General features: G+C 63.2%; 111 protein-coding genes, 1 tRNA gene and 1 pseudogene (2 of these 113 cut by a window edge). 31 read left to right on the top strand and 82 right to left on the bottom strand.

Annotation, left to right across the window (positions count from 1 at the left end; genetic code table 11):
- The 26 genes from NTZ43_04960 to NTZ43_04835 form a co-directional block, all read left to right on the top strand.
- Positions 1 to 442 carry the final stretch of a bifunctional UDP-3-O-[3-hydroxymyristoyl] N-acetylglucosamine deacetylase/3-hydroxyacyl-ACP dehydratase gene (locus NTZ43_04960; GenBank protein MCX5766562.1) on the top strand. 830 nt of this gene lie to the left of the window's left edge, so the window shows 442 of its 1,272 coding nt (coding positions 831-1,272); its start codon lies off the left edge, out of view; its stop codon occupies positions 440 to 442.
- On the top strand, positions 439 to 1,215 hold the full coding sequence (gene lpxA, locus NTZ43_04955; GenBank protein MCX5766561.1) for an acyl-ACP--UDP-N-acetylglucosamine O-acyltransferase: 777 nt from the start codon (positions 439 to 441) through the stop codon (positions 1,213 to 1,215). The genes NTZ43_04960 and lpxA overlap by 4 nt, the downstream gene beginning before the upstream one ends.
- Complete coding sequence (locus tag NTZ43_04950) at positions 1,212 to 2,222, top strand: Gfo/Idh/MocA family oxidoreductase (protein ID MCX5766560.1); 1,011 nt, start codon at positions 1,212 to 1,214, stop codon at positions 2,220 to 2,222. The genes lpxA and NTZ43_04950 overlap by 4 nt, the downstream gene beginning before the upstream one ends.
- Complete coding sequence (gene lpxB, locus NTZ43_04945; GenBank protein ID MCX5766559.1) at positions 2,215 to 3,321, top strand: lipid-A-disaccharide synthase; 1,107 nt, start codon at positions 2,215 to 2,217, stop codon at positions 3,319 to 3,321. Before NTZ43_04950 ends, lpxB begins: the two co-directional genes overlap by 8 nt.
- Positions 3,318 to 4,016 (top strand): lysophospholipid acyltransferase family protein, encoded by a 699-nt coding sequence (locus NTZ43_04940; protein MCX5766558.1) that lies wholly within the window; start codon positions 3,318 to 3,320, stop codon positions 4,014 to 4,016. Before lpxB ends, NTZ43_04940 begins: the two co-directional genes overlap by 4 nt.
- Positions 4,009 to 5,022 (top strand): tetraacyldisaccharide 4'-kinase, encoded by a 1,014-nt coding sequence (gene lpxK / locus NTZ43_04935; protein ID MCX5766557.1) that lies wholly within the window; start codon positions 4,009 to 4,011, stop codon positions 5,020 to 5,022. Before NTZ43_04940 ends, lpxK begins: the two co-directional genes overlap by 8 nt.
- Before the next feature lie 51 nt (positions 5,023 to 5,073).
- Complete coding sequence (locus NTZ43_04930) at positions 5,074 to 6,381, top strand: Glu/Leu/Phe/Val dehydrogenase (GenBank protein ID MCX5766556.1); 1,308 nt, start codon at positions 5,074 to 5,076, stop codon at positions 6,379 to 6,381.
- A 15-nt stretch (positions 6,382 to 6,396) separates the two neighbouring features.
- Positions 6,397 to 6,861: a 23S rRNA (pseudouridine(1915)-N(3))-methyltransferase RlmH gene (locus tag NTZ43_04925; GenBank protein MCX5766555.1), complete on the top strand. Its 465-nt coding sequence runs from the start codon at positions 6,397 to 6,399 to the stop codon at positions 6,859 to 6,861.
- Positions 6,862 to 6,898: 37 nt separating this feature from the next.
- Positions 6,899 to 8,446 carry a bacillithiol biosynthesis BshC gene (bshC, locus tag NTZ43_04920; protein MCX5766554.1) on the top strand — a complete coding sequence of 516 codons (1,548 nt, stop codon included), beginning with the start codon at positions 6,899 to 6,901 and terminating at the stop codon, positions 8,444 to 8,446.
- A 95-nt stretch (positions 8,447 to 8,541) separates the two neighbouring features.
- Entirely contained in the window at positions 8,542 to 10,047 is a 1,506-nt protein-coding gene (gene murJ, locus NTZ43_04915; protein MCX5766553.1) for a murein biosynthesis integral membrane protein MurJ, read from the top strand.
- Entirely contained in the window at positions 10,004 to 11,980 is a 1,977-nt protein-coding gene (uvrC, locus tag NTZ43_04910) for an excinuclease ABC subunit UvrC (protein MCX5766552.1), read from the top strand. Before murJ ends, uvrC begins: the two co-directional genes overlap by 44 nt.
- Positions 11,977 to 13,122, top strand: coding sequence for a threonine synthase (locus NTZ43_04905; GenBank protein ID MCX5766551.1), 1,146 nt, complete (start codon positions 11,977 to 11,979; stop codon positions 13,120 to 13,122). Before uvrC ends, NTZ43_04905 begins: the two co-directional genes overlap by 4 nt.
- A gap of 16 nt (positions 13,123 to 13,138) precedes the next feature.
- Positions 13,139 to 14,302 carry a nickel pincer cofactor biosynthesis protein LarC gene (gene larC, locus NTZ43_04900; protein ID MCX5766550.1) on the top strand — a complete coding sequence of 388 codons (1,164 nt, stop codon included), beginning with the start codon at positions 13,139 to 13,141 and terminating at the stop codon, positions 14,300 to 14,302.
- A gap of 69 nt (positions 14,303 to 14,371) precedes the next feature.
- Positions 14,372 to 15,667 carry a DUF512 domain-containing protein gene (locus NTZ43_04895; protein ID MCX5766549.1) on the top strand — a complete coding sequence of 432 codons (1,296 nt, stop codon included), beginning with the start codon at positions 14,372 to 14,374 and terminating at the stop codon, positions 15,665 to 15,667.
- Positions 15,664 to 16,977 carry a ribosome biogenesis GTPase Der gene (gene der / locus NTZ43_04890; protein ID MCX5766548.1) on the top strand — a complete coding sequence of 438 codons (1,314 nt, stop codon included), beginning with the start codon at positions 15,664 to 15,666 and terminating at the stop codon, positions 16,975 to 16,977. The genes NTZ43_04895 and der overlap by 4 nt, the downstream gene beginning before the upstream one ends.
- Positions 16,977 to 17,609 carry a glycerol-3-phosphate 1-O-acyltransferase PlsY gene (plsY, locus tag NTZ43_04885; GenBank protein MCX5766547.1) on the top strand — a complete coding sequence of 211 codons (633 nt, stop codon included), beginning with the start codon at positions 16,977 to 16,979 and terminating at the stop codon, positions 17,607 to 17,609. Before der ends, plsY begins: the two co-directional genes overlap by 1 nt.
- Complete coding sequence (locus NTZ43_04880) at positions 17,606 to 18,601, top strand: NAD(P)-dependent glycerol-3-phosphate dehydrogenase (GenBank protein MCX5766546.1); 996 nt, start codon at positions 17,606 to 17,608, stop codon at positions 18,599 to 18,601. Before plsY ends, NTZ43_04880 begins: the two co-directional genes overlap by 4 nt.
- Positions 18,601 to 18,972 (top strand): MerR family transcriptional regulator, encoded by a 372-nt coding sequence (locus NTZ43_04875; protein MCX5766545.1) that lies wholly within the window; start codon positions 18,601 to 18,603, stop codon positions 18,970 to 18,972. Before NTZ43_04880 ends, NTZ43_04875 begins: the two co-directional genes overlap by 1 nt.
- A complete protein-coding gene (surE, locus tag NTZ43_04870) occupies positions 18,972 to 19,733 on the top strand; it encodes a 5'/3'-nucleotidase SurE (GenBank protein MCX5766544.1) in 762 nt (253 codons plus the stop codon). Before NTZ43_04875 ends, surE begins: the two co-directional genes overlap by 1 nt.
- The gene (locus NTZ43_04865) at positions 19,715 to 20,383 is read left to right on the top strand and encodes a protein-L-isoaspartate(D-aspartate) O-methyltransferase (protein ID MCX5766543.1); all 669 of its coding nucleotides are present in this window, start codon (positions 19,715 to 19,717) and stop codon (positions 20,381 to 20,383) included. Before surE ends, NTZ43_04865 begins: the two co-directional genes overlap by 19 nt.
- Positions 20,380 to 20,934 carry an adenine phosphoribosyltransferase gene (locus tag NTZ43_04860; GenBank protein MCX5766542.1) on the top strand — a complete coding sequence of 185 codons (555 nt, stop codon included), beginning with the start codon at positions 20,380 to 20,382 and terminating at the stop codon, positions 20,932 to 20,934. Before NTZ43_04865 ends, NTZ43_04860 begins: the two co-directional genes overlap by 4 nt.
- Before the next feature lie 103 nt (positions 20,935 to 21,037).
- Positions 21,038 to 21,111 (top strand) — tRNA-Arg (locus NTZ43_04855).
- Between the two features lie 24 nt (positions 21,112 to 21,135).
- Positions 21,136 to 21,525: a hypothetical protein gene (locus tag NTZ43_04850; protein ID MCX5766541.1), complete on the top strand. Its 390-nt coding sequence runs from the start codon at positions 21,136 to 21,138 to the stop codon at positions 21,523 to 21,525.
- A 191-nt stretch (positions 21,526 to 21,716) separates the two neighbouring features.
- Positions 21,717 to 24,053, top strand: a complete 2,337-nt coding sequence (locus NTZ43_04845; protein MCX5766540.1) for a heavy metal translocating P-type ATPase — start codon at positions 21,717 to 21,719, stop codon at positions 24,051 to 24,053.
- Positions 24,050 to 24,361 carry a metal-sensitive transcriptional regulator gene (locus NTZ43_04840; protein MCX5766539.1) on the top strand — a complete coding sequence of 104 codons (312 nt, stop codon included), beginning with the start codon at positions 24,050 to 24,052 and terminating at the stop codon, positions 24,359 to 24,361. The genes NTZ43_04845 and NTZ43_04840 overlap by 4 nt, the downstream gene beginning before the upstream one ends.
- Before the next feature lie 255 nt (positions 24,362 to 24,616).
- A complete protein-coding gene (locus NTZ43_04835) occupies positions 24,617 to 25,279 on the top strand; it encodes a tetratricopeptide repeat protein (protein MCX5766538.1) in 663 nt (220 codons plus the stop codon).
- Between the two features lie 250 nt (positions 25,280 to 25,529).
- On the opposite strand, the gene dapF is transcribed toward NTZ43_04835, so the two are convergent.
- The 18 genes from dapF to NTZ43_04745 all read right to left on the bottom strand — a co-directional run bounded on the left by dapF (position 25,530) and on the right by NTZ43_04745 (position 45,056).
- Positions 25,530 to 26,363, bottom strand: a complete 834-nt coding sequence (dapF, locus tag NTZ43_04830; protein ID MCX5766537.1) for a diaminopimelate epimerase — start codon at positions 26,361 to 26,363, stop codon at positions 25,530 to 25,532.
- A gap of 31 nt (positions 26,364 to 26,394) precedes the next feature.
- A complete protein-coding gene (locus NTZ43_04825) occupies positions 26,395 to 27,120 on the bottom strand; it encodes a polyprenol monophosphomannose synthase (GenBank protein ID MCX5766536.1) in 726 nt (241 codons plus the stop codon).
- Positions 27,120 to 29,561: a YfhO family protein gene (locus tag NTZ43_04820; GenBank protein MCX5766535.1), complete on the bottom strand. Its 2,442-nt coding sequence runs from the start codon at positions 29,559 to 29,561 to the stop codon at positions 27,120 to 27,122. The genes NTZ43_04825 and NTZ43_04820 overlap by 1 nt, the downstream gene beginning before the upstream one ends.
- Positions 29,545 to 30,498 (bottom strand): lysylphosphatidylglycerol synthase domain-containing protein, encoded by a 954-nt coding sequence (locus NTZ43_04815; protein MCX5766534.1) that lies wholly within the window; start codon positions 30,496 to 30,498, stop codon positions 29,545 to 29,547. The genes NTZ43_04820 and NTZ43_04815 overlap by 17 nt, the downstream gene beginning before the upstream one ends.
- Entirely contained in the window at positions 30,485 to 31,651 is a 1,167-nt protein-coding gene (locus NTZ43_04810) for a glycosyltransferase family 4 protein (protein ID MCX5766533.1), read from the bottom strand. Before NTZ43_04810 ends, NTZ43_04815 begins: the two co-directional genes overlap by 14 nt.
- A gap of 2 nt (positions 31,652 to 31,653) precedes the next feature.
- Positions 31,654 to 32,610 (bottom strand): glycosyltransferase family 2 protein, encoded by a 957-nt coding sequence (locus NTZ43_04805; protein ID MCX5766532.1) that lies wholly within the window; start codon positions 32,608 to 32,610, stop codon positions 31,654 to 31,656.
- A 28-nt stretch (positions 32,611 to 32,638) separates the two neighbouring features.
- Positions 32,639 to 34,243 carry an RNA polymerase factor sigma-54 gene (gene rpoN, locus NTZ43_04800; GenBank protein MCX5766531.1) on the bottom strand — a complete coding sequence of 535 codons (1,605 nt, stop codon included), beginning with the start codon at positions 34,241 to 34,243 and terminating at the stop codon, positions 32,639 to 32,641.
- Positions 34,240 to 35,046, bottom strand: a complete 807-nt coding sequence (lptB, locus tag NTZ43_04795) for an LPS export ABC transporter ATP-binding protein (protein ID MCX5766530.1) — start codon at positions 35,044 to 35,046, stop codon at positions 34,240 to 34,242. Before lptB ends, rpoN begins: the two co-directional genes overlap by 4 nt.
- A 419-nt stretch (positions 35,047 to 35,465) precedes the next feature.
- Complete coding sequence (locus tag NTZ43_04790) at positions 35,466 to 36,893, bottom strand: hypothetical protein (GenBank protein ID MCX5766529.1); 1,428 nt, start codon at positions 36,891 to 36,893, stop codon at positions 35,466 to 35,468.
- Positions 36,890 to 37,477 carry an LPS export ABC transporter periplasmic protein LptC gene (lptC, locus tag NTZ43_04785; protein ID MCX5766528.1) on the bottom strand — a complete coding sequence of 196 codons (588 nt, stop codon included), beginning with the start codon at positions 37,475 to 37,477 and terminating at the stop codon, positions 36,890 to 36,892. The genes NTZ43_04790 and lptC overlap by 4 nt, the downstream gene beginning before the upstream one ends.
- On the bottom strand, positions 37,474 to 38,439 hold the full coding sequence (locus tag NTZ43_04780) for a KpsF/GutQ family sugar-phosphate isomerase (GenBank protein MCX5766527.1): 966 nt from the start codon (positions 38,437 to 38,439) through the stop codon (positions 37,474 to 37,476). Before NTZ43_04780 ends, lptC begins: the two co-directional genes overlap by 4 nt.
- On the bottom strand, positions 38,439 to 38,999 hold the full coding sequence (locus NTZ43_04775; GenBank protein MCX5766526.1) for an HAD hydrolase family protein: 561 nt from the start codon (positions 38,997 to 38,999) through the stop codon (positions 38,439 to 38,441). Before NTZ43_04775 ends, NTZ43_04780 begins: the two co-directional genes overlap by 1 nt.
- Positions 38,996 to 39,814, bottom strand: a complete 819-nt coding sequence (gene kdsA / locus NTZ43_04770) for a 3-deoxy-8-phosphooctulonate synthase (GenBank protein MCX5766525.1) — start codon at positions 39,812 to 39,814, stop codon at positions 38,996 to 38,998. The genes NTZ43_04775 and kdsA overlap by 4 nt, the downstream gene beginning before the upstream one ends.
- Positions 39,814 to 41,493 (bottom strand): CTP synthase, encoded by a 1,680-nt coding sequence (locus NTZ43_04765; protein MCX5766524.1) that lies wholly within the window; start codon positions 41,491 to 41,493, stop codon positions 39,814 to 39,816. The genes kdsA and NTZ43_04765 overlap by 1 nt, the downstream gene beginning before the upstream one ends.
- Positions 41,493 to 42,260, bottom strand: coding sequence for a 3-deoxy-manno-octulosonate cytidylyltransferase (gene kdsB, locus NTZ43_04760; protein MCX5766523.1), 768 nt, complete (start codon positions 42,258 to 42,260; stop codon positions 41,493 to 41,495). Before kdsB ends, NTZ43_04765 begins: the two co-directional genes overlap by 1 nt.
- Before the next feature lie 209 nt (positions 42,261 to 42,469).
- Positions 42,470 to 43,102, bottom strand: a complete 633-nt coding sequence (locus NTZ43_04755; GenBank protein MCX5766522.1) for a peroxiredoxin — start codon at positions 43,100 to 43,102, stop codon at positions 42,470 to 42,472.
- Positions 43,103 to 43,273: 171 nt separating this feature from the next.
- Complete coding sequence (locus NTZ43_04750) at positions 43,274 to 44,446, bottom strand: dipeptidase (GenBank protein ID MCX5766521.1); 1,173 nt, start codon at positions 44,444 to 44,446, stop codon at positions 43,274 to 43,276.
- Between the two features lie 7 nt (positions 44,447 to 44,453).
- Positions 44,454 to 45,056, bottom strand: a complete 603-nt coding sequence (locus NTZ43_04745; protein ID MCX5766520.1) for an aminodeoxychorismate/anthranilate synthase component II — start codon at positions 45,054 to 45,056, stop codon at positions 44,454 to 44,456.
- A 127-nt stretch (positions 45,057 to 45,183) separates the two neighbouring features.
- Here NTZ43_04745 and NTZ43_04740 point away from each other — a divergent pair, with 127 nt between their 5' ends.
- Positions 45,184 to 46,836 (top strand): hypothetical protein, encoded by a 1,653-nt coding sequence (locus tag NTZ43_04740; GenBank protein MCX5766519.1) that lies wholly within the window; start codon positions 45,184 to 45,186, stop codon positions 46,834 to 46,836.
- Here the strand turns inward: NTZ43_04740 and xerD are convergent.
- From xerD to NTZ43_04570, 34 genes and pseudogenes are all read right to left on the bottom strand, one after another.
- Positions 46,821 to 47,729 (bottom strand): site-specific tyrosine recombinase XerD, encoded by a 909-nt coding sequence (xerD, locus tag NTZ43_04735; protein ID MCX5766518.1) that lies wholly within the window; start codon positions 47,727 to 47,729, stop codon positions 46,821 to 46,823. The genes NTZ43_04740 and xerD overlap by 16 nt on opposite strands.
- The gene (locus NTZ43_04730) at positions 47,729 to 48,406 is read right to left on the bottom strand and encodes a DedA family protein (GenBank protein ID MCX5766517.1); all 678 of its coding nucleotides are present in this window, start codon (positions 48,404 to 48,406) and stop codon (positions 47,729 to 47,731) included. Before NTZ43_04730 ends, xerD begins: the two co-directional genes overlap by 1 nt.
- Positions 48,406 to 48,888: a 2-C-methyl-D-erythritol 2,4-cyclodiphosphate synthase gene (gene ispF / locus NTZ43_04725; protein MCX5766516.1), complete on the bottom strand. Its 483-nt coding sequence runs from the start codon at positions 48,886 to 48,888 to the stop codon at positions 48,406 to 48,408. Before ispF ends, NTZ43_04730 begins: the two co-directional genes overlap by 1 nt.
- 19 nt (positions 48,889 to 48,907) lie before the next feature.
- Positions 48,908 to 49,942 carry a dehypoxanthine futalosine cyclase gene (gene mqnC / locus NTZ43_04720; protein MCX5766515.1) on the bottom strand — a complete coding sequence of 345 codons (1,035 nt, stop codon included), beginning with the start codon at positions 49,940 to 49,942 and terminating at the stop codon, positions 48,908 to 48,910.
- A 100-nt stretch (positions 49,943 to 50,042) separates the two neighbouring features.
- On the bottom strand, positions 50,043 to 50,891 hold the full coding sequence (locus NTZ43_04715) for a menaquinone biosynthesis protein (GenBank protein MCX5766514.1): 849 nt from the start codon (positions 50,889 to 50,891) through the stop codon (positions 50,043 to 50,045).
- A gap of 2 nt (positions 50,892 to 50,893) precedes the next feature.
- Positions 50,894 to 52,078 carry a CofH family radical SAM protein gene (locus tag NTZ43_04710; protein ID MCX5766513.1) on the bottom strand — a complete coding sequence of 395 codons (1,185 nt, stop codon included), beginning with the start codon at positions 52,076 to 52,078 and terminating at the stop codon, positions 50,894 to 50,896.
- Positions 52,079 to 52,080: 2 nt separating this feature from the next.
- On the bottom strand, positions 52,081 to 53,325 hold the full coding sequence (fabF, locus tag NTZ43_04705; GenBank protein MCX5766512.1) for a beta-ketoacyl-ACP synthase II: 1,245 nt from the start codon (positions 53,323 to 53,325) through the stop codon (positions 52,081 to 52,083).
- On the bottom strand, positions 53,325 to 53,564 hold the full coding sequence (locus NTZ43_04700; protein MCX5766511.1) for an acyl carrier protein: 240 nt from the start codon (positions 53,562 to 53,564) through the stop codon (positions 53,325 to 53,327). Before NTZ43_04700 ends, fabF begins: the two co-directional genes overlap by 1 nt.
- Before the next feature lie 69 nt (positions 53,565 to 53,633).
- Positions 53,634 to 54,374, bottom strand: a complete 741-nt coding sequence (gene fabG / locus NTZ43_04695) for a 3-oxoacyl-[acyl-carrier-protein] reductase (GenBank protein MCX5766510.1) — start codon at positions 54,372 to 54,374, stop codon at positions 53,634 to 53,636.
- 25 nt (positions 54,375 to 54,399) lie between these two features.
- Positions 54,400 to 55,335 carry an ACP S-malonyltransferase gene (gene fabD / locus NTZ43_04690; protein MCX5766509.1) on the bottom strand — a complete coding sequence of 312 codons (936 nt, stop codon included), beginning with the start codon at positions 55,333 to 55,335 and terminating at the stop codon, positions 54,400 to 54,402.
- 51 nt (positions 55,336 to 55,386) lie between these two features.
- The gene (locus NTZ43_04685; GenBank protein ID MCX5766508.1) at positions 55,387 to 56,376 is read right to left on the bottom strand and encodes a ketoacyl-ACP synthase III; all 990 of its coding nucleotides are present in this window, start codon (positions 56,374 to 56,376) and stop codon (positions 55,387 to 55,389) included.
- A gap of 22 nt (positions 56,377 to 56,398) precedes the next feature.
- Positions 56,399 to 57,424 carry a phosphate acyltransferase PlsX gene (plsX, locus tag NTZ43_04680; GenBank protein ID MCX5766507.1) on the bottom strand — a complete coding sequence of 342 codons (1,026 nt, stop codon included), beginning with the start codon at positions 57,422 to 57,424 and terminating at the stop codon, positions 56,399 to 56,401.
- Positions 57,425 to 57,426: 2 nt separating this feature from the next.
- Complete coding sequence (gene rpmF, locus NTZ43_04675) at positions 57,427 to 57,609, bottom strand: 50S ribosomal protein L32 (protein ID MCX5766506.1); 183 nt, start codon at positions 57,607 to 57,609, stop codon at positions 57,427 to 57,429.
- Between the two features lie 3 nt (positions 57,610 to 57,612).
- A complete protein-coding gene (locus NTZ43_04670; GenBank protein MCX5766505.1) occupies positions 57,613 to 58,089 on the bottom strand; it encodes a DUF177 domain-containing protein in 477 nt (158 codons plus the stop codon).
- A 192-nt stretch (positions 58,090 to 58,281) separates the two neighbouring features.
- Entirely contained in the window at positions 58,282 to 58,704 is a 423-nt protein-coding gene (gene ndk / locus NTZ43_04665; protein ID MCX5766504.1) for a nucleoside-diphosphate kinase, read from the bottom strand.
- 63 nt (positions 58,705 to 58,767) lie between these two features.
- Positions 58,768 to 59,640: a succinate--CoA ligase subunit alpha gene (gene sucD, locus NTZ43_04660; GenBank protein ID MCX5766503.1), complete on the bottom strand. Its 873-nt coding sequence runs from the start codon at positions 59,638 to 59,640 to the stop codon at positions 58,768 to 58,770.
- Positions 59,637 to 60,782, bottom strand: a complete 1,146-nt coding sequence (sucC, locus tag NTZ43_04655; protein ID MCX5766502.1) for an ADP-forming succinate--CoA ligase subunit beta — start codon at positions 60,780 to 60,782, stop codon at positions 59,637 to 59,639. The genes sucD and sucC overlap by 4 nt, the downstream gene beginning before the upstream one ends.
- 62 nt (positions 60,783 to 60,844) lie before the next feature.
- Positions 60,845 to 63,307, bottom strand: a complete 2,463-nt coding sequence (locus NTZ43_04650; GenBank protein ID MCX5766501.1) for a UPF0182 family protein — start codon at positions 63,305 to 63,307, stop codon at positions 60,845 to 60,847.
- Positions 63,308 to 63,311: 4 nt separating this feature from the next.
- Positions 63,312 to 64,685, bottom strand: a complete 1,374-nt coding sequence (locus NTZ43_04645) for a phosphomannomutase/phosphoglucomutase (GenBank protein ID MCX5766500.1) — start codon at positions 64,683 to 64,685, stop codon at positions 63,312 to 63,314.
- A gap of 69 nt (positions 64,686 to 64,754) precedes the next feature.
- Positions 64,755 to 66,275 (bottom strand): NADH-quinone oxidoreductase subunit N, encoded by a 1,521-nt coding sequence (locus tag NTZ43_04640; GenBank protein MCX5766499.1) that lies wholly within the window; start codon positions 66,273 to 66,275, stop codon positions 64,755 to 64,757.
- Complete coding sequence (locus NTZ43_04635; GenBank protein ID MCX5766498.1) at positions 66,272 to 67,858, bottom strand: NADH-quinone oxidoreductase subunit M; 1,587 nt, start codon at positions 67,856 to 67,858, stop codon at positions 66,272 to 66,274. The genes NTZ43_04640 and NTZ43_04635 overlap by 4 nt, the downstream gene beginning before the upstream one ends.
- Positions 67,859 to 67,873: 15 nt before the next feature.
- Entirely contained in the window at positions 67,874 to 70,039 is a 2,166-nt protein-coding gene (nuoL, locus tag NTZ43_04630; GenBank protein MCX5766497.1) for an NADH-quinone oxidoreductase subunit L, read from the bottom strand.
- Positions 70,039 to 70,332, bottom strand: coding sequence for an NADH-quinone oxidoreductase subunit NuoK (gene nuoK, locus NTZ43_04625; protein ID MCX5766496.1), 294 nt, complete (start codon positions 70,330 to 70,332; stop codon positions 70,039 to 70,041). Before nuoK ends, nuoL begins: the two co-directional genes overlap by 1 nt.
- Entirely contained in the window at positions 70,322 to 70,864 is a 543-nt protein-coding gene (locus NTZ43_04620; protein MCX5766495.1) for an NADH-quinone oxidoreductase subunit J, read from the bottom strand. Before NTZ43_04620 ends, nuoK begins: the two co-directional genes overlap by 11 nt.
- The gene (locus NTZ43_04615) at positions 70,864 to 71,361 is read right to left on the bottom strand and encodes an NADH-quinone oxidoreductase subunit I (protein ID MCX5766494.1); all 498 of its coding nucleotides are present in this window, start codon (positions 71,359 to 71,361) and stop codon (positions 70,864 to 70,866) included. Before NTZ43_04615 ends, NTZ43_04620 begins: the two co-directional genes overlap by 1 nt.
- A 213-nt stretch (positions 71,362 to 71,574) precedes the next feature.
- Positions 71,575 to 72,645 (bottom strand): annotated as a pseudogene (gene nuoH / locus NTZ43_04610) (NADH-quinone oxidoreductase subunit NuoH).
- Positions 72,642 to 74,192, bottom strand: coding sequence for a 2Fe-2S iron-sulfur cluster-binding protein (locus NTZ43_04605; GenBank protein MCX5766493.1), 1,551 nt, complete (start codon positions 74,190 to 74,192; stop codon positions 72,642 to 72,644). Before NTZ43_04605 ends, nuoH begins: the two are co-directional and overlap by 4 nt.
- Positions 74,192 to 75,514, bottom strand: a complete 1,323-nt coding sequence (gene nuoF, locus NTZ43_04600; GenBank protein MCX5766492.1) for an NADH-quinone oxidoreductase subunit NuoF — start codon at positions 75,512 to 75,514, stop codon at positions 74,192 to 74,194. Before nuoF ends, NTZ43_04605 begins: the two co-directional genes overlap by 1 nt.
- A complete protein-coding gene (locus tag NTZ43_04595) occupies positions 75,514 to 76,014 on the bottom strand; it encodes an NAD(P)H-dependent oxidoreductase subunit E (protein ID MCX5766491.1) in 501 nt (166 codons plus the stop codon). The genes nuoF and NTZ43_04595 overlap by 1 nt, the downstream gene beginning before the upstream one ends.
- Positions 76,011 to 77,165: an NADH dehydrogenase (quinone) subunit D gene (nuoD, locus tag NTZ43_04590; GenBank protein ID MCX5766490.1), complete on the bottom strand. Its 1,155-nt coding sequence runs from the start codon at positions 77,163 to 77,165 to the stop codon at positions 76,011 to 76,013. The genes NTZ43_04595 and nuoD overlap by 4 nt, the downstream gene beginning before the upstream one ends.
- 156 nt (positions 77,166 to 77,321) lie before the next feature.
- A complete protein-coding gene (locus NTZ43_04585; GenBank protein MCX5766489.1) occupies positions 77,322 to 78,008 on the bottom strand; it encodes an NADH-quinone oxidoreductase subunit C in 687 nt (228 codons plus the stop codon).
- Positions 78,005 to 78,634 (bottom strand): NADH-quinone oxidoreductase subunit NuoB, encoded by a 630-nt coding sequence (nuoB, locus tag NTZ43_04580; protein MCX5766488.1) that lies wholly within the window; start codon positions 78,632 to 78,634, stop codon positions 78,005 to 78,007. Before nuoB ends, NTZ43_04585 begins: the two co-directional genes overlap by 4 nt.
- The gene (locus NTZ43_04575; GenBank protein MCX5766487.1) at positions 78,634 to 79,041 is read right to left on the bottom strand and encodes an NADH-quinone oxidoreductase subunit A; all 408 of its coding nucleotides are present in this window, start codon (positions 79,039 to 79,041) and stop codon (positions 78,634 to 78,636) included. The genes nuoB and NTZ43_04575 overlap by 1 nt, the downstream gene beginning before the upstream one ends.
- A gap of 144 nt (positions 79,042 to 79,185) precedes the next feature.
- The gene (locus tag NTZ43_04570) at positions 79,186 to 82,674 is read right to left on the bottom strand and encodes an amidohydrolase family protein (GenBank protein MCX5766486.1); all 3,489 of its coding nucleotides are present in this window, start codon (positions 82,672 to 82,674) and stop codon (positions 79,186 to 79,188) included.
- Positions 82,675 to 82,878: 204 nt separating this feature from the next.
- On the opposite strand from NTZ43_04570, the gene dcd reads away from it, so the two are divergent.
- Positions 82,879 to 83,433, top strand: coding sequence for a dCTP deaminase (gene dcd / locus NTZ43_04565; protein MCX5766485.1), 555 nt, complete (start codon positions 82,879 to 82,881; stop codon positions 83,431 to 83,433).
- Between the two features lie 88 nt (positions 83,434 to 83,521).
- Here the strand turns inward: dcd and NTZ43_04560 are convergent, their stop codons facing one another.
- From NTZ43_04560 to mdh, 4 genes are read right to left on the bottom strand one after another with little or no spacing between them, the layout of a single operon-like run.
- On the bottom strand, positions 83,522 to 84,307 hold the full coding sequence (locus tag NTZ43_04560; GenBank protein MCX5766484.1) for a succinate dehydrogenase/fumarate reductase iron-sulfur subunit: 786 nt from the start codon (positions 84,305 to 84,307) through the stop codon (positions 83,522 to 83,524).
- On the bottom strand, positions 84,304 to 86,217 hold the full coding sequence (locus tag NTZ43_04555) for a fumarate reductase/succinate dehydrogenase flavoprotein subunit (protein MCX5766483.1): 1,914 nt from the start codon (positions 86,215 to 86,217) through the stop codon (positions 84,304 to 84,306). Before NTZ43_04555 ends, NTZ43_04560 begins: the two co-directional genes overlap by 4 nt.
- A gap of 14 nt (positions 86,218 to 86,231) precedes the next feature.
- Positions 86,232 to 86,891, bottom strand: a complete 660-nt coding sequence (locus tag NTZ43_04550) for a succinate dehydrogenase cytochrome b subunit (protein MCX5766482.1) — start codon at positions 86,889 to 86,891, stop codon at positions 86,232 to 86,234.
- On the bottom strand, positions 86,891 to 87,820 hold the full coding sequence (gene mdh, locus NTZ43_04545; GenBank protein MCX5766481.1) for a malate dehydrogenase: 930 nt from the start codon (positions 87,818 to 87,820) through the stop codon (positions 86,891 to 86,893). Before mdh ends, NTZ43_04550 begins: the two co-directional genes overlap by 1 nt.
- A gap of 192 nt (positions 87,821 to 88,012) precedes the next feature.
- Here mdh and NTZ43_04540 point away from each other — a divergent pair, with 192 nt between their 5' ends.
- Complete coding sequence (locus tag NTZ43_04540) at positions 88,013 to 88,408, top strand: CZB domain-containing protein (GenBank protein ID MCX5766480.1); 396 nt, start codon at positions 88,013 to 88,015, stop codon at positions 88,406 to 88,408.
- Here the strand turns inward: NTZ43_04540 and moaA are convergent.
- The 25 genes from moaA to NTZ43_04415 all read right to left on the bottom strand — a co-directional run bounded on the left by moaA (position 88,405) and on the right by NTZ43_04415 (position 111,309).
- Complete coding sequence (gene moaA / locus NTZ43_04535; GenBank protein MCX5766479.1) at positions 88,405 to 89,376, bottom strand: GTP 3',8-cyclase MoaA; 972 nt, start codon at positions 89,374 to 89,376, stop codon at positions 88,405 to 88,407. The two genes, NTZ43_04540 and moaA, sit on opposite strands and share 4 nt — an antisense overlap.
- Positions 89,369 to 89,869, bottom strand: coding sequence for a molybdenum cofactor biosynthesis protein MoaE (locus tag NTZ43_04530; protein MCX5766478.1), 501 nt, complete (start codon positions 89,867 to 89,869; stop codon positions 89,369 to 89,371). The genes moaA and NTZ43_04530 overlap by 8 nt, the downstream gene beginning before the upstream one ends.
- Entirely contained in the window at positions 89,866 to 90,105 is a 240-nt protein-coding gene (locus tag NTZ43_04525) for a MoaD/ThiS family protein (protein ID MCX5766477.1), read from the bottom strand. The genes NTZ43_04530 and NTZ43_04525 overlap by 4 nt, the downstream gene beginning before the upstream one ends.
- Positions 90,106 to 90,192: 87 nt before the next feature.
- Entirely contained in the window at positions 90,193 to 90,513 is a 321-nt protein-coding gene (locus NTZ43_04520) for an integration host factor subunit beta (protein ID MCX5766476.1), read from the bottom strand.
- A gap of 122 nt (positions 90,514 to 90,635) precedes the next feature.
- Positions 90,636 to 91,751, bottom strand: a complete 1,116-nt coding sequence (gene carA, locus NTZ43_04515) for a glutamine-hydrolyzing carbamoyl-phosphate synthase small subunit (protein MCX5766475.1) — start codon at positions 91,749 to 91,751, stop codon at positions 90,636 to 90,638.
- A gap of 13 nt (positions 91,752 to 91,764) precedes the next feature.
- The gene (gene secG, locus NTZ43_04510; GenBank protein MCX5766474.1) at positions 91,765 to 92,190 is read right to left on the bottom strand and encodes a preprotein translocase subunit SecG; all 426 of its coding nucleotides are present in this window, start codon (positions 92,188 to 92,190) and stop codon (positions 91,765 to 91,767) included.
- 63 nt (positions 92,191 to 92,253) lie between these two features.
- Positions 92,254 to 93,003, bottom strand: a complete 750-nt coding sequence (gene tpiA / locus NTZ43_04505; GenBank protein MCX5766473.1) for a triose-phosphate isomerase — start codon at positions 93,001 to 93,003, stop codon at positions 92,254 to 92,256.
- Positions 93,003 to 94,202, bottom strand: a complete 1,200-nt coding sequence (locus tag NTZ43_04500; GenBank protein MCX5766472.1) for a phosphoglycerate kinase — start codon at positions 94,200 to 94,202, stop codon at positions 93,003 to 93,005. The genes tpiA and NTZ43_04500 overlap by 1 nt, the downstream gene beginning before the upstream one ends.
- A 7-nt stretch (positions 94,203 to 94,209) precedes the next feature.
- Positions 94,210 to 95,217, bottom strand: a complete 1,008-nt coding sequence (gap, locus tag NTZ43_04495; protein MCX5766471.1) for a type I glyceraldehyde-3-phosphate dehydrogenase — start codon at positions 95,215 to 95,217, stop codon at positions 94,210 to 94,212.
- Between the two features lie 17 nt (positions 95,218 to 95,234).
- Positions 95,235 to 95,735: a phosphoribosyltransferase family protein gene (locus NTZ43_04490; GenBank protein ID MCX5766470.1), complete on the bottom strand. Its 501-nt coding sequence runs from the start codon at positions 95,733 to 95,735 to the stop codon at positions 95,235 to 95,237.
- A gap of 212 nt (positions 95,736 to 95,947) precedes the next feature.
- Positions 95,948 to 96,757, bottom strand: a complete 810-nt coding sequence (locus NTZ43_04485; protein MCX5766469.1) for a shikimate dehydrogenase — start codon at positions 96,755 to 96,757, stop codon at positions 95,948 to 95,950.
- Positions 96,754 to 97,221 carry a low molecular weight protein arginine phosphatase gene (locus NTZ43_04480; GenBank protein MCX5766468.1) on the bottom strand — a complete coding sequence of 156 codons (468 nt, stop codon included), beginning with the start codon at positions 97,219 to 97,221 and terminating at the stop codon, positions 96,754 to 96,756. Before NTZ43_04480 ends, NTZ43_04485 begins: the two co-directional genes overlap by 4 nt.
- A complete protein-coding gene (locus NTZ43_04475; protein ID MCX5766467.1) occupies positions 97,218 to 97,889 on the bottom strand; it encodes an L-threonylcarbamoyladenylate synthase in 672 nt (223 codons plus the stop codon). Before NTZ43_04475 ends, NTZ43_04480 begins: the two co-directional genes overlap by 4 nt.
- On the bottom strand, positions 97,886 to 98,584 hold the full coding sequence (ispD, locus tag NTZ43_04470; protein MCX5766466.1) for a 2-C-methyl-D-erythritol 4-phosphate cytidylyltransferase: 699 nt from the start codon (positions 98,582 to 98,584) through the stop codon (positions 97,886 to 97,888). The genes NTZ43_04475 and ispD overlap by 4 nt, the downstream gene beginning before the upstream one ends.
- Positions 98,581 to 99,978 (bottom strand): DNA repair protein RadA, encoded by a 1,398-nt coding sequence (gene radA, locus NTZ43_04465; protein ID MCX5766465.1) that lies wholly within the window; start codon positions 99,976 to 99,978, stop codon positions 98,581 to 98,583. The genes ispD and radA overlap by 4 nt, the downstream gene beginning before the upstream one ends.
- Positions 99,979 to 99,980: 2 nt before the next feature.
- Positions 99,981 to 101,408, bottom strand: coding sequence for a replicative DNA helicase (gene dnaB / locus NTZ43_04460; protein ID MCX5766464.1), 1,428 nt, complete (start codon positions 101,406 to 101,408; stop codon positions 99,981 to 99,983).
- Entirely contained in the window at positions 101,359 to 102,456 is a 1,098-nt protein-coding gene (locus NTZ43_04455) for a uracil-DNA glycosylase (protein MCX5766463.1), read from the bottom strand. Before NTZ43_04455 ends, dnaB begins: the two co-directional genes overlap by 50 nt.
- Before the next feature lie 19 nt (positions 102,457 to 102,475).
- Entirely contained in the window at positions 102,476 to 103,684 is a 1,209-nt protein-coding gene (gene coaBC / locus NTZ43_04450) for a bifunctional phosphopantothenoylcysteine decarboxylase/phosphopantothenate--cysteine ligase CoaBC (GenBank protein ID MCX5766462.1), read from the bottom strand.
- Between the two features lie 24 nt (positions 103,685 to 103,708).
- Positions 103,709 to 103,921, bottom strand: coding sequence for a DNA-directed RNA polymerase subunit omega (locus NTZ43_04445; protein MCX5766461.1), 213 nt, complete (start codon positions 103,919 to 103,921; stop codon positions 103,709 to 103,711).
- Between the two features lie 27 nt (positions 103,922 to 103,948).
- Complete coding sequence (gene gmk / locus NTZ43_04440) at positions 103,949 to 104,593, bottom strand: guanylate kinase (GenBank protein ID MCX5766460.1); 645 nt, start codon at positions 104,591 to 104,593, stop codon at positions 103,949 to 103,951.
- Positions 104,590 to 105,450 (bottom strand): YicC family protein, encoded by an 861-nt coding sequence (locus NTZ43_04435; protein ID MCX5766459.1) that lies wholly within the window; start codon positions 105,448 to 105,450, stop codon positions 104,590 to 104,592. Before NTZ43_04435 ends, gmk begins: the two co-directional genes overlap by 4 nt.
- A gap of 88 nt (positions 105,451 to 105,538) precedes the next feature.
- On the bottom strand, positions 105,539 to 107,461 hold the full coding sequence (locus tag NTZ43_04430; protein MCX5766458.1) for a TonB-dependent receptor: 1,923 nt from the start codon (positions 107,459 to 107,461) through the stop codon (positions 105,539 to 105,541).
- Between the two features lie 44 nt (positions 107,462 to 107,505).
- Positions 107,506 to 108,981: a leucyl aminopeptidase gene (locus NTZ43_04425; GenBank protein ID MCX5766457.1), complete on the bottom strand. Its 1,476-nt coding sequence runs from the start codon at positions 108,979 to 108,981 to the stop codon at positions 107,506 to 107,508.
- 4 nt (positions 108,982 to 108,985) lie between these two features.
- Positions 108,986 to 110,233, bottom strand: a complete 1,248-nt coding sequence (icd, locus tag NTZ43_04420; GenBank protein ID MCX5766456.1) for an isocitrate dehydrogenase (NADP(+)) — start codon at positions 110,231 to 110,233, stop codon at positions 108,986 to 108,988.
- A gap of 107 nt (positions 110,234 to 110,340) precedes the next feature.
- A complete protein-coding gene (locus tag NTZ43_04415; protein ID MCX5766455.1) occupies positions 110,341 to 111,309 on the bottom strand; it encodes a D-glycerate dehydrogenase in 969 nt (322 codons plus the stop codon).
- 22 nt (positions 111,310 to 111,331) lie between these two features.
- Between NTZ43_04415 and NTZ43_04410 the strand changes: the two genes are divergently transcribed.
- The gene (locus tag NTZ43_04410) at positions 111,332 to 111,730 is read left to right on the top strand and encodes a DUF983 domain-containing protein (GenBank protein MCX5766454.1); all 399 of its coding nucleotides are present in this window, start codon (positions 111,332 to 111,334) and stop codon (positions 111,728 to 111,730) included.
- On the opposite strand, the gene NTZ43_04405 is transcribed toward NTZ43_04410, so the two are convergent.
- Complete coding sequence (locus NTZ43_04405) at positions 111,714 to 112,874, bottom strand: aminotransferase class I/II-fold pyridoxal phosphate-dependent enzyme (GenBank protein ID MCX5766453.1); 1,161 nt, start codon at positions 112,872 to 112,874, stop codon at positions 111,714 to 111,716. The two genes, NTZ43_04410 and NTZ43_04405, sit on opposite strands and share 17 nt — an antisense overlap.
- Positions 112,875 to 113,057: 183 nt before the next feature.
- Between NTZ43_04405 and NTZ43_04400 the strand changes: the two genes are divergently transcribed.
- Positions 113,058 to 114,917, top strand: partial view of a molybdopterin-dependent oxidoreductase gene (locus NTZ43_04400; GenBank protein ID MCX5766452.1) — the 5' portion only. The gene runs 72 nt beyond the window's last position; only the first 1,860 of its 1,932 coding nucleotides appear in the window; its start codon is at positions 113,058 to 113,060; its stop codon lies off the right edge, out of view.

The following is a 114,917-nucleotide window of genomic DNA, read 5'->3' as shown; positions in this document are numbered from 1 at the left end:
GGAGGCGCAGGTGATCGGCATTGAAGAAATCATGAAGATCCTGCCCCATCGCTATCCGTTTTTGCTGGTCGACCGGATTCTCGAGGTCGAAGCGAACAAGCGGATCGTGGGGATCAAAAATGTCACCATCAATGAGCCGTTCTTTCAGGGGCACTTTCCTGGCCATCCCATTATGCCAGGCGTGCTGATTGTGGAAGCGATGGCGCAGGTCGGCGGGATGTTGCTGATGGGCACCGTTGAAGATCCCGACAGCAAGGTGGTGTACTTTATGTCGCTCGACAATGTGCGGTTCCGCCGTCCTGTGCGTCCTGGCGATCAGCTTCGGTTCGAGGTGGAGATGGTGCAATCGCGCGGGAAGGTCTGCCGGATTGCCGGGGTGGCGAAAGTAGATGGCGTCGTCGTCTGCGAGGCCGAAATGGCCGCCATGGTGCGCGACAAGTGAGCGCGAACATTCATCCGACGGCGCTCGTGGATGCGAGCGCGACGATCGCGGACGATGCCGTGGTTGGCCCGTGGGTTATTGTGGGCCCGAACTGCACCGTAGGCAGCGGCAGCGTGCTGCAGCCGCACTCCGTGCTTGAAGAGAACGTCACGATCGGCCAGCACGTGACTGTGGGAATCGGCACCGTGCTCGGCGGCAAGCCGCAGGATCTCAAGTGGCAGGGCGAGGAAACGTTTGTTGAGATCGGCAATCACACGACGATCCGCGAATATTCGACCATCAACCGGGCCACGTCGCAGTCGTGGAAGACCACGGTGGGCGAGCATTGCTACATCATGTCGTATGTGCATCTCGCGCACGACTGTCACGTGGGGAATCACGTGATCATGTCCAACGGTACGCAGTTGGCCGGACACGTGACCATTGACGATTGGGCGATCATTTCTGGATTGTGCGCGATTCACCAGTTTGCCAAAGTTGGACGCCATTCTTTCATTGGTGGTTGTTCACGCGTCGCGAAGGATGTGCCGCCGTTCGTGAAGGCCGTGGGCAATCCGATCAAACTGTATGGCTTGAACAGCGTCGGGCTGCAACGTCGCGGGTTCAGCGACGAGACGGTGTCCGAACTCAAAAAGGCCTATCGGATGTTTTTCCGGTCTGACCTCAATGTGAGTCAGGCGCTGGAGCAGGCGCGCCAGGAACTCAAGCCGTCTCCCGAAGTGCAGGACCTCATCAGCTTTATTGAGACGAGCGGCCGAGGCACCACGGTATGACCAAGACCTTCGCCGTGGGCGTGGCCGGCACGGGAAGCCTGGGGTTTCATCACGCGCGTATCCTGCGGGACGTGCCCGGTATGGTGATGAAGGGCTTTTACGATGCGAACGCCGAGCGAGCGGCGAAGGTGGCAGAGGAACTCGGACTCACGGCGTACCCAACGCTCGACGCGATGCTCGCGGAGGTTGACGCGGTTTCCGTGGTCGTCCCGACGCCGGCGCATCATGCGGTGGCGAAAGCGGCGATCTTGGCCGGCAAGCACGTGCTGATTGAGAAGCCGATCACGACCACGCTCGAGCAGGCGGACGAACTCGTGGCGCTCGCCAAGCAGCATGGAGTGCTGGTGCAGATCGGGCACATTGAGCGGTTCAACCGCGCGATCCGCGCCGCGTTGCCGTACGTCGATCAGCCGATGTTTCTCGACAGTGATCGTTTGGCGCCGTTTAGCCCGCGCGGATCGGACGTGGCGGTGGTGCTCGATCTGATGATTCACGACATCGATCTGCTCCTGACGCTGACCGGTGCGAAGGTGAAGGACATGTCGGCCACGGGAATTCCCGTACTGACGCCCTTCCCGGACATTGCGAACGCGCGCCTCACGTTTGAGAACGGGGCCGTGGCGACGATTACGGCGAGTCGCGTGTCGAAGGATCGCATGCGCAAGCTGCGCATCTTCCAGCGGAACGGCTATCTCTCGTTGGATCTTGGCGCTGGGACCGGTGAGTTGTATCGGTTGCGGTCGGATGTGGATTTGGTTGAGCTCGCGCGCACCGCGCAGCCGTTGGAAGCGTTTGTCGAGCGGGTGCCCCTTGAAGCGCCAGAGGGCGAGCCCCTTCGACTCGAGCTGGAGAGCTTCGCGGCGGCACTGCGCGGCGAGGCGCCGGTAGCGGTGACGGGCGAGGCCGGGCGCGAAGCGTTGGCCGTGGCGCTGCGCATCATGCGCGACATCGAACTGTCGCTCCCTGCCGCCGCCGCGTTGCGTGCGGGCGGACCCGCCCGTGCGTGAAATCCTGATTCTCGCGGGGGAAGCGTCGGGCGACCTGCACGGCGCGAAGCTCGCGGAACAGTTGCGCGTATTGCGGCCAGAGCTGACGCTCACCGGCACCGGTGGCACGCGCATGGCCGCGGCCGGTGTGGAACTGCTCGAGCAGGTAGAGGGGGTGGTGGGCTTTGTGGAGGTGCTCCGGCACATTCCCGCTCATTATCGGTTGCTCCAGAGGATAAAAGAGCGCCTCCGAGCGGGTCATGTTGCGCTCGTGATTCTGATTGATTATCCGGGCTTCAACATGCGTGTCGCGGCGGCGGCGCGTGACGCGGGCGTTCCTGTGCTGTATTACATCACGCCGCAGGTGTGGGCGTGGCGCGAGGGGCGACTCGCCACGATGGCGCGCGTGATCACCAAGGCCGCCGTCATCTTGCCGTTTGAGGAGGCGTTGCTCCGTCGCCACGGTGTGGATGCGACGTTTGTGGGACATCCGCTATTAGACCGCAGCGGGAATCTTCCGGATCGTGCGGCCGCGCGAGCGAAGCTTGGTCTCTCGCCTGAGGGTGAACTGCTGGCGCTGTTCCCAGGAAGCCGTCCGCAGGAGATTCTTCGACATCTCGACGATTTTCTCTCGGTGGCGCGCGCACTTGAGGCGCTGCGGCCTGGGTTGAAGGTGGTGGTGAGTGTCGCGCCGACCATCACCCTCGATGCGTCGCGCATTCCGTACCCGATGGTGGCGTCGGCGTCGTTTGATGTACTCCGCGCTGCCGATGTGGCGCTGTGCAAGAGTGGGACGACGACACTCGAGGCCGCCGTGGCTGGCTGTCCGTGTGCGATTGTGTACCGCACGAGCGCGGTGAGTTACGCGATTGCCAAACGTCTGGTGAAGATCAAACACATCGGCCTGCTCAATATTGTCGCCGGCAGAGAAGTGGCGCCGGAGTTTGTGCAGGATGCCTTTGAGCCGTCGCGTGTGGCCGCCGCATTGTCACCGTTGTTTGAGGCGGCGTCGCCGGAGCGAGTCGCCATGCTCGCGGGCCTCGATGCGGTGCGCGCGTCATTGGGCGCTCCCGGCGCATCGGCGCGTGTGGCGCAGATGGCGGCGGAGATGGTGCCGTGAGCGCGAACGCAGAAGACGGAACCCTCGGTGCGGGGCGGCCACGTGCGAAAGCTCCCAACCCGAAGTTTGGTTGGAAGGTGAGCATTGGCGTGCCGCTTGGGATTGTGTTTCTGCGGTTGTTGTCGCTCACCTGGCGCGTGCGCGCGCGTGGTGACGCGCCGTGGAAGGCGCGGTTCGCCGCCAAGAAGCCATTCGTGTTTGTGCTCTGGCACGGACAACTCTTGCCGTTGGCGCACGTGCTCCGCCGTACCGGTATTTCGGTGCTCATTAGCGAACATCGCGACGGGGAAGTGATTGCGCGCATTTTGCGCTCGATGGGATACGCCTCGGTGCGTGGCTCCACCACGCGTGGTGGCGGACGGGCGCTGTTGGGGCTGATCAGTGAGTTGAAGGAGGGGCGTACCGTTGTATTGACGCCCGATGGCCCGCGTGGCCCTGCCGGTGTGTTTCAGGCGGGTGCACTCGTGGCCGCACAGCGGGCTGGCGTTCCGGTGGTCACGATGGCGGTGCAGGTGGACCGCGCCTGGCGGCTGAACAGTTGGGACCGGTTCATTGTCCCCAAGCCCTTTGCGCGGTTGTCTGTGGCGTTCGGCGAACCCACCGAGGTGTTCGGTGATTCTGCCCGTGCGGCCGCCGAAGAAACCGAGCGGTTTGCAGCGCTGCTCCGCACGACTGAGGATCAGGCGCGTGCTTGAAGCGGTGGCCGATCACATCTGGAGTTCCGGTGCAGTGCCGGCGCGGCTCGCGCGTGCGGTGCTGACGCCCGTTGGATGGCTCTTTGGGGGCGTGGTCGCGCTCCGCAACCTCGCGTTCGACAAACAGTGGCTCCGCAGCTACCCCGTGGCGCTTCCGACCATCTCAATTGGTAACCTCACGGTCGGGGGCACTGGGAAGACGCCGGTCTCGGCGTGGGTGGTGGCCGAGTTGCGCTCGCGTGGCGCCAAGCCCGCGATTGTGATGCGCGGGTACGGTGGCGACGAGCCCTTGGTCCACGAGCGGCTGAATGGTGGAGTGCCCGTGGTCGTGAGTCCAGATCGTGTGGCGGGGGTCAATCAAGCGGCGAAGGGCGGGGCGACGGTGGCGGTACTGGACGACGCGTTTCAGCATCGCCGGGCGCAGCGCGAGGCCGACATCGTGCTGCTGTCCGCCGATCGGTTCGGGCCGGTACGGCCGTTGCCAGCGGGCCCGTGGCGCGAGCCGTTGACCGCGCTGAGCCGAGCGCAGTATGTGGTGGTCACGCGGAAAAGCGCCTCGCGGCTTCGTGCCAAGGAGCTCTTGGCGCACGCCTTACGATTTGCGCCCAAGGCGGCGGGAGCCATCGTCTATCTGGCACCCGATGCCCTGGTCGCGGCCGACGGGAGCCAGCGGGCCCCGGTGGAGAGCATTCGGAATACCAGCGTCGTCGCGGTGTCGGCCATTGGCGACCCACGGGCGTTTGAATCGCAATTACGGACCGCAGGGGCGCTCGTAACCAGTTTGTCGTATGCGGACCATCATCGTTTTACGGCTGAGGATGTCGTCGCCATCCTCAGCCGGGCTGAGGGGGCGACGAGGGTAATTTGCACGCTGAAAGACGCCGTGAAAATTGGCCGAATCTGGCCTCGCCACGCGCCGTCCCTGTGGTATCTTTCTCAGCGTGTCGTCGTGGAGGCCGGGGGTGAGGCGTTCGACGCACTGTTTTCCCGGTTTGCCTCCCGATGATGCGCGCAGGCACGACCACGCCGGCCAGGCGCCGGCCCAACGACTGGTATTATGGCACCCGACTTTCTACTGCCGACCAATAGCATTGTCCGCCCGGACAAGGACACCTTCCTCAACGAAGTGAATCCCTTTGAAGGGATGATGTCGCGCTTCGACCGAGCTGCGGAACTCCTTGATCTTGAGCCCGGCCTCTACAAGGTGCTCCGGCACCCCGAAAAGCAGATCATTACCTCGATCCCCGTGATGATGGACAACGGGGAAGTCGAAGTGTTTCAGGGCATTCGCGTGTTGTACAACACGTCCCGCGGTCCCGCCAAGGGCGGCATCCGCTTTGACCTGAACGTCACGCTCGACGAAGTGACCGCGCTGGCCGCGTGGATGACGTGGAAGTGCGCCGTGGTGAACATTCCCTTCGGTGGCGCCAAGGGCGGCGTGGTTTGCGACCCGCTCAAGATGAGCGTCGGTGAGCTCGAGCGTCTGACGCGTCGCTATACCGCCAGCATCATCGCCACCCTTGGTCCCGATTCCGACGTGCCCGCGCCGGACGTGAACACGAACGAACGCGTGATGGCGTGGATCATGGACACGTACTCGATGCGCGTTGGCCACACGGTCACCGCCGTCGTCACGGGCAAGCCCGTGGAGATGGGCGGCTCGTTGGGACGTCGCGAGGCCACAGGACGCGGCTGCATGCTCGTGACTCGTGACGCGCTCAAGCACCTTGGTATGGACGTGAAGGGCGCCACGGTTGCCGTGCAGGGGTTTGGCAATGTGGGCTCCGTGGGCGCACAGCTGTTGCAGCGCGAAGGGTGCAAGATTGTGGCGATCAGCGATCGCACCGGTGGCTGGCACGATCCCAAGGGCATCGATGTGGATGGAGCCATCGAGTATGTCAAAAAGAACAAGACGCTTGTGGGCTACAACAAGGGCACCGCGGTCACCAACGAAGAGATCCTGACCCTTGAAGTGGATGTGCTGCTCCCGGCGGCCCTCGAGAACGTGATCACGACCAAGAATGCCGCGCAGATTCGCGCCAAGGTGATTTGCGAAGGCGCCAACGGGCCGACGACGGCCGCGGCCGATTCCATCCTTGATGAGAAGGGGATCTTCGTGATTCCCGACATTCTCGCGAACGCGGGTGGTGTGACGGTCTCGTATTTTGAGTGGGTGCAGGATCGTGGCGGCTACTTCTGGACGGAGAAGGTCGTCAACGAGCGCCTTGAGGACATCATGGTGAACTCGTTCGCCGCGGTGCTCAACCTGTCGAAGCAACACAAGGTGAACATGCGGACGGCCGCGTATATGCTGTCGATTAGCCGCGTGGCCACCGTGCATCGTCTGCGCGGGATCTACGCGTAACATGCGCGGCTGTCGATGAAGGTTCTGGTCGCCGCGGTCGGTAAACCGCGCAACCCGGCGCTGGCCGCGGCGATCAGTGACTACGAGGAACGGGCGGCCCGCTATTGGCCGCTCGAGTGGCATGAGGTCCGTGAGGAGCCGGCCAAATCGGTTTCTGCGGACCTTGTGCGTGAGCGGGAAGGGGAGCGGTTGCTCAAGGTGATTCCGTCCGTCGCGCGCGTGGTGGCGTGTGACCCCGGTGGCACCGGGCAGTCGTCCGAACTGTTCAGTACGTGGTTACAATCGGAGCGCGAGTTGGGGCGGGATGTGGCGTTTGTAATTGGCGGCGCATACGGACTCTCGAGTGCTGTGCTCAGTCGCGCACAGAGTCGTCTCCTTTTGGCGCCCTGGACGTTGCCGCACGAGCTGGCGCGGTTGGTGTTGGCGGAACAACTCTATCGGGCCGGCACCATCGTGCGGCGCGAACCGTACCACAAATGATTGGAGAGGCCAGACGGATGCCGGTGGAGTCTCGGTCGTGAGTAATCCTCGAATTCTTGCCGAGCCCATAGGCGGAAGCGCGCTCGCGCGCGCTGCTGTGGACGGTACGACGCCGCCAGGGTGGTTCCTGCCGCGTCCGCGTGGCGCTGATGGATGGCGGAGTCACGCGGAAGTCGTGCGCAGTGCGTTTCCGGGGGCACGCTGGATGGATTCGCTGCGGCCGGCCATTACGCCGAGCGGTGCGGCAGCGGAACGACTGGAGCGAGTCGCGTCGGGGCATGGCGTGCTCGTGACCACGGGGCAGCAGCCGGGATTGTTCGGCGGTCCCGGCTACACCTGGCTCAAGGCGCTCTCCGCTCTTGCGTTGGCCGACAAGATTGAACGTGAAATCGGCATCCCGGCTGCGCCGTTGTTTTGGGCCGCTACGGACGATGCCGATTTTCAAGAAGCAAGCTTTACGCATGTGAATATTGGCACCGAGTGTCGACGCATCGCGATCCCTCGCGAGGGGCCGGATGGTTTGGTGATGTCGCAAATGCCGCTCGGCGCCGTGCATGAGCAACTCGCGGCGCTCCTCGACGCGACCGGGTCGTCTCCGCAGGGTTCGGTATTGGCGGCGCTGCAGCGCGCCTATCACCCAGACGCCACGATTGGCGGTGCGTACGTGTCGTTCATGCGATCGGTTCTTGAGCCGCTGGGGATCGCCGTGCTCGACGCGTGGCACCCAGCGGTACGCTCGGCGGCGCGCAGTACGTTGGGGCTCGCTCTCAATCGGGCATCCGCGATTGACGAAGCCGTGGCGCTCCGCATGGTGTCGATTGAGCGCGCGGGGTATCGCGCGCAAGTGGCGCGCGTGCCAAAACTTTCAGCGGTGTTTCGCAGCACCATCGGGATCAAAGAGCGCGTGCCACTCTCGCAGGCGGGTGATGCCGCGTTGCGTGACGAGCTCGTGCTCTCGCCGACCGTGTTGCTCCGGCCCGTCGTCGAGCGATGTTTGATGCCGAGCATCGCGTATGTTGGTGGCCCCGGCGAAGTCGCGTATTTCGCGCAGGTCGGAGCCGTGGCCGAGGCGATGGGGACCCCAATGCCGCTCGTCGTGCCGCGGTGGTCTGCGACGGTCATTGAGCCGTCGGTGGATCGAATGCTCGGGCGGCTTGGGATGGTGTACGATGACGTGCGGGCGCCGCACGAGGCCGAACGACGCATTGGGGAACGCGCGATGCCCGCCGCGATTCGCGATTCATTGGCCGAACTGCGCGATACGCTTGAGGTGCGCATGGATGCACTCATGGCTTCGCAGCAGGGCCGCCGACTCGTGCCGGACGAAGTGCTCGAGGGCTCGCGCAAACAGTTCCGCCATCGCATCGAGCGTATTGAGCGTCGGCTCCGCTCCGCTGCCACGCGGCAGGAAGCGGAAGCGGTACGCGACCTCGCCTCGGTGCGCGCGGCGTTAGTGCCCGACGGCGAACGGCAGGAACGGCGGCTCAACTTTGTGCCATTGCTGGCGCGGCACGGGGATTCGCTTCTCGCGCAACTCAAGGCGGGCGCCGCGCAGCACGCGAACGCCATTTTCGGAGTCAAGTGAGCCATCCAGCGCCACGGCAACGTGGCGGTGGCGCGGCGCTCGTTGCCGCGGGAATTCTGCTCAGCCGCATCTTTGGTTTGGTGCGCAATCGGCTGATGGGACACTATCTCGGCGTGGGCCTCGCTGCTGACGCGCTCACCGCCGCCTTCCGTGTGCCAAACTTTCTGCAAAACTTGTTTGGCGAAGGGGTGTTGTCGGCGTCGTTTATCCCCGTGTACGCGCGACTGCTGGCAGAGGGGGACGAACGCGAGAGTGGGCGTGTCGCCGGCGCCATTGGATCTTTGCTTGTACTGACGAGCGCCGTCCTTGTGCTCGTGGGCATCGTGCTCACGCCGTATGCCCTGATTCCGTTGATCGCGCCCGGCTTTACGGGCGAACAACGCGAGCTCACCATCACGCTCGTGCAGATTGCGTTCCCAGGCGTTGGGCTGCTCGTGCTGTCGGCCTGGGCGCTCGGCATTTTGAATTCGCATCGACGCTTCTTCTTGTCGTACGCGTCGCCGGTGGCAATGAATCTAGTGATGATTGGCGTGCTGCTCTGGCGTGGTCCTGCGCTCTCCGCCACTCTCGCGGGCCCAGCCCAACTCGCCACCTGGTTGGCGTGGGCTTCGGTCGCGGGTAGCGCGCTGCAAGTGGCGGTGCAAATGCCTACGGTGTTGCGCGTGGAGCGTCGGCTCCGTGTAGGCCTCGCCACCGGTGACCCGCAGGTGCGCACGGTGTTGCGCAATTTCTGGCCCGTGTTTTTGGGTCGAGGCGTCGTGCAGATCTCGTCGTACGCCGATCAGATCATCGCGTCGTTCCTTGGCGTCGGCGCAGTGGCGATGCTCGGCTACGTGCAGGTGATCGCCATTCTGCCCGTGTCGTTGTTCGGGATGTCCGTGTCGGCCGCGGAGTTACCCGCGATGTCCGGCACGCTCGGGGATGACGCCGAGGTGTCGCGCGTGCTGCGGCAACGGCTGCACGACGGCCTGCATCGCATTGCCTTTTATGTGGTGCCGAGCGCGGTGGCATTCCTTGCGCTTGGTGACATTGTGGGCGGCGCGATCTATCAAACGGGCAAGCTTGGGCGCACCGAAACGGTCTGGTTGTGGAGCGGACTCGCCGGCTCCGCTGTGGGATTGCTCGCGGGAACGCTCGGGCGACTCTATGCCTCCACGTGGTATGCGTTGCGCGATACGCGAACGCCGCTGCGGTACGCCACATTGCGCGTGGCCATCACGGTGGTGCTCGGCGTGATCGCGGCACTGCGTCTGCCTGGCTGGCTTGGCATCGACGCAAAGTGGGGCGTGGCCGGGCTCACCGCCTCTGCGGGCGTGGCGGCGTGGGTCGAGTTCTTTCTGCTCCGTCGATCGCTCTCGCGGCGCATTGGGGCCACTGGAGTAGACGCTGCGTACATCGCGCGCCTCTGGGCTGCTGCGGCTCTGGCCGCACTCTTCGCGTTTGGCGTAAAGCTCTGGCTCGGCACCGAGCGTCCCGTGGTGCTGGGCGTCGTTGCGCTCCCGCTGTACGGCGCCGTGTACTTCGGTGCCACGGCGATGATCGGGATTGAGGAGGCGCGTGCCTTCGCCGGACGCCTTCGCCGGTTGCTGGGTCGTGCCTGAGCAGAACGACGCGCCTGTGGATCGCCATCTCGACACGCCGACGCGCCAGATGAGCGAACTCCTGCACGCGAAGGTTGCGCAACTGCCGGAGACGCCCGGCGTCTATCTCTGGAAGAGCGACGACGGCACCGTGCTGTATGTGGGGAAGGCGAACAAGCTGCGCCAACGCGTGCGGTCGTATTTGGCTGACGATGCCGGCATGAGTCCCAAAACGCGTATGCTGATGCAGCGCGTGACCGACCTCGACACCATCGTGGTGCCGAGCGAGACGCACGCGCTGATTCTCGAATACAATCTGATTAAGGAACACCGTCCGCAGTACAACATTGTGCTGCGCGACGATAAGTCATACCCGTACGTGAAGGTCACGTTGCAGGAACCGTATCCGCGAGTCTTTGTAACGCGACGCCTCGTCGACGATGGCGCGCGCTACTTTGGGCCGTACACGGATGTGGGCGCGATGCGCAAAGCGCTCAATGTCGTGAAGCGAATCTTTACGGTACGGTCGTGTCGCTTTGATATGCCGCGCGAAATGCCCGAGCGCGCCTGTCTCGATTTCTATATCAAGCGGTGCAAAGGGCCCTGCGTTGGCGCCCAGTCGCAGGCCGATTACGGCGCGATGATTGACGAGGTGGTGTGCTTCCTGGAAGGGCGCACCGACGAAGTGGTGCGTCGCGTGCGCGCGCGCATGGCCGAAGCATCGGACGCCATGGATTATGAGCGCGCCGCCGAGATGCGAGATGCGCTCACCCATCTCACGCAGATGGAAGAGCCCACGGTGATGCTCAATGTAGAAGGGGGCGATCGCGACGTGGTGGGATACGCGCGCGACGGCGAGGACGCCTGCGTGGCGCTCCTGCGCATTCGCGGCGGACGGCTGCTCGGGCGCGAGCATCGCTTTCTTGAACACATTGAGGAGGAGCCCGACACCCGTGTGCTCGGCGCCTATCTCGTGGCCAGTTATCTCGCGGCTTCCGAGCGGGCCACCGAACTGCTGCTCCCGTTTGAGTTTCCAGATCGCGAGCTCTTTGCCGCGTCGCTCCCCGGGACGAACGTGGTGCTGCCTCAGCGCGGCCCTCGGCGCGAGCTCCTCGACCTCGCCGAACAGAACGCACGCCACTTGCTCGAGGAGTTCAAGCTTGCCGGTCTCGAAGCCGACGAGCGCGCCGCGGACCCTGTGTACGAACTCGGGCGGGAGCTGGGGCTGCAGAAGATACCGCGCTCGCTGGTCTGCTTTGACAACTCCACGGCGCAGGGCAAAGACTCCGTGGGGTCGGTCGTCTGGTTCGAGAACGGTAGACCGCGTCGCAGCGAGTACCGCACGATGCGCGTACTGAGTGTGGATGAAGCGCTCGGCCCAGATGACTTTGCCTCGATGCGTGAGGTGGTGGGGCGCTATTTCCGCCGGCGACTCGACGAAAAGAAGCCGCTCCCTGACCTAGTGGTCGTGGACGGTGGCAAAGGGCAGTTGAGTTCCGCGGCCGAAGCGCTGGCTGCACTCGGGCTCGAGAAGTTGCCGCTCGTGTCGCTGGCCAAACGAGATGAAGAAGTCTTTATGGTAGGTAAGGCGGAATCGCTGCGGCTGTCGCGTCGGTCACCAGCGCTCCGGCTTCTGCAGCAGGCGCGCGACGAAGCGCATCGGACGGCGGTTACGTACAATCGAAAACGCAGGACGATGCGTACCGTCACGTCGGAGTTGCTCAAGATCCCTGGCGTAGGGCCGGTCAAACGTCGCGCCTTACTCACGGCGTTCGGCAGTATTCAGGGGGTGCGCTCGGCGAGCGTGGAAGCGATTGCGGCGTTGCCTGGCTGGTCGAGTAAAGCGGCAGAGAAAGTACTGGAAACTTTGAAGCAGAACGATCCTACGGCCGTTCCGTCTTCACCGACGACGGCTCCGCCACAGACTCCTGATTCACCCTCGAGCCCCGAATGACAGACACCATGTGGTCCCTGTATTGCTCCGCTTGCACCTATACCGCGCCGGGCGAGCGTCTTGCTTCCGTGTGCCCCGATTGCAGTCAGCCGCTGATGGTGCGCATGGCGCCCGTCGAGCGGAGTCGCATCACCGCCGATGCCTCTATGTGGCGCTACCACGCCGCGCTGCCGCTGATGCCAGGCGAGACTCGCGTCACGCTCGGCGAAGGAATGACGCCACTCAGTGAGCATCCCCATCTCGCGTTGGCCGTGGGCGTGCGCAGGCTGCACATCAAGGACGAAGGACAGAACCCAACCGCGAGCTTCAAGGCGCGCGGACTGTGCATGGCAGTCAATCGTGCGAAGGCGCTGGGGCTTCCGGGGGTCTGCGTGCCCACCGCCGGAAATGCTGGTATCGCGCTCGCCGCCTACGCAGCCGCGGCCGGCGTGCCGGTGCGCGTCTATGCTCCGGCCACCACACCGCCGCCGATTCTCGGTTCGATTCGCGCCTTCGGCGCGCAACTCGAGCTCGTTGACGGACACATCGGTGACGCAGGCAAAGCCACGATGGCCTTCGCCAAGGAGAGCGGCTACTTCAACGTGGCCACGGTGCGCGAGCCATATCGCGTGGAAGGGATGAAAACGATGGGGTACGAAATCGCCGAACAACTCGGCTGGCGTCTGCCCGACGCCATCGTGTATCCCACCGGCGGCGGCGAAGGGACGATCGGCATTTGGAAAGCCTTCGCCGAAATGATCGAGTGGGGATGGCTCCCCGCCGACACCAAGAAACCCAAGATGGTCGTGGCCCAGGCTGCGGGCTGCGCGCCCCTCGTGCGCGCGTTTGCCGCCGGTGAAGACCGAGCCACGCCGTGGGAGAACCCCTCCACGCACGCGAGCGGACTGCGCGTGCCTGGGCCCTTTGGTGATCGCATGACGTTGCGGGTGCTGCGCGAAAGTGCCGGCGGGGCATGGGCCTCCACCGAAGAAGAAATTCGCGCTGATACCTTCTTGATTGCCTCTACCACCGGCATCGACGCTGCCCCAGAGGGCGGTTGCGGCCTCAACGTGGCGCGAAAGATGGTGCAGGCGGGCCTCGTGAGCCCCGACGCCGAGGTGGTGGTGTTCAATACGGGGTCAGGCGCATCCTACCGCTGGTAGCGGTAGATTGGAGTGCATGAACCAGATCGCGATTTTTGATCCGTTCTCCGGCGTAGCCGGAGACATGACGTTGGGCGCGCTGCTCGACCTTGGCCTTAGTGTTGAATGGCTCAAGGACTTGCCGCGCGTCCTCGGTCTTGAGGGTGTCACCGTACGTGCAGAGCGGGTGACGCGCGGGGAGATTGCCAGCTGGAAGGTGGATTTCGACATTCCGCCGCAACCGCACGGGCGTCACCTCAAGCATTTGCACGCGATCGTCGATGCATCGCCCGCGCCGGAGGGTGTGAAGGCCAAGGCGCGGGCCGCCTTCGAAGCCGTCGCCAATATCGAAGCGGCTATTCACGGCACCACCGTGGAGCGCGTCCATCTTCATGAAGTCGGCGCAGTGGATGCGATTCTCGACATCATGGGCGCCATCTGGGGCCTCGAGCAACTCGGCGTCACACAGGTCTATCACAACTCCATCGCCTTGGGCGACGGCTTTGTAGATGCCGCCCACGGTCGCCTTGCCGTGCCGGCGCCGGCCACGCTGCGGCTGCTCGAAGGGCTGGACGTGCGCCAAGGGCCGCCGGAGAGCGGGGAACTCACCACGCCCACCGGTGCGGTGTTGCTGAAAGTGCTGTCGAGTGGTGCGCCGCCTGCCGCGTACCGACCGGTGCGCAGTGGCTACGGCGCCGGCACTAAGGACCCAAAAGGACGCGCGAACGTGTTGCGCATCATCCTCGCCGACGTGGACGTGCCAAGTGCCACCACGGAGACGCTGGCGGTGCTCGCGGCTGACCTCGACGACATGACCGGAGAGTATGTCGCCGCCGCTGCTGACGCGTTGCGCGCGGCTGGTGCGTTGGATGTCACTTTGATGCACACCATGATGAAAAAGGGGCGTCCAGGCATCCGTCTGGAAGTGCTCTGTGCCGTATCGGACGCCGAGCGCCTCGAAGACCTACTTCTCCGCGAAAGTAGCTCCATTGGGGTCAGGCGGAGCCTCGTGCAGCGCCGAGCGCTGGCACGCGAAACGCGCACGGTGGATGTGTTTGGCCACCCCGTTACCCTCAAGACCGTGCAGCTCCCAGGGGGCGGCGAACGGGAGAAAGCCGAGTTCGAAGACATCCGCCGAGTGGCCGCCGCAACGGGGCGTTCCACGGCCGAGATTCTCGAGGCGGTAACAAAGGCTTCTTAGGCCTCTGTCAAGTGCCGGAAGTGCTGAAAAATCATTGTTTTCGGCCTCTGGATCTGATAAATTGCGTGAATGGTCAAAGTCGCACATATACAGCCCGAAAGCATCGCTTCGGAACTGGGGATCGAGGTCGGCACCGAACTGGTGTCGGTCAACGGTCGTGCGCTTGAAGACTTCCTCGATTGGGAGTTTCTGACCGCCGAAACCGCGCTCGAAATCGAAGCCAAACTCCCGAACGGTGAGTTGGTGGTGTTCGACATTGAACGCCCCGACATGGAATCACTTGGCGTCGAACTCGAACCGCCCACGGTTCGCCGTTGCGCCAATCGCTGCGAGTTCTGTTTTGTGGAGGGACTCCCCAAGGGGTTGCGCCGTCCGCTCTACATTCGCGACGACGATTACCGCCTCTCCTTTGCGTACGGCAACTTCGCGACGCTCTCCAATCTCAAGGAGCGTGATTTCGAACGCATTCTTGAGTACCGGTTATCGCCGCTGTATGTGTCGGTGCACGCCACGCCGTGGGAGGCGCGCAAGAAGCTGCTCAACAACCCGCGAGTGCCCGACATCATGGCGCAGCTCCAGCGCCTGGTGGACGGTGGCATTCAGTTTCATGGCCAGATGGTGATTGTGCCCGAACTAAATGACGGGGCGGTGCTCGAGCAATCGCTCACCGATCTCTACAACTTCGGCGAGTCGTGCCTCTCGGTGGCGCTAGTGCCGGTGGGGCTCACGCAGTTCTCGCACCTGTACTCTGGGGAGTCCATGAACCTGGAGAACGCCGGCCGTCTGCTGGAAGTGGCGGAGCGGTGGGGCGAGCGGGCGCGGCGTGAGCGGGGCGAAACGTGGGTCACAGGTTCCGACGAACTGTATCTGCTGGCCGGCGCCGAACTGCCGCCGCCGTCGTTTTACGGTGACTACTCGCAGATCGAAAATGGCGTGGGCGCGGTCACCGCGCTGCGTGAACGTGTGGCCGACGGCTTGGAGCGTCTGCCGCGTCTCGACGGGCTGCGCATTGGCGTGGTGACCGGCGTTTCCATGGCGCCGCTCATGCCGGCGTTGCTTGACCAACTGCACGGCGCCACGGGCGCCATCTTTGAATTAATCCCAACAACCAACTCGTTGTTCGGACCTACTACTACGACAGCGGGATTGCTCGTGGGCGCGGATATTCGCCGCGCACTCGCAGGGCGCGCTGACCTCGATCTGGCGCTCATCCCCGCCGAGTCCATTAACGAGAACGGTCTCTTCCTCGACGAAGAATCGTTCGCTGCGGTGCGTGAGTCTTTTCCTATGCCAGTCTATCCGTCGTACGACTTCATTGACGTACTCGAGCACGAGTCGTCGCCAACCACTGCGGGGGCTCGATGAGTCTTCCCGTCGTAGCACTCATTGGACGGCCGAATGTCGGCAAGTCCTCGCTGTTCAACCGTATTGTGGGCACCGACCACGCCATTGTGAGCGACGAGGCGGGCACCACGCGCGACCGTCACTTCACGCGCGCCGAGTGGAATGGGCGCTCCTTCTGGCTCGTCGATACCGGCGGTCTGCGCGAAGATTCCGATGTGCCGATGGACGTTGAAATCCGCCGTCAGGTGAAGCAGGCCATTGCCGAAGCCGACGTGATGCTGCTCGTGCTCGACGCCAAGGTGGGCGTGCACCCGAGCGATGCCCGCGTGGCCGACTTGGTGCGCGCCTCTGGTAAGCCGTGGATGGCGGTCGCCAACAAGGTCGACGATCCGCGGAGCACGGATTACTACGAGTTCTACTCACTGGGTGCTGGCGAACCGATTCCGGTGTCCGCCATCAACGGCAAGAACTCGGGCGACCTGCTCGACGAACTGATCAAGCGCCTGCCGCCGGTGGCGAGCGACGAAAATGCCGCCGATGTGCGCGTGGCCGTCGTGGGCCGTCCGAACGTGGGCAAGTCGTCGTTCATCAACCGCTTGCTCGGTGAAAACCGCCTCGTGGTGTCGGATGTTGCCGGTACCACGCGCGACGCCATCGACACGCCGTTCTTGTATCACGGCCGCCAGATGATTTTTGTCGATACCGCCGGCTTGCGCCGCCAGTCCAAGGTGGACGACGGTGTGGAGTTCTACTCGGCGCTGCGTACGCGGCGCGCCATTGATCGCTCCGACATCTGCATTCTGATGATCGACGCCCTCGAAGGGCTGCACAATCAGGATCTCAAGATCGCGGCACTCGCCTGGGAAGCTGGGCGCGGGTTGATTGTGGTGGTCAATAAGTGGGACGTCAAAGAAGAAAAGACCGACAAGTCGGCGGCGAAGTTCGAGAAAGAGTGCGCCGAGAAGGCGCCGTTCTTCAAGTTTGTGCCGTTCTTGTTTACGTCCGCGCTCACGGGACAACGCGTGACGAAGATTCTTGACATCATTCGCTTGGTAGAAGAGGAGCGTGTGAAGCGCATTTCCACTTCGCAGGTGAACGACGCGCTGCAGCAGCTCTTGGCCCGTTTGCAGCCGCCGCAGGCCGCCGGCAACGAAGTGAAGCTCAACTACGCAACGCAGGTGGAAACCAGCCCGCCAACGATTGCGGTGTTTGGCAATCACCCCGAACTGGTGGCGGAGCACTATATCCGCTATTTGCATAACGGCTTCCGTGAGTTCTGGGGCTTCTCCGGCAATCCGCTGCGCATTCTCATGCGGCGCAAATCGGCGTAATGTCTTTGCTCGTGCTCGGACTCGTCATCGCGTACGTCGCGGGATCGTTCCCGACGGCGTACCTGATGGGGCGTGTATTGAAGGGCATCGACTTGCGTACGGTGGGCTCCGGAAACCTCGGCGCCACCAATGTGTACCGCGCGCTGGGCTTGGGTCCGGCGGTGGCCGTGTTCGCGATTGACGCGGCCAAAGGTTTTCTCCCCGTGGCATTTTTGCCGCGTGCGCTTGGTGCGTCCACGACAATGGAAGTCACCGTCTGGGCACTTGCCTACGGGGTGTTTTCCATTGGGGGGCACGCGAAGCCGATCTTCCTGTTGTGGAAGGGAGGCGGCAAGGGGGTGTCCACGGCGGCTGGTGTGTTTGCGGCCGCGGCCCCCGTGCCGCTCGCGCTGGCGCTCACCGTCTTCACGATTGTGACGCTCGTGAGTGGGTATGTCTCCCTCGGCTCGTTGGTCGCAGCCCCGGTGCTGTGCGTAGTGGTCGCGGTATATCTGGGCGTCGGTCCTGTTTTCTGGGTGAGCGTCGCACTCGCCGTGTTCATCTACTGGTCTCATCGCGCGAACATTGGTCGGCTGCGGGCAGGGACAGAGTCCAGCATTCGCAAAACACGCACGCCGGGAGCCACGCCGTGAAGTGTGCCGTGATTGGTGCGGGCGCGTGGGGCACCGCGCTCGCGAATCTGCTTAGCGAGAACGGCCATCGCACCATGCTCTGGGCCTTTGAGCCTGACGTGGCGGAAGCGATCACCGACGGGCACGAGAATCCGCGCTTTCTGCACGGGATTGAACTGCATGAGGCGCTCCGTGCCACCACCGACCGTGCCGAAGCGGTGCACGGAGCGGAGTGTGTGATTTACGCCACGCCGAGTCATGTGCTGCGCGACGTGGCTTCCTCTATGGCGGCGTGGACGTCGCAAGACGCGACGCTCGTGGTGGCAACGAAGGGCATTGAGCGCGAACGGCTCTCGCTGATGACCGACGTGGTGGCGGAGCAACTGCCGGGTCGTTCGGTCGTGGCGCTCTCCGGGCCGAGCTTTGCGTTTGAAGTCGCACGGCGGCAACCCACCGCTATCGTGGCCGCGAGTCTCGACCAACAGGCCGCGATGCGCGTGCAGCAGGCGTGCAGTACACAAAGTTTTCGGGTGTACACCACGGACGACGTCGTCGGAGTGGAGTTAGGCGGCGCGCTCAAGAACGTGATGGCTGTTGCCACCGGCATTGCCGACGGACTCGACCTGGGCCTCAATGCACGCGCCGCGCTTATTACGCGCGGCCTCGCGGAGATGGTGCGACTCGGCGTCAAACTTGGCGCGCGCCCCACGACGTTCGCGGGGTTGGCGGGCGTGGGCGACCTCGTACTGACCTGCACCGGCGCCCTCAGCCGCAACCGGAGCGTGGGCGTTGAGATTGGTCGCGGTGCGACACTCGCCGACGTGCTCTCCGGACGTGAGACGGTGGCCGAAGGCGTCGTGACCACCGAAAGCGCCAAGGCACTCGCCGAGCGTGAAGGAGTGGAGATGCCGATTGTCTCGGCGGTGCACCGCGTCCTGTTTGAGAAGCAACCCGCCCGCTGTGCGCTCGTGGAACTGATGACGCGTGACCTCCGTGGCGAGGAGGACCGCTAATGCATCGCCCCGCCGAACGTCCGGAGCCCGTGCAGGAGTTTTTCTCCATTGGCGACGTGTGCGAGATGACGGAGCTCAAGCCGCATGTGCTGCGCTATTGGGAAAGTCAGTTCAAGTTTCTGAGTCCTGCCAAGAATCGATCGGGCAACCGCGTGTATCAGCGGCGCGAGATCGAAATGGTGCAGTTGGTGAAGCATCTGTTGTATTCCGAGAAGTACACCATCGACGGCGCGCGCCAGAAGCTCGATGAGTTTCGGAAGAGCGGGGGGCTCAAGCCCGCCGCTCGCCAGGGACTCGAACTCGAAACGGTGCAGCATATGGAGCAGGATCTGCGCGACATCCTCGCCATTCTCGAAGGAGATGCGGGCTGATGCGCATCCTGTGCAGTAACGACGACGGCATTCTCGCCAAAGGGCTGAGCTGCCTTGAGCAGGCCGCAGCGGGACTCGGTGAAGTGTGGGTCGTGGCACCTGACCGTGAGCAGAGTGCGACGAGTCATGCGCTGACGTTGCATCATCCGTTGCGCCCGGTACAACTCGCCGACCGCCGTTGGCAGGTGGATGGCACGCCCACGGATTGCGTGATGCTCGCGATTCAGGCGTTGATGCCCGAGCCGCCGGATTTTGTGTTGAGCGGAATCAATCATGGCCCGAACATGGGCGAAGACGTGCTCTACTCCGGCACGGTGGCCGCCGCGATGGAGGGGCTCGCGCTCGGCATTCCCTCGATTGCGTTGAGTTATGCTGGCCGCCTGATGCGGGCCGACAACTCGCCGCTCGAGCAACTCGCGGCGCCGCTCGCCGCGTTGCTCAAGCATCTCACCGCGATGGCGAAGTTTCCTGCGGGCACTTTGCTCAACGTGAACATTCCGCCGGTCGCCGCAGCGGAGATTAAAGGCGTAAAGCTCACCCGGCTTGGGCAGCGCGTGTTCAGCGATTCGATTGCCAAGATGCAGGATCCGTGGGGGCGCCCCATCTACTGGATTGGCGGCGGCTCTGTGACGTGGACGCCAGGCGAGGGGACGGACATTCACGCCGTGCGTGAAGGATATATTTCCGTGACGCCGTTGCACCTCGACATCACCCACCAGGCACGCCTGGACGATGCGGAGCAGTGGTGGCAGGCCCCGTAGCCCGACAGTTTGGTGGCGCGCGCCGCCGCCTCATCGAGGAGTTGCAAGGGAAAGGGATCCACGACATCAGCGTCGTGCGCGCCTTTGACCTGACCCCGCGCCACTTATTTGTGCCTACGGGCGTTCAGCACCGCGCCTACGACGATGCGCCGCTCCCCATTGGCAGCGGGCAGACTATCAGTCAGCCGTCGGTGCACGCCAAGTATCTGCAGACCCTCGCACTCAAAGGCACGGAGAAGGTGTTGGAGATTGGCACCGGTTCTGGGTATCAGACTGTGTTGCTCGCGCATTTGGCCGCGCAGGTGTTCAGCGTGGAACGCATTGCGCCACTCCTCGACCGCGCGCGTGATGTGATTGCGCAATGTGGCGTTACCAAGGTGTCGCTCTTGCTCGGCGACGGAACGCTGGGCTGGAAAGCCTACGCTCCGTACGATGCCATATTAGTGAGCGCGGCGAGTCCGGATGTGCCGATGCCTCTCGTGGAGCAACTCGCCGAGGGCGGCCGGATGCTCGTGCCGGTAGGTGGGCGTGAGGAGCAGCAACTGGTGTTGGTCACCAAGCGCGGCGTGCGGTTTGACCGTGAAGTGCTCAGTACGGTGCGGTTTGTGCCGTTGGTTGGGGAGCACGGCTGGGCGGAGAACGGCGCGTGACTCGCACCGCCCAGACGAGCGATAGTCGCGCCCTCGCCGAAGCCGTGCGCGCGTCTGTGCGTGACGTCCCCGATTTTCCAAAGGCGGGGATCACCTTCAAGGATATCACGCCGCTGCTGGCTGACGCGCCGCTTTTTGCGCGGGTGATTACCGCGCTCGCCGCGCCGTATCGGGCGAGTGGTATCACGCACGTTGTGGCGGTTGAGAGCCGCGGCTTCATCTTTGGTGCACCGGTCGCGCAGGCGCTCGGCGTTGCGTTTGTGCCGGTTCGTAAGCCAGGCAAACTGCCGAGTCGCACGATTCGCGAGACGTATGATTTGGAGTACGGTACCGACACGCTGGAGATGCACGCCGACGCCCTCGGCGCTGGCGCTCGCGTGTTGATTGTGGATGATGTGCTGGCCACCGGCGGTACCGCAGCGGCGACTTGCCGATTGGTGGAGCGTGCGGCGGGGCAGGTGGAGGGGTGTGCGTTTTTGATTGAACTCACGTTTCTGAATGGACGCGAGCCGCTCTCGGGAAGGAAGATTGAATCGGTCGTGCAGTATTGACAGCGTGCTTTCTCGCCATAAAACTTTGGTTTAGAGGATTCGTGTCGTTGATGGCGATCGAAGGTAGGTGAGGTCAGAAGCTGAATACTGTGTACACACGTCTGTCCCCGTAGCTCAGTTGGATAGAGCAAGCGTTTCCTAAACGCTAGGTCGCCGGTTCGACTCCGGCCGGGGACACTTCTCACTTTCGGAGCCGCGCCCATGTTTCTCCCGCGCCTGCTGCTCGTCGTCACCGCGCTCCTCAGCGCGCAGTCCTCGCGCTGGAAAGACATCGGAAAAACCTCCACTGGCAATACGGTGCAGATCGACCCGAAGAGCGTGAAGACCAAGGACGGCATCATTACCGCCTCGTTCCGCGTTCCCTATGCGACGCCGGTCGATTATCCGAAGGGAAAAGTCACCGTCGTCCGTGCCATCGGCATGTTCAAGTGCGACGCGCGCACCGTGGCCGTGAAGGAGTCGACCAGCTACATCGACGAAAAGGCGGGGAAGGTGGCGCTGTTCAGCAAGCCAGGAATCCCCGGCTTCGGGCCCGCGTTCTCGAGCAACTTCTCGGGCATCGCGCTCGACTACCTCTGTCCGAAGAAGTAGCCGCGCCTCTCAGATAATCCCCGACTTGACATACCCCCCGGGGGTACTAGCCTTCGAGTAGACAACGGAGGCTCGACCATGACGTACGACAAGTGGCTGGTGCTCATCGCCGGCGTAGGCGCCATCGCCTGGCTCAACTGGCACTTCTTCCGCACCATGAAGCGCGGCAAGCGCGACGGAGAGAAGTAGCCATGGCTCGCGCCATGCTTCCCGTGATGGGCAACCCGCCCGCCACGCCTCCGGCTCCTCCTGCCGCTCCGCGCCCCGCCGCCGCGCCTACCGACCATACGCTCAACCTCGCCGTTACCGGCATGCACTGCGCCGCCTGCGTGGGCCGCGTGCAACGGGCGCTCGAAGAAGAGCCGGGGGTCAAAAGCGCCGTCGTCAACTTGATGACCAATACGGCCACCGTCTCCTTTGACCCCAAGGCCGTTCAACCGAACGTGCTCGTGGAACGCGTGCGCACCACCGGCTACGGCGCCGAACTCCCCGTCGTCGGCGAATCCGTCGCCGACGAGCAAGAACGTCAAGACGCCACCCGCCGCGCCGAATATCACGAGTACCTCACCAAAGGTGGTGCGAGTCTCGCCGTTGGCGCCGCCATGATGGCCATCCCGATGCACGCCACCATGATCTATGCGTGGCTGCCTTGGCTCTTGCTCGCCATCACCACCGCCGTGATGGCTTGGGCGGGCCGCCACTTCTACACCCGCGCCTGGATGGCCTTCCGCCACCACTCCGCGGATATGAACACGCTCATTTCCGTGGGTACCGGCGCGGCCTATCTCTATTCATTGGCCGCCACCGTACGCCCCTCGCTCTTTACCGCGAATGGCGTCGCGCCCGATCTCTACTACGAAGCCGTTGTTATTATCATTGCGCTCATCCTCGTGGGCAACGCGCTCGAAGCGCGCGCGAAGGGGCAGACCGCTGGTGCCGTGCGACGCTTGCTCGATCTCCAACCCAAAACCGCACGCGTACGCCGCGCCGACGGTGATCACGACATCCCGGTGGAGCAGGTGGTGCGCGACGATCGCATCGTCGTGCGCCCGGGTGAACGCATCCCCGTAGACGGCGACGTGGCCAGCGGCACCAGTGCCGTCGACGAATCGATGCTCACCGGCGAGTCCATGCCGGTGTCCAAGAGCGCAGGCGACCACGTCACCGGCGGCACCATCAACGGCACGGGTGCCTTTGAACTCACCGCCACCACACTCGGCGCCGACAGCACCCTCGCGCGCATCGTGCGCATGATGCAGGACGCCCAAGGCACACGCGCGCCCATTCAACGTATTGCCGACAAAATCAGCAGTGTGTTTGTGCCCGTCGTGCTTTCCATTGCCATTGCCACCTTCATTACCTGGTACATCGCACTAGGCGGCGGCGGACTTGTGCGCGCCATTGCCGCGGCGGTCGCCGTGCTGATTATTGCCTGTCCTTGCGCCATGGGGCTCGCGGTACCTACCGCCGTGATGGTAGCAACGGGGCGCGGCGCCGAGTTCGGCGTGCTGGTAAAGGGCGGGGCAGTGCTCGAACGCGCCGATCAGATCACGACGATTGTGCTCGATAAAACCGGTACCGTCACGCAGGGTAAACCGGTGGTGACCGATGTACGCCTCGCGCCGAACGCCAAAGTCGATGCCGATACGATGCTGGCGTTCGCAGCGGCACTGGAGCGGCAATCCGAACATCCGCTTGCGGCAGCGATCGTGGCGCATGCACAGCACAGCGCGAGTGCAACGGCGCTCACCGCATCGTCGTTTGAAGCCGTCGGCGGTCAAGGCGCGATTGGCGTGGTGAATGGCCGCGCGGTAGCCATTGGCAACGAAGGCCTGATGCGCGACTGGGCCATCAACATTGCACCGCTCGCCACAGAGGCTGAGTTACTCGCCGCTGCCGCGCGCACCGTCGTGTATGTAGGGGTCGATGGCGCGCTCGCCGGATTGCTCGCGGTGGCTGATCCCATCAAGCCCACGTCACCAGAAGCAGTGCGCCGCTTTGTCGCGATGGGCTTTGATGTGGTGATGCTCACAGGCGATTCCGCGAATGCCGCGAATGCCATCGCACGCGAAGCAGGGATTCCCACCGTGCGCGCCGGAGTGCTCCCCGGCGGCAAGCGCGATGTGATTCGCGAACTGCAAGCGCAGGGAAAGGTGGTCGCGATGGTAGGGGACGGCATCAACGACGCCCCGGCGCTCGCGCAGGCCGATGTCGGGATTGCTATTGGCAGTGGTTCCGACATTGCCATTGAAGCGAGCGATCTCACTCTGATGCGCGGCGATCTTCGCGCTGCCGCGGATGCCATTGCACTCTCCCGCGCGACGATGCGCACGATGCGCCAGAACTTGTTCTGGGCTTTCATCTATAACATGGTCGGCATTCCTGTTGCGGCGGGGGTGTTGTATCCCGCCTTCGGCGTGGTGCTGAGTCCGGTGCTGGCCAGCGCCGCGATGGCCTTGAGCAGTGTGAGTGTGGTCACGAATAGTCTGAGGCTCAGGCGCTTTGCGCCGCATGGAGGTGCTCGATGAAGCGCGCCGCTGTCCGAGACTCCAAGCCTCGCACCGTCGCACGAGACTCCAAAACCCGCACCCTCGCTCGGCTCAGCAAAATCGAGGGGCAGGTGCGCGGCCTGCAGAAGATGGTGGAGGAGGACCGCTACTGTGCCGATGTGCTGACGCAGGTATCGGCCGTGCACGAGGCGCTCCGCGGTGTGGGCAAGGAGCTGATGCGGCACCATCTGCGGCACTGCGCCACGGCCGCGATGAAGGGAACCCCCGCGCAGGCCGAGGCGATGCACGACGAGCTGTTGGCGCTGATGTATCAGCACGCCCGGTAGGGGCGTCGCCGAGGAGGATGGGGCCAGCCCCTGCAGGGCGTGGCCTCGGGCTGGGCGGGGCGAGCCTGTTGGCGCCTGTTGGCGCCTGTCGGCGCCGGCTGGAGCCGGCTATCGCAGACTAGCGCCGAATCCTTGCGGACGGCTCCCGCCACAGGCAGAGGGGCATTAGCTTTCTCAGGTTCCACCGGAGCAGGCCATCAGGCCCGCGACGGCGCCGGGATTCCCGGCGGCATCACCTCCTTTTTGCGCACAGAAATGACGAAGACCGGAGATGCGGCGCTGCCGCCGATGGATTTGGACGCCGACTCGTTGATGGACACGATTCGTGCTCGCAGCCGTGAAATCACCATTGGCGTGATTGCGCTGGCGGCCCTTGGCGTGATCTACGTGCTCGTGGATCAGTCCAACCAGAAGAAGCAGGCCCGCGCGGAGATCGCGTTGAACCAAGCCGAGAACTCGTTCTACGGCGGGAACATGGCGCTGGCGCAGACCGACCTGCAGAAGCTGGTGCAGGGTTACGGCAGCACGGCCGCCGGTGTTCAGGGGTCGATGCTGTTGGCGCAGACCTACTACAAAGCTGGCAAGTTCGACGAAGGGCTCAAGGTGCTCCAGGCCGCTCAGGGCGCGTCGGGGGCCTCGAGCTTCCAGGCGTCGATTGAAGCGCTGATGGGCGCCGGCTATGCCGACAACAACAAGCTCGACGAGGCCGCCAAGCATTACCGCGCCGCCGCCGATCGGGCCGCGTTCCCAGCCGACAAGGATCTGTACCTGGCCGACGCCGCTCGGACGCTGATGGCTGCTGGCAAGAAGGACGACGCTCTCAAGATCTGGCAGTCGATTGCAAGCAACCCGGACTCGCCGGTGATGGCCGAAGCCAAGGTGCGAGTGGGTGAGCTGACGGCCGTTGCTGCCAAGTAAGTAGGGCGAATAGCTCGACAACTGGCGCCGAGCTGGCGCTACAAAGTGGGGGCGGTCCAGCTATTCGCCGGACCGCCCCTTTCTTTTGCCAGTCCCTTGAACTACGTATAATATGTATTATGTAAACTAAACTACAGGATTCATGTGGGAAAGTGAGTTCATAACTCCCTTCAACCATAAGCAGTTAGGCTACCTTCCCTTGGCTGGACCCTCTTGGACGGCTCAGCGGGCCCAATGGCGGCTGGTGGAGCTAGCTCTCGCCGAGCGCTCCGGTGAACACGATCCGCCCTTCGCCGCGCAGTGACGGCTTGATGGCGCCGTCAGCGTCCCGCAACGTGACCGTCAGCACCCGACCTGATCTAGTTTCGAGGGCGGTCTCTGCCCCACTCAGCCGCCAGGCGCGTAGCAGAACGGCGGTCGCCACAGCCCCAGTTCCGCAAGCCAGCGTCTCGCCCTCAACACCTCGTTCGTAGGTCCGCATCTTCCACGGACCACCGGGGTTAGCAGCTACAAAGTTGACATTGGCCCCGGCTGCGAGGCTCGGGTGCCATCGGAGCGGCTGACCGCGGCCGACTACGTCTACAGACGATGTATCGCCAACCAGCACAACGAGATGCGGCACGCCGGTATTGGCGAATCCCATCCTTTTTTCGCCCGAGGCAAGCTCAATCCCGGCCTCCAACCTGAGCTCTGAGACGGGCTGCAGGTCGATTTCAGGCTCCGATCCCACAAACCGAGCGCTGATAGCGCCAGCGTCCGTGGCAAAGCGGAAGCTCTCGGCCTGCACAATCCCGAGCTCCCGCGCGAGCCGCGTGGTACAGAGCGAGGCGTTGCCGCAGAGCTCGCCAAGGCTCCCATCTCGGTTGAAGTAACGTATCCTAAATGCTTCTGTGGCATCAGGTTGAAGGAACACAACTCCATCAGCACCTATGCCGGTGGCCCGGGCGCACATACGGCCAATCGCCCCTGGTTCGGCCAGCGCACCGGCTGGCTCCGACCTCGCGTCAAAGAACACAAAGTCGTTCCCCGACCCGCTCATCTTCCAAAATCGGCGGCCCGCCGCTGGGATGTTGGTCTGGGTCATGGTACCCGGTCCGTGTCGGTCACGACGCTCCTCATACCCGGCCTATGATCGCCCACCACCGGAGCCGCCACACCATCCAGATGGCCTCGCGCACGATGTTCTTGCTCATCTTGCTCGTGCCGTGTGTGCGGTCGGTAAAGGTGATGGCGATTTCCTTTGGCTTGAATCCTTTGCGGATAGCCCGGAAGCTCATCTCAATTTGAAAGGCGTAGCCGTTGGACCGCACGTCCGAGAGGTCGATGGCCTCCAGCACCCGCCGGTGAAAGCATTTGTAGCCACCGGTGGCGTCCCAAAGCTTGAGGCCGGTCACCCAACGGGCATACACGTTGGCGAAGTAGCTCAGCAGCAATCGCTTCATGGGCCAGTCCACCACCGTAACGTTTCCGTCCAGATAGCGGCTCCCGAGTACAAAGTCCGCCCCCTGGGCGGCCTCAAGGAACTTGGGAAGGTGCGCCGGGTCGTGCGAGAAGTCGGCGTCCATCTCAAAGATGTACTCGTACTCGGGGTTCTTGAGCGCCCAGCCAAAGCCGTCGCGGTACGCGGTGCCGAGCCCCATTTTGCCGGCGCGGCGGAGCAAGTGCACCCGGGGGTCCGAAGCGCCAAGGGCGGCCACAATGTCGCCGGTGCCGTCGGGCGAGTTGTCGTCCACCACCAGCACGTCAATGCGAGGGTCCTGCACCAGCACCACGCCAATGATCTTGGCGATGTTTTCTTTTTCGTTGTACGTCGGAACAATCACTAACGCTTTCTCTGACATTAGGCCGCTCCTCCCACCATCGCTCGGCGGTCGAGTACCGCGCCGCCGCCCATTGCGAGCAGCGCGATCAAGAGCGCCACCACGGTGATCGATTTGCCGCGCTGGTACACGTCACTGTCAAAGGTGAGTTCCACCTGCTTCGCGCCTTCCGGGAGCGCCACGCCAATCAACACCAAATCCGCGCGTTCGGCGGTGGCGGGTTTGCCGTCTACCTTCACCTTCCAGCCAGGATAAAAGTTTTCGGAAACGACGAGCGCCGAGCCCTTGGGTGCTGGCGCGCTCAGCGTCAGCGCGATGTGACCGGCCTCGTAGGCGGTCACGTGGGTCGTGATCGCCAGCGGTTCCGGCAGCTTGCTTACCGTTTCGGCGGACACCTTGGATGTGGTGTCGAAAATGGCGATGCTGCGCACCGGAAAATTCGTAGCGCGCGCGGCCTCGATCACGGCATTGTCACCGTATTTAGTAATCACCGGTGCCACCCACGCGAACGGATGTTCGCCCGGGAGTTTGAACAACGTGACGTTGGTGCCGGCGGCGTTCATCACGGGGCCAATCACCCGAGTGGCGCCGGCAATGGGGAGCGTGTCGGTATTGACGAGGATGTAATCAGTATTGGTGAGCGCCCAGAAACTTGGGTTACCAATCTGGTCGTAGCCGCGCTCTTCGCCATTGAGCTGCTGATAGCGGCCGAGCTCGTTGCCGTGGTAGCCCACCGCCGAGATGCGCACGCGATGCCCCATGAGGGCGTCGTACTTGAGGAATGGGTCGGAGGGCGACATCGGCAGGTTGGGGAACCCAATGGCGATGGTGCGCGCTGGCTGCGTGAGACGCTTGAGATATTCGGTGGTGGCGTCGGTGCTGTAGATCTTCCACGCGGGCTCATTGAACTGCCAGTAGAGCCGCTCAATGCTCCAGAGGTCAATCGCGCAAAGCGCCACGAGCAACCATCCCGCGACGCGAGGCGCAATGGTGCGTCGCAGCAAGAGGAGCAGTGCGCCGCAGGCGAGTGCGGCAAAGAAGAGTGCCCGGAATGCACCGGAGCGCACCGCGTCGGCATTGGCTTCCACGCGCTCGGCCATGGCCGTGACCGGACCGAACTGCGGAAAGCCGGAACCGCTCACAATCGTCGCGCCGATTCCGGTAAGCCCGCCAGCCACGGCGAGCAAGGTGATCGCTACTGCGGCCGCGAGCCATCCATAGGCGAAGCGGGCGCTCGTTTTGCCCTGCAGAATCCGTTCGGTGCCAATCGCAGCCATCACCGCCACAGAGAACGTGGTGAGGTAGAAAATGGTGCTCGGCGCGCGGAAGAACTTGGTGCCAGGAACAATGTTGTAGATGATCTGGAAGAACGGCGTGTTGCCACCGAAGGCCCAGAACAGCGAGACGACGGCGGTGCCAGTCCAGAACCAGAGAAAGCGGCGGCGCGCGAGGGGGTTCCCCGCCCCAAATGCGGCGCTCGCGAGAATGATGACGGCAACGCCGATGTACTCACTATGGAAATGAATGCCGTTGCGGCCCCAGTAGTTCTGCAGAATACCGGAGAACTGCGGCAGCCAGGTGTTGATGAGCTCTTCAATAGGGAATGAATAGCTCGTGGCAAAATCGTAGCCGCGCGCCGTGGAGCGTGGTGACCACGCCACATACTCGCTGACCGGCAAATACTGAATGGCGCCGATCGCGGCACCAACGACGACCGCGCCGAAGGCGAGGGCAAGGCGCTGTATGGCCACGTTGCTCGCGAGTTTTTCTTTATCGACGCCACCGAACGCGAGCATCAGCGCCCAGGCGCCCGAGGCAAGCAGCAGATACTGCAACAGTTGCGGGTGCGGCGAGAGCACGCCAAGGCCAACGACGAGCGCCAGAAACCCCCACGCGAACCGCTTACCGTCGCGAACGCCCCACGTAATCACCAAGAGCGTGAGCGGGAGGAGCGCCGACACAAATAGTTTACCGTCGTGTCCAGCTGAGGGGAGCGATGAGACAAACCCCGCCATCATATACGCCACGCCACCGACAAGCGACGCGTGGAACGACAGCCGCGGCGCCTGCCGCAGGAACCAGTACGTGGCGAGTCCGCAGAGAAAGAAGTGGAGAATCATTCCCCACGTCATCGCGACATCCACCGGCATCACGAGTCGCAGCAGGAACGTCGGATAAAAAATGTCGCCGTGCATGGCCGCCACGAACGGCATGCCGCCAAAGAGATACGGGTTCCACTGCGGAAAGGTGCCGTGCGATTTCATATACGCCGCGGCGAACTCGCGGAACGCATAGCCCGCTTTGTATTGATCGCTCAGCGGATTCGCGAGGAACTTGCCCGCGAGGGCCGGCCAGGCGAGCGAGAACGCGCAGAGCGCATACACGAGCGCAGCCCACGCCGTAGCAAAACGAGGCGCCTCGGGTGCGGCGGAGGTCGCAGGATGGTCAGGCGTGCGTGCCATGGTCAGGTTTTGGAGTGTGGTGCGGTCGTGCGCGGCCAAGAGCGAGCAAGGTCAGTCCCGGCAGTGCCTCGAGAACGGTGAGCCAGAGACGGGAGGTCAGTACCAGCAGCGTGGCGGAGGCCCCGCTTTCGAGCGAGAGCGCCGCGAGCGCCCCCGTGAGCACGTATTCGCGAGCGCCAAGTCCGCCGGGTGAAAACAGGTAGAGATAGCCGATCAAATACGAGAATGTGAAAACTGCGACGTAGGAGGCACTGGTGCCAGCGGCCACCCCAAACAGCGCGATGGCGAGAGTCCGGAAGGCCACGCCATACAGCACCCACCCTACCGTGCACCCAGCGAGTGCCACAAGAATCGCACTGGGCGGCACGCGCGGCGCGGGCAGGTCGCGGCGCGTGAGACGGGCGGCGACCCGCACCAAGAGCGGGAGCAACCACGGTGTGGCAAGCGCCGCTACGGAGGCGAGTGCGACCAATGGCACAAACCACGCACCGGCAAACGTCACGGCTCGAGCACTCGCGAACGCCACCACGAGGCACGCGGCGACAATGTTCACGAGGTTCACGACGAGCGACGACCCAATTGCCGCCACGGGTGAGACGCCCGCCTCCTGCGCGAGTGCTCCCATGGCACCAATCTGCCAGACCTTGCCCGGAAGATATTTGCCGAGATTCGACACAAACCAAATGCGTGCCGCTTCCTTCCAACTGAGCTGCTCGCCCCACGCGGTGACGGTGCGACGCCAGGTCTCGATGAGCACCGCGTAGCTCACCAGCACAATGACTCCGCTGGCCGCTAGCATCAGCCCGTCGATGTGCAGCCGTGCGGACGTGGCGCGCACCTCCGTCCACTGACTCGAGACCGTATTGCCATAGAAGACGATGGCCACCACGGCGAGCAGAATGGAGAGGCGTTGAAAGAACGTCTTACGGCGTCGCACGCAATGCGTCCTGATAAAGACGGTGATAGTTCTCGGCTACGGACGCAGGATTGAACTCGAGCAACATGCGCGCGCGTCCCACCCGACCGCGCGCGAGCGCGTTACTCGGATTCGTGTCAACGGCGTCGATCGCGAGACTCATGGCCCGGACGTCTCCGCTCGGCACGAGATACCCCGTATCGCCGTCGATGACGACGTCCGTGAGTCCCCCTGAGCGAAAGGCAATGACGGGCGTTTCGCAGAGCTGCGATTCCACAGCCACCAGCCCCAGCCCCTCTTGCTGGCTGGGCACGACCACCGCGCGGGCTCGCTGATAAAACGGTACGACTTGCGATTGGGCCAACGCGCCATGAAAGGTGACGCGAGACGCCAAGCCCAACGTTGCTGCGCGAGCTGCAAGGGCGGCGCGATCGTCACCCTCTCCAATGACATCGAGCGCACAGTTGCTGCCGCTCGCCGCGAGGGCCTCCAGCAGTAGGCCGGCTCCTTTCTGCGCGTTGAGTCGACCCACGAACAACAGTTTGTTCTCCTTTGATCCAGTGCTCGGAGTAAAGAGGGTGATGTCCACCGGCATCGGTTCCACGTCGATGTTCGTGCCCGGCGCCATGGCGAGCGCTTCGTCGCGGAGCCACCGGCTGACCGCCGTGACGCGCTGGGACCGTCGCATCACCGCGCGAAACGCACCGTGCGCGCGAGGGACTCCAATGGCGAGCCGAATATCGGATCCGTGCAGCGTGGTCATGAGTGGCGTGCGACCGATGCTCCATGCCGACTGGAGCGCGCCGGGAAGCCACCAGTGCGCATGTACAATATCTGGACGCCATGACGCCACCGTTCGCCGCACCGCCAACGCGCCACCCAACAACAGTCCACCGAATGCGGCTTTCCCGCGCCACGATCCATTCACCTGCTGCGCCATATTGCCTTCATACGCCAGCGTCTGCCACGCGGCGGGCGCATACCCGTATCGGTCCACGCGGATGCCATCGAGCACCGACGTTGGCTCGAGGCCCGCCGTAGCGGGCGCGAGCACGCGTACGATATCGCCGCGTGCCGTCAGCGAGACGGCCAGTCGATGCACAAACGAACCCGCGATGTCGCCGTCGGCGCGCGGGTACGAATGCGAAACGAACAGGACGCGGGTCGGAGTCACGGTTAGCCGTCGCTGGCGCGGGGTGTTCGCGATTCGTCGAGCCGCCTGCGCATCTCGCGCTGTTCCGCGCGCAACACGGCAATCTGCTCGCCGAGCAAACCGGTGGCAAAAAAGATGGAGCCGAGGAGCAAGCACGTTTGGATCACGGTCCAGACGGCGCGAACGCCCTGTCCCTTGACGAGCAGCACGCCAAGCGCAAACAGCCCGCTTGCCAAGCCAATAGCAAACAGCCCGGCGCCGAGCATGCCAAAGGCGAGGAGCGGCTTCTGGCCGAACCGGAGCTCAAACCAGACGGCCAGCATGTCGAGCACGCCCACCGGTATGCGCGACCAGCCGAACTTAGACTTCCCCGCGTGCCGCGCATAGAGTGGCACGGGGATCTCCGTGACCGTGTACCCGCGGGCTACCGCGAGCACAATCATGTAGCGATGCCAATCCGGGCGCACCGGTTGATCATCCATCACGGCGCGCCGGTACGCTTTCACGTTGTTCAGGTCGCGCACGGGCACCTTGAACAGCGCGCGCGACAGCCCGTTGTAGATCTTAGACACGAACGCCTTGTTGTACTGTCCCTGCTTATAGCCGGTGACCATATCGCTTTCGCCAGCCAGAATCGGCGCGACGAGGCGAGGAATGTCTTCGGGCTTGAACTGGAGGTCGGCGGGATAGAAGACGAGAATATCTGAGCGCGCCGCAAGAAATCCGCTGCGGAGCGCGTCGGCAATGCCCCGCTGAGTGCGGTGACGCACCGTGCGCACCCACGGATAGCGCGCTTGCATGTCGGCCATCACCGCGGCGGTCCCGTCGGATGATCCGTCGTCAATGACGATCACTTCATAGCGTTCCGCTCGGCTGCGGAACGTCTCGTCGCACAGCTGGAGAAAGAGCGGGAGATTCTCGGCCTCGTCCTTTGCGGGCACGAGCACGGAGACATCGACGGCTTCGCGTGAAGGGGTCACTCGCTGGGTCTCGTCGTGAGAGATAGAATCAGACACGCTTACGCATCCGGGCCGAAAGAACGCCGAGTTGGTCGCGATACTTGGCCACCGTGCGGCGGGCAATCTGAATGCCGTCCTTTTCGAGGATCTCGACAATCGCCTGATCGGTGAGTGGCGATTTGGGGTCCTCGTCCGTCACCAACTTTTCGATGGTCGCCTTGATGCCACGAGCGGACACGTCTTCGCCATCGGTCGTGGCAAGACCGCTCGAAAAGAAGAACTTGAGCGGCAGCACCCCGCGCGGCGTTTGCGCGTATTTCTCGTTCGTGACGCGGCTGACCGTGGATTCGTGCATCCCAATGACATCGGCCACTTCACGCAGCGTGAGCGGCTTCAGGTACTGCACGCCTTTCTCAAAGAACTCCCGTTGCCGGTCCACAATGAAATGCATCACCTTGAGCATCGTCTGCCGGCGTTGCTCAATGGCCTGAATGAGCCACTGCGCCGCATTGAGCTTGTTGGTGATGAACTCTTTGTTCTCTGCGTCAAACTTCTTTTTGTCACGCGCAATGTCCTGATACACGCGACTCAGCTTGAGGCGCGGCAGATTGCCGTCGTTGGTGAACACCAAATAGGCGCCGTCCACTTTCTCGACGATCAAATCCGGCATCACGTAATTCTCTTGCCCGCTCGTCACCGAGAGGCCAGGCTTGGGGCTCAGCTTGGCGATTTCGTCGGCGGCGTGCTGCACCTCTAGGGGAGAAACCCCCGTCCGCTTGGCGACGTCACTCCAGCGGTGGGCTATAAGCTCCTCGAAGAAGTCTCGGACCAGCCGGTCGGCCATCGAGCCCGCCTGTCCCCTCTCGCGCAGCTGAAGCAGGAGGCACTCGCGCAGATCGCGGGCGCCGACGCCCGGGGGGTCGAGATGCTGAACAATCTCGAGCATCTCCTCCGCCTCGGGAAACGTGTAATACGGCAGATCATCGATATCACGATCCACGGCTTCGGCGGCGCGCTCGATGGTCTGGTTAATGCTCATGAGAATCTGCTCAATGGACGCCGACAGATATCCGTCATCACCGATGTTGCCAATAAACTCGTCCGCCAGCAGGAGCTGCCGTGGATTCAGGTTGAGCATCCGAATCTGCTCGCGGAGATGCTCCTCCAAATTGGTGCTTGAAACCGGAACCGCCTCGAAATGCTCCTGCTGTTCCTGTTGTTCATGCATGCCGCCGGGCGAATCGAAACCGTCGAGGAGAATGTTCTCCCAGTCGGTCTCGTCCTCGGCGCGCGGGTCTACCGGCTCTTCGATGAGCGACTCTTCCCCGAGCGAGTTCAGTTCCAGCTCGCCGGAATCGCCTATGTCGTCGGACGGATCGTGCTCGTCCCGTTCATCGCGCTCGTCCCGCTCGTCAGCGTCGGCCGACTCCCGGTCTTCGTCCTCTTCCTGCGTCGCCTCAATTGATTGCTCTTCGGAGAGCTCCTCCTCCTCGTCCTCGCTCAGTTCGAGGAACGGGTTGACGAGCAACTCCTGCTTGAGGTGCTGTTGGAGATCGAGCAGGGGCATGTAGAGCATATCCATCGCCTGATAGAGGCGAGGATTGATCTTGAGCTCCTGCCCAAGGCGAACGGACTGGTTAAGGCCCGTCCTCATCCCGTGGGGTCCGAGACGGGTGCTTCTTTGAATCGACTTCGCAGGCGCGCGGTGAGCGTGGGCCCGAGGTAGATGTCCGCCACGGTGTCATCAAACACCAACTCACGAACCGTACCAGACACCTTCACCTGACCGTCAAACATGATGTACGCCCGATCGACAATGTCGAGCGTCTGTTCGACGTTATGGTCAGAGATCAGCACGCCGATGCCGCGATGCTTGAGGCTCGCGACAATCTGCTGGATGTCGTGCACCGCAATCGGGTCTACCCCGGCAAACGGCTCATCGAGCATCATGAACTTGGGCTGCGTCACCAGCGCACGCGTGATCTCAAGCCGGCGACGTTCGCCGCCCGAAAGCGCGTAGGCCTTGCTGGTGCGTAAGTGCTTGATGTTCAGCTCGTCGAGCAATCCTTCCAGACGCGCCTCGCGTTCCGCGCGGCTGATCGGCAGCGTCTCGAGAATCGCGAGGATGTTCTCTTCCACCGAGAGCTTGCGAAACACCGACGGTTCCTGCGAGAGATAGCCAATACCACGCCGTGCGCGCTGATACATCGGCATGTTCGTAATGTCTTGGCCGTCGAACAGAATGCGCCCCTGCACCGGCGGAATGAGCCCAACGATCATGTAGAACGTGGTCGTTTTGCCAGCGCCGTTGGGGCCCAGCAGCCCAACGATTTCTCCTTGGCGAAGGTCGAGTGCCACATTGTTTACCACGTTGCGGCGCCGATACGTCTTGACCAGTCCCTCCGCGCGCAGCTCACTGGAGCCGGTGACGCGTTCACCGGACGACACCCGGTGCATGGTCGAATGTTCGCCCGTGTGCCGCAACACGGCTGCGACTTGGCTGCGCGCGCCACGGACAGCGGCCCACGCATCGGCGCTGAGGCGCAGCTTGAGCCCGGTGCCGTCGCTCCCACCAGGGATCGTCTCCAAGGCGCCCGCACTCACTAAGCGCGGCACGACCACGTTCGCGAGATGCGCGCGCACCTCGTCGAGGCTGAGTCGTCCGGCCTCGGCGTCTGCGTCACGCCCCTCAGCCCGCAACGCCGAGATGTAGTCGGTGCGCATCTGCACGGCGACGTCGTGAAACACCGCGACGCCTTCCTCGTTGGCGACCCCGATGAGCGCCAACATCGCCAGCGTCGCAGAGCGATCCCCAGCACTGTAGCGCTCAACGGTTGCTCGTACCTGTTCCTGCGCCGAGTTGTTTTCGAATCCGCTCACGGAATCTTCCTCTGCGCGGGGGCCGCGCCTGGCTTACCAGCTTTTGTTTTTGCGGAATCCGTCGTGGCTTTAGCCTTGGCAGAATCCGAAGCGGCTTTGGCCTTCAGCTTCGTGGAATCGGCCAACGCCTCGAGATAAAACCCCGCCGCGCGATCGATGACCGTGACCGTTTGGATTTCCTTCTGAACAAAATCCACCGTGATCAAGCGGCCCGTGACGTAGTTGATGTTTGGCTTATCTGTTTTCTCAGTGGCACCGCTCGGCGCCATTTGATAGAACGACCGTGCCTTTCCGCGCGCGACGATCTGCTTGATGGCCGGTGCGTTGCTCGTGTCGCTCGCCGCCGCCTGCTCGAAGGTCGCCACCACGGTGTCGCCGCGGAGCCAGTCCATTTCCTTGGAAATGATTTTGGTGGTGTCTGGGTGACTGTCGGCCATCGCATCGCGGATCGCGCGCATCTCGCGAATGACCTGCCCCGGCATCACCACATCAATCGAATCGGCGGTAATCTGACGGTTTTGCGCATCGGCGACGGCGCGCTTGGGGCCCCACGCAAACGCGCGCTGGAGCTTTTGGTCCGCGACGCGCATATCGATGGTGTCGGCCTTGAGTTTCACTTCGTCACTCGTTGCCACTGCCGATCCCGAACTCTTGACGCGCTGAACCTGCCGCTGATTGGACTGCACGAAAATGCGGTCGCCCACAAGACTGAACTTGCTCTCGCCGCGCCCCTCGACCTTGGGATGGATCAGGAGATCGAGCGTTTCCTTTCCGTTGTCGAGGTAGGCGGAGTCGCCGGTGGCGAGCATGTCCGGCCGGTTGATCTCTACGCGGCCCGTGGCCCACACCAGCGAATCATTCTCACTGATCACACGGTCGGCCTTAATGTTGACGCTGTCCTTGGGCTCCTTGGTGCCAGCGTCCTTGGGGCTGATCCAGATATCGGGGCGTCCGGTGGCGTCGAGCTTTGCGGTGCGGCGCTGCGCAGGAATCGCGCGCCAATACACGGCGGTGGGAGCCTTGAAGTGCGTGCCGGTGCTGGTCACGCCGTCCACATTCCCCTCGAGTACAATCCGTTCTTCGGCCGTCCAATACACCATCTTGTCTGCCGTGACGCGCATACGGGCTTCGCGGTAGCGCACATGCCCGTACAGGTTGATCACCTTTTGATCACCCAAACTCTCGGCGCTGTCCGCGAGGAGTTTTTGGTCGGTCCCTTCGCAAATCGCGTCGACGCCAGCGCCGAAGTACGTCATGTATTGGCCCGACGGCATCTTGTACGCCTGCACGCTGGTCGAAACGCCGTTCCTCACCACCTCGGTCGCCACCATCTGGCACGGCTTCGGGGCGCGCCCCTGCGCTCCTGCTGCAACAGGACGAAGGCTCGCGAGTGCGAGCAGGAGGATGAACGGTCGAACGGTCACTTGGACGGGAGGTCAACCGCACCAGCCTTCGTGCGCTTCATCTTGGTGACGTTGACGTTGAGCATGTCCGGGTCCGACCGGAACCCCACGCCTTTCATCTCACGCCCGGGCTCGGTGGCGGTGAAGGCGCTGTCGCTGGAGATCTGATTGGTGCGCTGGTCGTACTTGAGCAACGGCGTCGTGAGCCTGCGCCCATCAACCGAGTTCATGACCACATCGCCACGCGCCTCAAGACTCTGCGTGCGCATGTTGTACGTGGCCGCGCGGGCCGTGAGGACCGCGTCGAGCGCTCCGGTGGAGCCGTAAAACAGGCCACGGACCGTGCCGCGCATCTCGATACGCGTGTTGTCGTCAAAGAAGAAGGCCGTGTCGCTTGTGATCTGGCCGCGCTGCATGCCTCGGTCCGTAATGAGCCAGCGACCATTGAAGGCAATCTGATCGGCAGAATCGGCCAGCGTCTTCTTGCGTGACGCGATGGCCGTGCCCTCCTGACTGGCACACCCAAGCACCGCAATGGCGGAGGTCGTCGCGACCACAAGCATTGCAACACGGGTTCCGTAGTTCGCACGGCGTTCGCGCGTCATGCGGCCCCCGCGCGCATCAGGTCGTGGAGGTGCACCACGCCCACCAGCCGCGACTGAGCGTCCACCACCGGCATGGAGATGATGCCGCTTTGCTCCATGCGATACACCACGGCACTCCCCAGTTCGTCGGGGCGCGTGGTTTTTGGCGTGCGCGTCATGACCGATTCCACCGGCACCGTAAAGACGTCACGCGTGCGCTCCATAAGCCGCATAAAATCGCCCGTGGTAATGACGCCCAACAGCGTGGACGAACCATCCACCACCACCGCTATGCCACGACGGTCCGCCAGCTGAACGATGGCGTCGTACATCGTGGCCGTGGCGGGCAACGTCGGCAGATTCTCTTTGAGCATCACGTCGGCCACGGTGAGCAAGAGTTTCTTGCCCAGTGCGCCACCAGGATGGAGTCGCGCAAAATCCTCGCGACCAAAACCTTTGACTTCCAGCAACGCCACCGCGAGCGCATCACCCAATGCAAGCGTGACGGTCGTGCTCGTTGTGGGCGCTAAGTCGTGCGGACAGGCTTCTTCGCGTACCGACGCGTCGAGCCACACATCCGCGTTCCGACTGAGGGTGGAGTTCTCTTCGCCACTGATCGCGATGGTCTTCACGCCGAGTCGTTTCAGCTGCTCCAGTAACGGCAGCAACTCGTCGGTCTCGCCGCTCTTGGAAATGAGAATCGCCACATCCTGCGCCGACACGATCCCGAGGTCGCCGTGCACGCTTTCGGTGGGATGCAGGAACATCGCGGGGGTTCCGGTGGAGGTCATCGTCGCGGCAATCTTGCGTCCGATGAGTCCCGACTTTCCGACTCCAGCGATAATCACGCGTCCACTCGCCGCCGCAATCACCTGAACGGCCTGCGCGAAGGTGGCGCCCAGGCGCGATGAAGCCTCAGCGAGTGCCTCGCCTTCCATGCGCATCACGCGCAGTCCACTCGCAATGATGTCGGAGTCGTTCATCATGGCGTCACATCCTCGCGTGAACGCTCTTCCACATACCGCTCCACCAGCGCCGCCCATTCGCCGCGCGCCATGAGCAAGGCCTCGGCAAACTCCCGAATGGCACCATGCCCGCCCGCTTTGGTCAGGTGTACCTGCGCAGCGTCGCGTACCTCCGCGACCGCATTCCCTACGGCAACCGGCATCCCCACCAGCCGGAGCGCACCGAGGTCTGGCAGGTCATCGCCAAGAAACGCCACTTCGTCGAGTGTCACGCCGAGTTGCGCCACCAAGCGGCGCAACGCTGGAGCTTTGCGCGCGTGCTTGTCCTGAATGACGGCGTCCATTTTCAGTTGCGCACCGCGCAAGCGCACGCTCTCGGACTCACGCCCCGTAATGATCGCGATTTTGAGGCCTGCCATCCGGAGCAGCACCGTGCCGACGCCGTCCTGAATGTTGTAGCGCAACAGCGACGCGGGTTTTCCCTCTACGTCGCCGAGGTAATAGCCAGCGTCGGTGAGCACGCCGTCCACGTCGAGGACCACGAGCTTGATCTTCGCGGCAGCAGCCGGCGCGATCATGCGCGGGCTCCTTGCCAGATATCGACCGCGCGTTGAATGAGCGCGTCCAGCTGATCGAGCGGCATCATATTCGGTCCGTCGCTCGGCGCATGATCCGGATCGGGGTGCGTTTCCATGAACAGCCCGTCCGCGCCCGCCGCCATGGCCGCGAGTGTGAGCGGGCGAATGAACTCCCGCAGTCCCCCGCTCGCGCCACCTTCGCCTCGGCCCGGCTGCTGCACCGAATGCGTGGCGTCAAAAATCACGGGGGCGTTGCACGCCGCGCGCATTCGCGGGAAGGCACGCATGTCCACCACGAGATCGCCGTATCCGAAGAAAGTCCCGCGCTCGGTCACCGCCACAGGCGTCCCCTTGGGAGCGGCGTGGCGCACCTTTGCGACGGCGCCCGCAACCCCTTCCGGATGCATCCACTGCCCCTTCTTCACATTCACAGGCTTCCCTGTTTTCCCTGCCGCAATGAGCAAATCAGTTTGCCGGCAGAGAAAAGCGGGAATCTGCAACACATCTGCGACCTGCGCGGCCGCCGCACAGTGCTCGGGGAGATGCACATCCGTGAGGATGGGCAACCCCGTGCGTGCGCGCACACGATCGAGTGCGGCGAGCCCTTCGTCGATCCCGGGGCCGCGAAAGGCGCCATCATTCGAACGATTGGCTTTGTCGAAGCTGGCTTTGAAAATGATCCCACCGGGCACGCGCTCCGCGAGCGCGGCGAGATGATCGCCGATGCGGAACATCAAGTCGTCTCCTTCGACGACGCATGGGCCGGCAATCAAAAAGAGCCGGTCAGCCGGAAAGAACGCGTGCAAAGGAGTCATTACCCGGCCTGCACCATCGTGTTGGCCGCTGCGCCATTGGCGCCGACGGCCGACCGTTTACGCTTGAGCGTTGCGGCGGCTGCCACGAAGGACGAGAACAGCGGATGCGGCCGCGTGGGGCGGCTCTTCAGCTCCGGATGGAACTGGCACGCCACGAAGTGCGGATGATCCACGAGCTCGATCATTTCCACGAGCGATCCGTCGGGCGAAAGGCCAGAGAGACGCATCCCCTTTTCGTGAAAGAGTTCGCGATACTCGTTGCTCACCTCATACCGATGCCGATGCCGCTCGCTGATTTCCGGCTTCCCGTAAATCTCCGCGGCCTTGGATCCCGGCTTCAAACGGCATGGGTACGCGCCGAGGCGCATGGTGCCGCCCATGTCGGTCACGTGCTGCTGTGAGGCCATCAGCGAGATCACGGCGTTCGAGCATTCAGGCGCGAACTCACTGGAGTTGGAATCGTCGAGCCCGCACACGTCACGCGCGAACTCAATGATCGCGACTTGCATCCCAAGACAAATGCCGAAGAACGGCGTCATCGTCTCGCGGGCCGCGCGAATGGCTTCCACCATGCCTTCTACCCCACGCACACCAAAGCCGCCTGGCACGAGTAGACCGTCAAAGCCGCGCATCGTTTCGCGCGCCGTATCCATGTCGGTGAACAGATCGCTCGACGTCCACACGATCTCGACTCCCACATCGTTCGCAATGCCACCGTGGATGAGCGCTTCCTGCACGCTCTTGTAGCTGTCGGCATAGTCGGTGTACTTCCCGACTACGGCGATGCGCACCTTGTCCTTCGGTTCGAGCACCCGTGACACGAGCGCCTTCCACGCGGTGAGATCCGGTGCCTTGGTCTCGAGCCCGAGCTTCCGACACACGAGATCGTCGAGCCCCTGATCATGGAAGGTGAGCGGAATCTGGTAGATCGTCTTGACGTCCCGCGCTTCGATGACCGCGCCGAACTCTACGTTGCAGAAGAGCGCGATCTTGCGCTTGACGTCTTCCGTCAACGGGCGCTCGGTGCGGCAAATCAGGATGTCTGGCTGAATACCAATTTCCATGAGATCGCGCACGGAGTGCTGGGTGGGCTTGGTTTTCACTTCGCCGGCAGCCGCAATCCAGGGCACCAGCGTCAGGTGCATGAACATCGCGTTCTCGCGCCCGACGTCGTGACGGAACTGACGAATGGCTTCGAGGAACGGCAGCGATTCGATGTCGCCCACCGTGCCACCGATTTCCACGAGCACCACGTCATTCTCCGGCGAGAGGCGGCGGATCGCGCTCTTGATCTCATCGGTGATGTGCGGAATCACCTGCACGGTGGATCCCAAGAACTCGCCGCGGCGTTCCTTGGTGATCACGTTCAGGTAGACGCGCCCGGTGGTGACATTGTTCGCCTGCGTGAGCGGGCGATCAATGAACCGTTCGTAGTGCCCGAGGTCCAGATCGGTTTCGGCGCCGTCGTCCGTCACGAAGACTTCCCCGTGCTGAAACGGGCTCATCGTGCCCGGATCCACGTTGATGTACGGGTCGAACTTCATCATGGTCACGCGCAGCCCGCGCTCGACGAGCAATCGCCCGACCGACGCAGCGGCTATGCCCTTGCCGAGCGACGAGACCACGCCGCCGGTGACGAAGATGTACTTGGTGCTGCTCTGCGTAGCAGGGGTTTGCATCAGGAGGTTCCGGCGGTGAAGGTGGCGTCGGACCAGCGGGCGTTCGCGTCAATCAAATCGTCTTCGGTATCAATACCGCCACCGAGCACCGGTGCCACAGAGGCCACACCCATGGCCAATCCGTCGGCAATCGCGCGGAGCTGTTCGAGGCGTTCCGTGAGTTCAAGCGGGTGCGGCGGGAGCGAGACCCAGCGTTGCAGCGCGTCTCGGCGATAGGCATACACGCCAAGGTGCTGCCGGAGCAGTGCGTCGCGATGTGCGGCGTCGGATGGGTCGCGCAAAAACGGAATGGGCGCGCGGGAGAAATAGAGCGCGCGCCCCGTGTCGTCGGTGACCACCTTGACGATCGCCGGATTCGCAAGAATCTCGGCGGTCGCGGTCGCGGCGGCCGTGCCCAGCGGGAATCGGCCGCTCGACACCATCTCGGCCGAGCCGCGCACAGCGTCGGCATTGATGTAGGGTTCGTCGCCTTGGACATTCACAATGACGTCGTAACCCGCATAGGCCGCTTGGTTCGCCACTTCGGCCACGCGATCGGTGCCAGACACATGGTCGCCGCGGGTCATCGCGACCTCCGCGCCGGCCGCACGAACGGCGTCAGCGACATCAGGATGATCCGTGGCTACCACCACGCGATCGGCGGCATTCATGGCAATCGCCCGCTGCCACACCCGGACAATCAGGGGGGCGCCGCCTAGGAGGCGAAGCGGTTTGCGGGGGAGCCGGGTCGCCCCGAGTCTGGCGGGGATCACGATTAGAGTGCTCACGTCAGCAACTCCAAACGACTGGACACGGATGCAAGAAGCACACCAAAGAATATAGAAGCCTGCGCAACACACTGCAAATCAAGGTGTTTGGGGGCTCCGAGCCCTCCCCCCAAGCCGGTGGTTACCGCTTCCCGGCAGCTCACCGTTCCAAACGAAAGCGGGGATCCAGCCTCGAAGCCGAATCCCCGCCCAAAACGCTCCCTGCCGCCTTACTCGGGGCTGGGCGTCGTACGCAGGTAAGGCTTCAGCTCCGTAACCCCTTTCGGGAACGCAGCGCGGGCATCGGCCGTGGGCATTGAGGTGGCCACAATGACGTCCTCGCCCTTGGCCCAGTTCGCTGGGGTGGACACCGGGAACTTGGCGGAGAGCTGCAGGCCATCAATCACCCGCAAAATCTCGTCGAAGTTGCGTCCCGTGCTCGCGGGGTAGGTCAGCGTGAGCTTGACCTTGTTGTCCGGCCCAATAATGAACACCGAGCGCACGGTCAGCGTTTCGCTCGCGTTCGGATGGATCATGTCGTACAGGTTCGACACGGCACGATCGGGGTCGGCGATCATCGGGAAATTCACCGCATTCCCAGTGACTTCCTCAATGTCCTTTTCCCACGTGTGGTGCGACGCAATCCGGTCCACCGAGAGCCCAATCACCTTGGTGCCGCGCTTCTTGAACTCCGGCATCAGCTTGGCCACCATGCCAAGTTCGGTGGTGCAGACCGGGGTGAAGTCCTTGGGGTGAGAGAACAGGACGGCCCACGCATCACCCTTCCAGGCATGAAAATCGATGGTTCCTTGGGTGGTTTCTGCGGTGAAATTCGGTGCGATGTCGCCGAGATGTAGGGACACAATACGCTCTGGAAGTATGAAGAATGAGCAAGAGAACGTGGGGAGCCAACAACGAATCGTAGCAACGGGCGAACGGCAGAGGTATCCGTAATTCCCCTACTCAAACTGTTGCCTCGTACGAGTAAGGCGCACACGGTACCCAGCATTCCAGCAGAGCGAGCCGGAGCAGAATCAACCGCCTTTGGGCAATCCCTGCAAGAGCAGTCGGATGACGTTCTCACCCATGATCTTCGCAATATCAGCCTCGCTAAAGCCCTGCTTCAGCAACGCCTCGGTCACGAGCGGCATACCCGTGGCATCAAAGGCAGACGCAATGGCGCCGTCCCAGTCGGACCCAAGCCCCACATGGTCAATCCCCGCCACATCTACGGCGTGCCGGATGGCCTTCGCAACGCCATTTGGGGTGGGGTCGCAAATGGCCGCATCCCAGAATCCGATGCCGATCACCCCGCCATTCACCGCCAGCCGTCGTAGCTGGTCGTCAGTCCAGTTCCGTGGACCGGGGCAGACCGCCGCCACACCGCCGTGCGAGACCACCAGCGGGCGCGTGGCCATCGCCAGCACCTCGTCCACCGCCTTGGCCGACACGTGCGCGAGATCGACGATGATCCCCTTCTCTTCCATCTTCTTCACGACCGACACACCGAGCGGCGTAAGCCCGCCTTTGTCGAGCCCGTGCGCCGAACCCGCCACTTCGTTATCGAAGAAGTGCGCGAGACCAGCCATGCGGAAGCCAAGGGAATACAGCGTTTTCAGATTTGCGAGTTTCCCCTCGAGCACCTGCATCCCTTCAATGGACAGGATGCCGATGACGACGTTCCTCTTGACCTCTCGTCCAGCGAGCTCTCGTTGGAGCTCCGAGGCATTGGATACGAGTACGAGCGCGCCGTTCGACCGTTCGGCCGCGTCGTGCGCTTTGAGGCTCGTCCACCGAGCGCGCTCAAGGAGGCTCGTCCAGTTGCTGATCGGGCGATGCTCGGCGACTGCGAGCAGCGTAATGTTATCGGTATTGCTGCCGTTCGCCGCGTAGTTCTGGCCGCGCGGTGTCTTGGAGACGGTGGAGAAAATCTGAATCGCCACATTCCCCGCAATCAATCGCGGAATGTCGGTGCTCCCGGTGGTGCTGCGCTCCACCGGATCGCGTGGCCAGAGCAGGAGGTCGTCGTGCATGTCCACCACACGGAGCGACGAGTGCAGCGCGGCGGCGGCCGGGCTCACCTGATACGGCGGCTTTCGTAGCACCGTGTTCATACGGCCGTCCACGAAGTTGGCGCCCTGCCAAAAGAAGAGGACGCCGGCGAGGAGTACCAGCAGCGTGAGGATGCTGAACAGGCGTCTGATCATGGCGCGCTCAGTGCGTGGCCGCGCCGCGGTGCGCGGCGGCGAGCGTGAGAAAATTGCGCAGCAACTGCTTGCCACCCTGCGTCAGAATCGACTCGGGGTGGAACTGCACGCCCCACACCGGAAACGATCGGTGGCGAAGCGCATGGATTTCCGTGGGATCATCGTCTGCGCAGGCAATCACCTCGAGCGCCGATGGGAGCGACGGCGCCTCCACGACCAGCGAATGATAGCGCATCACCTCGAGCGGATCCGGCAATGACGCAAAGAGCCCCTGCGCGTCATGGCGAATGCGGGACGTTTTGCCGTGCATCACGCCGCGCGGGGCGCGAATCACCCGCCCTCCATACGCCTCGCCAATGGCCTGATGTCCGAGGCATACGCCCAGAATCGGAATCTGATCGCCGTAGCGCTGAATGACGGGAATGCAGATGCCCGCGTCCGCCGGGGTGCCCGGCCCAGGGCTCAGGACGATGGCGTCGGGATGGAGATCACGCACCTCCTCCACGGACAGCGCGTCGTTGCGCACGACATGCGGCTGTTCGCCGAGCTCGCCAAAGTACTGCACGAGGTTGTAGGTGAAGGAGTCGTAGTTGTCGAGAATGAGCAGCATGTTGGGATGCGGTGTAAACGAAACGTCGCGGCTCGCCAGCGCCTGGGCAAGGCACTGGGGGCAATTGTGGACACGATGTCAGGCGGTGCCCTACTCCGCGTACGCGTGCGGAGGGCGATGTTGGCCCATGCTTCCCCCCGAACGCACCCTGCAGCGCGCGGAAGCGCGCGCCCTGCGCCTTGGCGCCCGCGCGCTCGAGCGCTTGCACGACGAACTGCTGTTCATCCGCGCCTTTCCGCGTGAGGCGTCATTTGTCCCGCGTGCCGAGCGGGCGCTGGCTCGCGTGGCCGCCGCCATCGGCCGTCTGCCCGCCCGCGAACGGCGGCGGCTCGACGACAGCGGCCGCGGCGGCACAACGAGCCGGCATACGTTCGAACATGCGATCGCGGAATGGATCGGCGTTCGACACGAGGGCGAGGCCGAGTTCGACTGGCCGAGCCTGCCGGACACGGGTCGCCTCGATGCCGTGATGCGCCCGTTGCTCGCCCGCGGCGAAGAAGACGCCTTCGACGCCGGGTTGGTGAGTACGCGCGAATGGCTGGACGCGGCGGCAGCCGGCTTTGGCGGCACGCGCGTCGAGTGGATGCTGCGGTCGGCGGCAGCGGGTGCCGACCGCGCCGGTTTTGCCCGCGCCTACGACAGCGCGGAGATCCCGGTGTCGTGGACGCTCCGCGCTGGGGCAACGTCCGGCTCCTCGGGCAACTTCCTGGCGGGCGCGGCGGTCGTCGCCCGTCCGGCGATGCGTCGCCCGCCGGCCAACATCGCGCGTGCCATACAGCAGACGCTGGCGGACATCCGGCTGGCGCGCCCCGCGGAAGCCGATCGGGTGATCGACGTGGCGCGCGCGGCGCTCGCGGCCCGCTGTCGCGAGGTCTATGCGATCTCCAACGCGAATCGCCACGAGGTCTGGCTCGCCGACCTCGGCGAAGGAGCGGTGCTCGCCGTCATCGGCGCGCGCCCAGAGGCGCGCCTCAGCCTCGAGTCCAACTATGGGTATCTCCTGCTGTCGAACGGAGTGCCGATCGGCTACGGCGGCGTGACGCCGCTGCTCGCGCAGGCCAACACGGGAATCAACATCTTTGCGGAGTTCCGTCGCAGCGAGGCGGCGTTCCTCTGGGTGCAAATGCTGCGTGCATTCCACTCGCTGTTCGGCGTGCGGCGTTTTGTGGTGAACGCCGTACAGTTCGGTGAGGACAACGAGGAGGCGATCGCGAGCGGCGCGTATTGGTTCTATGATCGGCTCGGCTTTCGTCCGAGCCATCCCGCGGCGGGCCGCATCGCGGACGAGGAGCGCCGCCGCATCGCGGCCGACCGCTCGTATCGCACGCCACCGTCGCGGCTGCGCGCGCTGGCGCGCGGCGACCTGCACCTGACGCTTCCGGGATACGAACGCGCTTCGTTCTTCGACGAGCGCTGGCTGACGGGGGTCTCGCTCGCGCTGACGAGGCGCGTGGGCGCGGAGCCGGATGCGGATCGCGCCACCGCCGTGGCGCGGCTCGTCGCGCAGGCCGCGGCGGCGCTTGGCCAATCGCCCGGACGCTGGCCGGCGGATGAACGGGCGTCGTTCACCCGCCTCGCCCCGCTCATGGCTCTGCTTTCCGACCTGCCGCGATGGGCGGCGCGCGACCGGAACCGGGCGGTGCTGATCATGCGTGCCAAGGGGGCCCCGCAGGAGCGGATGTTCGTGCTGCTGGCGCAGCAGTATCCGAGGGTGATACTGGCGCTGGCCGCGCTCGGGCGCGCGACCGAGGTGAAGCCGCTGACTCAGCCGCGCGGGTGAAACTGCTTGTGAACCGAGCGCAGATACTCGCGGTCGACGTGCGTGTAGATCTGTGTCGTGGAGATATCCACGTGCCCAAGCATTTCCTGCACGGCCCGTAGATCGGCCCCGCCCTCCAGCAGGTGCGTCGCAAAGGAGTGGCGAAGCGTGTGGGGACTTACGTGTTTTTCAATACCCGCCCGCTCCACATACTTCCGGAGGATCTGCCACGCCCCCATACGAGAGAGTGGGTTCCCGCGGGCGTTGAGAAAGAGTTTCCCCTTGCCCGCGCCTCGTTCCAGCGTCGGACGCAGTTCGCGCAGGTACATCCCCACCGCGCCGATGGCGGACCGGCCAATGGGCACGAGCCGTTCCTTGGAGCCTTTGCCGAATACGCGCACCAAGGCGTCTTCAAGCATGACGTCCTTGACGTCGAGCCCGATCCATTCGCTCACACGCAGGCCAGCTCCGTACGCGAGTTCCAGCATCGCGCGGTCACGAAAGGCCAATGGGTCGTCGAGCGACACGGCATTGATGATGCGAATTACCTCGTCCACCGTCAGGACTTCCGGGAGCGTCCGCCATTTCTTGGGCGTTTCCAGCCGCTCACTGGGGTCGCGCGCCAGTTGTCCTTCGGCTTGAAGGAACTTGAACCAGGTGCGGAGCGCCGATACCGACCGCCGAATGCTCGACGGGGCGAGCCCCATGTCCTTCAAGTGGTAGATGAAGTCGCGCAGATGCGCGGACTCAACCGCCTCAGGATTGGCCAACGAGCGGACCGACGCCCACTCGACAAATCGGTTGAGGTCTCGGCCGTATGCTTCGATCGTACGGGGCGAGGCACCGTCCTCCAGCGCCAGATACTCCCCAAAGCGCTCGAGCTGAAAGGCGCGTGCCGTCCCGTCTGACGGCATCAATCCTCGGGCGTGCCGGCCCCGTTAGTGGCGTCGTCGATCGCCTGCTGAATACGAGCGGATGCTCGCCGACGCACAACAACGATGATGATCGCGGCCATCAAGCCAGCGGCGACGAAGGCGACAATCCCAACCTGCCTGGAGAACTGACGGAGCGCGCGCTGCATGGCCACCCAATCGTCACCCACGCGGAAGGCAATCCACGCAATCGCGCCGTACCAAATGCCGGAGGCGAGGAGAAATACCGCGGCGGTGCGTACCGGTGGGACGCGCGTGGCGCCAGCCATCGGTGGGGTGATCGCGCGGAGCCCCGGAAGAAAGCGGCTCACAAACAACGCGGTCATTCCGTACTTCGAGTACATCAGCTCCAGGCGCTGCTCGAGGTTGTCGATGCCCGCCTTCTTGAGGCGGGCATGCAACCAGTTGGCGCCAAACTTCCGCGCAACGGCGTACACGACCATCGTCCCCGCGACGCTGCCAATGACGATCGCCCCCGCCGTGGCGTAGAAGTCCGCGCCGTTCCGGGCGGCAAGAAAACTGCCGAGCGCCACGACCAAGTCGGCCGGCACCGGCGGAAAGATCCCTTCGATGAACGCGACCGCTCCCAACATCGCATACAGCTGCCAGAGGGGCACGCCGCTGAGCCACGCGGTCATCGTATTGAGCAGGTCGGCCATTATGGAATCTCCTCGAGCTGGGCGACCGCAATCACGGCGACGCCCTCTTCACGGCCGATCCACCCCATCCCTTCGTTGGTCTTTCCCTTCACCATCACCTCACTCACCGCAATGCCCAGCGCGTCCGCGAGGACCTGACGCATAGCATCGCGGTGCGGGCCGATCTTCGGACGTTCGCAAATCACGGTGATATCAACCTGTGCGGGGCGGAACCCCGTCTCAAAGACGAGGCCAACGGAACGGCGCAGCATCTCAATTGAATTGCGGTTCTTATTGGCGGCGTCGGTATCGGGAAAAAACTTTCCAATATCACCCACGCCTGCGCCGCCGAGGATGGCGTCGGTGACCGCGTGCGCCACGGCGTCGGCGTCGCTATGTCCGATCAGTCGCACCGCAGCGGGGATTTTTACCCCACCGAGTACGATGCCGTCGCCCGGACCAAACCGGTGCGAATCATAGCCAATGCCAACGCGCGTTTTCATGCGGGCTCCGAGAGTCGGGTCACGCGGCGGCGTGATCCGACTCCACGATCAGGGAATAATCTTGCCGACGGCGATGCGGGGCGAAGCCTGCCTCACGAATCAGCTGTTCCATTTCTTCGGTGCTCGTGCGGAAAGTCGTGTTGGCCGCCGACACCACATTTTCTTCGAGCATCAGGGAGCCAAAGTCATTGCACCCATAATGCAACGCCATCTGTCCGATCTTGAGCCCCATCGTCACCCAGCTCGCCTGGATGTTGGGAATGTTCTCGAGCATCACGCGCGCAAAGGCCGTGGTGCGCAAATATTCCACCGCGTCCGTCTTGGCCATGTGACTGAGCTCTGGCGTGTTCTCCGGCTGCAGCGGCCAGCAAATGAATGCGGTAAAGCCATGGGTGCGCGCCTGCAAATCACGGAGTCGCTCAAGATGCTCCACGCGCTCGGCGAGCGTCTCGCCAATGCCGTACATCATCGTGCACGACGTCTTGAGCCCCTCGAGATGCGCGATCTCCATCACGTCCAGCCAACGATCGGCGCCGGCCTTCTTCTTGGCCACTTGATCGCGCACGCGCTGCACGAGGATTTCGCCGCCACCACCCGGAATGGAATCGAGCCCAGCCTTGACCAGCTCGCGAATCACATCGCGCGCATCCATCCGGTACAGCGTGCTCCAGAAATCCACTTCACTTGGGCTGAAGCCGTGAATGTGGATTGGGTGATACCGTTTGATGTACTTGAGCAGTTCGAGATACCACTCGAACGGGATGTACGGATTGTGGCCGCCCTGAATGAGAATCTGCACGCCACCGAGCGCCTTCACTTCGTCAATCTTGGCGCCGATCTGTTCGTAACTGAGCGTCCAGCCTTCATTGTGTTTGGGGCGGCGATAGAACGCGCAAAATCCGCAGTCCGCAACGCACACATTCGTGTAGTTGATATTGCGGTCCACGATATACGTGACGACCCCCTCGGGATGCAGGCGACGACGCACTTGATCGGCGTCGTGGGCGAGTTCGAGGAGCGGCGCGTTGGTGTAGTAGTCGAGCAAATCCTTCATAGCGGGCTCAGAGTTGGGTCAACGGCAAAACACGTGTACGGTATTCCGTTATCCGTTTTCGGTGCACTGACCACGAATAACGATCAACGATAAACAACCACTACCCCACCGCGAGAAACGCGAGTCGTCCCGGTGGAACCTTCCCAGCGACCGTGAGCCGCCGATAAAACTCGGTCAGGCCGCCCAAGTGTGGGTAGCTCAAACCGTAGTCGAGACCTGCGAAATAGTCGAGACAGGCGGCATAGGGCACCGACGTGCGCTCAGAGGCCTGACGCGCCAGAATGTCGAGATGTTTCAGCCCCCAGTCACGGCTCTGCATCAATGCGGCATGCACCGCGAGCGCCTTGGCGGTGTCGGCGGTGCGCTGTGCTACCCACACGGCAAATACAAAGGGGAGTCCGGTCCACCGTTTCCATTCTTCGCCGAGGTCATACGCGTGGGCGTACGGTGACGGCATAGCCCCCGACTGGAGCATGAGCGCGGCATCGCCGATCACCAACCGAGCCGCGATCCCGTCTCGGCCATCCTCCGCACCAGCCATCGCCCCGCGGAGTTCCGCGGCCTCTGCGTCGCCGGGCACGAACTCTGGCGTGGTGCCCCACACATGCTCAAACAACAGTTCGAGCAAATGCACGCTGGTCATGGAGCTCCGGCTCACGAGCACGCGCTTACCGCCGAGTGATTCCGCAGGCTCGTGCGAAAAGAGCATTACGCTTTGCACCGCCCCGTCGCAGGAAATCGCGAGATCCGGCAACAACAAATACCGTTCCCAGTCGCGCGCGTACTCGACCGCCGAGACCACGCTCACATCGAGCTCGCCGCGTGCCATCATCTGATTCAGTGCGCTCGGGACGCCATCCACCAGCGTGCCGTTGAGCGGCACGAGCCCGCGATCAACGCCCCCGTACACGGGGTAGCAGTTGATATACGGAATGCGTCCGACGCGCATGGCTACGCCGGAACCGGATCGGGAGCGACCGCGTCGAACGTGCGGAGAATATTGTAAAACGAATCGCGTTCCGCCGGGATCTTGCCGGCACCGCGAATGAGGCCGAGAATCGCGTCGAGCGTCATGGCCTGCGGCGTGTGAGCGCCCACCGCGTGGTAGATCTTTTCGCGGACCACCGTCCCTTCCAGATCATTTACGCCAAAGTGCAGCGCCACCTGCGACACCGCCTGCGACACCATGATCCAATGGCTCTTCACGTGCGCGAAGTTGTCGAGAAAGAGCCGCCCAACCGCGAGCATCTTCAGATCGTCCACGCCGCTGGTGGCGTGACCCTGCCGCGAGAGCTCGCGGCCGAGTTCGTTGTCGTCCGGATGATAGGCGAGCGGGATATACGCTAAGAAGCCGCCGGTTTCATCCTGCAGATCGCGCAGCATCTGCAGGTGCTGCATGCGGTCGTCGAGGGTCTCAACGTGCCCGTAGAGCATCGTGCAGTTGGAGCGAATGCCGAGCGCATGCGCGGCGCGGTGCACGCCGATGTAGTCCGCACCCGCGAGCTTCTTGCCGGCAATCCGATCACGGACTGCGGCGCTGAACGTTTCGGCGCCGCCGCCAGGCATCGTGTCGAGCCCGGCCTCGCGTAGGGCGATGAGCACATCGGTCCACGACATTTTCTCAATGCGCGCGATATGCGCGATCTCGACTGCCGTGAGGGCCTTGATGTGCACATGCGGAAAGTTCGCCTTGAGTGCGCGGAACATCGTCGTGTAGTACTCGAGCCCCGCCTGCATATCGAGACCGCCCACGATGTGAAACTCGCGCGTCAGACCGTCGGCCGCGTTGGCCGCCTCACCGAGCACTTGCTCGAGCGTATAGCGATATGCGCCGGCCTCTTTGGGCAAGCGCGCGTACCCGCAAAAGGTGCAGGTCGTGCGCAGGACGCAGATGTTCGTGGGATTGATGTGCTGGTTGGACGCGAAGGTCACCACGTCGCCGTGCTTCGCACGATTCACCGCGTCGGCGAGGACGCCAAGGCCAATGAGGTCATGCGAGCTGTACATGGCGTGCCCGTCCGCCTGATCGAGGCGCGTTCCCGCGACGAGCTTGCTCCCGATGCGACGCAGCGCTGGGTCACTGACCTTGAAGAGGGCCAGTTCCGCCAGCGCCGCGATGGTTCCTGCCGATGCCACGGCTACGCTCGGTAGCGCCGGATGGCCAGGCTCACGTTATGACCGCCAAAGCCCGACGAGTTGCTCAGTGCGGCGCTGATGTCGCGCTTCACGGGCACATTCGGCGTGCAGTCGAGATCGCACTCCGGGTCGATCGAACTCAGGTTGATCGTGGGCGGTACGACACCGTTCACGATGGCCAACGTTGTGAGAATCGCCTCGACGGCTCCGGCCGCGCCCAGCATATGGCCGGTGGCGCTCTTGGTGGAGCTCACGTTCAGTGCCGTGGCGTTCGGACCGAACACGGCCTTGATGGCGCGAATCTCGTTGGGGTCGTTGAGCGGTGTGCTGGTGCCGTGCGCATTGATGTACTGCACATCGCTCGGCTGCAGCTTTCCGTCTTCGAGCGCCCGACGCATCGCGCGCTGCAACCCTTCGTGATTCTCGGGCTGACCGGTGAGATGGTAGGCGTCGCCCGTCGCGCCATAGCCCGCGATTTCGCCGTAGATGCGGGCGCCGCGGTTGAGCGCGTGCTGGAGCTCTTCGAGGATGACGACCCCCGATCCTTCGCCCATCACAAAGCCGTCGCGCGCCACGTCAAATGGCCGACTCGCCGTTTCCGGCGATTCATTGCGCACCGACAACGCCTGCATGTTGGCAAAGCCACCAACCGCCATCGGGGTGACCGAGGCTTCGGTGCCGCCGGCAATCATCACGTCGGCGTCTCCGTACTGGATCATACGGTACGACTCACCAATCGCATGACCGCTGGTCGCGCAGGCCGACTGAATCGCGAAGTTTGGCCCTCGCGCCTTGAACCGCATCGATACCACGCCAGCCGCAATGTCGCCGATGAACATGGGGATGAAGAATGGCGAAATGCGATTCGGCCCAGCGTCGCGAAACACGTCGTGCTGCGCTTCGAACGTCGTGAGCCCGCCAATCCCGCTCCCGATCACCACGCCGGTGCGCTCGGGCGTAAAGCCCTCGCCGTCACCGAACCCTGCGTCGCGCATCGCCTGCACCGCGGACGCCATGGCGTACTGCGTGTAGAGATCGGTGCGCTTGGCTTCCTTGCGGTCCATGTAGTCGGCGATGTCGAAGTTCTTCACCTCGCACGCGAACCGCACTTTGAATCCGCTCGCGTCAAACCGAGTAATCGGTCCGCCACCGGACTTGCCGGCCAAAACGGACGCCCACGTGCTCGCCACATCGTTGCCAATGGGCGTGAGACATCCGAGTCCGGTAACGACGACGCGACGCGACATCAGCCGCCGATCTTCCCGTTGAGATAGCCGATCGCGTCACCAACGGTGCGCAGCTTCTCGGCGTCTTCGTCCGGAATGTCGATGTTGAACTCCTTCTCGAACTCCATGACCAGCTCGACGATGTCGAGGCTGTCGGCGCCAAGGTCTTCGATGAAGCTCGCTTCCGGGGTGAGCTTATCGCGCTCGACGCCGAGCTCCTTCTCGATGATGTTTTTGACCTTCTCCGAATGATCAGCCATGTCCGAAATCCTCGGTCGTATTTGGGGTGGGACAACCTGCAGAAATATAGTCGGCGGACGCCGCAACCGTTACATCGCCAGCCCCCCGTCCACCACCAGCACCTGACCGGTGATGTACGAGGCGGAATCACTGCTCAAAAAGGCCACGGCCCGGGCCACGTCAGTCGGCGTCCCGAGCCGTTCCAACGGGATCTCCTGGCTCATTGCCGACCGGGCTTCGGGCGCCATAGCGGCCGTCATGTCGGTCTCAATAAACCCGGGGGCCACGGCGTTGCACAGGATGTTGCGCGACGCCAGCTCCCGAGCCACCGACTTCGTGAGGCCAATCAACCCCGCCTTACTCGCCGAGTAGTTGGTCTGCCCCTTGTTCCCCATAATGCCCACGACGCTCGTGATGTTGATGATGCGCCCCCAGCGCCGCTTCATCATGCCGCGGCTCGCGGCACGGGTGGCCACAAAGGCCGAACGAAGGTTGGCGTTGATCACGGCATCCCAGTCATCGTCTTTAATGCGGAGCATCAGGTTGTCGCGGGTGATGCCGGCGTTGTTGACCAGAATGTCGAGTGACCCGAACTTCTCCTCGACCGCGGCGACCAGTGCCGTGACCTCGGCCGGGACGCTCACGTCGCATCCAAACCCCAGCGCCCCCCCGCCGATTTGTGCCGCCACTTCTTCGGCCTTGGCCGCGTCACGACCGACGATCGCCACGCGGGCCCCACATTCGGCCAACGTCAGCGCGATGGCATGGCCGATCCCCCGTGTGCTCCCTGTGACGAGCGCGACCTTGCCGGTCAAATCGATTTGGATCATGGCCTCTCCTCTCCCTGTGCCGCGGTCAGCCGAAGGTGGCCAGTAGCGATTCAACATCCGCCACCGTGCCGCAGGTAAGCGCCGGATTATTGGGCGCGAGTCGCTTGAGTAGTCCCGTCAGTACGTTCCCCGGCCCCATCTCCACGAACGTCGCGCCGGGGTGCTCGGCCGCCATGGCCTGAATCACCTGTACCCAGCGCACGGGGCTCGTCAGTTGTTCCGTCAGCAGGCGTCGCGCCGTGGTTTCGTCGGCGACGCGCTGTGCGGTGACGTTGGAATACACGGGGTAATGGGGGTCAGACCACCTGGCGCCGGTAAGTGCGGCGTCTAGCCCAACCGCGGCCGGCGCCATCAACGGCGAGTGGAAGGCGCCGCTCACGGTAAGACGAAGCGCCCGCTTGGCCCCCGCGGCCTTGGCCAACTCCATCGCCCGCTCTACACCGGCGACTTCCCCCGAAATCACGATCTGCTCAAGGGCGTTGTAGTTCGCCGGCACGACTTCACCGGCTTCGCTCGCCTCACGGCAGATGTCCTCAATCGCACGTTCGAGCACGCCCAGGATGGCCGCCATCGCGCCAGGGCGCGCTGTGCCAGCCTCGAACATCAACTCGCCACGACGCCGCACCAGTTTCACCGCATCTTCGAGTGGCAAGGCGCCCACGGCGTGGTAGGCCGTGAACTCGCCGAGCGAATGTCCGGCCGCCGCACGCACGGCTGGCGCCACTCGCTCGCGCACCACGGCCCATACGGCCGCTCCGTGAGCCAAGAGCGCGGGCTGCGCATTGTGCGTGAGGGTGAGTTCCTCGGCTGGCCCTTCAAAGGCGAGCGTGCTGAGCGAGGTGCCGAGCGCCGCATCGGTGCGCGCCCACACATCACGGGCCGCCGGAAATGCGTCGACCAGATCTTTGGCCATACCGGGCTTTTGCGAGCCCTGGCCAGGAAATAGCAGGAGGAGATCCACGGAAGTCGGGTTAAACGTCGGTTGCGAAATGAAGGCCGGCGGCGCGCTGCGCTAGAAGCGCACGACCATCGAGCCCCACGTGAACCCAGCGCCGAACGCCACAAACATCACGATCGATCCGTCTTTCACACGCCCCGCCTTCACGGCCTCGTCGAGCGCAATGGGAATCGATGCAGCCGACGTGTTGCCAAAACGGTCCACGTTGACGAACACTTTTTCCATTGGAATGCCTGCATGCTTGGCCGTGGCTTCGATGATGCGCACGTTGGCCTGATGCGGAATCAAGAGGTCAATGTCGGCTGCCGACATTTTGGCCCCGTCGAGCGCGCGATCACAGGCATCGGCCATCGACCGCACGGCATTCTTGAATACCTCGCGGCCACTCATGTGAATCTTGTCGCTTCCCTCGGCGATGATCTCGGGCGTGCTCGGGTCGGCAGCACCACCTTTGGGGCGATGCAGCAAGTTGGCCAGCGTGCCATCGCTGCGCATATAGGCAGACAGAATGCCGCGCCCCTTCGTGGAGCGCTTGAGCACCGTCGCGCCAGCACCATCGCCAAACAAGACGACCGTGTTGCGGTCTTTCCAGTTGATGATGCGCGTCAGCAGCTCACCGCCAATCACGAGGATTGTTTCGGCGTTGCCCGTGGCCATCAATCCTTCGGCGACCTGCATGCCATAGAGCCAGCCGCTGCAGGCGGCGCTCAGGTCAAACGCGGCAGCACGCGAGGCGCCAAGGGCCGCCTGAATCTCCACGGCAGTCGACGGAAGCAAATGATCGGCTGACGCCGTGCCGAGAATGATCACGTCCAACTCGGCGGCGGTGACACCCGCGGCCTGCATCGCGAGCCGTGCGGCCGCCGTAGAAATGGAGGTCAGCGTTTCATCGGGACCGGCGACATACCGATAGCGAATGCCGGTGCGGTCGCGAATCCACTCGTCGTTCGTCTCAAGACCGAGCGCAAGAAACTCGTCGTTGGACATCCGACGTTTGGGGACGGCGTAGCCGGTTCCCGCGATCATCGCGAATGGACGTTTCATCGTTGGGCTCGCGCCTGTGAGGCTAGGACTGGGCTGCGGAGGCCTGATGCTGTGACAGCCGCTGACCAATGTGATCGCTCATGCGCGACTCCACGGTCCGGGCGGCCACCTGCACCGCGTTCTTGATGGCCACCGCCGACGATTTTCCGTGGCAGATGATACTGACGCCTTTCACGCCGAGGAGCGGTGCGCCGCCGACGGATGCGTAGTCGAGGTGCTGCAGTCCGCTCGAGAGCTGCTCCTTGCTGACGCCGCCTTTGGCCAGCAAGCCGACCACCATCGGCGCCATCCCTTCGTACAGCTTGAGGACGACGTTCCCTACAAAGCCGTCGCAGACCACGACGTCGAAGACGCCGCGATCGCTGATGCCGGCGGGGACGTCGCGTCCTTCGATATTGCCGTGGAAGTTCAGTCCGGATGCCGCGAGCAACTGATGCGTTTCTTTGACGACCGCATTGCCCTTCTCCGGCTCTTCGCCAATCGATAAAAGGCTCACCGACGGATTCGGCCGGCCCAGGACATCTTCAGCATAGATCGCACCAAGGCGCGCGAAGATGACCAGTTCTTCCGGCGAGCAATCGACGTTGGCGCCCGAGTCGAGCACCACCACGGATTGCCGGGCGGTGGGCAACAACGTGCTGATTGCCGGACGTTTGACGCCGTCGTGCACTCTCAGAATGAACGCCGAGGCTGCCATTTGCGCGCCGGTGTTCCCGGCGGAGACAAAGGCGTCCGACTTTCCTTCCGGCTGGAGGCGTAAGCCGACCGCCATAGAGCTGTTGGGCTTGCCGCGAATGGCGACCGACGGTTTATCCGTCATCTCGATGACGTCGTCGGCATGCACGATTTCCAGCGCGCGCGACGCGTCACGGAGCCCCGCATACTCGGTCGCCAAGAGGCGCTCGAGCTGTTCGCGGATCACCGGTTCGCGGCCAATCAGCTGAATCGTGTGGGTCGAGCCAAACTCTTGGAGGGCGAGCAACGCGCCGGCGATTGGAGCCGCCGGCGCGAGATCACCGCCCATCGCATCGAGGGCGATGCGAGCCAAGGTCAGGCTTCCTTTGCTGCGACCCGCTGTTTGCCGGCGTAGTACCCGCATTCCTCACACACGCGGTGCGGACGCTTTGCGGAACCACACTTCGGGCATGCCTGAATGGCAATCGCCGGCGCCTTTTTGTGCGTGTTGCGGGCGCGCTTCTTTCGCTTCGATGTCCTTCTCTTCGGGACGGCCATGCGTTACTCGGTGGCTTGCGGGGCGCAGCTGCAGGCACCCTGGTTCAATTTGGCACCGCACGTCGGGCACAACCCCTTGCAGTCGGGGGAGCAAAGCACGAAGGCGGGAACTTCCAATACCCATTGTTCACGAAGCGGGGGACGTAAATCCACTGAGGTGCCCTGCCGACCAATGGTCAACGGGTACACATCCGGATCACCGTCCTGCTCCGTTTCCGAATCCGCAAAAATAAAATGGGACTCTGCCCCCACCTCCATTTCCACGTCCTGCAAACAACGCGTGCATTCTGCGACGGCCTGACCAGCCAACCGACCGCTGAAGTAAAAACGACCAAGCCCGGCAACCGACACCCGTCCGGTTAACCGAATCGACTTAATCGGCCGCGTGTCGCCTTCGATCCAAACGGCGTCATCGCGGTCGAGTTCGCCGTTGACTTGAACGGCGGCGGCCGTAATAGACTGGGTTGGGAACGACAGCATAACATCGAAATATAACCCGGGAATCGGGCGGGGTCAACTTGCGGTGGTTGCGTAAGTTACGCGCCTTTCAGCGACGAGGGCGCCCCCCGGAGCCCGGGGGGCGCCCTTCAACCGCCATTCTACCGTCCTTCTATCGTTCGTCGGCCCCCGGAATACCGCCCCGTGGGCCACCCGCCAGCCCCGCCACAGACCCTAACGGATCAGGTCAGTCTCGGCAAAGAAAAAGCGCGATTCGCGGTCCGCATTCTCGTCCGAATCCGAGGCGTGAATGGCGTTCTTGCCCTTGGATTCCGCGTAGAGCTTGCGCACCGTCCCCTCGGCCGCCTCGGCTGGGTCCGTGGCGCCAATGGCGTCACGAAGGGCCAGTACGGCGTCGGCCTTCTCCAGCACCATCGGCATGCAGTAGCCGCTGGTCATGAACTCCACGAGCTCGCCGTAGAACGGGCGTCCCTTATGCACGGCGTAGAACTCACCGGCCTGCGCCTGCGAGAGCTTCATGACGCGCGAGGCGATGAGCTTGAATCCCTTTTTTTCGAGCAGCGCGAGAATGTTGCCTGCGTTGTTCGCCGCAAAGGCGTCGGGCTTGATGATGGTCAGTGTTCTGTTCGAAGCCATGGTCTCTGAAATGCGGGTGAACGGTAGACGGTTAACGGTAGACCGATAACTGTAAACGACGAACTACTTGAGTCCTGCCTTGATGAGATCAACGAAATCGATCGGACGCTGGGCGACGCCCATGCCCGCGGCCTTGAAGGCATCGATCTTCTCGGCGGCCGTACCAGCCGAACCGGAGATGATCGCGCCGGCGTGTCCCATACGACGTCCTGGGGGCGCCGTCTGGCCTGCAATGAATCCCACCACCGGCTTGGTCATGTGGTGCTTTACAAAGTCGGCAGCTTCCTGCTCATCCGTTCCGCCGATTTCACCCATCATGGCGACGGCCTTGGTGTTTGGATCCTTTTCGAATGCGGCCAGACAGTCAATGAAGTTGGTGCCGTTGATGGGATCGCCACCGATGCCGACGCAGGTCGTCTGACCAATGCCAGCGCGGGTGAGCTGATAGACGATCTCATACGTGAGCGTCCCCGAGCGGCTGACAACGCCCACTGGACCCGGCGCGCAAATACGGCCGGGGATAATGCCGACCTTCGATTCGCCTGGGGAGATGAGCCCTGGGCAGTTCGGTCCGAGCAGGCGCGCGCCACGTTCCTTCACGAACGGATACACGCGCGTCATGTCGAGCACGGGTACGCCTTCGGTAATGCAGACCACGAGCGCGCAGCCGGCGTCCACCGCTTCCATGATCGCGTCAGCGGCGCCCATCGGCGGCACATAGATGACCGCGGTGTTTGCGCCGGTCTTGTCGACGGCGTCATACACGGTGTTGAACACGGGCACGGTGCCTTCGAACGTCTGCCCGCCTTTACCTGGGGTGACGCCGGCGACGACCTGCGTGCCGTACTCAATCATCTGCTTGGTGTGGAACGAGCCGTCGCGTCCGGTGATGCCCTGCACCACCAGCTTGGTGTCCTTATTGATGAAGATGCTCACGCGGCCTTTCCTCCCTTCGCCAGCTTGACGGCCTGCTTGACTGCTTCGTCCATGTCGTTGGAGGCGGTGAATCCGTTCTCGGTGAGAATCTTCATCGCGATCTCTTCGTTGGTGCCGGTGAGGCGGATGACGATCGGCACCTTGAGCGGATTGGACTTCGTCGCGGTGACGATGCCGTTGGCCACGTCGTCGGTGCGCGTGATGCCGCCGAAGATGTTGAACAGGATGCACTTCACGTTGGCATCCTCGGTGATGATGCGGAGCGCGTTGACCACCTTCTCCGGATTCGACGACCCGCCGATATCGAGGAAGTTGGCCGGCTCGCCGCCGTAGTACTTCACGAGGTCCATCGTTGCCATGGCGAGACCGGCGCCGTTCACCACGCAGCCGACGTCGCCGTCGAGCTTGATGAACGTCAAGTTGCAGTTGCGCGCATCGACTTCGCTCGGCGCTTCGCTGCTCTCGTCGCGCAGGGCGACGATCTCGGGGCGGCGGTCGAGTTCGTTGTCGTCAACCACCATCTTGCCGTCTACGGCGAGCAGCGTGCCATCGGGCGTAGCGACGAGCGGGTTGATTTCGGCGAGCGAGCAGCCACTCGCCATGAACGCGGCGTAGAGTTGCTGCATGATCTTCGCCGCTTGCTTCACGAGCTTGATGTCGCTGTACAGAAAGAAGCCCATGCGCATCGCTTCGTAGCTGCGGAGACCGTAGCGGGTGTCGACGGGCAAGTAGAGAATCTTTTCCGGCGTCTCGGCGGCCACCTGCTCAATGTCGATGCCACCGGCGGCGCTCACCATGAAGACCGGCTTTTTGCGCGAGCGGTCTACGATGATGCCAACGTAGGCCTCGCTCGCGATGTCGGCGGCGACGGTGACGAGCACCTTCTCCACCGTGAGTCCCTTGATCTGCATGCCGAGGATGGCCGTGGCCTTTTCCTTGGCGTCAGCGGGCGTTTTGCAGAACTTCACGCCACCGGCCTTACCGCGACCGCCCGCATGAACCTGCGCCTTTACCATCACGGCCGTCCCGAGCTTGATGGCGAGTTGCTCCGCCTGCTCAGGGGTCGTGGCAATGTCACCGGCGGGAATCGGCACGCCGAAACCGCGCAGGATTTCCTTCGCCTGATATTCGTGGATATTCATCAGAAAAACCGGGAAGAGGTCACGAGCAGGACAGCCTTTGAAAATACCGAAAAGCGCGGCGATTAGGGAGCGGCACGGAGCAGTTTTCCAAGCGCCCCAAAGGCGTCGCCAAACGCATGCCAGTCACCGCTACGGATCGCCCGCTCCATGGCGGCGTACAGCGCGGCCGCTCGGTCGCGGAGCGCGGCGGGCACGGTCTCAGAGCCTGCCACGGCGTGACCCAGCGCCTCAGCGAGGGAGTGGCCGGTCCGAATGACCGCCGCCCCACCGCCAGAGGGGACAATGGCGGTCGCGACCGCGACGAGGCGCGGGGGCTCATCCGCGGGCCAGTCGTAGAACGACTGGGCATACGCCAGCCCCGCCGGAACCGGCACGACGGTCACGCGGCCTCGACGGGGGGCGCCGAGTCCTTTGGTGAGGCCGGCACTATCTACGGCGTGCTGCAGCGCACCCATCAGTGCGGTCCACTGCCCCGACCGCTCGCGCGCATACCAGCGCGTGTGGGGCGCTGGACCGCCGGTTGCCACGAGGGTGCCGTGGACCGCGTCGTCGGCGCCAATCAACGCGACGGACCGGGCGAGCACGGGATCACTGCTAGGGCCTACGAGGGGTGAGGGGCCGTGCTCGACGAGCTCAGTATCGGCGTCGTCTCCGAGCGAGGTCGCGCGCAATCGTGTGGTGTCGTTGGTGAATCCGGTGCGCGTGAGCACCGTGGACTGCAACGTGAGAAGGTCCAGATTCGCCTGCCGACGAGCGGCCACCGATGGATCGAGCGACGCGATTGGCCGAAATAGCTGAGGAAAACGCGCGATCCATGACTTGGCGATCGGGTCGAGCTGCGCATCAGCATAGAACGTCACCTCTCCCGACATCGCCTGCACGACAGCCAGGGCGGCGTGTCGCACGTAGCGTCGCGCAGCGCCATTGAATGGCACCGCTTCTGCAAGCGGATAGTTGTCGCTCACGACGTAGAGATCGACCAACCAGAGCAGCGAATCACCCGCCACCACGGCCTGCATGCTTTGACCCGCTTCAAAGAACGGCGCGAGGCGTTCGAGCCGGTCGATGATGTCCCGGTGAAACAGGACGCGCGTGTGCGACGAGGCAGGCGCCTCAACGGCGATGATCGGTTTACGGAGATGCAGCGCGTGCAGCAGGCGTTGCGTCCGTGTGACGAATGCGGGCGCGAGGATGTGCGACGGCGTGTCGAGGACAATCGCATATGGTGGCGCGCCCGCCCAAACGTGAACACCACGCAGTTGTCGGCGGCCGTCGGCGTCCCCCTCACCCCAAGCGGGGCGCGTACGTCCCCGTGCATCCACCCCCGCGGCATCACGGCCGATCACCCACCAATCACTCCCGGCATCGCCCGTGCGCGCGAGTACGCGGGCCCGCACGCCGGCGGCGGTCGCTTCACTGGCAATCCCGGCGGCCGTGACGCCGCGCCGCGCAAACTCCGCGTCGTGCACGAGCGCCGACGGGTCCCACTGCGAGAGCTTGCCGGGCAATTCCGCAATGGCGTACGGTGGAACCTGCAGCGAATCGGCATTGCCAATTCGCTCGATGGCAAACGCGTGACGGGTGAAGGCATCGCGTGTGCGAAGGTATGGGCGGTCGGCAGAGCGACGCACCTCGTCGCTCGTGGCCCACGCAAAGACGGCGGGGGCAAAGGTGCGCTCCACAGGCCCAACGACGAGAACCACGCCGAGTAGCGTGAGCAACACCCGGTGGTAGCCGTGCCAGCCTGCCCACAGCACCACCGCGGATGCCACGAGTGCGCCGAGGGAAAGACCCGTGAGCGCCGAGGTGGCGCCACGATGATCGAAGGCCACAAACGCGCCGTCTGGTCCGCTCCCCGCCGTCACGAGATCCATGGCGTCGAGGCGGTAGCTCCACGCCAACAGGAGCAACAACGTTGCCGCGAGCACCGAGAGATGCCGGCGCACGTACACGGAGACATGCAGCAGCCCGCGTTCCCAGCGCAAACTCGGTGTGACCGCATAGAGCACGACGCACAGGGTGCTGACGAGTAGCACCACGGCCATACTCCACTCGTACATCGATCGCTCGAACGGTAGGTGATACACGTAGAAACTGACGTCGCGATCGCGAAACGGTTCGAGTTCCCCAAAGGGGAGTCCGATGCGAGCGAGCGCGGCGAGCGTCCACGCATCCTGTGCGCCCGCGAGCAATACGGCGACGATCGCGGCGAGCGTGACGACACCGATGGTGAGGAAACGTCCCGGCACTGCTTCGGCAAAGTCCAGTCCGCCAAGCCGGCGCGGCAACACCATCGAGACGATAGAGCGGCGCACCGTATAGAGATGGAGCGCCGTGAAGATAAACGCGACGATTGCGCAGGCCGCGCGCATTCCCCACTCGTACGTCAACTGCATCCGATAGACGGGGAGCGCACCCATCACCTCGAACCAGGTCCACTCGCCGTAGAGCGACGCGGTAATGCGGCCGACCACCAGCAGCAGCGCACCGCAGGCGGCCAACAGCAGAAGCGACCGTCGCGGCATCACGTCACGACGAGGGGAACGCCACGCCCTGCGAGGCGAGCCAGCCGGCCACGTCGTCCCGAATGGCATCGAGGCGCGCCTGGCTCAAAGCCTCAAAGCGCACCACAAGAATCGGCTGCGTGTTGGAAGCGCGAATGAGTCCCCAGCCGTCGCCATACAGAATACGCACGCCGTCCACATCGATCACATCGTGGCGAGCGCGGAAATACGCGGTCGCGGCCTCGACAATCTCGAACTTTCGTTCGTCCGGGCAATCCACGCGAATTTCCGGCGTGGAGACATACTGCGGGATGTCGGCGAGCAGTTCGTGCACCGGGCGATTGGCGTCCGCCACAATGCGGAGCACGCGCGCCGCGCCATAAATGGCGTCGTCGTGGCCGTAGAACCCTTCGGTAAAGAACATGTGGCCACTCATCTCGCCCGCGAGCGGTGCGTGTAACTCCTTCATCTTTTCTTTGATCAGGGAGTGGCCCGTCTTCCACATCACCGGTGTGCCACCGGCGGCGGCAATGGCGGCAGGGAGTGCTTGTGAGCACTTCACATCAAAGATGATCGACTGCCCCGCTCCGGTGCGCGCGAGGACATCACGCGCATAGAGAATGAGGAGATAGTCGCCCCAAATGATGGTGCCGTGCGCGTCCACGATGCCAATGCGATCTGCGTCGCCGTCAAAGCCAATGCCAATGTCGGCCTTTTCTCGTCGAACGGCGGCGATGAGATCTTGCAGGTTCTCCACCACGGTGGGATCGGGGTGGTGATTGGGAAAGGTGCCGTCGCTGTCGGCAAACAACAGCGTCGGCGTGATGCCGAGGCGCGGAAAGAGCTGCGGCGCCACTAAGGCGCCTACACCGTTGCCGCAGTCGATGACGGCCTTGAGCGGCCGCGAGAGCGGGCCGATACGTGCGACCACGTCGTCCACATACCGATCAATGACGGCCTCCTCGTGCAGTGTGCCAGCGCCGGCCGGAAAGACGCCAGACTCAATCAACTGCCGCAGTCGCTGGATGCCGTCGCCGTGAAGCGACGCCGTGCCCACGCAGATCTTGAATCCGTTGAACTCGGGCGGATTGTGCGACCCGGTAATCTGGATGCCGCCGAACACGGGAAGGTGATGCAGTGCCCAGTAGAGCAACGGCGTGGGCACAATACCGATGTCGATGACACTGACGCCAGTCTCGCGCAGTCCGCGCACCAGTGCGTCGCGCAACGCCGTGCCGCTCGGCCGATTATCGCGCCCCACCGCAACGCACGGCGTGACGCCACGCTCAGCGAGCAGGGCCCCGAATCCTCGGCCGATGCCTTCCGCGGCTTCGACCGTGAGGTCCTGCCCCACCACGCCGCGAATGTCGTACTGACGAAAAATTCCAGGTGCGATCATCGGTCTCTCGAAGGAAAACGGGGGCGGAGCGCGTCAGCGATCCGCCCCCGTACTGTAACTACGTGGCGATCAGTGGGCGGTGGCCGATCCCTGAGCTGCCGACGCGGCAACGGGCGAGGTGGGCACACTGGACCGCGTCAGTCGTACTAACTGTGACGGGAAGATACCGAGCCCGAGGATTGCCGCGATCGTCACGCCAAGGACGAGGCGCGTGATGTTGCCTGTTGCGGCAACCTCAACGGCATCCTCCTGCCGTGGCTTCATGAACATCGCGCGGATGACGCCCAGATAGTAGCCGGCCGACACGACCGAGGTGAGCACCAGCAAAATGGCGAGCGGAATCAGGTTGTACTGGGTCGTCAACGCGGCCTGTAGCAGATACCACTTGGCAAAGAACCCGACGCCGCCGAAGATCGGAAAGCCGAGCAGCGCGAGCATACACACGGCCATGCCCGTCGCGAGCCACGGGCGCGCCAACCACAATCCGTCGTAGTCGGCGATGTTCAACCCCTGCTCGCCTGCGCGGCTCACCGTGCCAACAATGGCGAAGGCGCCGAAGGTGGCAAAGGTGTACGCGAGCAGATAGAACAGGAACGCCGCCGCCCCCAACCGCGAGCCCGCGAGCACCGCCAAGAGTAAGTAGCCGCTGTGCGCAATGCTCGAATAGGCGAGCATACGTTTGATGTTGCGCTGCGACAGCGCCACGACATTGCCGACGATCATCGTAAACGCGGCGACCCACCAGAGCGGGGCGAACCACGCGAAATCCACGAGGTTGAACGCATCGATCCAGACGCGGAAGAACGCGGCGAACGCCGCGGCCTTGACGGCTGAGGCCATGAAGGCGGTGATCGGCGTGGGCGCGCCTTCGTACACGTCGGGCGCCCACATATGGAACGGGACCGCGGCCACCTTGAAGCCGAACCCAACCAGCAAGAGACCGATGCCGACCATCAGCATGGCGTTGTGGTGCAGCTGGTACGAGAAGATGCGCTCGCCGATGACGGTGATGTTCGTCGATCCGGTGGCGCCGTACACCAGCGCGATGCCGTACAGCAGGAATCCCGTGGCAAAGGCGCCAAGGAGGAAATACTTCAGCGCCGCTTCCGCCGAACGCTCGGAGCGACGGTTGATTCCCACGAGCACGTATACGGCAATCGACATGAGTTCGAGGCCAATGAACAGGATCATCAGATCCCGCGCCGCGGCCATGATCATCATGCCGCTGGTCGCGAACAGCACGAGCACGTGCGACTCCGCGTACCGGATGCCGTCGCGGACGTTGTGTTCGATGCCCAGCGCGATGGTGCCCATCGCGGCGAGCAGGAAGATGATGTCGGCCGCCCAACGGAACCGATCCATGGCAATAACGCCAGGCCCAGCGGTGCCGCCCTTGGCACCAAACCAGAGGACCGAGACGAAGGTGAGGGCCAGGACGATCAGCGCGCCAAAGCCGACGGTGCGTTGGTGGCCTTCACTTTCCGGACGCCAGGCCGCGGCGAGCATGAGCAGCATCGCGCCGCTCATCAAAATGAGATCCGGGGTCAATGCTCCGAGGAGCTGACCGGGAATGAGCAAATCGTAGTTCATCGCCGGGGCTCCGTAGGACCAGCATCCGCGTTGCCGCCCGATTCGACCTGGTGCACAAAGCGGTCGGCGGCGGCCTGCGTCTTCTCAAGGACCGGCTTGGGATACACACCCAGCCAAAGGATCGCGATCAACAGCGGCACGAGCAAGGCAATCTCGCGCCGGTTGAGATCACTCAAGCCCTTGTTCTCGGGCTTCGTGAGCGGGTTGTAGATGATGCGCTGCAAGGCCCACAGCAAATACGCCGCAGCAAAGATGACCGCGGAGGCGGCAATCACCGAGAAAATGGGCTGCGTGCGATACGTGCCAATGAGTACCAGGAACTCGCCGATGAATCCGTTGGTGCCCGGAACGCCGATCGAACTCAAGCACACGATGGTGAGGATGGTAGCAAAGATCGGCGTCACCGCGGCGATGCCGCCGTAATCCTCAATGAGACGCGTATGACGACGCTCATAGATCATGCCGATGAGCAGGAACAGCGCGCCCGTGCTCACGCCGTGGCTCAAGTTCACCATCAGCGCGCCCTGCACCGACTGCGGCGTCAATGCGAAGATGCCGAGCATGACGAACCCAAGGTGGCTGACCGACGAATACGCCACCAGCTTCTTGAAGTCGGGCTGTACCATCGCCACGAGCGCGCCGTACACAATGCCAATGACGGCGAGCGACAAGAACAGGAATCGCACGGTCGGATGCATCGCGGCCACCGGGAACAACGGCAGCGCGTACCGGATGAATCCAAAGGTTCCCATCTTGAGCATGATCGCGGCCAGGATCACCGAACCAGCGGTCGGAGCTTCGACGTGCGCGTCCGGCAACCACGTATGGAAGGGCCACATCGGCACCTTCACCGCAAAGGCCAGCGCGAACGCTGCAAAGAGCCAGAGCTGTTGCACCGAACTCAAGTGCACGTTCGCCAAGATGTAATCGTAGCTGAACACGGGGAGCCCATGCGCATCGGGCGCTTGCAGCCCGAGGTACAGAATGCCCACCAACATCAGCAACGATCCGACCATCGTGTAGACGAAGAACTTGAGACTCGCGTAGAGGCGACGATTGCCGCCCCAGATGCCGATGATCAAATACATCGGCACGAGCATCAGCTCCCAGAACGTGTAGAAGAGCACGAGGTCGAGCGCCATAAAGACGCCGAGCATCCCCGTGGTGAGCACCATCAACAGTGCGTAATAGCTCGGGGTTTTTTCGCGAATGCTCGTCCAGCTTCCCAATACCGCGAGCGGCATCAGGAGTGTGGTGAGCAGAATGAGCATCTGTGCGATGCCGTCGATGCCGAGGCGCAGGTCCACGCCCCAGTTCGGAATCCACGGGACAAGGAATCCAGCTTGCCAGAGTGGGCTGGTGCTGTTGACCGACCACCACAGTCCAAGCGAGAGGACGGCCTCGACGAGGAACAGGGCCAGTGCCCAACTGCGCGACTCGCGCATGATGGAGTCAGCCGTTGCATCTGCTGGGCGGAGCACCGCGCCGCGAAGCAGCAGCAGCGCGGCGCCCAGGAGCGGTAACGCGAGCAGGACCGGAAGGATCCAGCCGTTATAGCCGATAGAGTTCAGAAGTGAAGTCATGGTCCGGTCGGCGCCTTAGTGATACTTGGTGAAGGCGCTCAAGAGCGCGATGACGCCGATCAGCAGCACCCAAGCATAGGTGCCAATCTGACCGGACTGCAGTTGCGATCCGAGCCAACCAAGCGCGCGAGCCGCGAGAGCGCTGCCGTTCACCATCAGTCCGTCGATGAGTCCAACATCCACGCCCTTCCACAACACCACACGTGAAGTGGCCACGGTCGGCTGAATGATGGCCGCGTCGTACCCCTCATCTACGAAGTACTTGTGCTCGAGCACGCGCTCAAAGCCCGTGGAGGCGGGCGATTCCTTTTTGGTGACAAGCGCCGCCGGCTTGAGACGCGTCACGGCGATCGTGATACCGACCACCGCGATGGCCACCGCAATACCAATCAGCATCTGCTCCGTCGACACCGCCTCGTGTCCCTCGGCGCCAGCGATACGCTTGGTGGCGACGCCCACCACGGGCTCCAGCCACTTCTCGAGCGCACCAATCGGACCGATCGGGATCAGCTCCGGCAAGTTCAACCAACCGCCAGCCGCGCTCGCAATACCGAGCACCACGAGCGGACCGGTCATGATCCATGGTGCTTCTGCGAGGTGCCCCTGCTCCGCCTGCCCCGACCGGTTAGGGCCGTGGAAGGTGTAGAGCATCATGCGAGTCATATAGATGGCGGTGAGCAACGCGGAGGCGAGACCAAGCCCCCACACCACAAACAGCACCGTGCCACCGGGCAGACCGAGCCAAGTGATTTCGCTCAGCGCGGAGCCGTGGGCACGCGCAAAGACGTTTCCGAGGATTTCGTCCTTAGAGAAGAATCCGGCGAACGGCGGAATGCCCGCAATGGCCAACGTCGCAATCCACATCAGCGTCCACGTGACCGGCATGTACTTCCGCAGGCCGCCCATGTTGCGCATATCCTGCGCATCATCGTGGTTGTGCGTGGCGTGATACGCGCGGTGCATGGCGAAAATCACCGAGCCAGAGCCGAGGAACAGCAAGGCTTTGAAGAACGCGTGCGTCACAAGGTGGAACACACCGGCGGTATAAGCACCGACACCGACGCCAATGAACATGTAGCCGAGCTGCGATACCGTGGAATACGCCAATACTTTCTTGATATCCCACTGCTTGAGGCCGATCGTCGCGGCAAAGAGCGCAGTGAGCGCACCCACCACGGCAACAGTCAACGAGGCCGCAGGGGCCATCGAGAAGAGCAACGAGCTCCGGGCAATCAGGTACACACCGGCGGTGACCATCGTCGCCGCGTGGATGAGTGCGGAGACGGGCGTTGGGCCGGCCATCGCGTCCGGCAACCAGATGTAGAGCGGGATCTGCGCGCTCTTGCCGGTGCAGCCTAAGAACATGAAGAGGCAGATCGCCGTGATGACCGCGCCGCCAATCGGCAACTTGCCGACATTCTCGGCGACGCCGGCGAAGTCGAGCGACCCCACGTTCGCAAACAACAGGAACATCGCGACGAGGAACCCGAAGTCGCCGATGCGATTGACGATGAACGCCTTCTTCCCCGCGTCGGCATTGGCCTTCTCACTGAACCAGAACCCAATCAGCAAGTACGAGCAGAGGCCCACGCCTTCCCAGCCGACGAACAGCAACGGATAGTTGCCGCCGAGCACCAGCAGGAGCATGAAGAAGACGAACAGATTCAGGTACGCGAAGTAGCGCGGGTAGCCCGGATCGTCCTGCATGTAGCCGACGCTGAAAATATGAATCAGCGAACCGACGCCCGTGATCACGAGCACCATCACCATCGAAAGCGGATCCAGCTGCAGCGCGGCGTCAATATGGAGATCGCCGACCGGCATCCACTGAAAGAGCGTGAGCAGATACGGTTCGTGCATCTCGACGCCCCGCATCGCGGCGAAAATCGCGACGGCGAGTGCAAAGGCGAGGAGCAGCACGCCCGGGCCGACCACGCTCACGATGCCGGCAAACTTATGCTGCGCGGCATGATGCCCGTGGTCGTCACCATGGCCGTGGTCGTCGTGATGCGCGTCGTGGCCTGCGGCCGACGGATCATCGGGGCCGAGCTTGGCCACGGCGAGCAGCGACAAGGTGCCATTGATCAGGAAGCCGATCAGCGGCAGGAGCGGAAGTAGCCACACGAATTGCGCGACCGTAGAGGCCAGCGCGTGCGTGCCGGAAGTAGGAGCGGTCATCATCAGCCGCGCAGCAGGTTGATGTTCTGCAGATTCACGGTCTGCTTATGGCGGAAAATCGCGATGATAATGGCCAGACCGACGGCCGCTTCGGCCGCGGCCACCGTCATCACGAAAATCACGAATACCTGTCCTGTGGCGCCGTACAACTTGGAGAGCGCCACGAACGAGAGGTTCACGGCGTTGAGCATGAGCTCCACGCACATAAACACGATGATCGCGTTCCGTCGGGTGAGGACACCGACGACGCCGATCGCGAAGAGCGCTGCGGAGAGCGCAAGGGACTCAGCGAGCATCTGTCTTCTTGGCGAGGACCACCGCACCCATGATGGCTGCCAACAGCAGCACGCTCGTGAGTTCGAAGGCCAGGAGATATTCCTTGAACATCGGAGCGGCGATCGACGCGATCACGCCTCCGGTTGGCGGGACGTCCGTCGCGGCGGGCAGCACGAGGCGCAGATCGAGTGGGCTCTTGGTGAGCGCCATCAACTCGGCGACGAGCGCCAGCCCGACGAAACCGGCCAGCAGACGCCCCCACTTTCCGCGCATGTCATTGAGGTCGGCGGGTGAGCCGAGGTTGAGCAACATCACGACAAACAAGAACACCACCATGATCGCACCGGCGTACACCAGGACTTGCATGACGCCGACGAACTGCGCGTCGAGCATGATGTAGAGCGCGGCCAAAGCGAACATCGTGGCCACCAGCCACATCGCCGCCGACACCGGACTTTTGCGCGTGACGAACATCAGCGAGCTGGCGAGCGCAATCAGCCCGAACAAATAGAAATGGAACGAATAGAAGAGGGGGTAAAATTGATTAGACATCACTCCCCCTTCCGGTCGGCGGGATCCCACAGTTCGCTGACGGCGTGCGTCTGCGACGTGAGACGCGCCAAGTCGTACACAAACCGATCGCGGCTGTATTCGGCGTTCTCGTAGTGACGCCCCACGTGGATGGCTTCCTCCGGGCACACTTCCTGGCAGTAGCCGCAGAAGATGCAACGGAACTCGTCAATCTCGAACACGAGCGGATAGCGATTCCCTTCCTCGTCCTCGCCGGGCACCAGCTTGATGCAGTTCGCGGGGCACACCGTCGGGCAGAGACCGCACGCCACACACTTGGCCTTGCCGTCTTCGGTCGTCAGCATGCGGTGCGTGCCACGCCAGCGCGGCGAGATGTCCCACTTTTCGTCGGGATACTGCACCGTCACCTTGTGGGGATCGACGAGGTGTTTCAATGTGAGCGCCAAGCCTTTGACGGTGGCGCGCACATAACTCACCTCCCCCACGGGGCGGTCTACGATTTTCACCCGGATGGTCATTTAGGCTCCAGGTCCCTTGAGAGTCGAACGACTTGGGGCGACGGCACGCAGCTTATCGACGCCGGCACGGTTCAGACGGCTGTACGCCGGACTGACGATGCGGCCACGATCGAGCCAGAAGAAGAGGACCGCCACCGAGACGATGTTGATGCCGAAGAGGATGAGGCCGAACAGGTGCCCGCGCGCAATGCCTGCCTTGTCGAGCACGACCACGACTGTCGCGATCAACGCGACGTAGGCGAGCGCGATCGGCAGCATGATTTTCCATCCGAGCGACATGAGCTGGTCGTAGCGGAAACGCGGCAGCGTCCAACGGATCCAGATAAAGAAGAAGATCCAGAACACCACCTTCGCCGCAAAGAATCCGAACGTCAGCAACGTCTTGAGCACCGTGAACGGCGGCAGGTTATCCCACGTCGTGAACGGGATGTCCCAGCCGCCGAGGAACAGCGTCGAGAGCATCGCGCCCGCCGTGATCATGTTCGCGTATTCCGAGATAGGAAACATCGAGTACTTCATCGCGCTGTACTCGGTGTGATAGCCGGCCACGAGCTCCGACTCCGATTCGGGGAGATCGAACGGCACGCGGTTCGTTTCGGCAAAGGCCGCGATGATGAACAGGAAGAACGCGACCGACAGCAAGAGGACGTTCCATCCCATGGTCACTTGCTGGGTGATGATTTCGCTCAGGTGCACATTGCCCGCCAACAGCAGCACGCACACCGTGCTCATCCCCATCGCGATTTCATACGACACCATCTGCGCGCTGGCGCGAAGACCGCCGAGGAGCGCGTACTTGTTGTTGGAGCTCCAGCCGGCGAGCGTCAGTCCGTACACGCCAAGCGAGCTGATGGCGAGCGTAAAGAGGAACCCCACTGGTAGGTCGGCGACGACCATGTCGATGCGCCCCCACGGCGTCGGCAGCGGCGACGCAAAGGGGATCACCGCCCAGGTGAGCATCGCGGGAATGAAGGCGAGCGCCGGGGCGAGGACGAACAAGACTTTGTTCGCATCGGCCGGGTAGGTCTCTTCCTTCATAAAGTTCTTGACGCCGTCGGCCAGCACCTGGAAGAGGCCCCAAGGTCCGACGCGATTCGGACCATGCCGGTCCTGAATCCAGGCGGCGATCCGTCGTTCCGCAAACGTGGTATAGGCCACGGTGCCCATCACGAGGCCAAACATCACGAGCATCTTGATGATGGACGCGATGACAAACACGCCGGTCGTCGGAGGTAGCTGGGAATCCGCCACCTGCAAGAGCAGCGGAAAGGTATGCACCATCATGCCCCCGCTCCTGCCAGCGCACCCTGGACGGTTTGTCCGGAGAGCGCGAGCGCGTCGTAGTTCATGCCGGCAAAGGCCGGCTCAGCTTTGGCGAGCGCGTCGAACGCGGCACTCGCGGTGAGATACGGAGCCGCATCGCCCAGCGACTGGAGTACATCGGCCAGCACAAACCAACTCGGCCGAGCCAGACCAGGCGCCTGCTTGGCCTGCAGAAAGCGCTGCACGCGTCCACGCAGGTTGGTCAGCGTCCCTTCTTCTTCCACCACATTCGCAATCGGCAACACGACGTTGGCTTTCGCGACGGCGGCCGGCATAGCGGTTCCAATGACAATCACGGCTCCGGCCTTCGCCACGGCGTCGGCAGAAAGGCCGTCGAGCGCATCGTCCACGATAATCAGCACATCCTGCGCGGAGAGGCCACTCAGCACGTCGCTTGTCCGTGCGAAGCCAAACAGTGCTGCGGCGGTCGCATTCGCGGCGCGATCGGCGCGAACCGCGAGATCGGTGGCGCCCGGAAGGTTGGCCTCGATTCCAGTCTTCACCGCGTACTTCACCGCTCCGCCCGTCTTGGCCGCAATGCGTTTGATCAGATGCATCGCTTCGTTGGACAGCGAGGCGTTTGCGACGATGTGCGCCTTCTTTCCCTTGAGAAGAGCGGCCGCCGCGGCGAGCGCGATCTCCCAATCCACCGGGCGTCCGTCCGCCATCGGGACTTCTAAGCGATCCGGTCGGTTCAGCCAGCGATAGTTGGCGCGTCCTTCGTCACACATGTAGAAGTGGTTCACGTGCTCGTTGGCGCGCGGCTTGAACCGCATCACCACGTTGTCACGCATTTCCACCGTGATGTTGCACCCCTGCGAGCAGCCGGTGCAGACCGACGCGGTGCGATCCAGTTCCCACGCGCGCGCCTTGTTCAAGAAATCCTTAGACACCAACGCGCCCACGGGGCAAAGATCCACGACGTTCGCGGCCCACGGCTGCGTGAGATCGGCATCCGGCGCCTTTCCAATGAACGCACGATCGCCGCGCTCCGTGACGCTGAGCACCGGCGCCTCGTGCACATCATCCATGAAACGCACGCACCGCGTGCACAGGATGCAGCGGTTCTGCACATACAGCACATCGCCGCCAAAGTCTTCCATCGGATTGAAGCGCTTGGGCTCGCGATACCGCGAGTCGGCGCGTCCTTCCTGGAACGTGTAATCCTGGAGTTCGCACTCGCCGGCCTGATCGCAGATCGGGCAATCGAGCGGATGGTTGATGAGCAGGAACTCGAGCACGCCCTTGCGGGCCTCGAGCGCCTTCTCGCTGTACACATGCACCACCTGTCCCTCGCCCACCGTTGTCGCACAGGCGGGCGCCAGCTTGGGGCTCTTCTCGACTTCGACGAGGCACATGCGGCACACGCCGGCCACGGGAAGTCCGGAGTGATAGCAGTAATGCGGGATGAGGACGCCGACAGTCTTGGCGGCCTCGAGGATAGAGGTGCCGGCCGGCACGGAAACCGCGCGGCCCTCAATCGTCAGGTTGACGGTATTGTCGGCCATTACGCGGCAGCCCCCGACGAAGCGGCAACGGTCGACGACCGTTTGCCGGTAATCAAGGCCTCAAACTCATGGCGATACTTCTGCAGCGCGCTCACCACGACCGTGGCGCATGAATCACTCAGCACGCAAATCGTCTTACCCGTCATGTTGTCGGCCATTTCCAGCAGCGTGTCGAGATCTTCGAACGTGCCCTGCCCCGCCACGATGCGGTCGAGAATCTTGGTGGTCCAGGCGGTGCCTTCGCGGCACTGCGTGCACTGCGCGCAGCTTTCGTGGGCATAAAAGCGCGCGTGGCGCGCCGTCATGCGCGGAATCGACTGCGCGTCGTCAAAAATGATCACGCCGCCGGACCCAAGCATCGTCCCCTGCGCCACGAATCCTTCGTAGTCCATCATCGTCGCTTCGGCTTCTTCCATGGTCTGGATCGGCACCGAGCAACCGCCAGGAATCACACCCTTGAACTTTCGCCCCGCGAGCGGTCCGCCGCAGAGGTCGTACAGGAAATCCTTGAACGGAAAGCCCATCACGATTTCGTAGTTGCCCGGGCGCGCAACATTGCCGCACACCGAGAACAACTTAGTGCCCATACTCTTCGGGCTACTCAGCGACATCGCCTTATACCACTCGGCGCCGTTGATGAGAATGTGCGGAACGGCCGCGAGCGTCTCGACGTTATTGATCGTCGTCGGCATGCCGAAGAGTCCGGCGACGGCCGGGAACGGCGGCTTGATGCGCGGGTTGCCGCGGCGACCTTCGAGCGAGTTCATCAGCGCGGTTTCTTCGCCGCAGATGTAGGCGCCTGCGCCGGAATGGACATAGATGTTTATGGTCTTGCCCGTTCCCATAGCATTCGAGCCAAGGATATTGGCCGCGTAGCATTCTTTGAGCGCTTCGTTCAGGCGCCGAATGGGCTCCGTGAACTCGCCACGCACGTAGATGTACGCCGTCTCTGCGCCAATCGCGTAAGCGCCAATGGCGCACCCTTCGATGAGCGAGTGGGGCGTCCACCGCATGATTTCGCGATCCTTGAACGTGCCCGGCTCAGATTCGTCGGCGTTGCAGCAGAGGTAGTGCGGCTTGCCGTCACCCTGTTTCATGAACGACCACTTGAGGCCCGTCGGGAAGCCCGCGCCGCCACGACCACGTAGCCCGGACTCCTTGACGATGTTCACGATATCGGTGGGCGTCATCGCGAGCGCTTGTTCAAGCGCGCGATACCCACCGCGTTTCTTCCACCCGTCGAGGGTGCGCGCTTCGGGATCACCGAAGTGCTTGCTCAGCACCGCGGTCTCTCTCGGATGCGACTTGTGCGGATATCCCATTACTTCAACCCCGCGAGGATCTGGGGGACTTTGTCGGCCGTGACATTTTCGATGTAATCCAAGTTGACCTGTACTGGCGTGGCGAAGCCGCACGCGCCCAAGCACTCGACCTCGATCACCGTGTACTTGCCGTCGGCGGAGGTGACGCCGAGTTCTTTGCAGCCGGTGTGCTCAAGGAATGCGTCCACCACTTTGTCGGCGCCCGCGCAGAGGCACGGGCTGGTGGTGCACACTTGAATGAAGTGTTTCCCCACCGGGTGCTGGTGATACATCGTATAGAAGGAGACCACACCCTTCACGTAGGCGGCCGTGAGATCCAGCTGCGCGGCGACTTCCGTCATCGCCTCTTCGCTAATCCAGCCGCGGTCTTCTTGCACCATCCAGAGCGCGGGCAGCAGCGCTGCCATTTTCGTCGGATAGCGCGTGAGCAGCTGCGTCAGCTCCTCTTTGCGGGCGCCGACGAATACCGGCTCGTAGGGTGCGTGCGTATGCGCGCTCACCGGTCGATTTCTCCCATCACGATGTCGATCGAAGCATTAATCGCGATCACGTCGGAGAGCAGATGCCCCTCCACCATTTTCGGAATCGCGGAGAGGTTCACAAAACTCGGCGGGCGAATACGCCAGCGCGCCGGCTTGGAGGTGCCATCCGACACGAAGTAGTAGCCCTTCTCACCCTTCGGGGCCTCGACGGCAACGTACGTCTCGCCGATCGGAGGCCGCGGTCCTTCCATCACGTTCTTGAAGTGATGGATCATCGATTCCATCTCGCTCGTCGCCTTGTGCTTGGGCGGGAGAATCACGCGCGGATCGTCGACGTTCACCGGACCGTCGGGGAGGCGCTTGACCGCCTGCTCCAGAATGCGCACAGACTGCCGCATCTCTTCCATACGCACGAGGTACCGATCGTACACGTCGCCCTGATTACCGACGGGGACTTCAAAGTCGTAGGTCTCGTAGTCGAGATACGGGAAGTCGCGGCGCACGTCGTACGCCACGCCCGACGCGCGCACCATCGGACCGCTGAGGCCATAGTTGAGCGCTTCTTCGGGACCCATGACGCCAAGCCCAATCGTGCGACCGACCCAGATCGCATTCTTCGTGAGCATCCGATCGCATTCGTCGAGCGTCTTGGGGAACGAGTGAATAAACCCGTTAAGCCCTTCGAGCCATTTGTCCGGGATGTCCGCCGCCATGCCACCGACGCGCGAACCCGACGTCGTGAGACGGGCGCCGAACCACCCTTCGAGCAGGTTGTAGATGTTCTCGCGTTCCTGAAACGACCAGAGGAACGGTGTGTAGGCGCCGATGTCGATGCCGGTCGTTCCCATCCACACCAGGTGCGATGCGATGCGCGAGAGTTCCATCGCGATCACACGCAACACCGTGCACCGCGGCGTAATCTCAATACCGAACAAGCGCTCGGCGCCGAGTGAGAAGGCGATGTTGTTGCCAATGCAGTTCAGATAATCTTCGCGATCGGTCCACGGGATGATCTGGTTGTACTGACGGTACTCGCCAATCTTCTCAAAGCCGCAGTGGAGATAGCCGACGTGCGGAATGCAGCGCACAACGGTTTCGCCGTCGAGTTCGAGCACCAGTCGCAACACGCCGTGTGTGGCGGGGTGCTGCGGTCCGATGTTGATCAGCATGTGCTGACCGCCGAGATCCGGCTCGAGGCTTGGCGGCGCTTCGAGCGCCACCGCCGCTCCGCCTGAGGTCACGATCGGTACGCGCTGCGGCCGGCCTTCACGGTCGAGCCCCGACGTGGAGAGTTCTACTTCAATGGTGCGCTTGGTCGCCATTGGTTACTCCCCCGTCCGATCGCCGCCGGCAAGGCGCGCGCGCATATCGAGCGGCAGATCTTCGAACGCATCGGCGATCGAGAGCTCTTCCATCGAATAGCGCGCTTCCGGAGCGGCCGAGAGTGCGTTGGTGAGTTGCTGCGAGCGCGAGAAGCGTCCGCGAAGCGGAAAGTCTTTGCGCAGCGGGTGTCCTTCTTGGAAGGACTCCCACAGCAGAATGCGACGGAGGTCCGGGTGACCCGTGAACGTGATCCCGAACATGTCGTAGGTCTCGCGCTCGAGCCAATCCGCGCCCTTGTAGATGTCCCACACACTCGGCACGGCAAGCGGCGCGCCTTTGGCGAGCTGCACTTTGAGGCGGAGGAAGCGGCGATGTTTGACGGAGCGCAGATGCCAGACGACTTCCATGGGCTGCGCGAGATCGCGGTATTCGACGGCCGTCACGTCAGAGAGGTAGTCGTAGCACTCGCTGGGCTCCTCGTGCAACCACTGGACAATGGCATGGAGCTGGTCCGCCACCACAAAGACGGTGGTCTCACCCCAGACGACGGCGGAGCGAACGACCGCACCCGGAAAACGAGCCGCGATGGCGGCGGCCGACGGGTTGGCGGCCCCGCCATGATGCGGGACCTTCTTGGGCGTCGAGGGCTGATCGCCCTCGGGATGGTAGATCGTGAATCCGGTGCTCATGGGGCCGACCGGGTCTGGTGCACCGAGTTACCGAACGGCTCGGAGAGCTCGTCGATGCGATCGGGCGGGAGATAGAGCTTGCTGCGCGGGTCGGGCTGCATCTCGTTGCGCAGCGTCTTACTCGACATTTGTTCCTGCATGATTTTCTTCTGCAACATCATGATGCCGTGGATCAGCGCCTCAGGGCGCGGCGGGCATCCAGGGACGTAGACGTCGATCGGGATGATCGTGTCGATGCCCTGCACGACGGCGTAGGTGTCGAACATGCCACCTGTGCTGGCGCAGGCGCCCATCGAGATGGCCCACTTGGGCTGCGGCATCTGCTGCCAGATGCGGCGCAGCACGGGGGCCAGTTTGAAGGGCACGCGGCCGGCGCAGATCAGCACGTCAGCCTGTCGCGGCGAAAAGCCCATTCGCTCCATCCCGAAGCGTGCGAGGTCGAACTTACTGGCCGCGGTGGCCATGAATTCGATCGCGCAGCAGGCGGTGCCGAACGGCATGGGCCATAGGGAGTTGGCGCGGCCCCAGTTGACGAGAAAGTCGAGACGTGTCGTGACCCACCCTTCCTGCGAGGTGGGATCGAACGTGACGGTGGAGGGGGCGCGGCCGGGTTCCGGCTGGCTAATCAATCCCACTGGAGTGCTCCCTTCTTCCAGACGTAGGCAAACCCAACGACGAGAATCACCATGAACACGAGCATCTCGTTGAGTCCAAAGAATGAGACTTGGGCGGGAGGGCAAATACCGGCGGCCGTCAGCGGAATGCTGCACGACAGCTGTCGGTAGTAGGCGCCCCACGGAATCATGAACACCGTCTCGATGTCGAAGACGATGAACAGCATCGCGACCATGTAGAATTTGACCGAGAATCGCTCGCGGGCGTCGCCCAGCGGCGGGATGCCGGATTCGTACGGCATCTGTTTCTCGGGCGTCGGTCGGGGACGCAGTGTCCACGCCGAAAGGCCGATGATGATGGCGGCATTCGTGATGACGAAGCCGACGAGAAGTAGAACCGGAAGGTAGGTGCGGTCCATATTGCCTTTATAGTCGCTCGTGAAAAAGTTCACGAAGTCTCACAACGCGTAAACTTACCGAGCGTGCGCGAAGTGTGTCAACGACAAAAGCGGCTCCCGAACCGAGGTTCGGGAGCCGCTTTCCGCCTTCCCGCTGGCGCGGGGTTAGGGCTTGATCCCAGCCTTCGGGTTGGGGGTGACCGTGACCCACGGCTGCACCGGCATCTTCTGCTGCTTCGGATAGAGCTCGTCGAGCGTACTGGCGTCAAAAAGGCGCCCGTTCTTCATCACCATCGCCACGGAGTTGGTGTTCCGGATATCCGTGAGTGGGTTACGGTCGAGCACGAGGATGTCGGCCATCTTCCCGGGCTCAAGGGAGCCCACGTCGGCATCGAGCCCAATCGCCTCTGCCCCGACGATGGTGGCTGCCCGGAGCGCGTCGTGCTGCGAGAGCCCGCCGCTCTGGAGGAGCCAGATCTCCCAGTGCATCCCCAAGCCCTGTAGCTGCCCGTGGCTTCCCACGCCGATGCGACCACCTGCGGCGACGGTCTTGGCGACGTCCTCCGCGTGCTGCCACATCGCGTATTCCTCCTTGAGCGCAAAGCCGGCCGGGCCAGGCGAGTTCCCCATGCCGCGGCGGCGGACTTTTTCGTTGAAGTCGGTTGGGTGCGTGAAATGGCGCAGTTTGGCGTCGCCAATCAGGTCTTCCGACTGGTAAAACCACCCTTCACCAAAGGGGCCGCCGTATTCCACGATCAGCGTCGGCGAGTTGGTAACCTGGGTGCCTTTGTACCACTCAAAGACGTCGGCGAACTTCGGCGTGATCGGCAGCGTGTGCTCGATGCCCGGATAGCCATCGAGTCCGTGCGTGAGGTCGAGCTTGAAGTCGAGCCCGCCCTCGGTCGTCGGCATAATGCCGAGTTCCTTGGCCGCCATAATGACCCACTGCCGCTGCTGGCGGTTGCCGGTCATGTACATCTTCAGCGTCTTGGTGTCGTAGTAGAGCGCGTACCGCTTGAGGATGGCGCGTGCATGGTCGAGATCGCGGATCTGTTCCATTTCGAACACGCCGGGTCCCGTCGTGTAGATACGCGGCCCGACCACTTCCCCACTCTCCACACGATCTGCATACGAGAGGAAATCGGTGGTGGCGGTTTGCGGATCGCGTGTGGTGGTGGTGCCATACGCGAGCGTGGCCTGGTACTGCCACACCTGCGATGAGTGGACCGACGGAATCAGCCACTGGGGGTGGTAGTGAAGATCCACAAAGCCGGGCATGACGGTTTTGCCGGTGACATCTACGGTGTGCGTTCCCGCCGGCACTGTCACGGCGCCGCGCGCACCAATCGCCACAATCCGATTGTCCTTCACGAGCACGTCGGCGTTCTCGATGATCTCCTTCCCCTTCATCGTGATCGCCCGTCCGCCACGGAGAAGGACGCTGCCGCGCGGCGTTTCGCGCGTTGCCGTCACGACAATGCGCTGTTCTGCGGGCTTGTACCCTGGTGCTTCTTTTTTGGTGGTGTCAGCCTTCGGCGCCGGAGCGGCCGCGCTGTCCTTCTTGACGGCGGACTTGGCGCGGGCGTCGGCCTTGAGTGAATCGTCCACGACCTTGGCGCGATCGAGATCAAAGGTCCAGAGCGCATTCGCCAACGACCACATCACCTTGCGGCCATCATTCGACCAGATGGCGAACTCGCCGCCGATCTCGTTGAGCTTCCGCACCGGCACCGGCGTGGCTGCCAGCATCGCGACCGACACAGTCGGAGCCGTGGCGCCGAGCTGCGGGACTGTGACGGTATAGATGTTCATTCCGACCGTCGCGAGTGCTTGATCGCCTCGCGGTGCCATGAGCACAAGATCGGCGGCGGGTGGCGCGAGCGGGTTCGGCTCTGCCTGGTCATCGCCGATGTAGAGGCGAGCGGCCCGTCCGCCCATATCGTGCTTGGATTCGCGCGCCGCGAGCCCGGCGTCGAGCGTGCGCTGCGCGTTGGTGCCGGCGGCGCTTGGCGACAGCGGGCCGGTAACTTTGAGGTGCGAGCGCAGGTCAGTGCCGTCCCAGCGGAACGAGACCAGACCGTCGCGGCGGCCATACGCGAAGATGCGTTCGGAGTTCGCGGTAAAGTGCGGCGTGCCCAGACCGCCCGTCGGCATGATGAGCGTTGCCGGTCCACCCGTCGCGGGGATGGCGACAAAATCTGCGGCCGCGGGTCCCATGAACATGCCGCTGGCTTCCTGCAATTCGCGAGCGGCAGCGCGCACGGCGACCAAGCGGTCGCCCGTCGGCGCCCACGCGATGTCGGTGTAGAGCCCAGCATGTTGCGTCAGCGTGGAGATCACCGGCGCCGCTTTCTTGGGTTGCCACGTCGCCCGCAGGATCTGCCCACCCTGAGCGTCCTGCCACGTCACAAAGGCGAGCGACTTGGAATCCGGAGCCCACGCCGAGCCAAATTCCCCAATCTCGCTGCTGGTTACGCGCGACGGCTTGCCGTTGGGCAGGTCCATGACCCACACACGGTCGAGTGCCGTAAACGCGAGCTTGGTGCCATCGGGCGAAGGCGCGATGTCGCGAATCTGCCGCGCGTTGAAGGTCGGCGATGTGTCGACGCGATAGGCGAACTTCACTTCCGGGCCCATCGCCATTTTCACGTGCGCTTCAAATGGAATCTTTGTGGCGGCGGAGCGATCGACCGGCACGCGCCAAATCTCACCGCCGTATGAGACGACGATGGCCTTGGAATCCGGCGTAAAGGAGAAGCCCGGGTAGGCGTCGAGCGGAGAGACCGATTCGGTTTCGTCGCGCTGCACAGGGAACGCGAGCCAGTCTTCTTCCTGCGTCGAGAGGTTCCGAATTCGCAGGCCCGTCTTGGTTTCAAAGCGCGAGGCGTACACCAACCAGACGCCATCCGGCGAGAGCGTCGGACGGAACCCAGAGCCAAAGCGGGTCGTCATCTGCGAACTTTTGCCGTTCTCTCGGTCGTAGACATGCAGCTGGAACGTCGGTCCAATAGAGTTGTACTGCCAGTTCCCGATTCGGGTGGCGTACCAGAGGTAGCGCGGATCCTTCCCGAATGCTGCGCCGAGCGCTTTCTCTTCTTTGGGGGCGGCGGCATTGAGCGGCATGCCCGTGCCGCCGTCGACGTTGTACACCCAAAGTTTTCCTGCGCCAAAGCCCGCCCATTTGGTCCCGATGATGTACTTGCCGTCGGGCGTCCACTCCGGCGAGGCAAAGAGCGCGTCGTTGCCCTTCGAGATCTGCGTGGTATCCTTGCCGTCGAGCGTCATGGTCCAGACGTTGTCGCCGCCGCTCCGATCGGAGATAAACGCGATGCTCTTGCCGTCAGGCGCGAAGCGCGGCTGCGAGTTATACGCCATGCCGCTGGTAATCGCCGTGGCTGTGCCGCCGCCGATGGGGAGCGTGTAGAGCTGGCCCAGCATGTCAAACACGATCGTCTTGCCATCGGGCGCGACGTCGAGCGAAAGCCAGGTACCCTTCGTGGTCGTGAACTCATGGGTGCGCGTGGCCTTCAACGGGAGCGCGGCGGCTGGTGGCGCACCGGCGGCGCCTGGGGCACCGCCCTGAGCGGCGAGCGCCGAGACGCTCCCCGAGATCAAGAGAGCCATAACGGTGGCGCGCGAGAAGCGACTCAACATCAGTGTTTTCCTCAGAGGACCGGGACGACGAACGGAATCCGGCGAACAATGCGCGGAAGGTACGACCGCCGTGAGGCGACTGCTAGGGCTCGGGTATCGCTACCGGCGCCCCTGCCGTCCTGCCGGCGGGAGGTTATCTTCTGGCGGACTGCGCGGCACGCACGCCGCGCCGCGCGCTGGCCTCCCTTGCCGCTACGAGCCCCGATGTCGATCAAGAACGATCGCTGGATTACGATGATGGCCAAAGAACATGGCATGATCGAACCATTCGAGAGCAGTCAGCAGCGTGACGGCGTCGTGAGTTACGGTGTGAGTGCCTATGGCTACGACATGCGCGTGGCCCGCGAGTTCAAGATCTTCACCAACGTGCTCAGTTCGATCATTGACCCGAAGCACTTCGACCCCAAGTCGTTCGTCGAGTTCGAAGGGGATGTCTGCATCGTCCCTCCGAACTCCTTTGCGCTGGCGCGCTCCGTGGAGTACTTCCGCATTCCGCGCAAGGTGATGACAATCACCGTGGGCAAATCCACGTACGCGCGCTGCGGCATCATCACCAACGTCACGCCGTTCGAGCCGGAATGGGAAGGATACGTAACGCTCGAAATTTCAAATACCACGCCCCTGCCGGCCAAGATCTACGCCAACGAGGGGATTGCACAGGTGCTGTTCTTTGAGGGCGACGAAGAGCCCGAAGTCAGTTACAAGGACAAAAAGGGCAAGTATCAGGGACAGGTGGGCGTGACGCTGCCAAAGATCTAGCTCCACTGCGCCTGAACACCCGCAAGCAAAAGAGGCGCCGACATCATCGGCGCCTCTTTTTTGTCACGGTCTCCAGCGCGGCCTTGGATCAGCCCGCGCCCATCTCCGCCTTCTCCTCGCGCTTCGTGGCCGAGGCCCAGATATAGTCTCGGTTCATTTGCACAATGGAATCAATCGAAATGCCCTTCGGGCACGCCGCCTGGCACTCCCCGTACAGCGTGCATCCACCAAACGACTCGAGATCCATCTGCGCCACCATGCTCAATGCGCGCCGGTACCGTTCCGGCTGCCCCTGAGGCAAGCGTCCGAGATGAGTGATCTTTGCCGACGTAAAGAGCGAGGCTGACGCATTCGGGCATGCCGCCACGCAGGCGCCGCACCCAATGCACGCCGCTGCGTCCATGGCTTCTTCGGCGTCCTGCTTGGAAATCGGAAGACCGTTGGCGTCCTGCGCCGAGCCCGTGGCGGCGGAAATAAATCCGCCGGCCTGAATGATGCGATCCAGCGCCCCGCGATCCACCACGAGATCCTTGATCACCGGGAATGCCGTGGCGCGCCACGGCTCAATGGTGATCGAGTCGCCGTCATTGAACGTGCGCATATGCAACTGGCACGCGGTCGTCAGTTTCATTGGACCGTGCGCGGAGCCATTGATCATCAACCCGCACGAGCCGCAAATCCCCTCTCGGCAATCGTGATCGAAGGCGATGGGGTCCTGCCCGCCCTGAATCAACCCTTCGTTCACCACGTCGAGCATCTCGAGGAAGCTCATGTCGCGGCTAATGTCGGTGGCTTTGTATTCCACCATCTTGCCGGCCGCGTTGGGGCCAGCCTGACGCCAAACCTTCAGCGTAAGATTGAGACCGCCGCTCACTTGTAGCTCCGCGTGGCAAGGTGAACGTCGTTGAACACCAGCGGCTCCTTATTCAGAATCGGCGCCTTGTTGTCGCCGGCATATTCCCACGCGGCGACGTATGCGAACGTGTCGTCGTTACGTTTGGCCTCGCCCAACTCCTGATGCTCCTCACGGAAGTGCCCACCGCAACTCTCCTCGCGGTGAAGGGCGTCGATGCACATCAGTTCGCCAAACTCCAGGAAGTCCGCCAACCGACCGGCCTTCTCCAAGCTCTGGTTCAACTCGGCGCCGCTCCCTGGCACCGTCACGTTCTGCCAGAACTCTTCGCGCAGCTTGGGAATCTCCTGCAGTGCCTGCTTGAGGCCGCTCTCATTGCGCGCCATGCCGCACTTTTCCCACATGATCTTGCCGAGCTCGCGGTGGAACGAATCCACCGTGCGCTTGCCGTTGATGTTGAGCAGCGTTTTCTGCCGCGCTTCCACTGCCTCGACCGCGGCGCGGAACTCCGGGCTATCGGCGCTGAGCTTGTCGAGCTTATTGCTCGCCAGGTAATGACCGATGGTGTTCGGAATAACGAAGTACCCGTCGGCCAGCCCCTGCATCAACGCACTGGCCCCGAGTCGATTGGCGCCGTGGTCGCTGAAGTTCGCCTCACCAATCACGTGCAGCCCGGGGATGGTGCTCATCAGGTTGTAATCCACCCAGAGCCCACCCATCGTGTAGTGCACGGCGGGGTAAATGCGCATCGGTTGCTTGTACGGATTCTCGTCCGTGATGCGCTCATACATCTCAAACAGATTGCCGTACCGCTCACGGATGGCATTCTCGCCCAGTCGCTTGATACTGTCGCCAAAGTCGAGATAGACGCCGCGGCCACCAGGGCCGACGCCCCGTCCTTCGTCACACACTTCCTTGGCGGCACGACTCGCAATGTCGCGCGGCGACAGATTGCCGTAGCTCGGATATTTGCGCTCGAGGTAATAATCGCGCGCATCTTCCGGCACGTCCTGTGGCTTCTTGTTGCAATCGGCGGCGTTCTTGGGCACCCACACGCGGCCGTCGTTGCGCAACGACTCCGACATCAACGTCAGCTTAGACTGGTGGTCCCCGCTCTGCGGAATGCACGTCGGGTGGATCTGCGTGTAGCACGGATTCGCAAAAGCCGCGCCCTTTTTGTAGGCGCGGTAATTGGCCGTGACGTTGCACCCCTTCGCGTTCGTCGAGAGGAAGAACACGTTGCCGTACCCGCCGGTGCCGAGCACCACGGCGTCGGCCACGTGCGCTTCAATCTTTCCGCTCACTAAGTCACGCGTAATGATGCCGCGCGCCACACCATCCACGACCACGAGGTCGAGCATCTCGTGGCGGTTGTACATCTTCACGCCGCCTTTGGCGATTTCCTTTTCGAGTGCCTGGTAGGCGCCGAGTAACAGCTGCTGGCCCGTTTGTCCGCGCGCATAAAACGTGCGGCTCACCTGTGCCCCGCCAAAGGAGCGATTCGCGAGCAGGCCGCCGTACTCACGCGCGAACGGTACACCCTGCGCCACGCACTGATCGATGATGTTCACCGAGATCTGCGCCAGGCGATACACATTGGCTTCACGCGCGCGAAAGTCGCCGCCCTTTACCGTATCGTAGAACAACCGCTGCACGGAATCGCCGTCGTTCCGGTAATTCTTGGCCGCATTGATGCCGCCCTGCGCGGCAATCGAGTGGGCACGGCGCGGGGAATCCTGAAAACAGAAACAGCTGACGTTGTAGCCCAGTTCGCTCATCGTGGCCGCTGCGGCCCCGCCAGCCAACCCAGACCCCACCACAATCACATGGAATTTCCGCTTGTTGGCGGGGTTGACGAGCTTCATGTCAAAGAGGTGCTTGTCCCATTTCTCGGCGACGGGCCCCTCAGGAATCTTGGCATCGAGTTTCATGGTCATCCTCGCGCTCAGCGGACAATGCCGAGCACAACGCTCAGCGGCAGGAGGCTGAAGCCGGTCGCCACGACAATCGCAATCACGAGCGCGGCGCGCCGGTGTAGCGGATTTTCAGAGGGACGAGCCAGACCGAGCGTGCGCATGCACGCCCAGACGCCGTGATAGAGATGCATGGCCAAAAAGGCCATGGCACCGAGATAGAAACCAGCGACGGGAATGGATTTGAAGCCGATCGCCACATTCCCCCACGCGCCCGTTTCACTGAACGCGGGATGGAAAATGCCGACGGTAAAGTGACCAATGTGATAGATGAGGAACGCAAAGAGGTAAATGCCGCCCCACCGCATCGTCATCGAGGCGTACGTCGAACTCTGCGACTCGCGCATGGCATAGTCATCCGGCCTCGCGGCGCGGTTGCGCATCGTGAGTTGATACGCCGCCATCACGTGCAGGATCACGCTCAATAAGAGCGTGATCCGCACAATCCACGTGATTTCGATGATGTCGTGCTTGAGCAGCTTCGCGTAGGCGTTGTAACGGTCGGCCCCCATGAAGAACTGGAGATTGCCGGACATGTGTCCGATCACGAATCCGACGAGAATCACTCCCGTCGCCCCCATGACGATCTTTTTCCCGACCGAACTCTCCCAGAACTTCGTGAGGGCGCCCATTAGAGCTTGACCACCGACATCGGCTCGCGCACGGCGTCGGCGCTCTTGGCGAGCGCGGCCTTTTCGTCGGCCGTCAACTCAATCTCAAGAATCTGCTCAATACCCTTGCGGCCGAGCTTCACCGGGACGCCGAGGAAGACGTCCTTCATGCCGTATTCGCCCTGCAGCCAAGCCGAGCACGGCAGGATGCGCTTCTGGTCCTTCACAATGGCTTCGACCATCTGCACCGCACCGCTGCTCGGCGCATAGTACGCGCTACCGGTCTTGAGGAACTTCACGATTTCGGCACCGCCGTTCCGGGCGCGGTCGACGATAGGATCGAGCTGTTCCTTCTTCATAAGCTGAAGAATCGGAATGCCGCTGACGGTGGTGTAGCTGATGAGCGGCACCATCGTGTCGCCGTGGCCCCCGAGCACCATCGCCTGAATGTCGTGCACGCTGATGTTGAGCGCTTCGGCGAGGAACGAGCGGTAGCGCGCGGAGTCGAGCACGCCAGCCATGCCGATCACTCGTTCGCGCGGGAAGCCGCTCACGGACTTGGCAACGTAGCACATCACGTCGAGCGGGTTCGACACAATGATCAGAATGGCGTTGGGCGACGTCTTGGCCACTTGCTCGCTCACCGACTTCACGATGCCGGCGTTCGTGTTGAGGAGGTCGTCGCGGCTCATCCCCGGCTTACGAGCAATGCCAGCGGTGATCACGACGATATCGGAGCCGGCGGTTTCATCGTAGCCATTCGTGCCGATGACGCGCGTGTCAAAGCCTTCGATGGGCGCGGACTCCCACTGATCGAGTCCCTTTCCCTGCGGAATGCCTTCGGCGATGTCCACCAAGACAACCGTGCGGGCCAGTTCTTTTTCGGCGATGCGCTGGGCAGCCGTGGCGCCAACATTCCCTGCGCCGACCACCGTGATTTTATTGACCATGTTTCGCTCGTGTGTGGTGTGAGGAACCAACCAACGAAAGTTATTGGTGCGTGAGGAGTCGGGCAACGCTCACCCACGAGGGAAAGTCCCTGACGAAAGTGGTGCTGTTTCCCCGACGTAGCGGGCTCAAGTCAGCCTTGCGCCGGGTCGATGCTGTACTGCAGAGCAAGTACCGCGACCCAGAGTGTCCCTATGCCCCATCAGCAGATAGCCGAAGCACTTGATGACCACGCCGCGTGGAAGGCGACCATCATGTCCGCGCTCGCTGATGGCGCCCCCCAGGACTTCATCCAAGCCGTGCCCCGGCCCGATGCCTGTGCTTTTGGCAAGTGGCTTGGTTCCTCAGAGATTTCCCACGAGCTCCGGCACAGCCCCCGCTTTCACGAAGCGGCGAGGCTCCACGCCAAGTTCCATGACGTCGCCGCCCGAACGTTGCTGCACGTGATCGAGGGGCGGCCAACGGAGGCCGTCCGCGCCTTGAGCCACCGAGGAGAGTTCACTGCGGCGATCCGGTCCTTCACCACGCACGCCGAAGCGTGGCTTCGCGAACTAGCCCTCGAAGAGAGCCAGGTAGCAGCCGTGGCCTAACCGCCCGTCTGAGAGAGTGCCTTGAGGCCGCCGACCTGCATTTGGAGCAGGTGGTGCTCTTTTGGCTTTTCCGCGAGTGCCTGGGCAAAGAGTGGGGCCAGCGCGGTGCCCGCCCGTAGCGGCTCGCGCAGGTTCACCTCGTGGTCACCAAACAGGCAGGTCCGGAGTCTTCCGTCGGCCGTCAGGCGCACGCGATTGCAGGTACCGCAATAGGTGTGGCTCATGGGAGTGATTACGCCAATCGTCCCCGCAGCGCCCGCGAGCCGGTAGTAGGTCGCCGGGCCATTCCCACGCGCCGGTCCGTCCGTAGCCGACAACGCGCCCAGCGCGCCAACGCGCCGCAACACTTCCTCACTCGGAATGACATGCTCCCAGGTGAGGTTCGCCATTTCGCCCACCGGCATGAGCTCAATGAAGCGCACGTGAAACGGATGCTCGAGCGTGAGGCGCGCAAAGTCTTCGATTTCGTCGTCGTTGATGCCGCGCATCACAACGACATTGATCTTCACCGGCGCTAATCCGGCCTCTTGCGCGGCAATCGCGGAGCGAACCGGACTGAACGGCACCGTGCGTCGAGCAATTGCCGCAATGCGCTCTGGGCGGAGACTGTCGGCGGAGAGGTTTACGCGATCGAGCCCCGCATCCCGCAACGACGGCGCCATCTCGACGAGCTTCACACCGTTTGTACTGAGCGCGATGTCCTCGATTCCAGGAATCGCGTTCAACTGTTGAATGAGTCGCGTCAGTTCCGGACGGATGGTTGGCTCGCCGCCAGTGATTCGGAGGCGTTTGAGCCCCAGCGGCGCCAACTGCCGCGCCACGTCGGCGATTTCTTCGTAGCTGAGAATGTCTGCCTTGGGCAACCACGCCAAGCCGTGCTCCGGCATGCAGTACACGCACCGGAAGTTGCACCGGTCCGTGACGGAAATGCGGAGGTACTCGATGCTGCGCCCGTATTGATCAAGCATGTGCGGTGTCCGTGTTCAGCGGCGCAGATAGCTGCGGCGCCTTGTCGTGCGCCGGCACAACAGCGGCCAACGCGCTCGCGGCATTCACCCACTCGCGCGTGCCATCCGCATACAGCTCTCGCTTCCAAATCGGCACACGCGCCTTGAGTTGCTCCACCACGTAGCGCATGGCATCCAGCGCGCTCCCTCGATGCGCGTGCGCCGTCACAACGGCGACGCTCGCCTCGCCCAGCCCCAACGCGCCAATGCGATGGACCACGACAACGTCGGGAGACTCAAACCGCGCGATCGCTTCGTTCACAATGCGCTGCAACTCCGCGTGCGCCATTGGCGCATAGGCGGAATACTCAATGCCGGTCACGACGCGCCCCTCATTCACATCACGCACGGTGCCAACGAACAGGGTCGTCGCACCCACGCCGGTACCCGCCACTTCGGCGAGCAGCGCCGCCGAATCAATCGCGGCGTCGACGATCGCGACACGCGTGCTCATCCGCCAGCCACCGGAGGAATGATCGCAATCTCATCGCCGGCATATACCCGATCGTTGAGGGCGGCGTATGCGTGGTTCACGGCCACCATGGGCGCCGGCGGAAGTGCGCGTTCCGGCGCGAGTGCGCGCACCGCGGCGAGGACCTCCGCCACCGTGGCGCCCTCAGCAAGCTCCACGTCGACGGAAGGCCCGCCGAGCGCGTCAGCATACGAGGCAAACAGCAGCACACGGGTCACGGAGCGATCGGTCCACGTGGAGGTGAAAATGCGACGGGCCCCGAGGGCGTCACTGCCCGCAGGGCCCCGTCCAGCAATACTAACTGCTTAGTCGTCGGTGAGTTCCGAGATATCGATGTCGGCAACCATCGCTCGGAGTTCTTTTGACGGTTTGAACACCGGCACGGGCCGCGCTGATACTTCCACCGGCGCGCCGGTACGAGGATTCCGAGCCATCCGCGTCTTTCGCTGACGGATCTTGAAGGTGCCAAAACCACGCACCTCAATGTTCTTCTGCTCCTTCAGGGCATCCTTGATCGCGTCGAGAAATGAGTCAACCACACGAGCACAGTCCTTTTTGGAGATCATAGGACCGGAAGTCTGTGCGATAGAATCTGTTACGCGCTCAACCAGGTCAGCCTTCGTCATCACGATCCTCGCGGGCGTGGCGGGCGGCGAAATCGCCGTAAGTGTATCTATTCTAGGACGTTACCTCCTCTGGTGTCAAGCGTTTAGCCGTTTTGGCTAAAATTGACCCCTTTCCGCCCTAGTCACCGGCCTTTCTGTACCGCCGCCATAAAATCGTCAAACAGGGGACGCGCGTCGTGCGGACCGGGCGCAGCTTCTGGGTGGAACTGCACCGCGAAGATTGGCAACGACTTGTGACGCAGCCCCTCAATGGAGCCGTCGTTGAGGTTCACATGTGTCACCTGCAAATCGGGGGCGCCTGGAATCCCCTGCTCTGACCCCTCGACCGCAAAGCCGTGGTTCTGCGAGGTGATCAGCACCTTGCCCGTGGCGAGGTCCTTCACCGGGTGATTTCCGCCGCGGTGACCGTAAGGGAGCTTGAAGGTCTTTGCTCCGAACGTCAGGCCCAGAAGTTGGTGGCCGAGGCAGATACCGAAAATCGGGATTTTGGCGTCGGCGAGGGAGCGGATCGCGTCGGGGGCGTACCCCACCGCGTCTGGATCACCGGGACCGTTCGCGAGGAAGATCCCGTCCGGGTTCATCGCCAACGCCTGTTCCGCGGTCGTCGTGGACGGCACCACCGTCACGCGGCAGCCCCGTTCATCGAACAGTCGCAGGATGTTCTGCTTGATGCCGTAGTCAAAGGCCACGATGTGACGTGACGCGGTGGCACTACCAAACTGATACGGCTCGCGAGTCGAGACGATCGACGCGAGATCGAGGCCATCCATTGAGGGACAGGCGTCGAGCACGGCCTTGGCCTCTGCCGTTGCCTCGGCTCCAGCCCCGATGACGCCGCGCAACACGCCGACGGTGCGCAGATGCCGCGTCAGCCGACGCGTATCCACGTCAAACAGGATGGGGATCTTGGCGTCCTGCAAATACGCGGCAAGGCTACCGTCCGCGCGCCAGTTGGAGAATCCTCCGCTCAGCTCGCGCACGATCACGCCGCTGACCTGCGGGCGATTGGATTCGGGATCTTCGCCATTGACGCCGTAGTTGCCGATCATCGGCGAGGTCATCACGACGATCTGGCCGCGGAATGAGGGGTCGGTAAAGACCTCCTGATAGCCGCTCATGTTGGTGGTGAACACGATTTCCGCAGCGGCAGGCACGCCAGCTGCGGTACTCAAGTGTCCACGAAAAAGGGTTCCATCCTCGAGGAGGAGGAACCCTTGAGTCGCGTGAAGCGTGCTCACGGATAGCGTTAGATCAGGGCTTCTTGACGGGCTCGGCGGGCGCCGCTGGCTTGGCATCCTGCTTTGCATCAGCGCTCGGGATCGTCTGGAGCGGAACAGTCGGCGCCGGAACCGCGCCACCGGCCGGAGCCGTCTTGGGCGCTGCTGGGGCGGCCTTCGGAGTCGCAAACGATTTATCGAGCACCGACGTCGGCACACGGCCGCGCGAGGCGCTGATCTGCAGAATGAACGACAGGCCGATGAAGATGCCGCCGCACCACCAGCTCGCCTTGGTCAGGAGGTTGCCCGCCTGACGGGTGCCGAGGAACTGGTCGGAAGAGGACGACGCGCCGCCAAAACTGGCCGCCATGCCGCCACCCTTGCCGCTCTGCAGCAGGATGGCCGCCACGAGGACGAGGGCGTCAATAAGAAGAAGGACGACTAGCAGCTTGGTGAACATCGCAGATCCGTATGGGGCCGAATGATGGTAAGCCTTGTAAAATAGCAGACTTATCGTGCGCGATCAAGTGCGGGCGAGGGCCGCCCAGCCTTCAGCGTCCAGGCTGGCTCCTCCGACGAGCAGTCCCCCGACGTCTGGAACCGCCAATAACAGGCTCGCATTGGTGCGGTTTACGCTCCCGCCGTAGAGGATGGGGACCGCCTGCCCTCGATCCCCGGTCAAGGCGCCAAGCTCTGCTCGGAGCGCCGTATGGACGGCGTCGGCGTCCTCGGGGGTGGCGGTTCGCCCCGTCCCAATGGCCCACACGGGCTCATAGGCCAAGAGCGACCCCACAATCTGGCTGGGCTGAATCCGGCTGACCGCCGCGCGCAGCTGCCGCACGACCACCTGGATCGTGTCGCCACTCTCACGCTGTTCTAGTGTTTCGCCGACGCAAATGATGGACGTCAGCCCAGCGCGAAGCGCCGCCGCCACCTTGAGCCCCGTTTGCTCGTCGGTCTCGCCAAAGACGTGGCGCCGCTCTGAGTGGCCGACGAGCGCATAGCGCGCGCCAGCCCCACGCGCGATGGCCGCCGAGTTTTCGCCGGTGAAGGCGCCGTGATCTTCCCAGTGAATGTTCTGCACGCCAACCGCGAGGTCGCTGCGGTCGTGCACGAGCGCCGCGACCGTCGGCAGCGTGAGCGCCGGCGGGAAGAACAGCACGGTGCGGTCTTGCCGACGCGGATATTGCGCCAGAAAGAGCTTCATAAACTGTTCGGCGTCGGCCGGCGCGTGATTGAGCTTCCAGTTTCCGGCAAAGATGGGATGCTTCATCACACGGCCTTGTCGTCGAGGGCCGCGACCCCGGGGAGCACCTTCCCTTCGAGAAACTCCAGCGAGGCACCACCGCCGGTGGACACGTGGCTCACTTGCGATGCGAGGCCAGCCGCCTCAATCGCAGCGGCGGAATCGCCGCCACCCACGATCGTCGTCGCACCCTTCGCCGTGGCCAATGCCATCGCCGACGCAATCGCCAGTGTGCCAACATTGAACGGCGGTGTTTCGAACACCCCCATCGGACCATTCCAAATGATGGTTTTCGCAGCGGAAATCGCGCGGCCAAACGACAAGGCGCTGTCCGCGCCAATGTCGAGCATCGCTTCATTCGCCGGAATGGCGTCGCGTCTGACCGTGTGCGCTTGGTCTCCCTTCTCAATCGCAGGCGCCACGACGGCGTCATGCGGAAGGGTGAGACGGAATCCCGCGCGCTCGATGAGATCAGCCGCCATTTCTACGCGATCGGCCTCCACGAGCGAGGTGCCCGTTTCGAACTCCATCGCCTTGTAAAACGTGCACGCCATCGCGCCGCCAATGAGCAATCCGTCAACCTTCGGCAGCAACGCTTCGATGACGTCGATCTTTCCAGAAATCTTCGAACCCCCGAGAATCGCGATAAAGGGCCGCTTCGGTTTTTCGAGCGCACCGCCGAGATAGTCGAGCTCTTTTTGCATCAGCAATCCGGCGACGGCGGGGCGAAGAAACGTTGCCACGCCGGCCGTGGACGCGTGCGCGCGGTGGGCGGCGCCGAACGCGTCATTCACATAAAAGTCTCCGAGGCGCGCGAGCGACTTGGCGAGCGCCGCGTCGTTTTTTTCTTCACCGGCGAGAAAACGTGTATTCTCGATAAGAAGCACGTCCCCATTATCGAGCCCTTTGGTCGCGGCGACGGCCGCATCGGTGTCGGTCTCCTCGCAAAACTGCACCGGCACACCGAGGAGCGCCGCGAGCTTCACGGCCACCGGTGCGAGCGAGTACTTGGCCTCTGGCTTCCCCTTGGGGCGGCCGAGGTGCGAGCAGAGCACCACTCGGGCGCCGGCTTTTCGCAGGCGCTCGATCGTGGGGACGGCCGCTCGAATACGCGTGTCGTCGGTGACCGTGGTGCCGTCGAGCGGCACATTGAAATCCACGCGGACGAGCGCGCGCTTCCCGCGCACCTCCGCGGGCGTCAGGTCGAGAATCGTCCGCTTATTCACGGCCGGCTCAGAGTCGAGCGCCGACGTACTGCAGCAGATCCACGCAGCGCGAGGCGTAGCCCCACTCGTTGTCGTACCAGCCGGACACCTTCACCATGGTGCCGTCGATCACGTTCGTGCACTTGGAATCGACAATCACCGAATGCGGATTCCCGATGTAGTCGGTGGAGACGAGCTCCACGTCGGTGAACTGCAACACGCCCTTCAGCGCACCCTGCGACGCCGCGAGGAATGCGGCGTTGACCTCGGCGATCGTCGTGCCCTTCTCCACTTCCACCGTGAGTTCGGTGAGCGAGACGTCCGGGGTCGGAACGCGAATGGCGATGCCGTCGATCTTTCCCTTCACCTCGGGGATCACGAGCGCGGTGGCTTTGGCCGCGCCGGTGGTCGTGGGAATGATCGAGAGGGCCGCCGCGCGGGCGCGACGCAGATCTTTGTGCGGGAGATCGAGAATGCTCTGGTCGTTGGTGTACGAGTGGATCGTCACCATCGAGGCGTGCTTGAAGCCGAACGATTCGCGAATCACCTTGACCATGGGCGCCAAACAGTTGGTGGTGCACGACGCATTCGAGAGAATATGATGCGTGGCGTTGTCGTACTTCTCGTGATTCACGCCGAGCACGATGGTGAGGTCTTCGCCTTTCGCGGGTGCGGAGATGATCACTTTGCGGGCGCCGCCGGCGATGTGCTTCTTGGCGTCTTCGGCGTTCGTGAAGCGACCGGTGCATTCGAGAACCACGTCCACGCCGAGTGCCTTCCACGGGAGCGCAGCCGGATCCTTTTCCTTGAAGATCTTGATACGGTCGCCATTTACGACAATGGCATCATCCTCAGCCGTCACGGTGCCGCCGAAGGTCCCGTGCACCGAGTCGTACTTGAAGAGGTGCGCGAGCGTTTTGGTGTCGGTGAGATCGTTGACGGCCACAAAATCGATGGGCGCGCCCGTTTCTTTGGCGGCGCGCAACACCTGACGGCCGATGCGGCCGAACCCGTTGATGCCAACCTTGAGTGCCATGAGAAATGCTCCTGAAGTCAGCGGTCGGCGCCGGCGTGGGCACGACCGAATGTCACGTAACTGAGGATGCGCGCACCGCCGTCGAACAGCGCTTTGGCGCAGGCATTCAGTGTGGCTCCGGTGGTCAAGACATCATCGACGAGCACTACGTGCTGACCATGAAGTCGTGCACCGTCACGCACTCGAAACGCCTCGTGAACGTTCGCGGAACGCTCTGCGGGAGTCAACCGCGTTTGCGTTTCTGTCGTACGGTTTCTCGTCAGCACGTCGGGCCATGCGGGCACGCGCCAGTGGGCACCGAGTGCCGCGGCGAGTTCGGCGGCCTGGTTGAATCCCCGTTCGCGCTCGCGGGTCGGATGCAGCGGCACGGGAATGACCGCTGCACGCTCCCGCACGACGTCCGATGGCCACGGGAGCCGAGCCATCCGCACCGCCATTTCGCGCCCCACCGCCTGCCAGCCATCGTACTTGAGCGCGCCCACGATGCCGCTCGACACGGGATGCGGGACCCAGCACACCGATCGCACCGCTCGGATGAACGGCGGGAGCGTGGCGCATAGCGCACACGATTCCCCAAGTGTGGGATGCCCACAGCGCGGACACTGCGGATGCGCGAGCGCCGGCAGTCGCGACCAACACAGGCTGCAGATGAGATCTGCAGTGCCATTCGCACTCGCGCCCCCACAGGCCGCGCAGGCGCGCGGGAGCAGAAGCTCGAGCGTACTGCGAACTAACGCCGCACCGCGGCCCACATCACGTCCCGGTTGGGTCGCACACCGAACCACCGTTCAAACGCGAGCGCGCCTTGCTCCACCACCATGCCAAGCCCATCGGCGGCGCGCAGTCCTCGGGCGCGGGCGGCAACCACGAGCGGCGTCTCTTGGCGGCGATAGCAAAGATCAAAGACATCGGGGCGCGCATCGAGCAGGGCTGGATCCAACGGCAGCGCGTCGCCGTGTAACCCCACCGGGGTGGCATTGATCACCAACTGCGCGCCACGAACCGCCTGTTCAATGGTCGGTACGGACACCGTAAATTGGTGGAACGCTGCGGCGAGTGCCTCGGCTCGGTCGTGGCGTCTCGCGTGGATGCGAACGGTGGCGTCGCCCCATCGCTCAACGGCGGCAAGAACCGCGGCCGCTGCGCCGCCAGCACCAAGCAAGGCCACCACAAGGCCGGGACGCGGAGCGCCAAACGCGGCGCGCGCCGCGGCGTCAAAGCCGCCGACGTCCGTGTTGTCGCCTACGAGTTCACCGTCTTCCGTCCAAAACGTATTCACCGCGCCGACCCGTTCGGCGACGGGAGAGCGTCGGCTACACAGAGCCGCGAAAGTCACCTTGTGCGGGACCGTAATGTTGCCGGCGCCATTGACGTCGCGCATGAGCCCGGCGACCGTTGCCAAATCCGCGGGCGCGACATCCAACGCCTCATACACCACGGGGATTCCGGCATGACGCAAAGCGGCATTCTGAAAAACCGGCGACAACGAATGCTCCACCGGATGTCCCAGCAACGTCAATCGACCGGGAAGGTCGTTCACGTCGCCTCCGGGAACACACCGATGCGATCGAGCACGAGTCCAATCAGGCGCTGCAATTCGTCGGCAGTCGCTCGGTAGATATCGAGACCGCCACCAAACGGATCGATGATGCCGCGCCCGTTGCTGGTCCCTTCGGCAAAATCCACGAGCAAATGCGATTTGCCGCTGCCCCCCAGCGCACTCACACGCTCAAGATGATGGGGACCCATCGTCAAAATGAGGGATGCGTTCGCAACAATGTCGGGGCTGAGCTGCCGAGCGCGGTGCGCGCTGAGGTCCAGCTTCCGCTCAATGCCGACAAGTAAGGCCCCGTCGGAGGCGGGCGCGCCTTCCCACGCACTGGTGCCGGCGCTGGAGACGGTGACACCCGGAAGGGCGCGTGCGGTAACCGCGTGCGAAGCGATGGCCTCGGCCAACGCGCTTCGACAGGTGTTGCCGGTGCACACGAAGAGCAACGCGGTCATCGGTCACCGACCAAACTTGGCACCGCCGCGCGGAGCGCTTCCGCCGAAATCGCACCAGGACGAATCACGCGCGGCGAACGGCCGGTGCAGTCCACCACCGTCGAGGGTGCCGACGCGGTGAGCGTGCCGCCGTCCAACACCCGCAACGTGCCGCGCGAAATGGATTGAGACCATTCCTGCATGACCGTGGCGGCGTTCATCGCGGGCGGAGTGCCGGGAAGGTTGGCACTGGTGCTGGTCAGCGGATCACCCATCGAAGCAATGAGGCGTTGGAGTCCAGGGTGCGGTGTCCAACGCACCGCGATTCCACCCTCCGGGCCTCGCAGTCGCGCGGGAACGCGGCGTTCGCCGCCGGCCAACACGAGCGTCAAGGGTCCCGGCCAGAAGCGCGCGGCGAGCATCGACGCGGCGTTTGAGAGCTGAAGCCCCATCCGGTCGATCATGGAGCTGTCGGAGATCAGCAGGAGGAACGGCTTGCTGTCGGGGCGACGCTTCAACGCGACGAGTGTCGAAACCGACGCGGAATCGATCGCCCCGCCAAAGCCATACACCGTCTCCGTTGGATACGCCAACACGCCGTGCTTCTCGAGATGCAACAACGTCCCAGAGATCGACGACGCGATCTCTGGCTCGGACCAAAACGGAATCGCTTTCGGCTCGGTGTTCAATCAGGGAGCGGAAGCAGCGCCTCCGCCCTCGGGAAATCGGACGCGTCGGTGACTTTCATAGCGCGTTCACTGCCGCGCACCACCACCACCGGGAGTCCGAGCTTTTCAAAGAGCCCCGCATCATCCGTGGCGGCAATGCCGTCGTCGTGCGCCGTTTGATGGGCACGCATAATCGCCTCACGCGGAAACCCCTGCGGCGTTTGCGCGCGCCAGAGTCCCTCGCGCTCGACCGTACGAACGATGCGTCCACTGCCATCCACTTCCTTGAGCGTGTCTACCACAGGAAGCGCGGCGATCGCGCCATGCCCGAGACGCACCTCCGCCACCACACGGTCCACCATCTCGGGCGTGGGGAATGGGCGCGCAGCATCGTGAATGAGCACCACCGAACATTCCGAGGGAATATCGGCGAGTCCGTTGTACACACTCTCGCCGCGGTGCCGTCCGCCGGGCGCCACGAGCAAACGATCGGTGTCGCACTGAAAGAGCCAAGGCGGGGGATCGCCGAGATATCGCTGCGGCAACACCACAACGACCATCGCCACATCGGCGCGTGCCTGAAACGCGTGAAGCGAATGCAGCAACATCGGTTTGCCGGACACCCAGCGGAACTGCTTGAGTTCGCCGCCGGCCTCGACTTGCGTGCGCGTGCTCGCGCCCGCCGCCACGATCACCACACCGACGTCGCGCGTCATGTGAACAGTTGCCGGAAGAGCGCCGTCAAATCCTTGACGCCGACCACACGAATGTTGCGGGGCGCCCGTTTCGGAACGGAACGCTCGCCAACATAGGCGACCGCCATTCCCATCTTCTCGGCTTCCGCAATACGGCGTTCCACCTGACCTACGGCGCGAATCTCGCCGCCGAGTCCAATCTCGCCAATAAAGACGGCATCTTGGGGCAGCGCTTTGTCGTAGACACTCGAGGCGAGTGCTGCGGCCACGGCCAAGTCAGCCGCTGGCTCCTGCACGCGTACGCCGCCGACGATGTTCAGGAATACGTCAAGCTGCGCAAACGATAACCCGGCGCGTTTGTCGAGCACGGCGAGCAAGAGTGCGAGTCGGCGGCCGTCAAAGCCGGTGGCCACACGCTGTGGCGTGCCAAAGCCAGCCTTCGCCGCGAGCGCTTGAACCTCGAGCAGCATCGGACGGCTGCCTTCGAGCGTGGCGGTCACGGCACTGCCCGATGCGTGGTGCCCTTCGCGATCGCCGAGAAAAAGCGCCGAGGGATTATCGACCGGGATCAACCCCCGCTCGGTCATGCGGAAGACTCCAATCTCATCCACCGAACCGAACCGGTTCTTGGTGGCGCGCAGCACACGGTGATCGAGCGACCCTTCTCCCTCGAAATACAACACCGTGTCCACGATGTGCTCGAGCGTCTTCGGGCCAGCGATGCCACCACCCTTGGTGACGTGTCCCACCACAATCACGGCGGTGCCGCTCTCCTTGGCAAAGCGCATCAGTCGTGCGGCGCACTCACGCACCTGCCCGACATTTCCAGGCGCGCCTTCGAGATCGCCGGTGAACACCGTCTGAATGGAATCCACCACCATCACCGTGGGCGTCCGTTCGGCGGCAGTGGCCAGTATCGTCTCGAGCAGCGTTTCGCCGAGCAACGAAACGTCGAGCGCCCCCGTGCCCAACCGGTCCGCACGCAGCTTGACCTGCAATGGAGATTCTTCACCGCTCACATAGAGCGTGCGCACACCGAGCGTCTCAAGCTGCGCAGCGACTTGCAGGAGAATGGTGCTCTTGCCAATGCCGGGCTCGCCGCCGACCAACACCATAGACCCCGGCACAATGCCGCCGCCGAGCACAAAGTCGAACTCAGCGAGACCCGTCGTGAGGCGATTACTCTCGGCGCCCACCACGTCAGCCAATCGCGGCGTGGGCACCACCGTGCCGCCACTCCCGAGCGATGTGACCCCCGCCTTCCGTCGCGCAGCGCCCCCTTCGACGGTACGCGACGCGACGATCTCTTCGTGCAGCGTATTCCACTCGCCGCACGCATCGCACTTCCCCGCCCATTTTGGCGAGTCGGCACCGCATTCGGTGCAGCGGTACACGGTCTTCGCGCGCGCGGCCATACTCAGCCCTGTTGACGGGCCGTGAAGTTCTCGAAGCGCGTGAACTGTTTCCGGAACGAAAGGCGAATATGGCCGGTCGGACCGTTACGCTGCTTGAGTAGAATGATCTCGGCGAGCCCTTCGATCGGTGTGCCGTCGGGCGTCTTCACGACATTGCCCGATTCATCCACCGGGCGGTCGTACATCTCCTGCCGATAAATCGCCATCACGAGATCGGCGTCTTGCTCAATGGCGCCGGACTCACGCAAGTCCGAGAGCTGCGGACGCTTGCTGTCGCCGGTGCGCTGCTCCGGACCACGCGAGAGCTGCGACAGCGCAATGACGGGGATGTTCAGTTCCTTGGCCAGGATCTTGAGCGAGCGCGAAATCTGTGAGATTTCTTGCTGACGGCTCTCTACGCCCGGCGGGCCTGAAAGCAGCTGCAAGTAATCGACGATGACCATTTTGATGTCGGCCGTGGATTTGAGACGCCGCGCACGCGACCGAATCTCGAGCAGCGTGAGCCCCGGCGTGTCGTCAATCCAGATGGGCGCCTGCGACAGCAATGCGGCGGCCTTGGCCAAGTTGGAATGATCCTGGCTGGTGAGCTTGCCCGAGCGCAGGCGCTGGGCGTCGATGAACCCCTCGGAGGCGAGCATACGTTGCACGAGAGACTCTTTACTCATTTCCAGCGAAAAGACTGCAGTCGCAATATTGCTTTCAACAGCGGCGTATTGCGCGATGTTCAACACGAACGCCGTTTTCCCCATCGACGGGCGCGCCGCGATGATGATCAAATCAGACGGCTGGAAGCCCAGCGTGAGCTGGTCGAGATCGCGGAAGCCGCTCGGCACGCCGGTGAGCGGACCACCCTCACGCAGTGACTCGATGCGCTCCATGGCCGGCCAGAGCAGATCCTTGATGCGCGTAAAGCCATCGGAGCCGCGCTGCTGACTGACCTGAAAAATGCGATGCTCGGCGAGGTCAATGAGTTCGGTGGCATCGGCCGCCGATTCATGCGCCTCTACGACGAGCCCCTGCGCCACATCAATCAGGCGACGGCGAAGCGCCTTTTCCTTAACGATTTTGAGATGGTACTCGACATTCGCCGCCGTGGGGACCACGTACAGCAGTTCGCTGACGTATTCCTTTCCGCCCGCCGCGGCGAGTTCGCCACCACGGTCGAGTTGCTCCGTGAGCAGCAGCGGATCGAGGACCGCGCCGGTTTGGTGAATCGCGAGCATCGCGCGAAAGACGCGGCGGTGGCGCTCGCTGTAGAACATCGATTCATCGATGATCTCAACGGCACGGGTGATGGCCTCGGCGTCCAGAAGCATGGCACCGAGCACGGCCATCTCGGCGTCCTCAGAATACGGAGGACGCCGGTCACGGAACGAACCGTCACGCGTCGCGGGCGGCGTTATCGAAAATTCGGCGTGCGAGCTGGACATCTTCCCAAGTGGGGCGCTTCCACGACGGGTTCCGAAGAAGCGCCGCGGGATGGTAAGTAACGATGAGTGGCACCCCGAAATAATGGTGCACCTGACCCCTTAACTTACCGATTGGGGTCGAGGTCTGCAGTAAGGTCTGTGCCGCGAATGTCCCAAGTGCCAGAATCACACGGGGTTGCAGTATTTCGAGCTGCCGGAGGAGGAACGGGCTACAGGCCTTGATCTCGTCCTGACTGGGATTCCGATTCCCTGGCGGCCGATGCTTGAGGACGTTGCAAATGAAGACGTCCTCGCGGGCCAGTTTGATGGCGTCCAGAATTTTGGTCAGCAGTTGACCGCTGGCACCAACAAAGGGGCGCCCCAACTCGTCCTCGGTGGCGCCAGAAGCCTCCCCCACGCACACAAATCGTGCGGCGGGACTTCCCTCGCCCGGCACCGCGTTCTTGGCGCCCGCATAGAGCCCGCAGGCGGTGCAACTCGCTGCCGCTGCCGCGATGGCGTCGAGCGTCTCCAGATGGGAGAGTGGGCCCGGCAACAAGTCGCGCATTGGAGACCCGATCACGATGCCTGGAACGCCCATGCCGTGTCCGACAGAACCGGCAACGGGGCTCGGCATTTCGAGTCGCGGAATCTTTTCACGCGGCGGCTGGTCGTCGCCGGAAGTCGCACCGGAATCACTGCTCGCGCTCACGACCGACGGTGCCGACGGTGCCGACGGTGGCGACGGTGCCGGCGCGGCTGCGGCGTTGGCGGCGACGGCGTCCTTCTTGGCTGGAGCGCTCTCCGGCTTCGGCGCACCAACGGCTCGCAGTGCTTCGCGCCAATCGCCGCTGCTGGCGGCCTGCTCCGCGGCCTGACGTGCGGCGTTCGGAACGATCGCCTCAACCGGCGCAGGTGGTTGCGCAGTGCACGAAGAACCCGCATCACGACGTCCCGCAGCTGGCGCACTGGACGGTGCTGCTGAAGCCCCGAGCGCCTTGAGCGCCTCGTCCACCGACATGTTGTCGAGCACGAACTCCGATTCACCGAGTTCGCGACGCTGTTCCAAATATCGTTTGAGAATTTCCCTACCGTCCACGCATCACTCCCTCAACGCGATCGAGAATGGCGTCAGCCACTTCGGTCTTCTGGAGGAGCGGGAGTGCGTCGGGCTGCGCCCCGCGCGCGAGGATCGTGACGCGATTTGTGTCGACACCAAATCCTGCACCGGCCTCGCGTGCGTCATTCACGACAACAAAATCGAGATCCTTGACCTCGAGCTTCTTGGCGGCGTTCGCGATCACGTCGTCGGTTTCGAGCGCGAAGCCAACAACGATCGTGCCTGGGCGGCGCGCATCACGGGTCGACGCGAGGATGTCGGTGGTGTTGTCGAGCGCAATCGCTTCGGGACGCGCGCCTTTTTTGATTTTGGCATCGGCCACACGCGATGGGCGGAAATCCGCTGGGGCTGCCGCCATCACGAGCACATCGGCTGATGCGAGTGCATGGCGAACGGCAGTCGCCATCTGTTCCGTGGTTTCTACGGAGACGGTGTGCACACCATCTGGCAGCGGCACGGCGAGTGGGCCAGCGATCAACGTTACGTCGGCACCGCGGCGCCAGGCACTCTCCGCAATCGCCACACCCATGCGACCGCTGCTGTGATTAGAGAGATAGCGCACGGGGTCAATCGCTTCGCGCGTTGGCCCTGCGGTGACCACCACACGCTTGCCGGCGAGCACATCGCGCGGTTCAAGCAAGCGAGCGGCGTGCGCAAAGATCGTGGCGGGTTCCGGCATGCGCCCAGGGCCCGCGCCTTCTTGCGGCGACGCCAACGGCCCAGAATCGGGCGCGAGCACGTGATAGCCGAGCGAACGGAGATGTTCGACGTTGGCGCTCGTCTGCTTGTGCGCCCACATGCGATCGTTCATCGCGGGCACGAGCAGCACCGGTGCGTCGGCCGCGAGCAGACAGGCGCTCAGCAGATCATCCGCGCGACCAGAGGCCGCGCGCGAGAGGAAATCGGCCGTCGCCGGCGCCACCACAATGAGATTGGCGCCGCGAGCCAGCGTGATGTGATCGAGGGCGTGCCCTTCGGCCACCAGTTCGGTGTGCACCGGCCGCCCGGTGAGCGCCTCGAACGTGACGGCGCCAATGAACTCACGCGCCGAACGCGTGAGCACAACGTCAACTTCCGCGCCGCCCTGCGCGAACAGCCGCGCAAGCCACGCCGTTTTATAGCTTGCGATCCCTCCGGTTACCCCGAGGAGGATCCGCCGGCCCTGTACGGGGCGCACGGCTCGCGCGCGGCGGAGGTCGCGTTATTCCGCGGCGCGACGCCGCGGAACCACACGATACTCGATGTCACCGGTCGACAGCTCTTCGAGCGAACGCGTCGTGAGCTTCTTCTCACCGCTCTTGGAGCGATCGCGCGGGAAATCGTTGAGCACGCGGGCGTACTTCGAGGCCACCAGTACCGCGAGGTACTTGTTGGCCGCGTGGGTGATCACTTCCTGGGGTGTAAACACTCGCATCGATGCTTCCTCGGTGACGACGGGTAATCAGTCCTGCGCAAAACCCTCAAGCTCCGTATCCAGCCGGGTAATCAGCCCAGCCACCTGCGCGTCGAGCGAACGGACCCGCTCGCGCTTCACTTCCTCGGCGTCGATGATGGCACTCACCCGCTCCACCGCCGCGTCCAGTTGATCATTGACCACGACGTAGTGGTACCGATCGACTTCCTTCAACTCCGCCCGCGCACTTTGCAACCGCGTGCGCAGCGCGGCACGACTTTCAGTCTGCCTCGCCATCAGGCGCTCCACCAGCACATCGACTGACGGCGGCAGCACAAAAACAAGCACCGCACCAGGATAGGCCACCGCGAACTGCGCCGCTCCCTGCACGTCAATGTCCATCATGACGTGCTTTCCGCTGTCCAACACCACTTGCACGGCGGACTTCAGTGTGCCGTACCACCGGCCGTGCACGATAGCCGTTTCTGCAAACTCACCCCGTTCACGCCGCGCCAAGAACTCCGGCTCCGCGAGAAAGTGGTAATCCGTTCCGTTGACCTCGCCCACCCGCGGCGTCCGCGTGGTGCACGAAATCGAATACCCCAAATTCTTTCGCTGCGCCATCAAGCGATGCGTGACGGTGGTCTTGCCACCCCCACTCGGCGCCGACAGCACCACCGGGAATGGATTCATTCGAGGTTCTCCACCTGTTCACGAATCCGTTCTAATTCTTCCTTCACCAGCAACACGTCCTTTTGAATGGTCGCGTCGTTGGCCTTACTGCCTGTCGTATTGGCTTCGCGTAGCAACTCTTGCAACAGGAAGCCGAGCCGCTTGCCGATGGCGTCGCCGTCCTTCACGGCGAGTGCGTCACGGAATGCGGTAATGTGCGATGCAAAGCGGTCCAACTCTTCCCCAACGTCCAAGCGATCGGCCAGAATCGCAATCTCCTGCGCCAGTCGCTGCTCATCGACCGCAATCCCTTCGGCTAACACCTTCACATTTTCCCGCAGGCGATCGCGCTGGGCTACCACCCGCTCCGGTGCCCGCACCGCAATGCGTCCCACCGCGTCTTCAATGACGGCAATTCGTTCACGCAACACCTCGGCGAGTCGTGCACCTTCGGCTTCGCGCATCCGTCCCAGCGCCGCGATGGCACCTTCCACAATGAGCAACAACTCTTCAACCGTACCGTCCTGCTCTTCGGTGGCGCCGTGGATCACGTCGGGCATACGGAGCACCGTCGCAACGTCCACTTCGCCGCCCAAGCCGTGCCGGTCACGCAAACCCTTCAAGCGAGCCGCGTACTCAGCAAAGCGCGTCTCGTTGATGGCCGCCACTTCTACCGCATCACGAACCGTCCGGGCGGTCAGTGTGACATGCCCGCGACTGATGCGCTTTCGGAGTGCCTCACGCACTTCGGGCTCCCACTTGGAGAGATCCGAAGACAGCTTGAGGCTTGGATTGAAGAAACGGTGGTTGACCGAACGCAACTCAACGGCCACGCGGGTGGTGCCCACGAGGCCTTCAGCAGCGCCGAAACCGGTCATCGAACGAATCATAGCGAGCCTACTAAGTTACTGTCCGACAACGCCTTTGTAAACGCCGGACGGCCTCGTACGCCCTATGAGCGCCCACTCAGTTCCAGAAGTTCCACCGCACGCCGTAGATGTTCGTGAGGCGTGGCATTGTGTAGCCCGGATACTGCTCGTAAGGGGTTCCGACCGCGTTTCGGTACTGCCACGAGATCGTCGCGTCGCCAATCCGGATTTCGAGCAGCGTTGAGAAGATGCTGTACGACGCTAAGCTCTGCCCTGTCAACAACTTACCGGATGGCACGAACGAGGCGGACCGCAGCTCGTGGGTAGCCGAGACGAGCAGATGGAACTCGTTCCGCGTGAAGCGCTTGGGAAAGCCCGAGGCAAACTTGATCGTCGTACGCGCCTCGTTTTGAGGACGCCAGCCGCTGGTGGTCTTCCACTTGATGGCGTCAAAATCGATCCCCCAGCCGCCAAATAGGGGGCCGTGGACCGACGCGGTCAGCCCGGCAACCTTGTCGTCTAGCATCGGGTGGAGCGCTGAGTCGAGCTCAATCGGGGCCGCCAGCGTCATGAGACCACGCTGGATAGTGCCAACGGTGATCCAGCGGTCGCGGAACTTGAGGGCGGCTTCGTATCGCGTGGTGACGTAGCTTTTTCGCGGGTCGTTCTTGTCGGTCGGCGCGACATTACTCCAGGCGCCACCAAACTGGAGCCACGAGAACGGCGCGGCTCTAAGAAATAGATCCTTGTGATCGGTGGAGTCGGACGATCGGTCGAACACGGCCCCGAGTGTCGCGAACTTGTACTCGTATTCGAGTCGCAAACCGGGTGCGAAGAACGACTTCATGGTGCGACGCGTCTTAGTCACGGCGCTGTCGCCGACGCCAGTCTTGGTGACAATCGGCGCTCCGTACATCCGCTCAAACCGATTGATGGCCACGAGGCGGATGCCGCGCCAGTTGGTGCCAGCCGCCAGCGTGTACTGTGAGCGCGACGATGCCGTGTCGACGGTGTCTGTGACCGAAATAGTGGACGTGCTCTTGCCATGCGCTTCTACCGACGCGAGCGTCGCGGCAATCAGTTGCACCCAAGCCACATCACGCGCCGGATCGCGCCAGCCGAGGCGCAGATAGCCCACCGCGTCGGAGCCGGAATAGGCAGCCATCGCCTTGGGTTGCAACGGCACGGTCGACGCCGGGCGCGTGTAACGCTGCCCAACGTTGCGATTCAGCCCCTGTGTCTGGTACGTGCCATCCACACTCCAATCTCCGCGCGCCCAACCGATGCGTGCGAGACCGCCGAGCGCGTCGCCATCGAGTCCGGTGCGCGAAATAGTATTGAACTGCTGGCCGGCGAGCTGTACGGCCACGCCGTTGTCGAAGCGCTTCCCAAAGAACCCGCGGTACAGATTGAGGTTTTCGCTGCCCGTGATGACATCCACGCGCGTGGATGGCGTGGTACGATCCACGCGCCAAGTACGCAAATAGGCGCGCACTTCGCCGGCCGAGCGTTCAATCCGAATGTCTTCGAGCGTCCAGAGTGGAATCACCGCAAAATCGGGCACGCCACCATTGCGTGGATTGAGCGATACGTAGGCGACGCCGTCCACGAACACGCGCACTGAGCCGGCATTGCCGTACCAGGTGACCACCTGCGGGGCGGCCATGAAGCCAGTTTGATAGCCCGTGACACCTGGCACCTGAGCGAGCAGGTCGCCGAGGGTCACGGCGCCGGAGGCGAACAGCTCCTCGCGCGTCCAGTGATAGTCGCGGCCGCCGATCTCGGTGTTGTTGGGTGCGTAGCTCGAGACGATCGCCGTTTTGATGGTGTCGCGTGGCGGAATCTTATTGAGCAGGCTGTCAGCGGCGGCCGAGTCGGCGGGGCTCAGCGCAATGGCAGAGTCAGGAATCGCGGAGTCCGGAATGGCGCGCGGCTTTTCGGCGGCGGCTTTGATGGAGTCCGCACGCGTGCGCGGCGGCGCGCCCTTCTGCCCCAACGCCGTCTGGGGAAAAAGGGCCATCAGGGGCGCGAGCGCACCAACGAGCAGCGCTCGCGCGAAGGGGCTCAGCGAGCCCTCCCCCGGACGAACTCGACGAACGTCCGCACCGGCGTTCCCGTGGGGCCGCGCGGAATGGCGACGAGGTCCGCCTCTGTGTACGCCGTACCGGCAATGTCGAGATGCACCCACTGATACCCTTGCGTGAACTCGGCGAGAAAATGCGCGGCCGTAATGGTACCAGCACCACGCGATCCGATGTTCTTCATGTCAGCGACATCGGACTTGATCTGCTCCTTATACTCCGGCCAGAGCGGGAGTTGCCATCCCGGTTCGCCGCCGAGGCGTCCGGCCGACAACACTTCGTCCACGAGTGCTTGGTCGTTTCCGAGTACGCCGACGGCCGTGTTTCCTAGTGCCACGACAACAGCGCCCGTCAACGTGGCGGCATCAATCACCGCCTGTGGCTTGAAGCGTGCGGCGTACACGAGCACGTCCGCGAGCACGAGCCGCCCTTCGGCGTCCGTGTTAATAATCTCAATAGTTTTGCCATTGCTCGCCGTGACAACATCGCCCGGGTTCATCGATGTGCCACTGGGCATGTTCGTGGTGCTGCCCACCAGACCAACCACGTTGATCTTGAGCTTCATGCGCGCGATGGCTTCCATCGCTCCGAGGACGCCGGCGGCGCCGCTCATGTCGAACTTCATCCACTCCATACGGTCGGCCGGCTTGATGCTGATGCCGCCCGAATCGAAGCAGAGTCCCTTGCCTACCAGTGCCACCGGCGCCGCGCCTTTTGCGCCACCGCGGTACTCCAGCACAATGAGTTTGGGGTCCTGCGGCGTGCCCTGCGCAACCGCAAGGAACGAGCCCATGCCAAACTTTTTGAGATCGGCGCGGCCGTACACATTGCAACTCAACTTGTGCCGCTTCGCAATGTCGCGAGCGGCGTCGGCGATGTAACTCGGCGTGCAAATATTGCCTGGCAGCATCGCCAAGCGCCGCGCAATACGCTGTCCTTCGGCCACCGCGCGGCCATTCAAGAGTGCGGCGGCGGCACCGGCAATCTTTCCCACACAAATAACAGCAGCGCTGAGTGGCGTGGTTTTTTCGCCACTCGCTGGCGCACTCTTGAGCTCCGTAAACTCCCACGCACCGAGACTGACGCCAACGGCGGCATTTTCAATACCGCGAGCGTCGAGGCCGTCGGCCCAGAACGCCATCTTCCCTACACCCATCCCATTGGCCCTGCGACCGGCAATAGACGCCGCTCGCGTGACGGCACCCGCCGCGGGCAACGCGCCCATGCCGATCAGCAGAATACGCTGCGGCCCGCGGCCCGTGGTGAACAGCAACAACGTCTCGTCGCGGTTTCCCTTGAAGTCACGCTGTTTGATGGCGCGCCCAATGCCGCCACCGGAGGCCACATCCAGCGCGGCCAGTGCTCTCGGAAACTTTGCGTCGGAGGACAACGCGAGCGCGAGCAGTGGCGTGGAGAGCTGCGCCGGATCACCGGCGTGGGACGACAAGACGAGAGTCATAGAGTTACTTCTTCATCCCGGTAATGATGGCGTCGCCGAACGCCGAGGTGGACACTTCGGTGGAGCCTGGCATCTGACGGGCCAAGTCGTACGTCACCGTCTTGGCGGCAATCGCGTGCTCCATGCCACGCACGATGAGATCGGCGGCTTCCTGCCATCCCATGTGCTCGAGCATCATCACGCCGGAGAGGATCACGCTGCCTGGGTTGATCTTGTCGAGGCCAGCGTACTTCGGCGCGGTGCCGTGCGTCGCTTCAAACACGGCGGCGTCATCACCGACGTTGCCGCCCGGAGCGATGCCGAGGCCACCCACCTGTGCAGCGGCCGCGTCGGAGACGTAATCGCCGTTAAGGTTTGGCGTGGCAATCACTTCGTAATCTTCTGGGCGCAGCAAGAGCTGCTGGAACATCGAATCGGCAATACGATCTTTGAGGACCACGGCGTCGGCGCGTGCGCCGTTGCCAGCCTTGCCGAGATCGGCCTCGGCCACAACGGTCGACGCGAACTGCTCGCGCGCGATTTCGTAGCCCCAGTCTTTGAAGCCACCTTCGGTGAACTTCATAATGTTGCCCTTGTGCATCAGCGTGACAGACTTGCAGCCGCGCTTCAGTGCGTACTCGAGCGCCATCTTCACGAGGCGCTTGGAGCCGAACGGCGACATCGGTTTGATACCGATGGCCGAGCCTTCACGCACGTTCTTGTTGAACTCGGTCTTCAGGAAGGCCCGGAGCTTCTCGGCTTCGGGCGTGCCGGCCTTGAACTCAATCCCAGAGTAGACGTCTTCGACGTTCTCACGGAAGATGATGATATTGAGTTTTTCCGGATGTTTCATGGGCGCGCCGACGCCCTGGAAGTAGCGCACGGGGCGAATGCAGGCGTAGAGGTCGAGTTCCTGCCGCAGCGCCACGTTCAGCGAACGAATGCCGCCGCCAACCGGCGTCGTGAGCGGGCCTTTGATGGCGATCTTGAACTCGCGAATGGCTTCGAGCGTTTCGGCGGGCATCCACTCCTTGGTGGCGTTGAACGCTTTTTCACCAGCCAGCACTTCCATCCAATGGATCTTGCGCTTGCCGCCGTAGGCAATGGCCACGGCAGCATCGAACACGCGAACAGAGGCCTTCCAGATATCTGGGCCGGTGCCGTCGCCTTCGATGAACGGGATGATCGGTTGGTCCGGCACAGTAAAGACACCGCCGGAGGCCTGAATGCGTTCGCCGCCCTGCGGCACGGTTGCGTACTTGTATTGAGTCACGGTGTGTTGCTCTCGGAATCGGGTGAGTACATCAAAGTTAGGAAGTGGCTCAAGACGGTTCAAGGAAGCAGACGATATTCTCGCCGCACCGTGAAACCGCTCCACCGCTACGCCACAGGGTTTGGCACGGTTTTTCCCTCGAAGAACGCCACAAGATTATCCACCGCGAGGTGCCCCATCGCCGTACGGGCTTCGACGGTTGCGCTGCCGATGTGCGGCAGGAGGACGGCATTGGGCAGGCCGAGCAAGGCGGAACTCACCGTTGGTTCCCGCTCAAACACATCAAGCCCAGCGGCCGCCAGTCGCCCGGCCTGGAGCGCGTCCGCTAGCGCCGCCTCATCCACCACGTCGCCGCGAGAGGTGTTCACCAGCACGGCGTGCGGAGGCAATAACCCCAGAAGATGCGCGCCGAACAGCTGCCGAGTCGCGGCGGTTGATGGCACGTGAATACTGACGAAGTCGGAGCTGGCGAGCAGTGCCTCAAGATTTTCCGCACGCGTCACGCCGGCGTCGCGTGCCGCCGCATCCGTGAGCGACCGGCTGAAGGCCTGCACTTGCATCCGGAACCCAAGACGGGCCCGATCTGCCACGGCTCGGCCAATGCGGCCGAATCCAACAATCCCGAGCCGTTTGCCCGTAACGCGGGTGCCAAGGTTGTGCGTGGGTCGCCACCCCGTCCAGTCACCCCGGCGAAGCTCCCGCTCTCCCTCTGACGCGCGTCGCGCGGCGCTCAGGAGCAGCATGATCGCGAGGTCAGCCGTGTCGTTGGTGAGCACGCCCGGCGTATTGGTGACAATGATCCCTGCCGCGGTGGCCGCGCGGACGTCGATGTTGTCGTAGCCAACACCGAACTGGGCAATGATGCGAGCGCGACGCGGCAATGCGCCGAGGACGGCCGCGTTGAGTGGATCACCGAGGGTGGAGAGGACCGCGTCGGATTCAGTCATCGCCGCCGCGAGCCCGCTGACACCGAGCGGGAGATCGTCGCGATTGGTGCGCGCGTCAAAGAGTTGCTGGAGTCGCGCCTCTACCGTTTCGGGAAGACGACGCGTGACGGTTACGATGGGGCGTGGCACGTTTGACGAGGTATATTGAGGGATGACCGACACGCTGCCCACGGCTTCCGCTCGCTTACTGCGAGGTCTGCGCCTGCACTGCCCTGACTGTGACGGACGCGGGATTTTCTCGTCCTGGTTCACCATGCGGCCGGCGTGCCCGCACTGTCACCTACTGTTGGATCGTGGCTCGCGCGATTTCTTCATTGGTGCGTACTTGATCAACCTGATCATTGCGGAAGTGCTGTTCGCGACGCTCGTGGGATCCATCGTGTATGCGACCTGGCCTGCCGTGACGTGGGATGCGCTGCAATACATCGCGGTGGTCGCCATCATCGTCGCGCCGCTGACGACCTACCCATTTACGAAGACGCTGTGGCTGGCGTTCGACCTGTCGTTCTCGCCGCCAACAGCGCGCGATCGGGCTACAACAACGACTTGAGCTTCGCTAACCGCTCAACCGCCGCTTCCAGCGTTTCACGCTTTTTGCAGAACGCGAAGCGCACGAAGCGTTTTCCCTCGGGCGCACCAGGGCGATAAAAGCTCGACCCCGGCACCGTTGCCACTCCGAATTCCTTCGTCATCCATTTGGCGAATGTGACGTCGTCCTGTGAACTCAGCCCCGAGAAATCGGCAAAGAAGTAGTACGCGCCGTTCGGGTTTGTAAAGCGGAAACCGGCCTCGCGCAGCGGGCCTGCCAAGAACTCGCGCCGAGCTTTGTAATCGTCGGAGAGTTGTTGATAGTACGAATCCGGAAAGGCGTACCCGATGGCCGCGGCCTGCTGCAGCGGTGCCGGCGCCCCCACGGTGAGAAAATCGTGCACTTTCCGAATGGCGCCGGAGCGCTCGGGGCTCGCAATCGCGTAGCCGAGTCGCCAGCCGGTGATGCTGAAGGTCTTGGAGAGACTCGACGTCGTCACCGTGCGCTCACGCATGCCTGGCAGCGTAGCGATGGGAATATGGGTGCCTTCGAACAGGATGTACTCGTAGGGATCGTCGGTGATCACGATGATGTCGTTCGCGATACACACCTCCGCAATCGCCTCGAGTTCCGCACGATCAAATACGTGGCCCGTGGGATTGTGCGGTGAGTTGAGCACGAGCGCGCGCGTCCGTGGCGTGACGGCGGCCTTGAGGGCGTCGATATCGAGCTTCCAGTCGGGAACCGTCAGGGGCACAAAGACGGGCTTGGCCTCACTGAGAATGGCGTCGGGTCCGTAGTTCTCGTAGAAGGGCTCAAAAATCAGCACTTCGTCGCCCGGATCAATGAGCGCCAAAAAGACGGAGGCCATCGCCTCGGTGCCGCCGCAGGCTACGGTAATTTCGGCTTCAGGATCCACCGTCATGCCGTAGCGCCGGAGGTATTTCCCGGCGATGGCATCGCGGAGCGTTTTGGTGCCCCACGTCGTGGCGTACTGGTTGAAGTCGCGACGGATCGCGTCGCAGGCGGCTTCCTTCATTTCCTCTGGCATGGGAAAGTCGGGAAAACCTTGGGAGAGGTTCACGGCGCCGTATTGATTGGCGACACGGGTCATCTCGCGAATGACCGACTCAGTGAACGTCAGGGTGCGGCGGGCATTTGGCATACGGGAAAGATAATCCCGCCGCGAGCGCTCAGCACCGCAACCGCCAGCGACGTAAGGAGATTGGCGCTCGGTCGCCCCGCCGGACGAGGGCGTGAGGGAAATGCCGCTTGCCCAGACTGGTTACGGGCGCCAGACTCCATCGCGGTAAGTAGTTGATGCCGTCCCCTTTATTGAGACGCGCGTATGAAACGTCAAAATGCTCCTGCCGGCGCGTATCAGCGCCTGACCACGCCTTTGGTTCGCGAGGGCGGCGTGTTGCGCTCGGCGACGTGGGATGAGGCACTGGATGTCGCCGCGGCGGGATTCCGGCGGAATCTCGATCGCGGTGGTCCCAACGCCCTGGGGATCTTCAGCTGCTCGAAGTCCACCAACGAAATGAACTTCCTCGCGGGCAAGCTCGCGCGGTTGGTGTTCAAGACCAACAACATCGACAGCTGTAATCGAACGTGACACGCCCCTAGCGTCGTCGGTCTGGCGACAGTGTTTGGAGCGGGAGGCGGCACCAACTCCTATGCGGAAGTGGAAGAGACGGACGTCGTCTTCCTGTGGGGATCGAACGCGCGCGCCGCGCACCCGATCTGGTTTCACCATCTGCTCAAAGGCGTGCGCAATGGGACGCGGCTCTACGTGATGGATCCTCGCCGTACCGATTCCGCTAAGTGGGCGGACGTGTGGATGGGGCTCAACGTGGGGTCCGACGTTGCGCTGTCGAATACGATGGCGCGCGAAATCATTCACGCCGGACTCGCGCACTCGGCGTTCATTGCGAACGGCACGACGGGCTTTGACGCGTACCGCGCGGCGGTTGAGCCCTACACGCTCGACGTCGGGGAACAGCTCACGGGGATTCCGGCCACCGCGATTCGCGAGGCCGCGCACACCTTCGCCACAGCTGACAAGGCGATGATCTGCTGGACCCTCGGAATTACCGAGCACCACAACGCCGTCGATAACGTGCTGTCGTTGATCAATCTCTGTCTGCTCACCGGTCACGTGGGCCGTTGGGCCTGCGGCTGCAATCCGTTGCGTGGGCAGAACAATGTGCAGGGCGGCGGTGACATGGGGGCGATTCCCAATCGCTTGCCTGGCTTTCAGGACATTCTCGACCCCACGGTGCGCGAGGCGTTTGAGCGACACTGGGGGGTGCCGATTCAGCCGCAGTACGGCAAGAATCTCACCGAGATGCTGCACGCCATGGAGCACGGCGAGATCACAGCGCTGCTGTGCGCCGGCGAGAACCCCGTGCAGAGCGACGCGGACGGCAATAAAGTTGCGCGACTCCTCGGCGGACTCGACCACCTCGTGGTGCAGGAGATCTTTCTCACCAAGACGGCGCAACTCGCGCACGTGGTGCTCCCCGCCACGGCGAGTTGGTGCGAAGCCGAAGGGACGGTCACCAACAGCGAGCGCCGCGTCCAGCGTGTGCGCAAAGCAAAAGAACCGCCAGCTGGGGCGCGCGATGAACTCTGGATTCTCGCGGAGCTCGCGCGGCGACTCGGCACCGATCTCGGGAATCCGACCGCCGAGGAACTCTGGAATGAGTTCCGAACGGTGGCGCCTGCTTTCGCTGGCGGCATGAGCTACTCGCGTCTCGAATCGTTGGGCGGCATTCAGTGGCCCTGCCCCGACGAATCGCACCCAGGCGAAACGTTCCTACATGGACGGCTCTGGGAGACTCCCGTGCGCGGACGCCCGGCGCCGTTCTCTGTGGTGGAGCATGCGGGTCCCGCGGAGCAGCCCGATGCGGCGTATCCGTTTTTGCTCACCACCGGCCGTCGGCTCGAGTCGTACAACACGGGTGTGCAAACGGGCGGATACGCGTCGCCACTGCATTACGGCGAAACGGTTGATATGTCACCCGAAGATGCGGCGATGCTCGGGTTTGCGGATGGGGATCTCGCGCGCGTGAGTTCTCGGCGCGGCGCGGTCACTGCGCCCGTACGGATCGACCGCGCGCTGCGCGCTGGCCTGGTTTTTATGACATTTCATTTTCCAGATAGCGTTGATACCAACGTGCTCACCAACGACGCATACGACCTTCGG

The organism is Gemmatimonadota bacterium, from assembly GCA_026387915.1.
Lineage (GTDB): Bacteria > Gemmatimonadota > Gemmatimonadetes > Gemmatimonadales > Gemmatimonadaceae > Fen-1231.
Note: the sequence above shows the minus strand (reverse complement) of the source record. Positions and strands in the feature narration are given on the sequence as shown.

Excerpts from the sequence above, each read along its gene's own strand:
- ndk (MCX5766504.1), bottom strand. The coding sequence starts at position 58,704 with ATGGCTTCGAACAGAACACTGACCATCATCAAGCCCGACGCCTTTGCG.
- dapF (MCX5766537.1), bottom strand. The coding sequence starts at position 26,363 with ATGACCCAGACCAACATCCCAGCGGCGGGCCGCCGATTTTGGAAGATG.
- NTZ43_04825 (MCX5766536.1), bottom strand. The coding sequence starts at position 27,120 with ATGTCAGAGAAAGCGTTAGTGATTGTTCCGACGTACAACGAAAAAGAA.
- xerD (MCX5766518.1), bottom strand. The coding sequence starts at position 47,729 with ATGCCGTCAGACGGGACGGCACGCGCCTTTCAGCTCGAGCGCTTTGGG.
- gap (MCX5766471.1), bottom strand. The coding sequence starts at position 95,217 with ATGGCACTCAAGGTTGGCATCAACGGGTTCGGCCGCATCGGCCGTCAG.
- plsY (MCX5766547.1), top strand. The coding sequence starts at position 16,977 with ATGTCTTTGCTCGTGCTCGGACTCGTCATCGCGTACGTCGCGGGATCG.
- NTZ43_04670 (MCX5766505.1), bottom strand. The coding sequence starts at position 58,089 with ATGCTGTCGTTCCCAACCCAGTCTATTACGGCCGCCGCCGTTCAAGTC.
- lptC (MCX5766528.1), bottom strand. The coding sequence starts at position 37,477 with ATGACGCGCGAACGCCGTGCGAACTACGGAACCCGTGTTGCAATGCTT.
- der (MCX5766548.1), top strand. The coding sequence starts at position 15,664 with ATGAGTCTTCCCGTCGTAGCACTCATTGGACGGCCGAATGTCGGCAAG.
- NTZ43_04775 (MCX5766526.1), bottom strand. The coding sequence starts at position 38,999 with ATGATCGCGCCGGCTGCTGCCGCGAAGATCAAGCTCGTGGTCCTCGAC.
- NTZ43_04650 (MCX5766501.1), bottom strand. The coding sequence starts at position 63,307 with ATGCCGCGACGGTCGCTTCTGCTGTTGGCCGCCTGCGGTGCGCTGCTG.
- radA (MCX5766465.1), bottom strand. The coding sequence starts at position 99,978 with ATGGCCGCGCGCGCGAAGACCGTGTACCGCTGCACCGAATGCGGTGCC.
- rpmF (MCX5766506.1), bottom strand. The coding sequence starts at position 57,609 with ATGGCCGTCCCGAAGAGAAGGACATCGAAGCGAAAGAAGCGCGCCCGC.
- NTZ43_04765 (MCX5766524.1), bottom strand. The coding sequence starts at position 41,493 with ATGCAAACCCCTGCTACGCAGAGCAGCACCAAGTACATCTTCGTCACC.
- nuoD (MCX5766490.1), bottom strand. The coding sequence starts at position 77,165 with ATGCTGATCAACATCGGACCGCAGCACCCCGCCACACACGGCGTGTTG.
- NTZ43_04615 (MCX5766494.1), bottom strand. The coding sequence starts at position 71,361 with ATGACCATCCGGGTGAAAATCGTAGACCGCCCCGTGGGGGAGGTGAGT.
- NTZ43_04605 (MCX5766493.1), bottom strand. The coding sequence starts at position 74,192 with ATGGCCGACAATACCGTCAACCTGACGATTGAGGGCCGCGCGGTTTCC.
- nuoF (MCX5766492.1), bottom strand. The coding sequence starts at position 75,514 with ATGGGATATCCGCACAAGTCGCATCCGAGAGAGACCGCGGTGCTGAGC.
- NTZ43_04820 (MCX5766535.1), bottom strand. The coding sequence starts at position 29,561 with ATGGCACGCACGCCTGACCATCCTGCGACCTCCGCCGCACCCGAGGCG.
- NTZ43_04540 (MCX5766480.1), top strand. The coding sequence starts at position 88,013 with ATGCCCCATCAGCAGATAGCCGAAGCACTTGATGACCACGCCGCGTGG.
- sucC (MCX5766502.1), bottom strand. The coding sequence starts at position 60,782 with ATGAATATCCACGAATATCAGGCGAAGGAAATCCTGCGCGGTTTCGGC.
- NTZ43_04835 (MCX5766538.1), top strand. The coding sequence starts at position 24,617 with ATGACGAAGACCGGAGATGCGGCGCTGCCGCCGATGGATTTGGACGCC.
- secG (MCX5766474.1), bottom strand. The coding sequence starts at position 92,190 with ATGTTCACCAAGCTGCTAGTCGTCCTTCTTCTTATTGACGCCCTCGTC.
- NTZ43_04575 (MCX5766487.1), bottom strand. The coding sequence starts at position 79,041 with ATGGACCGCACCTACCTTCCGGTTCTACTTCTCGTCGGCTTCGTCATC.
- kdsA (MCX5766525.1), bottom strand. The coding sequence starts at position 39,814 with ATGACTCCTTTGCACGCGTTCTTTCCGGCTGACCGGCTCTTTTTGATT.
- gmk (MCX5766460.1), bottom strand. The coding sequence starts at position 104,593 with ATGAATCCATTCCCGGTGGTGCTGTCGGCGCCGAGTGGGGGTGGCAAG.
- NTZ43_04550 (MCX5766482.1), bottom strand. The coding sequence starts at position 86,891 with ATGGGCGCCCTCACGAAGTTCTGGGAGAGTTCGGTCGGGAAAAAGATC.
- lptB (MCX5766530.1), bottom strand. The coding sequence starts at position 35,046 with ATGCACCGGGTGTCGTCCGGTGAACGCGTCACCGGCTCCAGTGAGCTG.
- dnaB (MCX5766464.1), bottom strand. The coding sequence starts at position 101,408 with ATGTCCAGCTCGCACGCCGAATTTTCGATAACGCCGCCCGCGACGCGT.
- dcd (MCX5766485.1), top strand. The coding sequence starts at position 82,879 with ATGTCGATCAAGAACGATCGCTGGATTACGATGATGGCCAAAGAACAT.
- NTZ43_04780 (MCX5766527.1), bottom strand. The coding sequence starts at position 38,439 with ATGAACGACTCCGACATCATTGCGAGTGGACTGCGCGTGATGCGCATG.
- larC (MCX5766550.1), top strand. The coding sequence starts at position 13,139 with ATGAACCAGATCGCGATTTTTGATCCGTTCTCCGGCGTAGCCGGAGAC.
- NTZ43_04410 (MCX5766454.1), top strand. The coding sequence starts at position 111,332 with ATGACCGACACGCTGCCCACGGCTTCCGCTCGCTTACTGCGAGGTCTG.
- NTZ43_04430 (MCX5766458.1), bottom strand. The coding sequence starts at position 107,461 with ATGGCCCTTTTTCCCCAGACGGCGTTGGGGCAGAAGGGCGCGCCGCCG.
- NTZ43_04645 (MCX5766500.1), bottom strand. The coding sequence starts at position 64,685 with ATGATCGCACCTGGAATTTTTCGTCAGTACGACATTCGCGGCGTGGTG.
- ispF (MCX5766516.1), bottom strand. The coding sequence starts at position 48,888 with ATGAAAACGCGCGTTGGCATTGGCTATGATTCGCACCGGTTTGGTCCG.
- NTZ43_04425 (MCX5766457.1), bottom strand. The coding sequence starts at position 108,981 with ATGACTCTCGTCTTGTCGTCCCACGCCGGTGATCCGGCGCAGCTCTCC.
- fabF (MCX5766512.1), bottom strand. The coding sequence starts at position 53,325 with ATGTCGCGTCGCGTCGTCGTTACCGGACTCGGATGTCTCACGCCCATT.
- rpoN (MCX5766531.1), bottom strand. The coding sequence starts at position 34,243 with ATGAGGACGGGCCTTAACCAGTCCGTTCGCCTTGGGCAGGAGCTCAAG.
- NTZ43_04930 (MCX5766556.1), top strand. The coding sequence starts at position 5,074 with ATGGCACCCGACTTTCTACTGCCGACCAATAGCATTGTCCGCCCGGAC.
- NTZ43_04570 (MCX5766486.1), bottom strand. The coding sequence starts at position 82,674 with ATGTTGAGTCGCTTCTCGCGCGCCACCGTTATGGCTCTCTTGATCTCG.
- murJ (MCX5766553.1), top strand. The coding sequence starts at position 8,542 with ATGGGACACTATCTCGGCGTGGGCCTCGCTGCTGACGCGCTCACCGCC.
- NTZ43_04445 (MCX5766461.1), bottom strand. The coding sequence starts at position 103,921 with ATGCGAGTGTTTACACCCCAGGAAGTGATCACCCACGCGGCCAACAAG.
- NTZ43_04620 (MCX5766495.1), bottom strand. The coding sequence starts at position 70,864 with ATGTCTAATCAATTTTACCCCCTCTTCTATTCGTTCCATTTCTATTTG.
- NTZ43_04520 (MCX5766476.1), bottom strand. The coding sequence starts at position 90,513 with ATGACGAAGGCTGACCTGGTTGAGCGCGTAACAGATTCTATCGCACAG.
- nuoL (MCX5766497.1), bottom strand. The coding sequence starts at position 70,039 with ATGATGACCGCTCCTACTTCCGGCACGCACGCGCTGGCCTCTACGGTC.
- NTZ43_04480 (MCX5766468.1), bottom strand. The coding sequence starts at position 97,221 with ATGACCGCGTTGCTCTTCGTGTGCACCGGCAACACCTGTCGAAGCGCG.
- NTZ43_04555 (MCX5766483.1), bottom strand. The coding sequence starts at position 86,217 with ATGAAACTCGATGCCAAGATTCCTGAGGGGCCCGTCGCCGAGAAATGG.
- moaA (MCX5766479.1), bottom strand. The coding sequence starts at position 89,376 with ATGCTTGATCAATACGGGCGCAGCATCGAGTACCTCCGCATTTCCGTC.
- NTZ43_04740 (MCX5766519.1), top strand. The coding sequence starts at position 45,184 with ATGCTTCCCCCCGAACGCACCCTGCAGCGCGCGGAAGCGCGCGCCCTG.
- NTZ43_04840 (MCX5766539.1), top strand. The coding sequence starts at position 24,050 with ATGAAGCGCGCCGCTGTCCGAGACTCCAAGCCTCGCACCGTCGCACGA.
- NTZ43_04845 (MCX5766540.1), top strand. The coding sequence starts at position 21,717 with ATGGCTCGCGCCATGCTTCCCGTGATGGGCAACCCGCCCGCCACGCCT.
- NTZ43_04745 (MCX5766520.1), bottom strand. The coding sequence starts at position 45,056 with ATGCTGCTCATTCTCGACAACTACGACTCCTTCACCTACAACCTCGTG.
- NTZ43_04635 (MCX5766498.1), bottom strand. The coding sequence starts at position 67,858 with ATGACTTCACTTCTGAACTCTATCGGCTATAACGGCTGGATCCTTCCG.
- mdh (MCX5766481.1), bottom strand. The coding sequence starts at position 87,820 with ATGGTCAATAAAATCACGGTGGTCGGCGCAGGGAATGTTGGCGCCACG.
- NTZ43_04905 (MCX5766551.1), top strand. The coding sequence starts at position 11,977 with ATGACAGACACCATGTGGTCCCTGTATTGCTCCGCTTGCACCTATACC.
- surE (MCX5766544.1), top strand. The coding sequence starts at position 18,972 with ATGCGCATCCTGTGCAGTAACGACGACGGCATTCTCGCCAAAGGGCTG.
- NTZ43_04895 (MCX5766549.1), top strand. The coding sequence starts at position 14,372 with ATGGTCAAAGTCGCACATATACAGCCCGAAAGCATCGCTTCGGAACTG.
- NTZ43_04405 (MCX5766453.1), bottom strand. The coding sequence starts at position 112,874 with ATGCCAAATGCCCGCCGCACCCTGACGTTCACTGAGTCGGTCATTCGC.
- NTZ43_04750 (MCX5766521.1), bottom strand. The coding sequence starts at position 44,446 with ATGATCAGACGCCTGTTCAGCATCCTCACGCTGCTGGTACTCCTCGCC.
- NTZ43_04685 (MCX5766508.1), bottom strand. The coding sequence starts at position 56,376 with ATGAAACGTCCATTCGCGATGATCGCGGGAACCGGCTACGCCGTCCCC.
- NTZ43_04925 (MCX5766555.1), top strand. The coding sequence starts at position 6,397 with ATGAAGGTTCTGGTCGCCGCGGTCGGTAAACCGCGCAACCCGGCGCTG.
- mqnC (MCX5766515.1), bottom strand. The coding sequence starts at position 49,942 with ATGAAGGATTTGCTCGACTACTACACCAACGCGCCGCTCCTCGAACTC.
- fabG (MCX5766510.1), bottom strand. The coding sequence starts at position 54,374 with ATGATCCAAATCGATTTGACCGGCAAGGTCGCGCTCGTCACAGGGAGC.
- NTZ43_04530 (MCX5766478.1), bottom strand. The coding sequence starts at position 89,869 with ATGAGCACGCGTGTCGCGATCGTCGACGCCGCGATTGATTCGGCGGCG.
- NTZ43_04730 (MCX5766517.1), bottom strand. The coding sequence starts at position 48,406 with ATGGCCGACCTGCTCAATACGATGACCGCGTGGCTCAGCGGCGTGCCC.
- NTZ43_04950 (MCX5766560.1), top strand. The coding sequence starts at position 1,212 with ATGACCAAGACCTTCGCCGTGGGCGTGGCCGGCACGGGAAGCCTGGGG.
- NTZ43_04640 (MCX5766499.1), bottom strand. The coding sequence starts at position 66,275 with ATGAACTACGATTTGCTCATTCCCGGTCAGCTCCTCGGAGCATTGACC.
- NTZ43_04715 (MCX5766514.1), bottom strand. The coding sequence starts at position 50,891 with ATGCGCGTCGGACGCATTCCGTATATCAACTGCTACCCCGTGTACGGG.
- NTZ43_04435 (MCX5766459.1), bottom strand. The coding sequence starts at position 105,450 with ATGACCGGTTTCGGCGCTGCTGAAGGCCTCGTGGGCACCACCCGCGTG.
- tpiA (MCX5766473.1), bottom strand. The coding sequence starts at position 93,003 with ATGAAGCATCCCATCTTTGCCGGAAACTGGAAGCTCAATCACGCGCCG.
- NTZ43_04875 (MCX5766545.1), top strand. The coding sequence starts at position 18,601 with ATGCATCGCCCCGCCGAACGTCCGGAGCCCGTGCAGGAGTTTTTCTCC.
- ispD (MCX5766466.1), bottom strand. The coding sequence starts at position 98,584 with ATGACGCGCGACGTCGGTGTGGTGATCGTGGCGGCGGGCGCGAGCACG.
- nuoK (MCX5766496.1), bottom strand. The coding sequence starts at position 70,332 with ATGCTCGCTGAGTCCCTTGCGCTCTCCGCAGCGCTCTTCGCGATCGGC.
- NTZ43_04850 (MCX5766541.1), top strand. The coding sequence starts at position 21,136 with ATGTTTCTCCCGCGCCTGCTGCTCGTCGTCACCGCGCTCCTCAGCGCG.
- NTZ43_04700 (MCX5766511.1), bottom strand. The coding sequence starts at position 53,564 with ATGGCTGATCATTCGGAGAAGGTCAAAAACATCATCGAGAAGGAGCTC.
- NTZ43_04585 (MCX5766489.1), bottom strand. The coding sequence starts at position 78,008 with ATGAGCACCGGATTCACGATCTACCATCCCGAGGGCGATCAGCCCTCG.